Here is a 115,343-nt window from a genome sequence, read left to right on the forward strand (position 1 = left end):
TTGCCCCGTATGGCGTATTTGCTTTATTAGCTACCTTATTTACCACAGTCTCATTAACCACCTTTGGTAATTTAATTGAGTACTTCTTAGTAGTATTTTTTGTTTTGGTTGTTCACGCGTTAGTAACCTACCCAGTTATTTTAAAGCTATTAACCGGTTTAAACCCTGAAATATTTTTAAAGAAAATGCGTGATGCTGCTATTTTCGCTTTTTCAACGGCTAGCTCTAATGCCACTATTCCCGTTACGCTCGAAACCGCAACGAAAAAAATGGGCGTAAAAAACTCTATAGCCTCATTTACCGTGCCACTTGGCGCGACGATTAACATGGACGGTACTGCGATAATGCAAGGTGTTGCCACTGTGTTTATAGCACAAGTATTTAGCCAAGATTTAACACTAGCTGACTACTTAACCGTAGTGCTTACCGCAACCTTAGCGTCTATAGGGACAGCAGGCGTACCGGGTGTTGGCTTAATCATGTTGGCGATGGTGTTAGAGCAAGTTGGTTTACCTGTTGAAGGTATTGCGCTTATTATCGGTGTTGATAGATTACTTGATATGACCCGCACTGCCGTTAATGTTACTGGTGATAGCATGGTAAGTATTGTTGTCGCTAAAAGTGAAGATCAATTTGATCATGATATGTATCTTGACCCACAAGCAGGTAGTAATATTGAAAATATTGATTTTAAGCACCTAGACAATAATAAATAAAGTAATCGTTAATTATTGCGAACAAAAAAGCCTTGTTGAGTTAATACCAAACGGATTAACTCAACAAGGCTTTTTAATAGGCTTAAATTGTCTATGTCACTTGCTATGACTGAGGTCGATGCTTGCCTAGAAAAATTATCGTCCCCACGCCGAGCATGGGAACGATATTCGGAGAAGATTTTAACGCGGCTCTAACCTGGAAAAACATTATTACGTTGTAATAACTTCCCTAAAAAACTCTCCGCTGATAATGACGCTGCTTTCGAGAATTTTTCAGCTAAGCCTTTTTTAATTTCATATTTAATAGCAACCACTTTATGGCTTTTACTCTTACCTTGTAAATAATCATCACTGGTTTGAATGCTATCAACTAGACCAAGCGCTAACGCCGTTGTACCAAACCAATGCTCACCCGTTGCCACTTTAGCAATATCTAAACTTGGTCTGCGCTCACTAACAAAGTTTTTAAATAACACGTGAGTTTCTTCTAACTCTTCAATAAACTTTTCTTTGCCTTTTTCCGTATTTTCACCAAACATAGTCACGGTGCGTTTAAATTCACCGGCGGTAAATTGCTCAAATTCAATATCGTGTTTCTTTAGCAGTTTATTAAAATTAGGCACCTGAGCAATAACACCAATAGAGCCTAAAATAGCAAAAGGTGCGGCAATAATATTATTGGCGACACAAGCCATCATATAACCACCACTGGCCGCTACTTTATCTACCGATACCGTTAATGGAATATTATGCTGGCGAATACGGTCAAGCTGCGAAGACGCTAAACCATAGCCATGTACCATACCGCCGCCACTTTCTAAGCGGACAAACACTTCATCCTCAGGTTTGGCCACTGATAAAATTGCTGATACTTCTTCGCGTAAAGAACTCACTTCTTTAGCATCAATACTGCCGTTAAAATCAACGACAAAGACATGTGCTTTATTAGGCTCTTTCTCTTCACCCGACTTTGCTGCTTTTTTGTCGGCTTTAGCTTGCTCTTTGGCTGCTTTTTTATCGGCTTTTTCTTTTTCTTTAAATTCTTCTTTGCTCAATAACGCATGAATAATATCTTCTTCCGTTTCAATAAACTGCTCTGACAAGTCGGTAATATCAAGTTCACCTTTTTTGTGTTGCTGCTTCATGGCTGCACCAGCAATGGCGACAATAATAGCAATAACCGCTAAGACAAAAGTAATGGCTTTTGCTAAAAACAAGCCGTATTCATATAAAAATTCCAAAAGAACTCCAAAGGATATAATGATCAATATAAGGGTAAAAAATAATGCTGCTAATTCTACACTATTTGTAGTGATTAAAAACCATGTTAGCGTATAGAAAATGAGGCAAAAAAAAGCCCTCAAAGAGGGCTTTACTATAAAAATATTTTTACTAAACTATTGTATCGGTTCGGCTATATTCTTTGTACCGTCTACCAAAAGATATTTACCACCTGATTTAGCAAAGCTAGCAACTTGTGTTTGCATTTCAACCGTCACTGCCAAGTTAGCTGCTGCATCATCCGCAATACCATCAACAACAGCAGGGCTTAATAACGAGCTATGATGACCTTTAAGAAAACGTACCGCAGCGCTTACCGCTGTTGTGCCATCTCCTTGCGGAGTATTAACACCTGCTGATAAACCAAGCCCTGTAATTAATGGCTCTGTACCGACTAACGGTAAACTAGCGACAGAGTTAACAATAACCTGATCGGCTTTATTGGTTCCTGATGGTTCATCACCAACAACCTCGATAACATGTACTGGCGTCTCTATGCCTCTTAACGCAGATACATAGTTAATCGGGTCTGCAGCGTCAATAATCGTTTGAGCAGCAAAGTTAAATTCACTGGCAAATGCGGGATAAATGGCTTCAACATAGCCTTGATATTCAGCATTGCTCATCTCTTCAACTTTTTTATCTGCTGTTTTTTCAACTACATCAATAAAGCTTTGGCTTGAGGTTAAACCAGCTTTAACCACAGGACCAAAAGAAGGTGAGTTAAGTAGCACCCCTGGAATACCACCACCTGGCATAGCATAAGAAGCGCTGTTTACTTTATAAGAGTCAACTGTTGAGTTAGCCAATGCGGTAAATGGAATACCGGTTATAGCACCTAAAGAGTGACCTAAAAAGCTCACTTTCGTTGCATCTAACTGACCCTCATCGTTTAAACTTAAACGTAACGCTAATAAATCAGCCTCACTTTGGCGCACATTATCCCTAGCTGTTAATAGACTTTGTAAATTCATATAACTGGTTACTGTCGCATTTACATAATCAGGATCTGTCCCTTTAAGAGATTCTGTTGCACTTATTTCATAAACGCCATCAGCATTAAAATCAATACCTCGGCTACCATGATAAGGATGATCGATAGCAATTGTGGCGATACCTTGGCTGGCTAATGTACCCGCAATAGCCAATACCGTTTCTTTATAAGCAGTGATGCCATGCGAGTAAATCATTACCGGCCAGCCATCTGCAGGAACATGCATCTTTTCTGCTTCAGTTAAAGCAGAGCCTTTTTTAAGCATGGCAATTGCATTGATACGTGCTACATCGGGCATAGTGATAATTACATCAATTGCGCTAGCACCGTTTTTATAAGATTTAACTTTTGGCAAAGGGTTATATTGAGTTAGGTGCCGTGTTTGATCTACTGCTACAGAGTCAACTGTGAAAGTTAAACCAACTAATTTTGCCGGGTTAGCTAATAGCTCTGCTGGGTCTTTACCTTGTGCAATAGCCTGTTCAGCAAATGATTGCTTGGACAACACACCTGACTCCAATGCACCCAGCACGCTTACAGGACTATCGCCCTTCGCTTGCCAGCGGCTAAACAAATCTGGACAACCCTCAGTTTTATTTTCAGCTAGTAGGTCACAACTACCTGCCGTACCATCAGCATAAGGTGTTTCTAAGTAATATGGGGCAGATAAAGTCGCTTTAGCAACATCAGCATAACTTGCCACAGTGCCTGCACCACCATCATTTTCATCTAAACCTAGCACAGTGGCAGCGTTCTTCCCTATAGAGGTGATTGTAGATAACACTGGTTTAGTACCTGGAATGTCAGACAACATTAATGACTTAACCGCTTCAGAGACGTCTGCAATAGATTGTGTGGTCATCGAAAATGAATAAATAATATTATCTTTATTCAGCCCTGCTGCTACAGCAACATTTTCAAAACTGTTAGTTAAGCCTTGTAATTGTAATTGGCTTGGAGTTGCTAATGGGTGAGTGCTAATGTCTTGTTTCACTAGATTATACGTTACAGAGCCGGCAACAGCATTACCATCACTGTCTAAAATGTTATCGGTTAAAGCAATAACATAAGCCGTTTTAGCCTTTAATGGTTTTAATGGTACAATCGCAATATCATTACCTGATACTTTAGCAATAAAATCTTTACCAAAGGTTAATTCGCCAACCAATTTACATGCTGGGCCTCTATCTATAGCAGCGCATTCAGCATCACTTTGATTACCTGCCATAAGCACTTCATATACATGCACTGCATTAGGGTTAAATACACTCGCTTCATTGATCGCTCTTCCCTCAGGGAGATCAACCTCGATGCTAAACGGGTTTACCGTAGACCAACCATCAAGTGCGCCAATAGCTGCTGATGGATTAAGGTAATCAACAGGAAGTTTTTTGCCATCTTCATCAACTAAGTTTTCAGCTGGTAAATTTAATGTGCCATCGGTTGTACCTGAAAGTAACAAGTCATTCGGAATAGATAAGCGTGGTTCAGCTGCACCGGGATCAAACACAACTCTGGCTAGAGGCGTTATCGCTGTACCATTATCAACCACTTCTTGTTGTACATCTTCGATGGTCTCGGTATCACAAGCACTTAAACCAAGTGCGCTGATAATCGCAAGACTGAGAGCTAGCTTCTTCATATTTAATTCCCCAATGCCGTCATTTTTATAATGTGTTTTTTAAATTATTTTTATTTTAACAGTCAAAAAAACATTGAAACTAATGTTTGAATAACTAATTAGACCAGTTAAAGTTACCGCAAGGTATCGTAAGTTGCCAGTCATTTTTTAACTTTTTGCCGAATATTTTCATGTTATTCAACTTTTCTCTCGTCAATGAAAAACTCAACGCGTAGAATAGAGATGCCATTTTCTAACACACAGCGATAAGATGATAAGATGTTTAATTATTCGATAAAAGACGCTTCTTTAAGCAATAAAACCATTCTAGTGACAGGTGCTGGTGCGGGTATTGGCCGCACAGCTGCATTAACTTATGCCCAACTAGGTGCTACTGTTATTTTACTCGGTAAAACGGTTAGTAAACTTGAGGCTGTGTATGATGAGATTGTTGCCTTAGGCTTGGCAGAGCCTGCTATTATCCCGCTTGATTTAAAAGGCGCGACCAAGCAAAACTATATTGATATGTCGTCAACTATTGCTAGTCAATTTGGTCATTTAGACGGGGTATTACTTAATGCCTCAATATTAGGTGAGTTAACACCGTTCACTCAAATTCATGAACAAATATTTAACGATGTCATGCAAGTCAATGTCACTGCGCAATACTTATTAGCACAGGCATTAATTCCGACTTTATTATTAGCACCTAATGCATCTTTGGTGTTCACCTCTTCAGGTGTAGGTAATAAAGGCCGTGCTTATTGGGGCGCTTATAGCATTTCTAAATTTGCCACTGAGGGTATGATGGAAGTTATTGCTGATGAATATGAAGGCTCAAGTTTACGTACTAACGCGATAAATCCTGGCGCGACTAACACTAATATGCGCTCGAGTGCTTTCCCAGCAGAAGATAAAGACGCATTACCTAGCCCTGAAGATATTATGCCGGTATATGTTTACCTCATGTCTGATGACAGTGTCACGGTAAATGGTGAAACGCTAAAAGCGCAGTAAAGCATATGAATGGGCTATAAATATTAATAGCTCATTCAATCAAAAATAAATTATTCAAACAAAAAGGCAAGCTGTAATAGCTTGCCTTTTTTTACGTGTTTTATTAGCGTAATTTATTAACGTAACTCACGGCGTAATATTTTACCGACATTAGTTTTAGGTAATTCATCACGAAATTCAACCAGTTTAGGCACTTTATAGTTAGTTAAGTTTTCTCGACAGTGCTTAATAACAGCGGCTTCATCTAAGTCTTTAGTTTTACGTACCACAAACACTTTAACCACTTCACCCGATACTTCATGAGGTATACCAATAGCCGCAGCTTCTAATATTCCTTCATGCATGGCTAGCACTTCTTCAATTTCATTGGGGTAAACATTAAAGCCAGAAACAATAATCATATCTTTTTTACGATCAACGATGGTGAAAAAGCCTTGGTCATTCATCATGGCAATATCACCGGTGGCAAACCAACCATCTTTTAATACTTCATCGGTTGCTTCAGGGCAGTTGTAATAACCTAACATCACCTGTGGGCCTTTAACCCACATTTCACCTGACTCACCAATGTCTGCTTCTGTACCATCTTCGCGCATAATTTTAACATCGGTTGAAGAAGCAGGCAGGCCTATACTGCCATCATAAGCGGCTAGATTATAAGGGCTTAATGTAACTAAAGGCGCACACTCTGTTAAACCGTAGCCTTCTAATAGTCGCGTTTTAGTAATTTTTTGCCAGCGCTCTGCTACAGGGCGTTGCACAGCCATACCGCCACCGAGTGACATTTTCAGTGTGCTAAAATTAAGTTCGCTAAAACCTGGGGTATTTAATAAACCATTAAATAAGGTGTTTACCCCAGTAATGGCAGTAAACGGGTATTTTGATAGCTCTTTAATAAAGTTAGGCATATCTCTTGGGTTGGATATTAATAAATTAGTACCGCCCATGGTATAGAACGTTAAGCAGTTCGCCGTTAAAGCAAAAATATGATAAAGCGGTAAGGCTGTTACCACCAGCTCTTTGCCTTCTTCTAGTAATGGGCTAATAGCCGCTTTTGCTTGTTGTAAGTTAGCCACCATATTGCGATGCGTTAACATAGCGCCTTTAGATAACCCTGTGGTACCGCCAGTATATTGTAAAAATGCTATATCAGTACCGCACAAGTCTACTGGGGATAATGTTAGTGCTGAGCCTCGCGATACAGCCGTATTAAAGCGCACCGCATCTGGTAGGTTGAACGCGGGTACCATTTTTTTAACGTATTTAACAACACAGTTCACGACTGTGCCTTTAACTAAGCCTAAACGATCACCAAGTGATGTCATAATGACATGTTCAACTGCTGTTTTATCAACGATTTTTTCTAAGGTTTGCGCAAAGTTTTCGATAATCAACATTGCTTTGGTGTCAGAGTCTTTTAGTTGGTGCTCAAGCTCACGTGCCGTGTATAAAGGGTTTACGTTTACTACGGTCAGTCCTGCTAATAAAGCGCCAAATAATGCAATGGGGTACTGTAAGCAGTTAGGTACCATAATGGCAAATTTATCACCTTTTTGTAAACCGAGGTCTTGTTGTAAATAAGCGGCAAAAGCGGTCGCCTGTTCTTCAAGCTCAGCATAAGTTATTGAGGCACCCATATTAATGAAAGCAGTTTTATCGCTAAACTTAGAGGAATATTTTGTGAACATCGCCACTATGGATGGGTATTTATCTGCATCGATTTCAAACGGCACGTCACTTGGGTAACTTTTTTCTAACCAGATTTTTTCCACAATGGCATTCCTCAATAGGTAATTATTGTTGCTTTTACATTCATAATTATTTTTTATTAGCAGCAACTCTTATTTTAATAGCACAGTTTTAACAAATTTTTTACCAATACGCCACCAATTTAAACGCTTGTTTTAATTTTATCGAAAAAATGGTTAAGTAAAGAGGTTAACGCTTCTGTTTGTTCCATATGTACATGATGACCGCCCGCTAACTTGGTCGTCACTAAGGTGGCATTGTCAGAAGAAAATTGCTCTAAACCCGTGAGTACCATTTTCATCCCCTTGTCACCATATATTAATTGCAAAGGACAGCTAATATCACTAAACAGTTGCTGTGCTTGCGCTAAACTCAATCGGTAAGGTGAAATAGTACGTAGTCTTGGGTCTGATCGCCAACGGTATAAATCAGCTGTTTCTGTGGTTGTTTCTGGAGCTTTTTCGGCTTTTATTAATGACCTTTTTACAATTAACTTAACGTGTTGTTCAGCTAAGTCAGAGACATGCATACGCGCTTTAATAGCGGTTTCTTCGGTAAAGCTTCTATTGCTTTTAACGGGCTTTATTCGACTTAACAAGCCTTTACGTAACTGACTCGTGGTTTGCTCTACTGGTAAACAAATAAAGCCAAAAGAGTCTATTAAGGTTAACGACTTTACTTTTTCAGGAAAAGCGGCAGCAAAGGCACTAGCGATCATAGCGCCCATAGAGTGAGCAACAATATCAATGGCTTGCCAGTTGTTGTGGGCAAACAGCGCCACTAAGTCACTGACATAATCAAGAAAGTGATAATGAGCGCCACTGCTACGGTGAGTAGAGTGACCATGCCCTGGCCAATCTAGTGCGATAATACGTCGATTGGTGAGTAAACTACTCTCTTGACTATCGTACGGACTTACTTGAGGACTGACTTGCTGACTTATATGCTGCATGAGAGGTAAAAAGCTTGCCGCATTATCTAAGTAGCCATGTAAACAGAGTACGGGCTCGTGAGATTTATCACCACAGGCTATTGCTGCAAGCGTTAAATTGTCTAATTGAAAGCTAATTTCATCAAGGCTTAGCTCATTAATACTGGGCTCATCGTATTGATGTGGGTTAAATGCTTTACTCGTCGTCATACCATTAAGTCCTTTATGTAGCAGTAAAGCTTAAAAGAGAGCTTTAAAGAGGCGTTTAATTTAGCATAACTTAGGACGTAACTTTAGGTTTAGTTTATAGACGCATAGTTTAGGTGCGACAGTTTGAGGAGATAGTGGCAGCAATCACTTATCTATAAGATCTTTTATTACTTTTCATTAACGAATAAAGTGCGGCAATGGCAATGACGCACCATAACAATACCCAAGCCAATTCAGGTAACATGGTCATAGAAGCTAAAGCAGCACCATCACCTACATCACGACCATCAAATAGGTACGTTGGACTAAACAAACTATTGAGTAAAATACTCACACCAAAAAATTTTAACAGCAGTTGTAAGTAATACAAGCGACGTACTTTGATGGTTAACACAAACATAAACGCTAAGCAGGCGATAATGATGATAGTCAGTAAGTCTCGCGCCCAAAAAACGATTGAAGCAAGTAGTAGCACAATCATTACACCCGAAAAAACCTGTGCGGTACGTTGATGGCTATTCGCTAACGTAAATAGTAGCCAGCCCCATAGGGTTGCCCCAGCATAGCCAAAAAAACTGATCACAAAATTTAAACCGCCACGGGTAGTACAAAGGCCTGCACCGCTAGCAAATAATTGAATACGCATAATCTCACCACCGGTGATGAGTGCGGCAATACCATGACTTATTTCATGAAAGTAACTTTCTAGCCAATTGAGTGGAATAGAAGCAATGGGGATTTGTCTAATAATAATGGACGCTATTAGCAGGAAATATAATTGATACTTTTGCCAGAAGCTGGCAGAGAGGATTTTCGGGTTACTCACTATGGTCAACCTTTTGTCATGGTAGCTAGGAATTTTTCTTTAGGTTGATGCTTGGCTCGACAAAATGTCGAGCTTAAGCAAGTGGGGTAATTACTTACCGGGGAGTTTTTTCCACGAAACAGTATCTCTAACATAAACCGGTTGCGCATTTTCTGCTGACACGCCCTGCCCTTGCGCGAATTTATTTTGACCAATAACCAACATAGCTTCAGCGCTAGGAAATAATATATCGGGACTCGCTTCATTAACTCTCAACGATGATAATATACCGCTTAATTTTTCAGCGTAAGCATCCCAACCCGTGCCAACAGCATAAAATGGTGTACTGACAACACCTTCTAAGTGCTGGGCTAACAAGTCTGGCTGAGTAACCGCTTCAGCTTGTTGTGCCTGCATAATGTTATCTTGATCAAGGACAAAGTAAGCGTTATAAACTTCTGCCATACGCGCATCTATTGCTGCGATCACTTGTGTCTGGCCATTTTTTATATAAGCCATTTGCGCCATTGCCTGCAAGCTCGAAACACCAACAACAGGTAAATTAGCCGAAAATGCTAAGCCTTGAGCGACGCCAACACCAATACGAACTCCAGTAAAACTACCAGGGCCTTGACCAAAAATAAGACCATCAAGATCAACTAGCTTTATTTGTGCTTCATTAAGCACTGCATCTATCATAGGTAATAGCTGTAAACTATGCGATTGTGGACAAAGCTCATAACGAGAAAAGCTTTTACCATTTACCTGTAGCGCCACTGAGCATGCTTCAGTTGAAGCATCAAGAGCCAAATAATTCACTATATTTACTTACCTATTTAAAATTGGACAACATGATTGATATATTAGTTGATATTTCACACTAATTATTAAAATAAACTTTTACAGTATGTCGACTAAATCAATAACAAAAGTCACTGTTTGCCCAGCAAGCGGATGATTAAAGTCAATTGTTACCGAGGTACCATTAATCTCTTTGATCATACCTGGCAATTCACCACCGGGTTGCGTAAAGGTAATAATATTACCTATTTTTGCCGGTACTTCAGCGGTAAATTTATCGATATCCATGTAATGAATATTATCGGGATTACTTTCACCAAAAGCATCTTTTGCTACTAAGGTAAATTCTCTAGTATCACCTTTGCTCATGCCAATCAACTCAGCTTCAAAAGCAGGTGAAATACTGTTATCACCCATAATTATTTTTGCCGGTTTATTATTTACCTTAGTACTATCAGCAGCCGATCCATCACTTAACTTCATCGTTATATGGACAAGAATACTTGAGTCATGTTGAATTTTTGCTTGCGTTGAATCAGTCATTATTCACTTGCTACCTTATTTTGTTAGTTTATTACTTATTTTTTAATCGGCTTATTTATTCGTTTCTTTACTCGACTCTTTATTAGCTTCTTTACTAGTAAATGACTCAAGGATCATTAAAGCCGCACCGATAAAAATAGCAGAATCTGCAATATTAAAAGCGGCAAAGTGATAGCCCGCCCAATGAAAATCAAGAAAATCGATAACATAACCCAATAAAACTCTATCGATTAAGTTACCTACTGCACCACTTAAAATTAATGCAAAAGCAATACTCAGTAACCGCTCGTGCTTAGGCGTTTTTGCCATCCAAACCAGAAAGACAACACTGGCAACCGTGGCAATGGCAGTAAAAAACCAGCGCTGCCAACCACCTTGCCCCGCTAAAAAGCTAAAGGCTGCGCCAGGGTTATGAACATAGGTTAAATTAAAGAAAGGTAAAACAGACAAGGTTTCACGATAGTCGAACGAAGCTGCCACCCAATACTTACTGACTTGATCGATAACTAATATCACCAAGGTTAGCCATAACCAACGCAAGCCAGTGTCACTAAATAATTTATTCAATCTAGGTTAATCTCATAGAGCAGAATGAAACAAACTATTACCCCTTAGGAATCATCACAAGAGGTAATGACTTAGAGGTAATAGTTCAGTGTTTATCGGTTTAAGCGAACTGTCTGGTTTCACCTTCGCCATCAACGTTGGTGATACAACGCCCACATAACTCTGGATGAGCTTCGCTTTCGCCAATATCAGTCGTTACATGCCAACAACGGTCACACTTAACGCCTTCTGCAGGTGCTACGGTTAACCATAACCCTTCAACTTCGGTATCAAGCACATTTTCTGGTGCCTGTGTTACTGTCTCTATGGTCGCTTTTGACGTGATTAACACAAAGCGTAGCTCTTCACCCAATTTAGCTAACTTAGCGGCTAAACTAGACGTGGCATATAAAGTCACTTGTGCTTCTAGCGCTTTACCAACGGTTTTTTCTTTTCTTGCTTGCTCTAACGCACGGTTTACTTCAACGCGTACCGCTAGTAATTCTGTCCAATAATCGTTACCTAACTCATCGACTGAATTGCTGTTTTCAATGTGCTTAGTTAAGCCATCAAACCACACACCAGTAAAGACGAATTCATCACGCTCACCACTTACCGGTAAAGGTAAGGCTTCCCAGATTTCTTGTGCGGTAAATGACAATATAGGTGCCATCCACGCGGTCATTGCTTCTGCAATTAGGTACATTGCTGTTTGACATGAGCGACGTGCATTTGAATCACTTTTGGCGGTGTATTGTCTATCTTTGATAATATCAAGATAAAAACCACCTAACTCTGTCGTACAAAAGTTCATTATTTTGTGTACTACCACGTGAAATTCATACTCATCGTAAGCGGCAATAATCTCTGCTTGTAAACGTGCGGCTTTTTCAACAACCCAACGATCAAGTGCGACCATATCGTCAAAGGCAACGCTGTGATTAGCAGGCTCAAACCCCGTTAAGTTCGAGAGTAAAAAGCGAGAGGTATTACGAATACGACGATAAGCATCCGCTTGGCGTTTAAATATTTCATCAGAGACGGTAATTTCTTGCGTGTAGTTAACTGACGCTGTCCACAAGCGTAAAATATCAGCGCCTAAGTTACTGGTAATACTTGCTGGTGTTACCACATTACCTAATGATTTAGACATTTTATGGCCATTAACATCAACGGTAAAGCCATGAGTAAGCACTTGTTTGTATGGCGCTTTGCCATTCATTGCTACTGATGAAATCATTGATGACATAAACCAACCACGATGTTGATCAGAGCCTTCAAGGTATAAATCAGCTACGCCGTCAAATTCTTCACGGGCATTAACCACTGAATAATGGGTTGTGCCTGAGTCAAACCATACATCTAGGGTGTCAGGTACTTTAATATATTCTTTGGCGTCGTCACCAATAAGTTCACTAGCCTCTAAATCAAACCAGGCTTGAATACCTTCTTTTTCAACACGTTGAGCAATTTCTTCAATCAGTTCGATACTACGTGGGTGTAAGGCACCACTGTCTTGGTGAATAAATAATGCCATTGGCACGCCCCAAGTACGTTGACGTGAAATACACCAATCAGGACGACTTTCAACCATAGATTCAATACGACGTTGACCCCAATCAGGGATCCACTGCGTTTTTTCAATTTCTTTTAAAGAATCTTGACGTAAACCTTGTTTGTCCATGCTAATAAACCACTGCGGCGTAGCACGGAAAATTAAAGGTGTTTTATGACGCCAGCAATGCGGGTAAGAATGCTCTAGCGCATGATGATGTACCAAAGTACCTTTTTCTTTTAATAATTCAACTACGCTGGTGTTAGCTTTAAATACATGTTGGCCAGCAAATAATGGTGTGTCTTCAAGGTATACACCGTTTGCACCCACAGGGTTAGCGACTTCCAAGTTGTATAATTTACCGACAACAAAATCTTCTACACCGTGACCTGGCGCTGTATGTACACAACCAGTACCTGAATCAGTGGTAACATGCTCACCTAAAATTACGGGTACGGTAAAATCATAAAATGGATGCTGACATTGCACTAACTCTAACGCTTGACCTTTACAAAAACCTAACGCGTGATATTTAGTGAACCCAAAGCGATCCATACATGAGTTGACAAGATCAGAAGCAATAATCAGGCGCTGTGCTTTTCCTTCAACACCGTCTTCAACTTCGCATTGTACAAGCGTGTATTCAACATCAGCATGAACAGCTACTGCGCGGTTAGCGGGAAGTGTCCAAGGTGTTGTTGTCCAAATAACCATGCCAATTTCACCCGTGCCTTTATGGCCTTCTGGGTGAGAAAATTTATCGGCAACAGCTTCATCGCTAACAACAAATTTCACATCAATCGCAGGTGATTGCTTGTCTTTGTATTCCACTTCAGCTTCAGCCAAAGATGAACCACAATCTGTACACCAATGCACGGGTTTAAAACCTTGATGTAAGTGACCATTTTCAGCAATTTTTCCTAACGAACGAATAATATTGGCTTCAGTATCAAAGTCCATCGTTAAGTAAGGCTTTTCCCAATCAGCGAAAATACCTAAACGTTTGAAATCTTCACGTTGTCCGTTAACTTGCTTAGCCGCATATTCACGACATTTTTGTCTAAAGTCACTAGCGCTGATCTTATGACCTGGCTTGCCTACTTTTTTCTCAACCATTAATTCAATCGGTAAACCGTGACAATCCCAACCTGGTACAAAAGGAGAGTTGAAATCTGATAAGGTTTTTGATTTAACAATAATATCTTTTAATATTTTATTAACAGCGTGACCTAAATGGATATTACCATTAGCGTAAGGAGGGCCATCATGAAGAATAAATGATTTTTTGCCTTTTTTGGCTGCACGAATCTTGCCGTAAAGATCTTTACTCGCCCAATCTTTGAGCATATTAGGTTCACGATTAGCCATATTGCCTTTCATAGCGAAAGAAGTGGCTGGTAAATTCAGGGTATGTTTGTAATCACTCATTTAAATCATTATCCGTTTATGTTGGCTGATAAACTTAACGAAGCGCTATAAATATCAACCAGGTTTATAACTGTTAATTTATGTTAAATAGATTATGTTCTTTTTGGTTTACCTAAGTAATAACTTAGCAAGTAGTGATTTAGGTAATAATTACCATGACACACTAAGCCAATACTTGTTTTGCTTGTTTACTGTCTTGAGCAATTTGCGCGGTAAGCGCCTCAAGGTTGTCAAACTTAGTTATTTGACGTAACTTTTTCTTCACTATGACTTCAATACATTGTCCGTATAAATTTTGATTAAAATCAAAAATATTAACTTCTAGCTGCTGTCTAGTACCAGCAATAGTAGGTCTTGCACCAATATTAGCAACACCTTTAAATTCACCATAGTGAGTTTTTACCAGTACAGCAAAAACGCCACTTAATGGTGAAACTCGCCTTTTAAGCAGAACATTAGCGGTAGGAAAACCTAATTTACGCCCGCGCTTATCACCATGAAAAACGCGACCAATTATCGAATACTCACGACCTAACATTTGTTTAGCTGCGGCTAAATCATCTTGCTCTAATGCTTGGCGAATAGCGGTTGAACTAATACGGCACTCTGCCATCTTGTAACTAGCAGTATCAGAAACATCAAAGCCGTATTTTTTTCCTGCTTGGCATAACATCGAGAAATTACCAGTACGATTCTTACCAAAATGAAAGTCATCACCGATAATAAGGTGCTTTATCCCTAATTTATTCACTAACAGGTTTTCGATAAAATGTTGTGCACTTTGACTAGCAAATTTAACGGTAAAGTTAACACATATAAGACGCTGCACACCTAATTTTGCTAGTAAACTATATTTATCACGTAAACGGCATAATCTTGCTGGTGCTGTTTCTGGTGAAAAAAGCTCTTGAGGTTGAGGTTCAAAAACCAATACTGCCGCAACACAATCTAATGCTTTGGCTTTACTGACTAAAGCTTTGATGACTTGTTGGTGCCCTAAATGCACACCATCAAAATTACCAATAGTTAACACACAGCCATGATCCTGTAACCGAATATTATGTATACCGCGAACTAACTGCATCAGCTATTATTCTACCCTTTACTGTTGTGCCAAATACCCTGGACTAATACCCTAGACTAAATACGATGGGCTAAAGCCCAGCCTGCAAAAACCACTAACGAAGCGCAAATTTGTCGCTAAAACTTAGCTAAAACTTGATAGTCGCCTAAAATAAATCGAAGAATTATATAACAGCGAGCGCGAATAATCAGTAGTGCAAACACTTTATTTTACGCTTATTTTAGAGCGTGTTGATCTTTCGCGGTTAAATTTTTTCGAGATAGAAGCGCTTTAATCACGGCGAGTAGTGTTTAGCCTAGCCATGCTAAGCAAACATTACTCAACAAAGAATAATGTCCCCACCTTAATCTTTATTAACAGTGAAGTCATTTAATCGTACACCCAACACGGTGATCATTAACAGATAACTAGCCACACCTAGCGCAATACATAAGCTAAGCTGCTGTACTTGCTCAACAAAACTCATTTGTAACCACACCTCAAAATCACTTGATAACTGGTAAACGACTCCTGCCATCACCGCTGCACTGATCATTAACTTAGCAATAAAAAGCATTGTCTTGGTTGATAATTGATAAACTCCTTGCGCCTTTAAACCACGATATAGCAACCAGGCATTTAACGTAGCTGAAAGTGTCGTTGCTAGTGCTAAGCCTACGTACCCTAAGAAAGGCGCTAACATTAAATTAAAAACCATATTAGCAACCATCGCGGTAATACCTATTTTTACCGGAGTTTTCGTGTCCTGGCGCGCGTAATAACCAGGGGCTAGTATTTTGATAAACATAAAACTTAACAAGCCAGATAAATAAGCAAATAATGCCATAGACACTTGCATAACATCATGCTGACTAAATTCTCCGCGCATAAATAACACCATAATAATAGGCTGTGCTAGTACCATTAGCCCTGCCAGTGCTGGCCAACCAAATAAGCTAATAACCCTAATACCCCAATCGAGGGTGCTGCTAAACTCCGCCGGATTATTTTTACTGTGTAGCTTAGATAGACTAGGTAATACCACAGTAGCAATACCAATACCAAATAAGCCCAGCGGAAATTCCAATAACCTGTCGGCATAATAAAGCCAACTAATTGAGCCGGTAATTAAGAAACTGGCAATTAGAGTATCTAGCAATAAATTAATTTGAGTCACTGAAACACCAAATAAAGCAGGTACAATCAATTTACGTATTTTAGTTACGCCTTCACTGTGCCAAGCCCATTTTGGCTTAACCAGCATACCTGCCTTATATAAAAAAGGAATTTGAAAAAGAAACTGAATTAAACCACCTAAAAACACCCCCCAAGCTAAAGCGTGTGCCGGACTTGGTGTATAAGGTGCGCCATAAATAGCCATAATAATAATAGCGATATTAAGGAGTACTGGCGTAAACGCGGCAACGGCAAAACGTCCTAGGGTATTAAGAATTGCGCCTGACAAAGCTGCAAAGGTAATAAACCATAAATAAGGAAAAGTGATACTCAGTAGATTACTTGCCAAGGTAAACTTTTCACCACCTGGCGCATCATTAAACCAGTCGACAAACCAACCAAAACCAAACAAGATCACAAATAAAGGAGAAGCTAACATGCCAAACAATGTTACACCGGTGATGATAACACCTAGCGTGCCTGATACTTGGGCGATTAATAAACGCGTTTGCTGTTGATTATGTTGTACTGAGCCTTGTTGATCGCCTTGGTGTTCGTCTTTAACCTGATATTCGCTAAGCACGGGCACAAATGCTTGGGCAAATGCCCCTTCGGCAAATAATCTGCGGAAAAAGTTAGGGATTTTATTAGCAAATAAAAACACATCCGCCATTATTCCCGTTCCCATTACGCTAGCAATAACCACATCACGTATTAACCCTAAGACCCGAGAAACTAAGGTCATGATACTAACAATGAGTCCTGATTTAATTAACTTCTTACTCAAGAAAAGTGCTCCACACTACATTTATTTTGGCTTGTATAAATAGCGTTACACGCTCATATAAGTGACAAGAAAATAAGGAAAAAAAAATAATGTGTATTATGTGATGATTTTAACCATTTAAACAATGTATACTTACCACCGTTCACAACATGTTTAGTTCTATCTGCTAAGTTTTTAGCCGTTAATAACAACCATATTCTTTTTAATTGCTTTCTTAGCCTACTAAGTTAACAATTAAACAATTAAAACATTTGACAATCAGCTAAAAAAAAGGCATATTTCGTCGCCTTAAATTTAAGCTTATAATCAATCTTTTAGGAGATCACCTTGGCTAACTCAAAGCAAGCTAAGAAGCGCGCAGGACAATCTGAAAAGCGCCGTCAAAACAACGCAAGTCGTCGCTCAATGATGCGTACTTTACTTAAAAAAGTACTATCAGCAATTGAAGCTGGTGATAAAGAATTAGCAACAAAAGAATTTGCTGCTGCAACACCAGTTTTAGACCGTTACGCAACTAAAGGTCTAATTCATAAAAATAAAGCAGCTCGTAGTAAGAGCCGTTTGAATGCAGCTATCAAAGCAATTTAATTTTTGTTTTTACTGTAATTTTTATGAAATGGTCTTTATGTAGTATGACTACATAAATCATTTAAAAACCGACCTAGGTCGGTTTTTTTATGCCCGTAATTTATGCTTTACTTCACCTTGACAGTTTATAGCTAATTATACTCCCTCTGTGTTGCACTGACTGATATTATTTTTTAGTCTTTAGGTAACTTAGCTATTAGGCGACAATAATTAGCGGCAACTCAGAAGAGATCTGTTATGAAAACATTAAAATTAACCAAAGTAGCCGCCGTAGTATTATTTTCCTGCGTAGCATTAACCGCTTGTGATAATAGTTATGAAAAGCACGCTAATGAAAAAGACATCACGCAAAAAGTAACGAAAAGTGATAGTAAAAAACAACACAACGAAAATCAATTAGCTCAACCGACCTTACTGAAGGGCTTTGAAAGTCGTCTAAATATTTATCAAGAAGTCACTCTAAATACTGACTTAAGTCACTTATCTGCCAATCAAAAGCAAATGCTAATGCTCCTTATTGATGCTTCGAAAATAATGGATGATTTATTTTGGCAGCAAGCCTATTCTCAAGACAAAAAAAGTTTTTTAGCCAGTATTAGTGATGAAAAGGTAAGACGCTTTGCAGAAATAAACTATGGCCCTTGGGATCGCCTTGATGGTGATAAAGCCTTTTTAAGTCAAGCGACTAAAAAAGCTCATGGCGCTGAATTTTATCCTCAAGATATGACTAAGACCGAGTTTGAGCAAAGTGACTTTAGCGATAAAAAAGGTCTTTATTCTGTGGTGAAGCGTGATGATGAAGGCAAGTTAACCAGTGTTGCTTATTCTGAAATTTATCATGAAAAAATAGCGCGCGCCGCTGCCATACTTGATAAAGCAGCCAAGTTTGCCGACGATAAAGAGTTTGCTAATTATCTAACCATGCGCGCTCAAGCATTACTCAATGATGACTACCAAGCTTCAGATTTCGCTTGGATGGCGATGAAAAACAATGCTATTGATGTCGTTATTGGTCCAATTGAAAGCTATGAAGATCAGCTTTATGGTTATCGCGCTGCTTTTGAAGCTTATGTGTTAATTAAAGATTTAGCCTGGAGTGAAAAACTGGCGAAATACGCACAGTTTTTACCTGAATTACAAAAAGGCTTACCTGTAGCGAAAGAGTATAAAGCGGAAGTGCCTGGTTCTGATGCGGATTTAAATGCTTACGATGTTGTGTATTATGCTGGTCATAGTAATGCTGGTGGTAAGACTATTGCCATTAACTTACCTAATGACGAAGAAGTACAACTTCAAACAGGTACCAGACGCTTACAATTAAAAAATGCTATGCGAGCAAAATTTGATGCCATTATGCTACCTATTGCGAATACGCTAATCGTGCCTGAGCAGCGCAGCAATGTAACCTTTACTGGTTTCTTCGCTAATACTATGTTTCATGAAGTTGCGCATGGCTTAGGCATTAAAAATACCCTTAATGGTCAAGGCTCAGTGCGCCAAGCCTTAAAAGAGCATGCTTCAGCATTAGAAGAAGGTAAAGCAGATATACTTGGCTTATATATGATCCGTCAATTATTAGAAAAAGGCGCGATTACTGAAGGTACTTTAACCGATTACTACACCACCTTTATGGCAGGTATTTTCCGTTCAATTCGCTTTGGTGCTAGCTCAGCACACGGTAAAGCCAATATGGTACGGTTTAATTACTTTCAAGAAAAAGGCGCTTTTAGTCGTAATGAACAAGGCTTATATAGTATTGATGCTGATAAAATGACCACGGCTATCAATTCTTTATCTGAACTGATCTTAACCTTACAAGGTAATGGCGATTATCAAGGTGTCGATAACTTAGTGAAGGAAAGTGGCGTTATTGGGGCAACACTTGCTGGCGATTTAGCCCGTTTAGAAACAGCTAACATTCCGGTAGATATTGTCTTTAAACAAGGCAAAGACGTATTAGGTCTTTAATGGCTCAACTTACCCTTAATCGCTAAGCACAACGAGTTTAGCTTAGGGAAGGCTAGGTACAAAAAAACGCTTATCGAATAATTCGATAAGCGTTTTTTATTTCAATGATAGTTAATTGGTAGGCTAAAGCCCTACGCTAAACTTACTTTGTTAAGTTGCTTTAAAACTTAAAAAGAAAAGTCTTCTGCATCAAGTTCCATCATAGATTGTGCACCATTAGCAAGACAAGCGGCATGGCCTTGAGCACGTGGTAATATACGTTGGAAGTAAAAACGTGCAGTTTTTATTTTGGCTTGGTAAAAAGCTTCTTCATCAGTGCCTGCTGCCAGTTTATCTTGTGCAACTTTTGCCATTTTAGCCCAGAAATAAGCTAGGGTTAAATAACCTGAATACATTAAGTAATCAACCGAAGCTGCGCCAATTTCATCAGGGTTTTTCATGGCTCGTGCGCCGACTTGCTCGGTAATTTTTTGCCAATCACCACCAAAGCTCATAATAGGCTTAATAAACTCTTGCATGGCTTCGTCACTAGCATTTTCTATACAAAATTGCGTCATTTCGCTGCCAAAGGCTTCAAGAAGTTTTCCTTTAGAACCTAAAACTTTTCTCGCTAATAAATCTAACGCTTGAATACCAGTAGTCCCTTCATAGATACAACTAATTTTAGTATCACGCATGAGCTGCTCCATGCCCCACTCTTTAATAAAGCCGTGACCACCAAATACTTGCACACCATGACTAGTACACTCTAAACCAAGCTCGGTAAGGAAAGCTTTGGCAATAGGTGTTAATAACGCCAGCTTACTTTCTGCTGCTGCTTTTTCTTCATCACTGTTACTTGCATGACCGATATCAACTAACTGAGCTAAATAGGCAATTAGTGCGCGACCGCCTTCTGCAATAGATTTTTGTGTTAACAACATACGGCGAACATCAGGATGCACTATGATGGCATCTGCAGGACCGTTAGGGTTTTTAACACCCGATAAAGAACGCATTTGTAATCTATCTTTAGCATACGCTAATGCGCCTTGAAAAGAGGCTTCAGCTGCGGCAACACCTTCAGTAGCTACCCCTAAACGAGCAGCATTCATAAAGGTAAACATACAATTTAAGCCACGATTTACTTCGCCGATTAAATAGCCTTTCGCCCCATCAAAGTTAATCACACAGGTTGCATTAGCATTAATGCCCATCTTGTGTTCAATTGAACCACAAGAAACCGCATTACGGTCACTAATAGTGCCTTCGTCAGTAACATTGAACTTAGGTACTATAAAGAGTGAAATACCTTTACTACCTTCTGGTGAACCAGGAATTCTAGCAATAACAATATGGACAATATTATCAGATAAGTCATGCTCACCGGCAGAGATAAAGATTTTAGTCCCCGTTAACGAGTAACTGCCATCATCATTTAACTCTGCTTTAGTGCGCAACATACCTAAGTCAGTACCACAATGAGGTTCGGTTAAACACATAGTGCCTGTCCAAGTACCCTCAACTAACTTAGGCATAAATTGATTTTTTTGCTGCTCACTACCATGGGCTTCAATGGTCGCTAATGCGCCATGGCTTAAACCTGGGTACATAGCAAAACTATGATTGGCGCTAGAGAAAAGCTCATTAATTGCGGTGTTTAATGAGTGTGGTAAACCTTGCCCACCAAAATTTACATTTTGCGCTAATGTTGGCCAACCACCTTCAACATATTGCTGATAAGCCTCTTTAAAGCCATCGGGTGTCGTAACGTCACCATTTGTCCAAGTACAACCTTGTGCATCACCACTTTGGTTAATAGGGGCAATAACTTGCTCAGTAAACTTTGCCGCTTCACTAATAATGGCATCAACCATATCTACACTAGCGTCTTCATAACCTAGCTTTTGATAATGATTATCGCAATTAAGTAACTCTTGCATAACAAATTTAATATCTCTGATCGGTGCTTTATACTCTGGCATGACTTTCTCCAAGGATTAACTTTTATTGACGCTGGTTTAGCTTTTTATTATTTATTATTTATTATTTATTATTTATTATTTATTATTTATTCGGTATGTTTTAACTGGTCTGAGGTCAGACCTATTCAAACAGTTGTTTGATTAAATCATGTTCTCAACAATTTTTAAATAGAAAAGTGAAAAAAGATTCTATCTCACTGCTTTTTAGCTGCTTGACTCAGTTTAAAAACACCGAAAATAGTGAAGCTTGATGGGCGATTACCGATGAATTATGACCTTGCGGGTATAAAAAAAGCTTAGTGATTTTTCATCACTAAGCTTTTTGTTATTAGGTCATTATAACTAGCTGGTTAATCTGTTAATTGTCTTGATTATTATTTTCTGGTGTTGCTCTGTAGCTATTATTTTGACTTTCAAAATAAGCAAATACTGTAGCGAACGCTTGCTCTTGAAATTGCTTTAAACCGGTATCACGAAAATCAATATCAATTTGGCTTTTTGCTAATTCTTTCTTAATAGCCGTACCTGCTACTACTTCAACATCTAATGCATCAATTAATTGAATAGCCGCTTCAATTTTAAAACCAACAGGTCCGCCAGCAAATTTACCTTTTAAAGCACGACCTTTAATTTGTACGTGAGTGACTTGGTAGTCTTCCATTAGTTTGGCAAAAGCAAATTGGAATTTTTTAACTTCTTCGGCATCGCCAGCATTACCAAGGCTAATTTTTTGTACACGAGTATGAGGAATATCATACAAGTTATTTTCTTTTGACATGATACAAATAATTGCATCATTACTTTTAATTTCTACGCCACAAGCTCTCATGGAAAAACCTCATTAATCTAATTGCCAATATTATACACGCAAATCATATATACCCAAACTACTTCAAGGGCTGAGTTTAACGATACAAAACCAATTCATTACAACAACACAAGTCATAGTAACGTTATGGCACTTCAGTAAAGTTACAGGTATTATTTATTAATATTAGAAAACAATAATAAATTGGATAAATTACATGAAAAAAGTGTGTGTGATCACTGGTGGTAGCTCGGGAATTGGCTTAAGCATAGTAAAGCTATTTGTTGAGCATAATTATCAGGTTTTTAATTTAGATTTATCGCCTTGTGCAATAGGTGAATTTCGTCAATGTGATGTCACTAACGTTGAACAAGTGAGCGAAATAATTGCCAATATTGCTCAGCAACATACTATTGATGTTTTAATATCAAATGCCGGCATTCATTTTTCAGCGACCATTGAAAACACCAGTGAAGCAGAGTTAGATAACGTATTTAACATTAATGTTAAAGGTGCTTATGCTGCTATTAAGGCGGTATTACCGTCAATGAAAGCAAATAAAAATGGCGCAATAATTTTAATGTCGTCTGATCAAGCGTTAGTAGCTAAGCATAACTCGTTTGCATATAACTTAAGTAAAAGCGCCCTCGCCTCTATCGCTAAAACTACCGCGCTTGATTACGCTGCTTTTAATATTCGCGCCAATGCCGTTTGCCCTGGCACTATTGAAACGCCCTTATACCATCAGGCCATTGATAATTATTGTCAAAAATCTGGTGCTGATAAAAATGCAGTGCATGAGGAAGAAGCTAAACTTCAACCACTACAACGCTTAGGACAACCCGAAGAAGTGGCTGAGTTAGTACTGTTTTTGGCATCAGACAACGCCAAATTTATTACCGGTAGTTTACAAGTGATTGATGGCGGTTATACCGCGCAATAGGTTTTACATAGTGCTTTGAAATAAAATAGCGCTTTAGATAAAATAAAGAGTAGCCCATGACCAGTAGCAATAATTTTACGGTTAATATTATTGATCCACACTTACATTTATTTAACCGCTCACTGGGCGATTATCATTGGCTTAACAGACAAAACCCGCCTTTTTGGCCTGATAAACATTTACTGCAACAAGATTTCACTATTGAGGATCTCAACAGCGTATTAGCCAATAGCGAGATAAAACTGGCTGGCTTTGTTCATATCGAAGCAGGATTTGATAACGCTAGAGCGTGGCGCGAAGTAGAATATATTGAAAGCTTATATTGTCAGCCAAATAAAACGATTGCCGGTATTGATTTACTCGCGCCAGTTGCTGATTTTCAAGCAAGATTGCAAAAACTACAACAATACCGCAGTTTAATTGGGGCTCGTCATATTTTAGATGAACAGGCTTTAAATGTGTTAAATAACGTAAACGCACAGCAAAACTTTGCTTATTTAAATACTATCGCTGATTTTATTTTTGAACTGCAGTTACCCCTTGCTGATGAAAGCGCTATTAAGGTTATGCCGCTACTAACGCAAACTATTGCCACTAATAAGCAACTGCGCTTTATCATTAATCATGCGGGTTTTGCACCAGCATTGACGACAGCGACAGCGACAGCGACAGCGACAGCGACAGCGACAAAAAAAGCTATGTTATCCGCAAGTCAAGCACCAGCAAATCAAGCCTCTTGGCAATTATGGCAAAAGCATATTTATGAACTCGCTAATTACCCTAACGTGTTGATTAAATGCTCGGGCTGGGAAATGACAGACCGGCACTATCAACTTTCCTGGTTTGGTGAGGTAACGCGTTTTTGTATCGATAGTTTCTCAATTGACCGCGTTATGCTCGCGAGCAATTTTCCGCTATGTTTACTCAGTAAAGCGAGTTACGCCAGCTATTGGCAGGATATTCTGGCATCACCGTTAATAAAAGCCTGTAACGAGCATGAAAAAAGCGCATTGCTTTACCACAATGCGCTTAATATTTATAAGCTGTAACAGCCTAGGATATCGAGCCTCGGTGAGCTAAGCCTCGGTGGTTCAATATTTTTAGTTGTTATCTAATCGTAACATGTGGCGATCTTTTTACCACTTCATCGTTAAGTTCAATACCAATACCTGGCACTTCTGTCACTTGAAAAAAACCATCTACTGGCTGCGGGTCTTGTAAACATAACTCGCGGTTCCAGTCTTTAATGGCATAGGTATGATGCTCATGAATTAAGAAGTTTGGAATAGCCGTTTCTAAGTGTAATGAAGCCGCCGTTGCCACAGGGCCACCACAAACGTGTGCTTGAATACGAATATCATAAACATCGGCGTAATCACATACTTTTTTAGCTTCGGTAAAGCCACCACATAAGCCCACATCAGGCTGTAACACATCAATACTTTGATCCTCAAAGTAAGGTCTTACATCCCAACGATGATACAAACGCTCGCCACCGGCAATAGGTACGTTAACGTTGTCAGATACTTTTTTGTGTACTGCCGAGTTTAAGTAGTTAACTGGCTCTTCGTACATCATACAACCTACTTCTTCAACAACTCTGCCCATTTGTATTGCAGAAGCTGCGCCCATTAAAGAATGTGATTCAAAAATAATATCTACATCTTCACCTACCGCATCACGAATAGCACGTAAACGATTACCAAATAAACGCATTTGTGGTTTAGTAAATAACTTGGTGCGATCAAAAGAAGAGCTGCCATCAGCGTTATACACTATCGGGTCAACTTTAACGGCATCATAACCTTGTGCTACCGCTTTTAGGGCTGCTTCAGCATATTCTTCAGGGGCAATTAATTTGTTTATTGTACTATCCCAGTCAAACTGAAGTTGACTCGCATAAGTACGTAACTTGTCATTTACCTTACCACCAAGTAGTTGATACACAGGCACACCTAAGGCTTTACCTTTAATATCCCAAAGCGCGGTATCAATAGCACTCATGGCTGAATAGATAACAGGGCCGCCACCTAAGCCCCAAAAGCTTTCACGTAACATACGCGACCATAACAACTCTGTATTAAACGGGTTAAAACCAATAAGTACCGCTTCACTGATTTCTTTAATCATCGCGGCGGCGGCGCTATGCCCCCAGTCATATGCTAAACCGGCTTCACCAACACCACTAATGCCTTCATCGGTATGTATACGGACAAAAATAGGGTTCCAACCAATGCGCTTAGGGCAATGGATATCAAAAACTTCAACGTGAGTTATCTTCATAGTTTCCTCGACTAAGTTAATTTTTTATTTAGTTAACCTTATATTTAGTTAACTCTTTTTTAATTTTTTATTTAATCTGCTTATTTAATCTCATCACTGTGTTCAGCAGCAGTCATTATCTTTCTTGACGTTGTACCATTAAATTTAAAAGAAAATACACAGAGTTGACGTTAGTCATTATTCCGTACATCCTCTACTACACCTTTCAAGGCAAGCTAGGGTTGTTCAACTTATTTCCCGAATCATTTGTGAGTAGCTTTGACGAATAAATTAAGCGATACAGCAAAAAGAAGGTAACTACTGGGCAAATGTTGGGTCATGACGATAGACTCTTCGCAACATCGCTGGCCAGGCTTTTTGACCGCCTGTCTCACCATAATGAACAATATTGGCTTGGGCTTTAATACCATCAATAATACTTTGTGGTGCATAAATAGGTTTCATACCTGTCGCCATAATCTGCAATTGAATTTGACAAGCACGGGTTAAATCATACATATGCATAAAAGCATCACCAATGGTTTTGCCCATCGTTAAGGCACCATGATTACGCAATAACATAAAATTTTTGTCGCCTAAATCATCTTGCAAGCGACGCTTTTCGCCATCATTAACCGCTAACCCTTCATAATCATGATAACTCATCGATGCTAATGCAAACATAGAGTACTGACTTAACGGTAGCAACCCCTCTTCAACACTAGCCACCGCAATGGTTTCATCGGTATGAATATGTAATGCACAAATTTCATCGTGACGAGCGGCATGAACAGCGCTGTGAATAGTAAAACCTGCTGGGTTAATAACAAATGGGCTATCTTTATCAATAACATTACCGTCAATATCAATTTTTACTAAATTAGAGGCGGTGATTTCTTCAAATGCTAAGCCGAACGCATTAATTAACAGGTGTTCTGTACCGGGAATACGCGCAGATACATGAGTATGGATAAGATCGTCCCAACCATGCATATGTATTAACCGATAACAAGCGGCTAAATCAACGCGTATTTGCCATTCTTGCGCTGATACTTTATTTTTTAACGATAACGTTGGCAGTTGCTGCATTACTGAAAACCTCGGTGAATAGATAACTTATCTTCATAGCGATAATGTTACCTGATGAAAGCTAAGCGATAAAGGCGTTTAAAGCCTTTTAAAGGAAAGCGGGCTAAAACAAAGTTGTTCACACAGCATCATTAAAGAAAAAGTAAAAAAACGGTTAAATAAACGCTTTGATAAGTGCGGCTACTAATAAAGCAAACACTAATAGTCTAATAATTTTACCGTACTTACTTTGCTGTTCATTAGTCATCGGCGTACCAAAACGCTCTCCTAAAATAACCATCAGAAATACCGCTAAAAAAACACAAGCCAAAATAATTATTAATGTCATTTTTTTCTCTCTTTTATCATCTTTTTAGATAAGTTTTTATACCTAGTATTCTCAAAATCGATTACCATAGCGCGCAGTGCCATTTATTATTATACCGCCATGCAACAATCTCATGACTTCTATCAAAAACGACGTTTTATCATAAGGTTAGGAAAAGCTTTACATAAATTAGGATCGACAGCTTCGCGTTTAGAAGATAACCTTTTATCTATTGCTCATTTTCTCGATATTCGCGCCTCCTTTATGATAACACCTACCGCGTTAACCTTTATCTTATCTGATGATGAAGATGAACAGCAATATAATCATATTGTGCGTGTTAACCCTGGCGATATTGATCTTGGCTCTTTAGCGCGTATTGATGAATTGGTTGATGAACTTATTAGTGGTGAACGCACACTCGATGAGGCGCTTGAACGCTTAACGGAGGTAAGAAACAAACCTGCCCCTTACGGTACCTTTCTATCTTTTATTGCCTTTGGCGCATCAAGCGGCGCTTTTTCAATGCTAATGATGACCAGTTGGCACGATGTTTTCTGGTCTACTATTTTAGGTTGGGTTACCTTTTTATGTGTGTTTTGGGCCGAACGCTCACGACGAGTATCAGACTTGCTCGAACCTTTTGCCGCCATTATTGCATCGTTATTAGCCTCGGGAATATCAATGATTGATCCTAGCATTAATATTCCCATGGTCATTTTATCAAGCATCATAGTGTTCATCCCCGGGTTATCGCTAACCGTTGGTTTATCAGAACTTGCTGCCCGCCACTTAATGTCAGGCACAGCCCGTATTATGGACAGTATTATGATGCTATTTAAGCTTTACTTCGGTGCTGTACTAGGGATGGCACTAGGTAACTTGATATGGGGCATAGCGGTATACGTTCCTCCCGAAACCATGCCCGTATGGACATCATGGTTAGCCGTTACAACACTTTCTGCCAGTTTGGTTATTTTGTTTAAAGTTAGATTAAAAGATGCCCCTTGGGGAATGATTTCTGGTTATATTGCTTTTGGTGTAAGTATTTGGGCAAGTCATTATTTGGGCGTGGCATTAGGCGCATTTGTTGGTGCATTTGCTTTAGGCTTATATAGTAATTTATTTTCTCGAGTGATGAATCTACCCTCTAGTATTGTTAGAATTCTTGGGTTAGTTGTTCTGGTACCTGGCTCAAAAGTCTATATTGGTTTAAATAGTGCTGTCTCGGGGCAGCATATGCTAAATGTACCTGATTTAGGCTCACAAACTTTCTTAATATTTATGTCACTAGTCGCCGGTCTTATTTTCTCTAATGCGCTATTACCTCATGTTAAAACATTATAATGAGCACTTAGCCATTAATTGGCTGTCAAAGTTAGGATAGTTAAACTATTACAAATTCCTTACCAAGTACGTGTTAATTTTTTGTTACTTTTTCGATAAAACTAGCTAACAAAAAATTAACCATATAAAAACAACAACTTGCTTAAAAAGCTATGTTCAATGATAGTTTATGGCGCTATTTTAGCTGAAAATAACTGGCTAAATAGATGTTTTGTGTGCTAGAAATCCTTATAAATACCCCGTAGAATCGACAAATCGTATGTATCTATCTATGCAAAACCAGCATTAAATAGTCGTTATTACGCACACTCATTCTATGCTCCACCAGATAAGGAATTTTCATGAAAGCAATTATCACCAGTGCCATATGTTCGTCATTATTGTTAATGAACGGCTGTACTACGCAAGTTGATAACAACAATACCTCGGCCTTTCCTACACAAAAAATGGCACAAAAAACAGCCTTAGCGTCAGGTATTGAAAAAGCAAACTTAGACACTAGTGTTCGTCCACAAGATAATTTCTATCGTTACGTTAATGGTAATTGGCTAAAAAGCCATGATATTCCAGGTGATAAAACAGCGATAGGTTCATTTTATGATCTACGTGATCAAGCTGATGATGATGTTAAAGCCATTATTGAAGAGCTTGACGCCACCAAAAACTTAATAGCAGGTAGCGACGAACAAAAAGTGGCTGATCTTTTCCGCTCATACATGGACATTGAAAAAAGAAATAGTTTAGGCACCCAGCCAATACAACCCATTTTTGATGCTATTAATAAGCTAACTAACAAATCAGAATTAGCCAGTTTTTTGGGGCAATACCAATCAGTCGGTGTCGGTAGTCCGTTAGCACTTTATATTAGCGTTGATGCAAAAGATTCAACTCACTATGCAACGCATATTTGGCAAAGTGGTTTAGGTTTACCCGATAAAGATTACTACGTTAATGAGTCAGAGCGTTATGTTGCTTTACGTGCTGGCTATACCACACATATTGAAAACATGTTTAGGTTAGCCGGTTTTAAAAACAGCAAACAAGCAGCACAAACGATCATGGCGTTAGAAACAAAAATAGCGCAATACCATTGGACGCGCGTACAAAGTCGCGATAGTGAAAAACGTTATAATAAATATGCCATTAGCCAACTTAATGAATTAACAGATGCTTTTGATTGGTCCGCCTACTTAGCTGCACAAGGCGTTGCTGAACAAAAAGACATTATTATTAACCAGCCCGATTTTATTATCGGCTTCGGTAAAATATTTGCTGACACCTCACTTGCTGATTGGAAAACCTATCTTACTTTTCATAGTTTAAGTAGCTTTGCCAGTTACTTAACCACTGATATTGATAATGAAAATTTTGACTTTTATTCAAAACAACTCAGCGGTCGTGAAGAGCAACGTCCCCAATGGAAACGCGGCGTTAGTGTTGTTAACAGTAATTTAGGTGAAGTTATTGGTAAGGTTTATGTTAATCGTCACTTTACTCCACAGGCTAAAGCGCGCATGAGTGAATTAGTTGAAAATTTACGCGTATCATATGGCAATAGTATTGACGAACTTGAGTGGATGTCTGCCGATACCAAAAAAGCAGCGCAAGTTAAATTAGCCGCTTTTACCCCGAAAATTGGTTACCCTGACCGATGGGAAGATTACTCAGAACTTAACATCGATGCTAACGATTTAATCGGTAATATCCTTCGCTCTTCACGTCTGTCTCATACTAAAGAGGTCGCTAAACTGGGTGGACCTATTCAAAAATGGGAATGGGGCATGACACCACAAACGGTAAATGCTTATTATAATCCAACGGTTAACGAAATTGTCTTCCCTGCTGCTATCTTACAAGCACCATTTTTTAATATGAAAGCCGATGATGCAGTAAATTACGGCGGTATCGGCGCGGTAATTGGTCATGAAATGGGTCATGGGTTTGACGATCAAGGTAGTAAATACGATGCAGAAGGTAACCTACGTAACTGGTGGACAGCACAAGATTTAGCCGAATTTTCAAACCGTACTAAAGCCTTAGTTGAGCAGTATGATGACTACCATGTATTTGATGATTTAACTGTTAATGGTAAATTAACCTTAGGTGAAAACATTGGCGATTTATCAGGCGTAACCATTGCTTATAGAGCATATAAAGCCTCATTAAACGGTAAAGAAGCTCCCGTTATTGATGGTTTAACGGGCGATCAACGATTCTTCATGGGCTACGCTCAAATTTGGCGTGCTAAAATTGTTGAAAAATCAATGCGTAACCGCGTAGCAACCGACCCACACTCGCCAGCAGAGTTTCGTGCTTTGGGTTCACTATCAAACATGAATGAATTTTATAAAGCGTTTGATGTTAACGAAGGTGACGCTATGTATATTGCCCCAGAAAAACGCGTTAAAATTTGGTAATAGCAAACACTTAACGTCAGTAACTCATAACAAAGGAGCTTCGGCTCCTTTTTCACTCAGTAAGTGTACACTAATAATACTTATTGAATGAAATAGTAACAATAAATGACAATACACAGCAATAAACTTATTGATAACTGTTATCATTGCGATTAATATAAGCATTATAAAATACTGAGTTAACTACTAAGTTAAACACTAAATCGTTTTCAATAAGAGTTATTATATGTACATTTGTCTTTGTCATGGTGTTACTGATACACAAATCGAATCTGCTATCGATAATGGTGCAGAAACGTTGAAGGCGCTCTCTACTGAGCTTAAAGTAGGGTCACAATGCGGTAAGTGCTGTCAATGTACTAAGCGCGTGCTCAACAAAAAGTTATTACAAATTGCTGAAGCACAGCCACAAGTCGCTTAGTTAGTTTAGCTTGGCTCGAATGAATTGATTAGTTCATCATTGATTGTAAGTAGTTTTCAATACCTGCGTTATCAACTAAATACTGTTGTGCTTCAATCCAGTCAATTTGTTCTTCGACATTATCGAGTAACTTTTCGGCAAGATCTCTACTGATAAAGTCTTGTAACTTTTCACTTTCAACGATTAATGTTTGTAAAGCCTCTCGAGAAACATACTCTAAATCCATATTCGCTTGTAACATTTCTTGGGGATGCTCGCCAATATGCAAACGCCCTAGGTCTTGTAAATTAGGTAAACCTTCTAAAAATAATATCCGCTCAATCAAATCATCTGCTTGCTTCATTTTTTGAATAGATACTTTATAGTCAGCTTTATTAAGCTTTTCTAAGCCCCAGTTTTTATACATGCGCGCATGCAAAAAATATTGGTTAATCGCGACGAGTTCAATCGCTAAGGCACCATTTAACAGTGTTAATATTTTTTTATGACCTTTCATGATACCCCCTAGCCTGGCAAATGCTGACCCATATGTGATTGAATATAATTTTGTAGACCTATTCTACCAATTAATCCTAATTGCTTTTCAAGCCAATAAACATGATCTTCTTCTGTATCTACCAAGAGTTTTTCTAACATTTCTCTACTTTGAAAATCACCATGTGCTTCACATAAGGCAATACTTTCTTTTAATGCCGCAACCACTTCCATTTCTAACGTTAAATCATTTTGCAGCATACTAGGTACATCACTACCAATGAGTAAGTCGCGACGGTCAGCTAAGTTAGGTACACCTTCAAGAAATAAAATACGTTTAATGATGGCATCAGCATGGGTTATTTCTTCTTGCATCTCGTGATCTAGTTGCTCAAAAAGTTTATCTAAGCCCCAATCTTGATACATTCTAGAATGAATAAAATACTGATCAATCGCTGCCAATTCGTTATGTAATAAACCATTAAGACTGGCTATAATTTTTGGATTACCTTTCATTTTATGCCCCTGTAATAATTATAGGTGTAAGTTATAGGTATAAATTATCAGTGCTATCAAAGCCCTTTAGTAAAAGAGTAAGAGTTAGTTGCTCTACATAACAGTATAACAATCACAATATCATAGTATAACAATGATAACTTATCGAATTACTCAATTTTACTTATCTAACTCATTAACTTTTAAGTAAAAACTATTTTCATTTATTTTTACATTCTATTGTAAAGCCATTAATTAATATGCTTACTAACCATACTGGTAAGCGATAAATATGTCTAGCTAAGTACTAATCGCTATAAATTATGGCTGGCATTTTAAGGACCAAATAACCGCAATAAGTAGCCATCTAAACATCTATAATTTGCTAATAATATTAAATAAAGCTAGAATCCGCATCTAAACGTTTTATTGTGTTAACGAAGATGGTGAAAATCCATCACTGTACCCGCAACTGTAAATAAAATGATATTTATGTTTTTACTAACTATTATTTTAAAGTCAGATAGCTAGCCCAAAAAACTATATTTAACTCTGCTTATTAGCGTGCGGGAAAACACGAGCCTAACTATGTCTACACTGCTTACTATCTCTGATCTTAGTTGGATCATTCAAAAAAAATCCATATTACATAACATTAACTTTACTGTCAGTAAGGGTGAAGTCATTGGTATTATTGGCCCTAATGGCGCGGGTAAAACTAGCCTACTACGCTGTATAACCAATCAAGCAAATATGCTGGTTAGTAAGAATATAAGTGGCAGCATTAAACTAAAAAACCGGTCTATTAGACAATTTAGCGCTAAAGAAATAGCCCAACATTTTGCTGTTGTTATGCAAAAAAATGACTCTATTTTTGCCTTATCGGTACAAGATGTGATGAAAATGGGTCTATTACCACACAAAAGTCTTTTTTCAATCGACAGTGATCATGACAAAGCACAAATAGCCTTAGCGCTGACTAAAGTGGGCTTAAGCCATGCGCTACATAGCCATTTTAATCTGTTATCTGGCGGCGAACAACAACGCGTATTAATTGCGCGAGCATTGGTTCAAGCAAGTCAGATATTAATCCTCGATGAACCCACTAATCACCTTGATGTGTATTACCAACATCAAGTATTACAACTAGTCAATAATCTTAATATCACTGTCATTATGACCGTGCATGACCTTAATTTAGCTAGCTTATATTGTCAGCGTTTATTACTACTAAACCAAGGTCACTTAATTGCTGATGGTACGCCTGAAGAAGTCTTAACGCCACAGCAGTTAAGCCAAGTATTTGGCTTACCTTGTCAACAAAGTATTGATGCAATAACCGGCGCGACACAGGTTTCTTTTTATCTAAAAGAACATTGTGTTCAAAATAATACGCAAAACGTTATGCAAAATAACAGGGTGTCTACACCTTAAATGAATAAAATATCTATCAGTTTATTTGTCTTGTCTGCATTGGTTATTGTCTCTGCACTCGCCGCTATTACTTTTGGTCCTGCAGACATTAGCTCAACTGAGTTAATGTCGTGTTTAATTGGCAGTTGTCAAAATCAAGTCGCGAATATCGTTATTTGGCAGGTGCGTATCCCAAGAGTACTTGTTGCTTTAGTTGCAGGTATGGGCTTAGCTATTGCCGGCGCTATTTTACAAAACACTACCCGTAACCCGCTTGCAGACCCCTACCTTTTTGGTATTGTTTCTGGTGCTGGCTTAGGTGCCACTATCGCCAATATATCGTTGGCTGATAACCTCACTATAGCCCTGCCATTAGCCGCCTTTCTGGGTGCACTATTTTCAGTCATTATCGTGATATTTATCGCTAAAGTATTACAACGTATGGAGCAGCTACTACTCGCCGGCGTCGCGGTGTCTTTTATGCTTGGCTCAATCACCCAGTTCATTTTATATTTTGGTGAACCGTTTGCTACTAACCGTGTTATTTTTTGGTTAATGGGTAGCCTAGCCCGCGTTGAGATGAGTAATTTTTATGTAATTGCTAGTGTGTTAGTTATTGCCATGATCACTGTGATTGCACTACACAGACAAATAGACGCGTTATTATTAGGTGATGAAAGCGCTGCTAGCTTAGGCGTTGACGTAGATAAATTACGGTTATTAATGTTAGCCATATGTGCGGCTTTAACGGCAACTATTGTTGCTTATTGCGGTGGCATAGGCTTTGTTGGCTTAATGATACCTCACATTGTTAGACAACTTATCGGCGTAACCACACTTAAATTAATTATGGGTAGCGCACTTATTGGCGCGATATTCCTTATTTGGGTTGATGTTATTGCCCGCTCATCCTTACCTCACGCAGAAATACCTATTGGTATTATCACCTCTGCACTAGGTAGTATATTTTTCTTATTTATTATGTATCGTTCTCGATCGATCACTTAATAACTTAACACAGCAGAGATAATCCTATGACTGACAAAAAAATAGCTAACGAAAACACAACCGACAGCAACGTGGCTGATAAACACAAACAAAGAATGCAAAAAATTAAAGAAAAAGTGGATTCTCGTATTGATAACGCCACCGACGAACGCGGCTTACTTATTGTTATCACGGGTAATGGTAAAGGTAAAAGCACCTCGGGTTTTGGTACGGTTGCCCGCGCTGTTGGTCACGGACTTAATGCTGCTGTAGCGCAGTTTATTAAAGGTACTTGGGCTTGTGGTGAGCGAAACTTACTTGAAAACGCAGGGGTAAAATTTAGTGTGATGGGCACCGGCTTTACCTGGAATACTCAAGACAAAGAAAAAGATATCGCCGCCGCCAATGCAGTATGGATTAAATGTAAAGAGTTACTCAGCGACACCACTATTGATGTAGTTTTACTCGATGAAATGACCTATATGTTGTCGTATAAATACCTCGACTTAGATGAAGTGATTGCCGCATTAAACAATCGCCCCAAACATCAGCACGTTATAATTACGGGGCGCGCTTGTCATCGCGCCATTATTGAATTAGCCGATACAGTCAGCGAAGTACAATCAATAAAGCATGCCTTTGATAACGGCATTAAAGCGCAAAAAGGTATTGATTGGTAAAGTTTTTCCATGAAATTAATACCATAAAAAAATACCGTAAATACACAACAACCGACAGCGACATAGAAGTAACACGATGAAATTAGCCTACATACTACTTACTTTACTATTAGTAGCTAACTCAACTTACGCTGAATTAGCTAAAGATACTCAGACAAAAGTAAATAAAAAACAAAGCAAACCAACGATTATAGCGCTAGCGCCACACATTGTTGAAATGCTTTATGATATTGGCGCTGGTGAGCAAATTATTGGTACCACCTCATTTGCTGACTATCCTGAGGCCGCAAAAAAAATACCGCAAATTGGTAGTTATGTACGCTTACAAATTGAACGCGTTATTGAACTACAACCCGACTTAATTATTGCTTGGAAAAGTGGTAATCCCAGTGATGATTTGGCGCGATTAGAGCAACTTGGTTTTAACATTGTTTACTCTCAACCCAATAACTTTGAAGATATAGCCACTGAAGTACGCCACTTTGCACGTATTACTGGCCACACCGCGCAAGGCGAAAAAGTAGCACAAGCATTTGAGCAAACCTTAGCTAACATAAAAGCAACCTATCAAAATAAAACAGCGATAGTCGGCTTTTACGAATTGTGGTCTAGACCCTTAACAACTGTAGCAAAAGGCAGTTGGCCACAACAATTTTTGACTCTATGTAAAGTAAAAAATCCTTTTGAGCAGGTAGTAACCCCCTACCCACAAATTAGTATAGAAAAAGTATTACCCGCTTCAATACAGCTGATTATTCAACCATTGTCAGTAAATCAAACCGAACGTGAAGGTTTTAACTGGCAAGATTGGCCAATCATTCCTGCGGTTGCTAATAAGCAAATAATACAACCCGATGCCGATGCCATGCATCGTATGACCATACGCAGCTTAACGGCATTAAAAGATTTGTGTGCGAAAATAGATCAAACCAGAGCGTTTTTGCAACAAAAGCATAGCTAGCAGAAGCTAGTCACTACGAAATATTTTAGGTGCCCAAACGTTTTATTGCTGTGTTTCAAAGCCCTCAATAATACCAAAGGTGAAACGGGAAATTGGTTAAACCAATACTGCCCCCGCAACGGTGTGAGCTGCTATTTTGGCAACTCAAGTCCGGAGACCGGCCTAAAATTTACTTTATCATTGTAAGTACGGTGGGTGCTTATAACTGAGGAAAATATGAAGAAAACATTAATAGCACTAAGTATTAGCAGTCTACTTTACTCATCACTTTCTGTTGCTGAGCAAACTCATGTTGTCAGTATTAACAAAACAGCCAAAGCTGATGAAAAAATGCTTATTACGGGTAATCCATACAATCAATCAACCGATGAAGTTATGTCAACGGTATCTATCATTACTCGTCTAGATATAGACCGTATCCAACCTAAGTCTGTTGCTGAACTATTACAAACCACTGCGGGTATTGATATTGCCGCTAATGGCGGGCCAGGACAAGCGACATCTGTTTTCGTTCGTGGTACTAACTCAACGCATACCTTATTTTTAGTCGATGGTGTGCGCATTGATACCGTAACGGGCTCTGGTGGTGCCTCTGTTAATGACATACCCACTTACCAAATTGAACGTATTGAGGTGGTAAAAGGTCCTCGTGCTGCCATGTACGGTTCAGATGCTGTTGGTGCTGTGATACAAATTTTCACTCGTGATTTAGCCAGTGGTGAATATCAAGCTGCTGTTGAATACGGTTCAAATAACTATGTTTTAGCGGGTGTCAGTGCTGGTATTAATCATGGTGATGGGGCAACAACATTCAGTGTCAGTAAAGAAACCAGTGATGGTTATGACGTAACCAATAATGAGTTTGCGGTAGATGATGATGATGATAGCTATGAAAGAGTTAACATTTCACTTAAAGGCCATCAAAAGTTGAGCGATACTCTTACCTTAAACTGGGTTGGTCGCTATGACGATGGTGATTATGACTATGATGGTAATTCTCAGTGGACAGCAACAGCGCCAAGCCAAGAATATAAAAAATATTTATTATCTACCGGCTTAAACTATGCGGAGAATTATTGGTCTCACGATATTAATATCGCCCAATTTCAAGAAGAAAACTCACGTTTTGGGGATTACCCTGCGGTAGATAAAACTACCCGTAACCAACTTGATTATGCCGGTGTTTACCATACAAGTGACGCGTTAAGTGTTAACTTTGGTACGCAATTTTACCAAGATGACTATAAAGGCTCTAATGCTGCTTTTAGTGGTGAATCACGTGATACGTTAAGCGCATTTGCAGGAGCATTGTATAATAGAGACGCCTTTGTTACCGAGTTATCACTACGTTATAACGATGTCGAAGATACCGGCACCGAAACCACTTATAACGTTAGTTTAGGCTACAACCTTAATGACGCTATTTTCGCGAGCATTAACTATGGTACAGGCTTTAAAGCCCCCACGTTATATCAACTTTATGATAGTTGGTCTGGTAATGCTCAACTTAAACTAGAAACATCACAAAGCTGGGAGTTTTTACTGCGCGGCGATGTTTATGGCGTAAAAGCAGATGTATCATACTTTAACATTGGCTTTGATAACCTGCTTGACTACGACTACGCTAGTGCTAAATACGACAACATTGCTGATGCCAACATTAGCGGTGTAGAAGTTAACCTATCTAAAAGTATCAATAATCTTAATTTAGCAACTAATTATACTTATACCGATACTGAAGATAAAACCACTGGCACTCAATTAAGTCGTCGTGCTCGTCATAAAGCCAATATTAGCGCCTCTTATGATTGGCAAAAAGTCAATTTCATGGGCGTTTATAAATACCAAGGTACTCGTTTTGATGCTAACTCAAATGGCTCATTAGCGGCTTACAATACCGTTGATCTTGGCGTAAGTTATCAATTAAATGATGCATGGAAATTACAAGTTAAAGCCAATAACATATTTGATGCTGATTATGAAACAGCGCCCGGCTACGTTACTCCTGGAGCAGAATACTTCTTACAAGTTAGCTTTAATAACCTATAAGAGTTATCAACATTATCACGGTAAAACTAACACAGACTAACTACTTAGTTGGTCTGTTACAAACCTAAGTATCTAACTATATCAAAGCCAGTGCCGACTTATCGCATTGGCTTTTTTTATCACTTTAGCAACATTCAAAAGCGCTACAGTAGTACCAATAGACTACCGGTTAAAATATAATACCTTAAATCACTTATCATCAAGGTATAAATCGCTTTTTATGCAGTTACTCAAATCAACCATCCACCCCGACATTAGCAATATTAACGACAGTTCAGCCAAACGCTTCACCCGAAAAGCGACCAGAGCTATTGTACTTAATGGCGATAATATTTTATTGCTTTATACCAAACGCTATCACGATTACAGTTTACCTGGTGGTGGCGTAGATAAAGGTGAGAGTATTACCGAAGGGTTAATTCGTGAATTAAAAGAAGAAACAGGCGCGCATAATGTTAAAGACATTGCCGCTTTTGGTCTTTATGAGGAATTTAGACCCTGGTATAAAAATGATTTTGATATTATTCATATGCAGTCTTATTGTTATACCTGCACCATTGATAATGAATTGCGTGAGCCTGAGCTTGAAGCCCATGAAGTGAATAACGGTATGCACCCTATTTGGATGAACATACACCAAGCTATTGCTCATAACGAAGAAACGATAGCGAACAGTGCTAAAAAAGGTTTATCGATAGAGCGTGAAACCTTTCTATTAAAACACATTGTTAGTAAGTTAATCAGCGTTTAGTTGCTTAAGTAGCTCAACTAGCTTGGCTTTGTCAAGGCAAGCATCGATCTACAAATCCGTTAAGTTATTAGAAAACATTAATTTCTGCCAAAAATAATATCTTGGCGCTCATCTATCCACAACGGATGTTTCGCCATTACTTTAGTAAAGGTGGCGCTTTGCAAATAGCTGTTTAGCCATTGGCGTACTTTTGAGTATGGTGATTGTAAGTACCATTGGCGTTCAACACGGGCAAACTGTCGAATAAAAGGTACTAAGGCAATATCGGCTAAGCTTTCTTTGTTTGACATTAAAAAAGTATGCTCAGTTAAGCGTTGCTCTAATTGCTGTACGTATTGCTCACAAGCCACTCGGCACTCTCCAATATTATCTTCTTGGTAACGTTTAGCGCATTTGTAAGCATCTAGACTGGTTTTAAAGTTATCATCAAAGTCTTTAATCAGTAATAACATCGCTGATAACGCATCTTGTTGTTGTGCGTGTAGTAGATCATCAGGGTCTGCTCTGTGTAATGCCCATAACATAATATCTACGCTTTCTTCTATCACGGTATTATTTGCTAATACCACAACGGGCACAGTACCCTTAGGCGATGCCGCTAGCATTTCTTTAGGTTTATTACTTAATACCAAATCACGTAGTAATACCGGTTCTTTGGCCTTAAAAATGGCGAGCCTTGCGCGCATGGCATAAGGACAGTTTCGTAATGAATAAAGAATAGCTAAACGACTGGTATCATTAACATTTACATTCATTGGTAGAGGTCTTCCGGTACAATAATTATTAACAATCACAAAAATCACACTAAATAAGCGACGTAAACGGTATTCATTGCGTCACTTTACCAGTAAAATCCCCCTTTTGAAATTTAACCGCCGTTTAATTGGCTAAAGTTGTAAAATGAGTCCTAACATAGAATTATTAGCCCCTGGTGGTGATATCGATGCAATAAAAGCAGCCATTATTGCAGGCGCAGATGCAGTGTACTGCGGTTTAGATACCTTTAATGCGAGAAATCGTGCTGCTAATATTTCTTTTGATGAGCTCGTCGGTATTATCAGACTCGCGCACGACTATGATTGCCAAATATTTTTAACGTTAAATATTATTATGCTAGAGCGTGAGTTTAAAACCCTAGCTAAACTGTTAAGCAAATTAGCAAATACCACCCTTGATGGTGTTATTGTGCAAGATTTAGGTATGCTGTATATCCTTAAAAAGCACTTCCCTACCCTTGATATTCACGCCTCAACGCAATTAACAACGCATAACATTGGTCAAATTCCCTTTTTGAAAAAGTTGGGGGCATCACGTGTGAACTTATCGCGTGAATTAAACTTAAAAGAAATCAGCGCTATTACCGCGGTATCACGGCAAGAAAATGTACTCACCGAAGTGTTTGTCCACGGTTCGTTATGTGTGGCTTTTTCTGGTTTATGTTATTCCACCTCAGCCAGTGTTGGTAATTCAGGTAACCGAGGTCGTTGTAGTCAAGCCTGTCGTGAGGAATATAAACCGACCGAATCTGGTAATAAATTTCCGTTAAATATTAAAGACAATTCAGCCTTTTTTGATTTACCTGCCTTGATTGACGCCGGCGTGCACTCATTCAAAGTAGAAGGCCGCATTAAAGGCGCAAGTTATGTACATACCGTTATTGATAGCTTTCGTAAACAAATTGATGGTTTTGTTGAAACCGGAGAGTTATTGGAAGATGGCGAACGTCTTTATAAGGTATTTAACCGTGATTTTTCTAACGCCTTTTTACGCGGTGATTTAAATCAATCAATGTTTATTGAAAACCCACGTGATAACTCTAAATACCACGCCATTGATAAAAGTAATGCGATTTCTGTGGTGCAAATTCACGACGTTGAACAAAAGCTCAGTGATGAGAAAGACGCTATGCATGCTGATGTTTTTGATAAAATAAAGCATTTGAGTATTGAAAAGCGTCAACTTTCTTTAGTATTTTCAGGACAAGCTGGTCAGCCGTTAACCGTCACTATTAACATTAAAGAAATGGTTAAACAAAACCTCACCAAAGAGGTGCTAAACGAGCAGACTCATGTAATGCACTCACAGCGAGCGCTGACGCCAAGTGAAAAAAACTGCATTGACCATGAAGCAATAGAGAAGCGTTTTAAAAGCTTTAATAACGCTGCCTTTAATTTAGTTGAATTAAATACTAACGATATTTCTGCAAGCCTTACCATACCCTTTAAAGAATTAACCACGCTGAAAAACAACATTGCAACATTACTTAATGACGGTATAGCGCTATTACCTGAAGTGGAGTTACCTAAGCTAGTACGTCACGCTAAAAAAGACGATGAGACTAAATTATCATTGTTAATATGTGATGAAAGCGATATCAATCTGGGTAATATAACCGATGCCGATATTTACTTTAAACTGCCTGATGCTTATAAGCGTGGCTGTACTAAGTATGTGGATTTTTTCAAAGAAAACCCGCGCCTTATACCTTGGTTTCCAGCAGTATTAATTGGCAAAGACTATGATGTTGCGGTTAATATTTTAGAGCAAGTTAACCCTAAACTCATCGTCACTAATAACACTGGTATTGCCAACCGTGCCTTTGAATTAGGTATTGAATGGATTGCTGGCCCGTTTTTAAATACCACTAACTCTTATGCGTTATTAGCCATGAAAGAAGGGTTTAATTGTAGTGGTGCTTTTATTTCCAATGAAATAAACCGCCAACAAATGCAAACTATCGCACGTCCTGAAAACTTTAAAATGCTTTACAGCGTTTACCACCCTATTTTGTTAATGACCAGCAGACAGTGCTTTTTCCAACAAAGTGTTGGCTGTGAAAAGCCGCGTATTGATAATGGTTGTATGTTGTCATGCGATAAATCAACCACCATTACTAATCTTAAAGATGTGTCGTTTGCTATTGATAAGCAAAAAGCTGGTTACCCAAGTATTTATAATAAAGATCAGTTTTTAAATACTGAAATCATTGAAGACTTAACGCAGTTATTTGATGGTTTTATGATTGACTTAACCAATATTGGCGCGGGTGATAAAGAGTCTCCTGATAAAGCAGAACTCATTAAGCACTTTGAACAATTACTTAAGCACCATAAAAGTGACTCGCTAGACTACGTTAAGGCTTCATCGGCTTCACCACACTCACAAGCGCAGTTAAAAGCTCAAAATGCGCTTAAAGCTCTTGTGCCAGAGTCAACCAATGTGCAGTACCATAATGGGCTGTAACTAACGCACTACTTTTTTTACCGGTTAATTATTGCCTTATTTTCTGATGATAATAAGGCAATAATGTATGACTTGTAAAAGCGATTAGTTATTAGATTGAAAAATACGCACTAATTCTGCTCGTATCCATTGCATAATAGGTCCTCCCCCCCTATCACGTCGCTTAACCGACCCCATTTCAATCAACAGCGGGTGTGCTATATTTGTTGTTGATAAAATTTTAATTTGTCCCTGATACCACTCAGAATGAGCAACATGCTCTGGCACAATAGCCCAACCAACAGTTCGAATCACTAGTTCGGTAATTTGATAATAACTATCAATATGCCAGTGCGTTGGCGACAACGGTTTCTCGCGAATCTCACCCATGCGATCACAAATGGCTAACTGACGATGCGCAGCTAAGTCTGTGATTGTTGGCGCTTCAATACTTGATAAGGGATGATTAACCGACACAATAAGTGCATGAGTAAATTGACTAAGCAATTGATATTCTAATGTTTGCGGAAGGTCATTAAGATAATAGAACAAAATGCCAAAATCGGCTTTTCCCTCATCAACCCATTGCGCTATATCATCTTGCGAGCCATTGATAATCGTTAACTTAAACAAAGGGAACGTTGTAGAGACAGACTCAAAAAGCGCACCTAAAGCATTAATTGGTACGGCTTCATCAATAGCCAGTACTAGCGCTAACTCTTGCCCTGCAGAAACGGTTTGTGCTCTAGAGTCTAAGCGCTGACATTGCTCTAGTACTGCTAACGCTTCGACAAACATTTCTTGACCTTTCTCGGTTAAGGTCGGAGTACGGGTGCTGCGATCAAATAAAGTAAAACCTAAATCGATCTCTAAGTTATTAATGGCTGTACTCACGCGAGATTGCGCTTTGCCTAATTGCCTAGCCGCTGCTGAGAATGAGCCATACTTAACCGCTGACACAAAAGCATTGAGCTGATCAAAGGTCCAATTCATTCATTCACCCCATCTAAAATTAGTAAATTTTTAGCGAATACCAAGCTATAACCATCCGAATAGCGGATGGATATTAACTTCATTCTATCTTGTTAACAACTATAATCACTGTCAACTTAACGAAACGAAACTACCATCATGAGTGAGACCAACTTACAGTCGACAGACACAGTTAAAAGTACTTTCTGGCACTACGCTATGCCATCCGTTATCGCGATGATGGTTACAGGGCTGTACCAAGTTATTGACGGCATTTTCGTTGGCCATTATGTCGGTGTTAAAGGCTTAGCAGCAATTAATATTGCTTTCCCTGTTCTAGGTAGTTTAATGGGCTTGGGGTTAATGATTGGTATGGGTTCAGGTAGCTTACTGTCTATATTTCGCGGCGAAAAAAAAGAAGCTAATGCTCAAAAAGTCATTGCCAATAGTTTATGGCTGATACTGATATTTGCGCTGATATCTGCCACAACATTACTCTTTATTAGTGATTCACTACTGAGCTTACAAGGCGCTAAAGACATAGTTTATGACTATGCGATGAGTTATATCACTATTTTTATTTATGGCGCAATACTAACTATAGGAGCTACTGCTCTACCCATGTTAGTGCGTAATAATAATAGCCCTTACATAGCCACTGCGTTAATGATTATTGGTGCCCTACTTAATATTATTTTAGATTATGTATTGTTAGACCTGTACTCATTGGGCTTACCTGGCGCAGCTATCGCCACCATTATTTCTCAAAGTATTGTTATGTTATTAGCACTAGCTTATTTTTTTACTAGTAACGCACATATACAACTTAACTGGTGTGCGTTAATGCCCGACGTTAATATTGCCAAACATTGTGTAACGCTTGGTTTGTCAGGTTTCTTTATCTATTTATATTTCGGCTTTATCATGGCCGTACATAATAAGTTATTTATGGAATACGGCGGTGCTGTACACGTTGCTGCCTTTGCTATTGTTGGCTATTTAGCCACGCTTTATTATCTTTTTGCTGAGGGTGTTGCTAACGGTTTACAGCCGCCGGTGAGTTACTATTTTGGTAGTAATGATCATAAAAAAATTCAACAAACCGTTAACTATGCTGTAAAAATTGTTGTTTATACTGGTATCGCTATGTATCTGTTATTAGTACTCAATGACAGTTTCGTTATTGGACTCTTTACTCGTGATGATAACGCGCTTATCGAAGCGACAGCGATGGGCATACGTTTACACTTATTTGCTGACGCATTAGATGGTTTTATCTTTATCGCCTCGGTATATTTTATGTCGGTTAACCAAAGTGGTAAAGCCATCGCTATTGCTGTTGCTAATATACTAGTGCAACTACCGTTTTTATTCTTTTTACCACAGTGGTTAGGTGTTAACGGTATATGGTTATTAGTACCGATATCGAATATATGTTTAACACTGCTCATCGCCCCACTGTTATATCGAGAAGTTAACCGATTAACTAAAACACCAACACTCATAACTACCCGAAGCATTGCCAGTTATTGCTAAGCTCTATTAGCGCTAGGGTACTGCTTTACTTTAAGTTTAACTTTTAATTAACGAATTTAGCCGTAGAGAAATAACTTAAAACAGCACTAAGCATTTGAAAAAAATATCGTCTTTGTAAATAATATTTGCGTTGAACCTAGTGGTTTATTTAGTTACCCTGCGCAACCTAATAGCAATAAAAAGCCACTATTTGATATAAAGAATATGAAAACAACCTTATATTTAGCTCGCCATGGACAAACGCAATGGAACAAAGTAGGCCGTTTTCAAGGGCAACTTGATAGTAAGTTAACCCAAATAGGTCAACAACAATCTGAACAGCTTGCCTTAAAGCTCGCTAATCAAAAAATCGACTTAATCGTTTCATCCACATTAGGACGAGCCGTTGATAGTGCGCTCATTTGCCAACAAGTATTGAATCGTCCTATTGAACAATGGTCAAAACTTATGGAGCGTGATTTAGGGCTCTGGCAAGGACAGTACATTACTGGTATTAAAGTTGATCAACACTATGATGAAATACTGCATCAATTTACTGCGCTAACACCGCCTACTGGCGAGAGTGCCGTAAGCTGTGGAGCACGTATTTATCAAGCATTAACAACGCTGGCAAAAAATCATCTGAATAAAAGCTTGTTAGTTATTTTTCATGGTGAGGCTTTACGCTGCTTGTTAGCTACGCTAGGGAATAACTCAACGGGTAACGCTTACGAGTTATTCGACAACGGTTGCCTATTACAATTAAGTTATTTACATAGTGACGAAAGTTTTCAGCAAATAACCTAGAGTAGTAAATTTTATGCCCGAGCTTACGGTAAATATAGACATGGTAAATAGCTACCAGCAAATTCTCATACTATTACCCAATTTCGCTCTTTTTATTACCTTATTATTGGCACTGTTACTTGATAAATATTTAGGTGAAGCAAAGCGTTTTCATTATTTAGTCGGCTTTGGTTGGTTAGCAAAAAAACTAGAAATGCGATTAAACCCTGTTAATAAACAGAGTAACAAAAGTACGTTAGCGGCTAAATTACGGGGAACCTTAGCTTGGAGCTTATTGGTATTACCTTTACCTCTTATCTATTTTTATCACCTTAATTACTTAAGCTGGTATTGGCAAATACTACTTGATGCTATTGTGCTTTATCTCGCTATCGGCTTAACGAGTTTAAAGCAACATGCCATGCAAGTTTACCACCCGCTCCTCAAAGGTGACTTAACAACAGCTCGTTATTTTACTGGCTATTTGGTTAGCAGAGATACCGATAAACTATCAGCGCAAGAAATGTCCAGAGCAACCATTGAGTCTATGCTGGAAAATGGTCATGATTCGGTTATCGCTTCTTTATTTTACTATATTATAGGCGGCGCACCACTGGTGATAATACATAGGTTAGCCAATACCTTAGATGCCATGTGGGGTTATAAAAGCTCACATTTTATCCATTTTGGTTACGCCAGTGCCCGGCTTGATGACTTATTGGGGTTTGTCTCGGGTAAGTGCTGTACTTTGCTTTATGCTATACAAGGCGTAAGACAAGGTCATTGCCTTAACGCTATTCGCAATGCTTACTGGCAAGGTAATCAATATAAAAGTCATAATGGCGGCTGGGTAATGGCTGCTGGCGCTACGGTGATGAATAGGGCACTAGGTGGCCGGGCGTTTTATCACGGAAAAATGCTCAATTCACTCACCTTAGGCTGTGGTAGTGCTGTAACGAGTAAAGATATCCCAAAAAGTTTAACTGTGGTCAAACGTGCCTGCATCATATTAGTGACTATCGTCTTTGTTTTTCAGCTCACGCTTTATTTAACTTATTAACTTTAATGACATATGACATATGACATATGTGCACAGGAATCATATGACTTTACTTCATGGCGGCCAGTTAGAGCAAATTGCCCAGCAATATAATATCCCACTTGATCACTGGCTCGATGTATCAACGGGTATTGCGCCCATTAGCTACCCTATTCCGGCTTTACCGGTTAATATATGGCAACGATTACCGCAAAAAAGCCCTGAACTTATCGCAGCGGCTAAACAATATTACCAGTGCTCGCAGCTGATAATAACCAATGGTAGTCAGGCCATTATTAAAGCTTTACCGACATTATATCGTCAAAAAAATGTTTTAGGTAATGATGTCTACTTGCCTGAGCGCGGCTATAAAGAGCATGCTCATGCATGGCAGCTGGCGGGTTACACTGTACACTTTTATCAAACGCTGCTGCCTGAAATGAATGATTTATTGCCCAATAGCGTTTTGGTGATCATTAATCCTAATAATCCAACGGGACAGTTTTTTAATAAGCGGGTTATTGATAAATACCAACAGCAATTAAAGCGTTTGAATGGTTTACTGGTACTCGATGAAGCTTTTATTGATGTTATGCCAGATAATGAATCGTATTGTAGCAATATTGCTAGGGGCATTGATGATAAAAATACGACACAAAATTTCACTCAAATAGGCAATAGCCATTGTTTGGTATTACGCTCCTTTGGCAAGTTTTTTGGCTTAGCCGGCATTCGTATTGGCTTTTTAGTCGCTGATAGTTTTTGGTGTCAAGCGTTTGAAAGTGTCTTAGGACCATGGCAAGTAAATGGTCCTGCACAAGTTATTGCCGAGCATGCCCTAAAAGACACCCAATGGCAGCAAACGCAAAAAGAAACATTACATCAACTTAAAGTGGCGCAAGCACTCATGTTTGCGCAAGTATTTCCAAACACGGTATTACAAAGCTCTCATGGCTGTGACTTATTTATTACCTTACATTTTCATCATCAAGAGACAGCCAAAAAGCTTTATCATTTACTGTGCCAACAAGGCGTTTATTGTCGGTTATCTGACGAGCAAGACACCTTAAGGTTTGGTATCACTACGCAAGCGTTATTACCGCGCCTAGCAGCGGCCTGTGAGCAAGCGTGTAAACTATTACTTACCCCAATAAAATCAGTAACAACTTTATGAATAAACATTTTACCCAAGCTGATGTTGCATTGCTTGAAGAGGTATTAAGGCTTAGGCGCGACGTTAGAGGAAATCGCTTTATTGACACGCCAGTGTCCCCGGCAACGGTTAATAAACTCATTGATGCCGCATTATACGCGCCTTCGGTTGGTTATTCTCAACCGTGGCAATTTGTTATTATACGTGATGAAAACATCAAACAAGACGTTTACAACTCTTTCTTAACTGTTAATCACTATTCAAGTAAATTGTTCTCTCAACAAAAACAAGTGGATTATAAGGCATTAAAATTAGAAGGTATTAGAGAAGCGCCCGTTAACATTGCTGTTTTATATAAGCCAAGTGATACACCTGTGTTAGGGCAAAGCTCAATGAAGGATATGGGCCGTTTTAGCGTAGTTTGTGCCATTCAAAATTTATGGTTGATGGCACGTTCGCTAAATATTGGTGTCGGTTGGGTCAGTATTATTGAACCTGAAGTCGTGAAAAAAATAGTGAATGCACCCAGTAATACCGAGTTAATTGGTTATTTATGCATTGGTTATGTGGATGAGTTTTTAGACGAGCCAGAATTAAAAAGTAAAGGTTGGCAAACACAGAAAAAACGAGAAGAAGTTGTCTTTTATGAGCAGCTACCTTCTTGCCCAACTAACACCAAAGTTAACGTTAACGATGAATGAGAGAAGGCGGATCGCATTTGCCAGCATAACGATTCGCTACCATTAACTCCTGTCTATAAGCTTTTACCTTTCCCTTAAGATTATACTGATTACTGTGATGTTTGACCTTTGACGTTTTTTCACCCATTGTACCGTCATAAAAAGTGTACTGTCAGCAAACTTAATAACTAAAAAGGCCATTAACACTTTCATGTTAATGGCCTTGTAAACTTTGTTAATTTAACGAAATAAATTAATGGTTTTCAGAAACCATATTGACAGTGTATTTAGGAATATCAACCACTAAGTCTTCATCACCGACGATTGATTGACAACTCAGGCGCGATTCAGGCTCTAAACCCCAGGCTTTATCAAGCATATCTTCTTCAAGTTCATCACCCTCTTCAATAGAGTCAAAACCTTCACGAATGATCACATGACATGTTGTACAAGCACATACTTTTTCACAAGCATGCTCAATACCTATGTCATTTCTTAAGGCAACATTTAATACGCTTTCACCTTTTTCGGCGTCAACGACTGCGCCATCTGGGCATAATTCTTCATTGGGTAAAAATATAATTTTTGGCATGTTATTTATTCTCTGCTTGCAAGGCTTTCGCCTAACCTAAATACTGTTTATGTATTATCTCATGTTACCTTTAAAGGTCATGAAAAGATGTTTAAATTTTATCAACTGCTTGACCAGCAAGCGCTTGGCTAATTGAACTATCCATACGGCGCTCAGCAAATATATCGGTACTATCACTTATTGCTTTAAGAGCCTGTTCAATCGCTTTAATATCATCTCCTTGGCTTACGTCGCTAAGTGACTTAATAGTGCTTTCAATCGCTAGTATCTCTTCACTATTGAGTAATCGGCTATCAGCAACTAATGCTGCTTTTACAGACTCTATCACGCGAACAGCTTCAACTTGTTGCTCTTTTAACATACGTGCTTGCATATCATCTGCTGCATTACTCATAGAATCTTTGATCATCTGGCTAATTTGACTGTCATCAAGACCAAATGAAGGCTTAACTTCAATACTTGACTCTACTCCTGACGATTTTTCCATCGCTGAGACAGAAAGTAAACCGTCTGCATCAACTTTAAAGGTTACTCGAATATGAGCCGCACCTGCTGTCATCGCGGGAATGCCACGCAATTCAAAACGCGCAAGTGAACGACAATCATCGACTAATTCACGCTCACCTTGCAAGACGTGTACGGCCATTGCCGTTTGCCCATCTTTAAAGGTAGTAAACTCTTGTGCTTTAGCGACGGGGATTGTGGTATTACGTGCAATAACTTTTTCGACTAACCCCCCCATGGTTTCTAAACCAAGCGATAAGGGTAAAACATCAAGTAATAACATGTCACTATCAGGTTTATTACCCGCTAAAATATCTGCTTGAATAGCAGCGCCAATAGCGACCACTTTATCAGGATCAATAGAGGTTAATGGTTTTTTATTAAAGTGTTTTTCTACTTCACTACGCACTAAAGGTACGCGGGTAGAGCCACCCACCATAACGACTTCAATAACCTCATCAACGCTAATACTAGCGTCTTTTAAACTACGACGACAAGCACGTAAGGTTTTATTAACTAAACCTGTAATAAGTTCATTAAATTGCGCTTTGCTGATGCGTTGTTGCCATGGCTGATCATTATCAAGCGTGATAGTAATATCAGCATACTCATGATCAGTTAACTGCTCTTTGGCAAAACACGCTTTTTGCATTAATTGTCTTTCTAATGAGGGTGATAAAGGTCTTACTAAACCTGCTTGTGCGATAATATAATCGACTAAAACAACATCAAAATCATCACCACCCAGGGCAGAATCTCCGCCTGTGGAGAGTACTTCAAAAACACCTTTATTTAAACGTAAAATAGAAATATCAAAAGTACCACCACCTAAATCATAAACAGCAATAACACCTTCTTGACCTGAATCTAACCCGTAAGCTACCGCAGCGGCTGTTGGCTCATTTAATAAGCGTAAGACGTTAATACCTGCTATTTTTGCGGCATCTTTAGTACTTTGTCTTTGAGCATCGTCAAAGTGCGCTGGTACAGTAATAACAACACCGGTGAGCTCGCCACCTAAGGTCGCTTCTGCGCGATGGTTTAAGCTTTTTAATATTTCAGCTGCTACTTGTACTGGGTTAACAGCGCCTTGGCGTGTCATAATTTCGGGGTGATTTTCATCACCACAAAACTGGTATGGCAATGACGGGTATTTACTTTTAATATCGGCCAGTGAACGACCTATTAATCGTTTGGCAGAAGTAATGGTATTGGACGCATCGTCAATGCTAAACGCTTGAGCAGCGTAGCCTACTACCTTGTTATCAGCCTGATAACTAACCACAGAGGGTAATATATCACGCCCTTGTTCGTCAGCGAGAGTACGCGGATCACCGCTTTGTACGCTTGCGATCAATGAATTGGTAGTGCCAAGATCAATACCGGCAGCTAATCTGTGTTCATGAGGAACGGTACTCTGACCGGGTTCTGCAATTTGTAATAAAGCCATGATTGTTAATTCAGTAATTTAAGTTAATGTTTAGGTAAAGTACTTAAGTGCTTGCTTAGTAATTATTGACTAGTTTTGCTAGTCATCAAACAAGCTATCTTCAAGACGATCCACTTCAATATTTAGCTTTTGATAAAATTTTAATTTACGTAAATTATCACACGCAGCACTATTTGATGCTGCAGTATTTTCAATTATTTGTGCTCTCATCATTTGAGAAAGCTGTAAATATTCACTCGATAATACATTTTGTACTTCAAGCAAGGCAGCATCAACATCACCAGAAGATTTAACATCTTCAAGCATTTCTCGTAGTTCCATTTGATGCATTAAAAAGCTGGTATCACCAAAAGTATGTTGCTCGTTTGGCATATCAATACCACGCTCAATAAGTATATATTCAGCCCGTAGTAATGGATTTTTTAAGGTTTGATAAGCATCATTAATATGTGCAGATTTTTGCACGGCAATGCGTTGGTCTTGTTCTGAGGCGTGAACAAACTTGTCGGGATGTACAGACTTTTGCAATGTTTGGTAACTAGAAGAAAGTTGCTGTATGTCGACATCGAAGGAAGCTTCGATACCAAATAGTTGGAAGTAATTCAAAATGAATCTTCTCTAATTTAATAGGAACAAATACATTTGTTGTTTATCTCAACGTTGTTTTATTCAGCTGCTAGGAAGAAGCGCGGAGTTGACGCTAGTCAATAAGCACTTCTAACAACTGAGCTGTTTAAAACAACAATGAGATAAATAGACAAATTAAACGTTAAACGACTCACCACACCCACACTCACCTTTGGCGTTAGGGTTGGTAAATTTAAAGCCTTCATTCAAGCCTTCTTTAGTAAAGTCGAGTTCAATGCCGTCAAGGTAAACCAAGCTTTTCGCATCGATGATGATATTCACATTGTCAATAGAGAACAATTCATCATCCTCATTTAACTCATCAACAAATTCAAGTACATAAGCTAAACCTGAACAACCGGTGGTTTTAATGCCTAAGCGAAGCCCAAGCCCTTTGCCACGGTTTTTCATAAAAGATTGTACACGTTCAGCTGCTGCAGGTGTCATGGTTACAGACATTGCTTTCTCCGTTATTTACCTTGTTTCGTTTTATAATCTTCAATCGCTGCTTTAATGGCATCTTCAGCCAATATAGAACAATGAATTTTTACCGGTGGTAATGCTAACTCTTCTGCGATGGCAGTGTTTTTAATTTCACCAGCCTCTGCAATTGTCTTACCTTTTACCCATTCAGTGACTAATGAGCTAGAAGCAATTGCTGAACCACAACCGTATGTTTTGAATTTAGCATCTTCAATAATACCGTCAGCAGAGATTTTAAGTTGCAACTTCATCACATCACCACATGCTGGTGCGCCAACCATACCTGTTGCTACTGATGGATCGTTTTTGTCTAGAGAACCTACGTTACGTGGGTTTTCATAATGGTCTAGTACTTTTTCGCTGTAAGCCATGTGACTCTCCTAGCTTGTGCCAAATAATGTTCAGGTAGTTACCTGACAGGACTTATATGACACTAAATGTTAGTTAAAATATACGTTGTTTACTAAACGGTTTACTATCAATGTTGTGATAGCTATTGCTTAGTGCGCAGCCCACTCAATAGAATCTAAATCAATGCCATCTTTGAACATTTCCCAAAGTGGTGACATATCACGTAAGTGGCCAATTGCCCCTTTAATCAGGTCAATGGCGTAATCAATTTCTTCTGTGGTAGTAAAGCGACCAAAGCTAAAACGAATTGAGCTATGTGCCATTTCGTCATTTAGACCTAATGCACGAAGTACATAAGACGGCTCTAAACTTGCTGAAGTACAAGCACTACCCGATGATACTGCTAAATCTTTTAATGCCATGATGAGCGACTCACCTTCAACAAAGTTGAAACTAACATTTAAGTTACCTGGGTAACGTTTATCAGGATCGCCATTAATAAAGACTTGTTCCATGCTATTTAAGCCGGCCCATAAACGGTCACGCATTTGAGTAACATGTGCTTGGTCTTGTGCCATCTCTTCTTTTGCTATACGACACGCTTCACCCATACCAACAATTTGATGAGTCGGTAATGTACCAGATCGCATACCACGCTCATGTCCGCCACCATGTGTTTGTGCTTCTAAACGAACACGTGGTTTACGGCTTACATATAATGCACCAATACCTTTAGGGCCATACATTTTATGTGCTGATATAGACAATAAATCTACTTTTAATGCTTGCATGTCAATATTGATTTTACCGGCGCTTTGCGCAGCATCAACATGAAATATAATTTTGCGTGCACGACACATTTCGCCAATTTCACTGATATCTTGAATAACACCAATTTCATTGTTTATCTGCATAATGCTCACTAAAATAGTGTCATCGCGCATGGCTTCGCTTAATTTATTTAAATCAATTAAACCATTTTCTTCCGGATCAAGATACGTTACTTCAAAACCTTGACGTTCTAGTTCACGACAGGTATCTAGTACGGCTTTATGCTCAGTTTTACAGGTAATAATGTGCTTACCTTTCTTACTGTAGAAATTAGCAGCACCTTTAATAGCAAGGTTGTTAGATTCAGTAGCACCTGATGTGAAAACAATTTCACGTGGGTCAGCATTAATTAATTCAGCAATTTGATTACGAGCAATATCAACCGCTTCTTCAGCTTGCCAACCAAATTTATGTGAACGAGATGCTGGATTACCAAAATGACCGTCGTTGGTCATGTATTGCATCATTTTTTCTGCTACGCGCTTATCTACTGGTGTAGTAGCTGAATAATCAAAATATATAGGAAGCTTCATGCGCTAACTCTCTCCGGTGGTAAATATTTAAAACGACGCGACTAGTTATGACCAGTCGTTCATGACATTCTTAGTGGTTATTACTGTTTCTAAGGCGATGCTTTTATGAGCATTGAGATGTAATTTATCTTGACGCTTAGACACTTGCTTGACATCACCCTTTTCGACTAATTCCGATAAAGTGATATTTTTCAAAAAGCCTTCTATACGTTGGCTTAGCCCTTCCCAAAGTGAATGAGTTAAACACTGCTCTCCATCTTGGCAATTGCCTTTACCTGAACATTTAGTGGCATCAACACTTTCATTTACCGCATAAATAACATCGGCAACGGCAATCTCTGCTGAGCATTTGCCCAAACGGTAACCGCCACCAGGACCACGAACACTGGTCACTAATCCTTGTTTACGTAAACGAGAAAAAAGCTGCTCTAAATAAGACAACGATATGCCTTGTCGCTCGGAAATATCAGCCAATGATACTGGCCCAGACACTGCATGAATAGTAACATCTAACATAGCAGTAACTGCGTAACGACCTTTAGAAGTAAGTTTCATAATCTGCTCTCAAACACTATGTTGTGTACTCAAGTTGGTGTACTCAAAAACTTAATTTAATAACATGACTAAATTAAAACCATTTGGCAGTAAAACAGAGTATAAAAAATACTATAAATGCCTTAAATCGCAAATGCTGGGCAATTTTACATAACCATATGGATTAGTCAAGTAAATACCCTAGTGATTTACTCAAGTATTATACACCAAGAAATAGTCTGATAAAAGCAATACCTGAGTGTTTTAGTCAACTATTGCTTTTCTAATAAAATTTATCTGAAGATCGCAGCCATTGCAGGGCTAAATTTCAGGATCGAAGCTGGCAACTTTATTTTCACGACGCTCTGCAGCCGCTTTTTCATCATCAATGAATTCACCTACTCTTAATTCAGGTAAGTTCTTAGGACAAATATCACCACCTAAAGTATTCACTTCTTTACAAAGTAAACTCACCCTGTCATCCATTAAATGCATATGATCAAGTAAGCGACCAATGGCTTTAGCAACAGGATCAGGATTATCAGTTGACACAGCGTAAGCATCAAAGCCATATTTTTTAGCCACTTCTTCTCGTTGTTGACTTTCATCGGTGTGCTTTTTATCAGGGATAATACGACCTGGAATACCTACCGCAGTAGCATTAGCGGGTAAATCTTTAACCACAACGGAGTTAGAGCCAACCTTACCGCCTTTACCTATCGTTATTGGACCTAGTACTTGAGCGCCAGCACCTATAACCACATTATCTTCTAAGGTTGGATGGCGTTTACCCGCTTTCCAGCTTGTACCACCTAAGGTAACCCCTTGATATAAAGTAACATCATTACCAATTTCAGCCGTACCACCAATAACGACGCCCATACCGTGATCAATAAAAAATCGACGGCCTATGGTTGCCCCAGGATGAATTTCAATACCAGTTAACCAGCGTGAGAAAGTAGAACAGACACGCGCTAATAATTTCCAATCTGCACGCCACAATCGATGACTCACTCGATGAAACCAAACAGCATGTAAACCTGGATAATTAAGTAACACTTCTAAACTGGTGCGTGCGGCGGGATCTCTATCAAAGACACTATTGATATCTTCTTTGATACGACTAAACATAAATATTCCTTCTTACTTTCTCAAATGACCAACGATTGTTGGTGGTAATTAGTGGGTATTACTTCTCTTTACTCGTTCTTTCCATAGAGGCAAAAATTCCACGCATCATTTTAATTTCTTTCACGTCAGGCCTAGCACGATTAAATAAACGTCTAAGTTTAGTCATCACTAGACCTGGATGATTTTCGACAATAAAACCGGTACTTTTAAGCGCTTTTTCAAAGTGTTGATAGAAACGTTCTGTTTCTTCAATCACAGGGTATTGCTCATCATTTTCATTTTTTGCTTTCGCCACTAGATTACCATTACCGGTACTGCGCTCTTGATAACTTTGATCATGGGCTAATAAATAGCTAGTACGCACTTCATAACTTAATGTTTGTACTGCCATGGCTAAGTTTAACGAGCTATAATCAGGGTTTGCCGGAATTTGTACATGAAAATGACACAGTTGTAATTCTTCATTAGTCAGACCACTGTTTTCGCGACCAAAAACTAACGCCACAGGATATTCTTCGGCTTCGGCAATCATTTTTTCACCGCAACCTCTAGGCTCCAACATCGGCCAAGGTAACGTCCGTGAACGAGCACTAGTACCGACAACTAAGCCACAATCTTCAATAGCTTCAGCAAGCGTACTGACCACTTTTGCATTAGCTAAGACGTCAGTAGCACCTGCCGCTAAGGCTTGCGCTTGACCATTAGGCATTTCAATAGGGTCAACTAAAATCAACTGACTTAACCCCATCGTTTTCATGGCGCGTGCTGCACTGCCAATATTACGACAGTCTGAGGTATTAACTAATACTATTTTAACGCGGTCTAATAATGACCCCGTAGCACCTTTTTGTTGGCTGCCTTGTGGAGAACGTTGTTGAGAATCTTGCTGAGAATCTGACATTTTTACTCTTCTTTTTTGCTTATTCGGGTTTAATAGCGATGGAGCTGACTTTTGCGCACATTTTATTAGCAATTAACAGCCCATCTAGATGGCCAATATTCTAGCATAAAACCCTACTACTGTAGTTAACAAAAAGTACACCTATTGCCAATATTTAGTTAGGATTATTTATTCTTTACTAGTTATTTTCATTCTAAAGTAAAGTAATTAAACGAATAGTGTGATTATTAAACATTATTTTAATAAGTCTATCGCTAACTGTTATTATATTTGCTATAATTTTGCGCTCAATTTTCTAAGACAATGTTTGCTTAGAAAATGTTCGTTCTTTTAAAAATTATTTACAAATAGGTACTCTATTATATGCATCCCATGCTAAATATTGCCGTGCGCGCTGCGCGTACAGCAGGTAAAGTTATCGTTCGCTCTATTGAGCAACTTGATAAAGTTGAAATTGAATCAAAAGGCACTAACGATTTCGTTACCAGTGTTGATATTAACGCTGAAGAAGCGATTATTGAGACTATTCGTAAATCATACCCAGATCACACTATTATTGGTGAAGAGTCGGGTGTTTTAAAAGGCAGTGATGACAGTTACCAATGGATTATTGATCCGTTAGATGGCACTACTAATTTCATTAAAGGTATTCCACATTTTTCCGTATCTATTGCGCTAAAAGTAAAAGGCAAAATAGAACAAGCGGTAGTATTTGATCCGGTTCGTGGTGAGTTGTTTTCAGCCAGTCGTGGTAAAGGCGCTCAACTTAATGGCTTTAGAATACGCGTCAATAAAAACAAAGATATTTCAGCCGCTATCTTAGCGACAGGTTTCCCAGTAAAACACAAACAACATAGCATTGCTTATATGGCTATGTTCTCAACTTTATTCCAAAAATCTTCAGACTTGCGACGCACAGGCTCAACTGCACTTGATCTTGCTTATGTTGCCGCTGGACGTGTAGATGGCTTCTTCGAGATTGGTACTAGACCATGGAGTACTGCTGCAGGCGAGTTACTAATCGTTGAAGCGGGCGGATTAGTTACCGACTTTACTGGTGGCCATAATCATAGCAATTCAGGTAACATTGTTGCTGGGAATACTCGTATCTTAAAAGATATCTTACAAGAAATTCGCCCGCACTTAGGTGATGCGCTTAATAAGTAGTGTTATTTAAACGATCGCTATAGTCAAAGGCGCCACCGTTATCTTTTATAATAAGGATAACTGTGGCGCCTTTTTTACTTTAGTCTCATAAGCATAACGTGATCGGATTAATAAAAATAGATGAAGAGTGCGCATGGAAAACATTAATACTTATATCAACACAAAAAAACAAGCTTTTATTGCTGGTGAAGTGGCGCTGGTAGGCGCTGGACCTGGCGATCCAGATTTACTTACTTTACAAGCTTACCGATTTATCAAACAAGCAGAAGTTGTTATTTATGATCGCTTAGTGAGTGCACCAATCATGGCGTTACTCCCCCTTGATTGCCAACAGATCTATGTCGGTAAAAAACAAGCGGATCATAGAGTGCCGCAAGAAGGGATTAATCAATTATTACTTGATAATGCTTTACTCGGCAAAAGAGTTGTTCGCTTAAAAGGTGGTGATCCTTTTGTCTTTGGGCGAGGCTCTGAAGAAGCACAATTTTTATTAAGTCATGGCGTAGCTTGTCATATAGTACCCGGCATGACCGCCGCATCAGCCTGTACAAGTTATGCTGGTATCCCGTTAACACATCGAAAAGTTGCCCGCAGCTGTACATTTATAACGGGTAACATCCAGGATAACGGTACCTTAGATCTACCATGGCAAGCATTGAATGATAAAGAACAAACGATTGTTTTTTATATGGGTATAAAAAGCTTACCTATTATTTCGGCGCAGTTACGTAAAGCAGGACGTGATATAAACACCCCTGCAGCATTGATTCGAAAAGGTACTCAACCCGAACAACAGGTATTTAAGGGGACTTTAGCTAACTTAACTGAGCTAGTAAAACTACATAATATAACGCCACCTAGCTTAATTGTTATTGGTGATGTTGTGGCTCTGTTTCCTAGTGAACAGCTCGCTAATTTAGGTTACTTAACACCTAATTAATAAAATGTGTATTACGGCTAGCCGCCCAAGAAGCGGCAATAACACGGCGAATTTTTTCCGGGAAAGAACGTAATCAACTTGTTATAAGTACTGGTGTAAATGCAAAAAACCCGATGAAGAATATAATGGTTCTTCATCGGGCTTTTTAGTTACGACTTAATTTTTTAGTTAGTGAAGTCAATATCACCGACAATCATACGGTTTACTTTGCTGGGCTTATAGCTCTACGTGGTTTAGCACCATTGCTATCAGACCCTGGGCGTTTTCTACGGTTAGATTGATTATTACCGTTAGCATTAGCACCTGAGCGCTGACCATCTTTATGTTCAACCTTACCTTTGCCACCGTTATTAAACGGTTTTGGCTTTTTAGGTTTGCTGGCTTTTACCGGTCTAATGGCACGTGAAGCACCTAGTTCATTAACCGGGGCAAAATTATCAATAACTTTACGTTCAATATGTTGTTGAATAACATGTTCAATATCCCACAACATTTCTAATTCATCAGCACACACTAATGACAAGGCTTGTCCGGTATTACCAGCGCGAGCTGTACGGCCAATACGATGTACATAATCCTCAGGAACATTGGGTAAATCAAAGTTAACTACCTGTGGTAATAAGTCTATATCAATACCGCGTGCTGCAATATCCGTGGCGACTAATACCTTAACTGAACCATCTTTAAAGGCAGCAAGCGCTTTAGTACGCGCACCTTGACTTTTATTACCATGAATTGCTGCCGCGGTTAAGCCTTCGGCTTCAAGGTGTTTAGTCAGTTTATTGGCACCGTGTTTAGTTTTAGTAAAAACCAGTACCTGTTGCCAATTATTTTCTTTGATTAAATACGTTAATACCGCTGGTTTGCGCTTTTTATCAACCGCTGTTAACCATTGAGTCACTTTTTCTGCTGTACTATTTTCTGCATTAACAGATATTTCTAAAGGGTTGTTCACCAAGCCTTTAGCAAGTGCACGAATATCGGGCGAGAAAGTCGCTGAGAAAAGTAAGTTTTGACGATTGTTTGGTAATACCGCAATCAGCTTTTTAATATCGCGAATAAAGCCCATATCTAACATACGATCAGCTTCATCAAGAATAAACACTTCTAATTGACTAAACTTTACTGCATTTTGATTGTACAAATCTAATAAGCGCCCTGGCGTTGCTACGAGTACATCAACACCTTGGCGCAGACGCATCATTTGTGGGTTAATTTTAACACCACCAAAGACAACCGTTGAGTGCAAGTTTAAATACTTACCATAAACGTCTATGCTTTCACTTATTTGTGCCGCCAGTTCACGCGTTGGCGTAAGGATTAATGCTCTAATGTGGTTTGAGGCTACCTTATTATTTGTATTACTAGAAAGGCGTTGTAATAAAGGTAAAGTAAAGCCCGCCGTTTTACCGGTACCGGTCTGCGCTGCTGCCATAACATCGCGTCCAGAAATAACCGCTGGTATTGCTTGTGCTTGAATAGGTGATGGTGTGTCGTAACCTTTATCACGCACGGCTTTTAATAATGGCTCAGATAAGCCTAAATCAGAAAAGCCTAAATCAGAAGAATTTAGCTTAGAAGAATCTAGCTCAGAAAAATTGCTTGGGGTATCACTCATAAGTATCTCTTTAAAAAATCGCAATACTGACAGCCCGATTGAAAATGTTGGCAGCATGGAGGGGCGTGCAGCATACAGCATGGCTCATGCCAAGTCTATTAAAGTGCTCATTCTTGCTAAAGCGAAACATAAAAAAACCGAGCAACTTTCGTTACTCGGTTTATTATAAAACTAGCTTGGTATCATTATACTATGGTACTTAAGGCATCATAGTTTCTTGATCTGCACCTTCTTTTTCAATCACTTCAGGGATCAGGTCTTCTTTTGATATACCTAAAAATAAAGCGATTAAACTCGCCACGTAAATTGATGAGTAAGTACCAATAAAAACACCTAATAATAATGCGGTAGCAAAACCGTGAATTAGCGCACCACCTTGAAAGAACAACGCCGCTAAAACTAATAAGGTAGTAATTGAGGTAATAATGGTTCGACTCAAGGTTTGCGTTAACGATATATTAATGATTTCTTCGGCGTCACCATTACGTACTTTTCTAAAGTTTTCACGTATTCGGTCTGACACCACAATAGTATCGTTAAGAGAATAACCAATTACTGCTAAGATAGCCGCTAATACCGTTAGGTCGAACTCTAGCTGTAAGAAAGAAAACAAGCCAAGCGTTAACAATACATCATGAAATAACGCGATCACTGAACCAACAGCAAAGCGCCATTCAAAACGAAATGCAACGTAGATCAAAATACAGATCAACGCTGTGAGCATAGCTAAACCGCCCTGCTCTGCTAGTTCATCACCGACGCTAGCGCCAACAAACTCTATGCGGCGCATATCAACGGTTTGACCAGTCGCCTCTTGTAATATTTCAAGTATTTGGTTACCGAGCATTTCTGCTTTCACGTCATTACGTAAACCTAAACGAATAACAACATCACGGCTACTGCCGTAAAATTGCACTTTAGCATCTTCATAACCGTTACTGCTCATTACTTGGCGAAGCTTGCCTAAATCAGCCGCTTCTTGAAAGCCTACTTCAATTAACGTACCGCCAGTAAAATCTAAACCAAAATTTAGTTTATTGGTTGCTAACGATATTATTGAAGCAAGCATTAATAGTGCACTAAATATCAAGGCTATCTTGCGATAGCTCATAAAGTTGACAGTTTCTTTTAATTGTAAAATTTGCATTATTTTTAAGTTCCTGCCTTATTATATCGAAAGTTTATCAAGGCGTTTACCACCCCAAATAACGTTAACTACAGCACGAGTACCAACAACGGATGTAAACATTGAGGTAATAATACCGATAGATAACGTCACAGCGAAGCCTTTTACTGGACCAGTACCAATCGCAAACAAGATTAATGCAGCAATTAAAGTGGTAATATTGGCATCAATAATGGTAGAAAACGCGGCTTCATAACCTTGATGTATTGCTTGTTGAATAGTTTTACCTTCACGTATTTCTTCACGGATACGCTCAAAAATAAGTACATTAGCATCAACTGCCATCCCCACCGTTAAGACAATACCCGCCATACCAGGTAAGGTTAAGGTAGCGCCAGGTATCATTGACATAATACCGACAATAAGCACTAAGTTAGCGCCTAATGCTAGGTTAGCTACCACACCGAAAGCGCGGTAATAAACCATCATAAAAATAAACACTAAGCCAAAGCCCATCATAATGGCTTCAAAACCAAGTTTTACATTTTCAGCACCTAATGTTGGTCCTACGGTACGCTCTTCTACTATAGTGATTGGCGCAATCAAAGCACCAGCGCGTAATAACAACGCTAGGTTATGTGCTTCTGCAGCACTACCTGAACCAGTAATACGGAAAGTTTTACCTAAACGTGATTGGATAGTAGCAACTGAAATAATTTCTTGATGCTTTTCAAAGATAATATTACCTTCGGCATCTTTTCTGTCGGTAGCTTTATATTCAATAAATACCGTAGCCATTGGCTTACCGATATTACTTTTTGTGCCGCTAGACATTTTAGATCCACCAGCACTATCAAGAGAAATATTTACTTGTGGACGCGAGTACTCGTCAAAGCCTGATTTAGCATCAGTGATATGATCGCCCGTTAGCATCACGCGCTTTTTCAATAAGCTAGGCTTGCCATCTTTGTCTGTTAACAAAATAGAGTTGGCTGGTACACGTCCCTCTAGCGCATTAGATAAATCGCCTTCGGTGTCAACTAATCTAAATTCAATGGTAGCCGTCGCATTAAGGATTTCTTTGGCTTTTGCGGTATCTTGTACACCCGGTAATTCAATAACAATATGCTTTTGACCTTGGCGTTGTACAAGGGGCTCTGCCACACCTAATTCATTAACCCTGTTTCTAATAATGGTAATGTTTTGCTGTAAAGCATATTCACGAATTTCTTTGATTTTTTGCTCAGTCATTTTTGCCGTGAGCGTCAACGTATCATCATCAGTACTGAGTAATATGTCACGATAGCGTTTTTTTAATAATGATTGCGCAGCCTCTAAATCCTCAACCTTACGAAAAATAACAACAATATCATCGTTAACTTCTTTTACCGTACGATAACGGATGTTTTCATTACGTAAATCTCCACGAAAGTCACTGACCATACCAACTTTGGCTTTATTAAGTGCTTCTTGCATGTTCACTTCCATTAAGAAGCTAACACCACCACTTAAATCTAAACCTAACTTCATTGGCGTACCACCAATACTAGCTAACCAGTCTGGTGTATTAGGCGTTAAATTTAAAGCAACTGAAAATTGCTTACCTAAATTATCATCAAGCACATCGCGGGCTTTAAGCTGATCTTCAGTATTTTTAAAACGGGTTAACACCTGACCATCTTCTAACGCAATACTGTCATAACTTAACTGATTTGCTTCTAACTGTGTTTTAATGCTATCAAGAGTAGCTGCATCAGCTTGTACGCCACGTAAACCTGATACTTGCACAGCGGGCGCTTCACCATATAAGTTTGGTGTGGCATAGAGCGCACCTAAAGCGACAATAAATGCCACCATCAGTGTTTTCCATAAAGGGGATTTGTTTAACACAATGTGTCCTTTTCTGTTTGTTTTTTAGGTAGGTTGAAGGTTGCTTATCTACTTAACGTAAACCTTGATAGTTTTAGCGAACAAAATAATAGCGTTGGTGCTTAAGCTCGTTATTAGTGAATATGCTAGCAAAAATAGAATACCCATTAACATAGGTCAATGGGTATTCCCGATATTATTGATATTAACTAGTGTACTAAATGACAAGGAGGCAAATACTATAAAGACTTCATTGTGCCTTTAGGAAGTACAGTATTAACAGCACCTTTTTGTACTGTTACTTCAGTGCCTTCGCTAATGCTAACAACAATAAAATCTTTTTCATCAGATACTTTAACGATCTTGCCAACAATCCCACCTTGCGTTAACACTTCATCGCCTTTACCTAATGAAGACATTAGATTTTTATGGGCTTTTACACGTTTAGCTTGAGGACGATAGATCATGAAAAAAAACACTAAACCAAAAACGGCTAGCATGATAAGCATTTCCATTCCGCCGCCTGCTGTTACGCCTGGTTCTGCTGCGGCATGTGCTGTACTGATAAATAAACTCATAAATTCCTCTATTTTTATAATTAGTTAGTTGTTATTCACTTGGTAACTATTTAGCTCAATGACCTAGTAAAAGCCTCTAATTTACTGAAGTAAATTTAGTTTTTCTACTAATTGAGCACTATAGCAGCAAATGTCATCACAACGGGTTTTATCAAATGTTGATAATTAGTTTCTACTTTATATCGGCGTTACATGAAAGTTAACAAACAGGTAACGCTAAACTTGTTTACTACCTTCTGCTAAAGGCGGCACAGGTAAGCCACGTAAAGCATAAAATTCTTCTACGAAGGCATCTAATTTACCTTGCTCAATCGCATCACGCAAACCTTGCATCACTTTTTGATAAAAATGCAGGTTATGTAAGGTATTTAATTGTGACCCTAAAATTTCTTTACACTTATCTAAGTGATGCAAATAAGCGCGAGAGTAATTTTTACAGGTGTAACAATCACACGTATCATCAAGTGGTGAAGTATCTGTTTTATGAAAGGCGTTTCTGATCTTAATAACACCTGTATTAACAAATAAATGACCGTTTCTGGCATTACGTGTTGGCATAACACAATCAAACATGTCAATACCACGGCGAACCCCTTCAACCAAATCTTCAGGTTTACCTACACCCATCAGATATCGGGGCTTATTCTTAGGGATCAAGGGGGTAGTATGATCTAATATGCGGATCATATCAGCTTTCGGCTCGCCTACTGATAAGCCGCCAATGGCATAACCATCAAACTCGATAGCCTGTAGACCGTTTACAGAAACTTCTCGTAAATCTTCATACATTCCGCCTTGTACTATGCCAAATAAGGCATTAGGGCTATCACTGTGAGCATCTTTTGAGCGTTGTGCCCAACGAATTGAACGCTCCATCGAGTCTTTTGCTTCTTGATGCGTTGCAGGGTATGGCGTACATTCATCAAAGATCATCACAATGTCAGAATTTAAGCTCCGTTGTACTGCCATTGAACGCTCTGGTGTCAGCATAATTTTTTCACCGTTAATAGGCGAGCTAAAACGCACGCCTTCTTCGGTAATTTTACACATTTTACCTAAACTGAATACTTGAAAGCCGCCTGAGTCAGTTAGAATAGGCTTATGCCAGTTCATAAAGCCATGTAAACCACCATGCTGCTCAATAATATCTGTGCCTGGACGCAACATTAAATGGAAAGTATTACCTAATACAATATGAGCGCCCGTTGCTTCAACTTCTTCAGCTTTCATGCCTTTAACCGTGCCATAGGTACCTACGGGCATAAAGGCTGGGGTTTCTACTTCGCCACGATCAAAGGTTAATCGGCCACGACGTGCTTTACCGTCAGTGGTGATTAACTCATATTTCATTCTATTCTTTACTGTTTGTGTCATAACGTTTCTCTTTCACCTACTAGCTAAACAGGCTGGCGGTGTTTGGTTTAATAAATGTTTTCAGGCTTTCTTTGACTTAGTTATTACTTAGGTTTATCCAAGTTATTATTTAGCTTTGCTTAGTTAAAAACATGGCATCGCCATAACTAAAAAATCGATACTCTTGACTTATCGCATGCTGATAAGCGCTCTTAATATGGTCATAGCCAGAAAAAGCACTGACGAGCATCAACAAGGTTGACTCAGATAAGTGAAAGTTAGTGACTAACGCATCAATAATCTGAAATTCATATCCTGGCGTGATAAATATATCGGTATCACCATAAAAGGCGCTAAGTGGCTCATTTTTATCTTTAGCGGCTTTAGCTGCGCTTTCAAGTGAGCGTACTGAGGTTGTGCCTACGGCAATAACTCTACCACCCGCAGCTTTAGTTTTCTTAATGCTAGCCACTACCTCTTCTGACACTTCAACATATTCAGCGTGCATAATATGATCGCTAATTTCTTCTACTTTAACGGGCTGAAATGTGCCTGCACCAACATGTAAGGTAATAAAGGCTAACTCAACACCTTTAGCTTTAATTTGCGCTAATAATGCCTCATCAAAATGTAAGCCAGCAGTCGGCGCAGCAACCGCTCCGGGCTTTTCATTATAAACCGTTTGATAGCGTTCTTTATCACTCTCTTCATCCGGTCGATCAATGTAAGGCGGTAATGGCATGTGCCCTATTTTTTCTAAGGTCTCTAAAACAGAGTGTTCACCGGTAAACTTTAATTCAAAGAGCGCACCGTGGCGTGCCACCATAGTCGCTTTAAAGGTAAACTCGTTGTCTTCATTACCATTATCACGATCATGAGCGAGTTCATTACCAAGGAAAAGTTCATTGCCAACTTTAGGGGCTTTACTAGCGCGAATATGAGCAAGGGCGGTATGTTGATCAACAATACGCTCAACCAACACTTCAATTTTACCACCACTGGCTTTTTGACCAAACATTCTGGCAGGGATAACGCGAGTGTTATTAAAAACTAGCAAATCACCGGCGTTTAATTGCGCAACAATATCAGTAAAAACACCATCAGTTATCGCACCAGAGTTGCCATTTAAGGTCATTAAACGACTAGAGGTGCGCTCGGTTTTTGGATAACGAGCAATAAGCTCTTCGGGTAAATCGAAAGAAAAGTCTGAAACACGCATAATATTCGCTATTTTCTGCCTTAAAAAAAGGCGTAATTTTAGAGCTGCATGCTATTGATAGCAAGTTAATTCGCCACTTTTACTGACGAATATCAGCAAGAAGTAGCCAAACTTGTGCTGAAACAATATTATTCTCAGTTATAACCACTATCGCGATAAATAATTTAGACCCTAAGGCTTTTAGTGTATGTTGGTAATAAACTACACCTACTAAAGAGTTGATGCCCTATGACAGAGAAACTTGCTTCCATTATAGCTAATACAATGATTAATGGTTTTAACCGCCATATGGCACTTTTTACTGATATTACCCAATCAGCCCGAGAGCGATTTCAACAGTGCCAATGGAGTGAGATCCACCGCTCTGCTAGAGCAAGAACTAACTTTTATGATGAGCGTGTTCAAGAAACCTTTCATAGTATTAAAGAAGATCTCAATATTAACCAACTCGATGATACTTTGTGGCAACAAGTTAAAGCTATTTACTCTGATTTATTAAGTACCCATAAACAACCAGAGCTAGCTGAAACCTTCTATAACTCGGTATTTTGTCATTTATTTGAACGCAAGTATTATCACAATGATTATATTTTTGTTGAAACAACGGCACAGCGACTCGATGATAAAAAAACGCCTGAAATTTATACGTCTTATAAACCAGAAGTGCTGGGACTAAAAGAAACTATTTGTAATATTATGAATAGTCACAGAACGGTTATCCCCTTTGAAAACCTTGATCGAGACGTAGATATATTAATTAAAACCTTTCGCCGTGAAGCACAAAAAACCCGAGTAAAACTAGAGAACCTACAGTTTGATATCCTTAACTTTACTTTTTATCGTAATAAAGGCGCTTACTTAATTGGTCGGGTCTTATCACCCGCAGGAGAAACTCCCTTTATTGTCGCCGTACTAAATAATGAAAAAGGTGGCTTGTATATAGATGCATTACTTATAACGAGTGAGAATATGGCGGTGGTCTTTGGGTTTGCCCGCGCATACTTTTTTGTTGATTGCTTACATCCTTATGCACTGGTTAACTTTTTACAAGCGCTTATGCCACATAAAACCAAGGCAGATTTATATTCCGCTATTGGTTTTCATAAACAGGGAAAAACAGAGTTTTACCGAGACTTTTTAAATCACCTTGACAGTAGTGAGGATCAGTTTGAGCTAGCAGCAGGGATTAAAGGGATGGTCATGTCGGTATTTACCCTACCCTCATATCCTTACGTGTTTAAAATTATTAAAGACAAGTTTTCCCCTAGCAAAAATATGACCAAAAAAGATGTAAAAGGTAAGTACCGCTTAGTTAAGCTGCATGACAGAGTAGGACGCATGGCTGATACCATGGAGTATTCTGAAGTAGCTTTTCCTAAAAATCGCTTTAATGAAGAATTACTAACCGAATTGCAAAAAGTAGCCCCCTCAATTATTCGCTATGAGGGCGAAGGTGATGAAGAACTATTAATTATTGAACATGTTTATATTGAACGTCGCATGATTCCACTTAATTTATACTTAATGGATGCGCTTAAAAACAAAGCGCAAGAAAAAATAAATAATGCCATGTTCGGTTATGGTCAAGCGATTAAGCAGTTAATCTCAGCAGACATTTTTCCTGGTGATATGTTACTAAAAAACTTTGGCGTAACGCGCCATGGCCGAATAATTTTTTATGATTACGATGAAATAACGTATATGAACGAAGTGAACTTTCGAGTAAAACCTAAAGCGGTGACTGAAGAGCAACTTTATGCTGCTGAGCCTTGGTATAGTGTTTTACCTGGTGATATGTTCCCTGAAGAAATTGCGACCTTTGCCTTGGCAAACCCTAATTATTTAAAAGCTTTTAAGAAGCACCACGAAGATTTATTGACGGCTGAGTATTGGCAACAATGTCAACGTGATGTTGCTAGCGGCATGTATAAGGATGTTTTCCCTTATCCTGAAAAATACCGTTTTTGTAATTTAACGACTAATAAGATCAGCAAATCGCCACGTAATACCATAAGTTAATGACGCAATTTAATATACCACGGTTAAATAAGGCTACTTTACTAGCACTTTGCTGGTAAAACAGCCAAACAAGTAATAAATAGACAAAAAAGTGATATTTTTACTTTACCTTTACCTCTGCATCAGTATAATTCGAATCTGTTGCAGGGGTGTAGTTCCAATTGGTAGAACGGCGGTCTCCAAAACCGACGGTTGGGAGTTCGAGTCTCTCCACCCCTGCCAATTTTTATTCTGCTATTATTTTATCCTCAGTAAATATTCTTGTAAATCTACAAACCTTACTATCAAGTTAACTTAACAAATCTAAAAAATTAGCCAAATTTTAATTAAAAAAATTAATAGCCGCTTTTAGTCAATCACTAATTCTGTCATGATATTGACCATTAAGTATTTACCTTAAAAGTATTTACGCGAAGAACTAATAAGTTATTACTGATGAGTATAAACCAACGTCAATTTGAGCAACTCACTGAAATGGGCATTAGTCTGTGGCAACATCGCACTGAGAATAGTGACAGTGAAAAAGTAGCTACGCACAAACCTTATATTGATATCGACTTAAACGCCTTAGCCAAGCAACAACTCTTTAATGATATTTTATTATCACTCGGGTTAAGTATTGGTGAAATTAGTCAGCAAGGCGATCATATAAATTTAGGCTTATTTAGTTGGTCTTTCACCGTTTTATCATCTTCTAATAACATACAACTACTTGACCAGCAGTTAACCACCCCAACTATAGACGCCATTGCAAAATCGCCCGCACTAAAAAAGCAATTATGGCAATTATTAAGCAAAAAAATACTATGAGTACACTATGAGTAACAAAGCAATTTTTAGCGGCCAGCACTTTACTGACATAGTAACCGCGGATGTAGAGAAATTAATGCCTATTGAGCTTGCTTGCCATTCACACCCTTGGAGTGAAAAAACCTTTTTAAGCTGCATTGGTGGTCGTTACTTTGGTCAGTACCTCACAGGGTCAGTAAACGAAATGACTACTCCCCCCTTAACGGCAAAAGAAGCCATCGGTTTTTATGTTGGTGAATATATTCTAGGTGAAGCAACCCTGATGGATATTTGTGTTATGCCAACGCTGCAAGGTAAAGGTTATGGCAAAATATTACTTAACCAGTTTTTAGCGCAAGCGAAACAGCTTGGCGCAAAAAAAATATTTTTAGAGGTTCGCGCTAAAAATATCGCCGCCCAAATGCTGTATATGAACGCTGGTTTTATTGAAATTGATCGCCGTACTGGTTATTACCCTAGTAGCTCGGGTTTTGGCTATGAAGATGCGATTGTTATGTCATTAACATGTAAATAATAAACGCGTTCCTCAATAACCAATTAATCAACACACTGTGAACACCTTTTATAAGCACTATCACCTTCTTCTTTTTAAGTAGATAAAAAGTTAGTTTTTATAACCATGCTTTTTTGCAAATACTTTCTAATTTAATGTTATAATGCGCGCAATTTTTTAATAATACCAAAAAGCGCATTACTAAGTCCCAGCTAAACTCAGCGCTAAACTCAGCGCTAAGCCTAGTACTTCAAACACCAACTACCGTGTTTTAATGACTGAACTCAATGTTAAGGCGCTTTTCTACTATTTACTTAACAGGTAATTTGCATGTCTGTACAGCAAAAACAAGTCGATATACGCCGCACCTTTGCCATCATATCTCACCCTGATGCCGGTAAAACAACCATCACCGAAAAAGTACTTTTATTTGGTCAAGCCTTACAAAGAGCGGGCACGGTAAAGGGTAAAAAATCAGGCCAGCACGCAAAATCTGATTGGATGGAAATGGAAAAAGATCGTGGTATTTCAATTACTACCTCGGTTATGCAGTTCCCATACAATAACTGTTTAGTTAACTTACTAGACACCCCTGGCCATGAAGACTTTTCTGAAGATACTTACCGAACTCTTACCGCAGTTGACTCGTGTTTAATGGTTATTGACGTCGCTAAAGGGGTTGAGGCACGTACCGTTAAGTTAATGGAAGTTACCCGTCTGCGTGATACGCCCATTTTAACCTTCATGAATAAAATGGATCGCGATGTCCGTGATCCAATGGAAGTCATGGATGAAGTTGAAGAAGTATTAAAAATAAAGTGTGCTGCGATTACTTGGCCAATTGGTATGGGTAAATCATTTAAGGGCATTTACAATATTTTAGAAGATGAAGTTGTTTTGTATCAATCAGGCTTAGGTCATATGATTCAAGAAAAACGCATCATTAAAGGTCTTAATAACCCTGAACTTGATAAAGTGATTGGTAGTTATGCTGATGATTTACGTGAAGAATTAGAGCTTGTTTCCGGCGCTTCTCATGACTTTAATTTAGAAGAGTTCTTACGTGGTGAATTAACACCGGTATTTTTTGGTACGGCGTTGGGTAACTTTGGTGTAGACCATATGCTTGACGGCTTGACTAAATGGGCACCAAAACCACTACCACGTAAAACTGATTTACGTGAAGTGGTCGCTGAAGAAGAGAAGTTCTCCGGTTTTGTCTTCAAAATTCAAGCTAATATGGATCCAAAACATCGTGACCGTATTGCCTTTATGCGTATTTGTTCTGGCAAGTATGAAAAAGGCATGAAAATGCGACAAGTACGCCTAGGTAAGGATATAAAAATTGCCGATGCGGTAACCTTTATGGCTGGCGATCGCGCTAACGTTGAAGAAGCCTACGCGGGTGATATTATTGGCTTACACAACCACGGTAGCATTCAAATAGGTGATACCTTTACCGCAGGCGAAATGATGAAGTTTAGCGGTATTCCTAACTTTGCGCCTGAAATGTTCCGCCGTATTCGTTTACGCGACCCATTAAAAGCTAAGCAATTACAAAAAGGCTTAATTCAGTTATCTGAAGAAGGTGCTGTACAAGTATTTAGACCATTCATTAACAACGATATGATTGTTGGTGCCGTTGGTGTATTACAATTTGAAGTGGTAGTACAACGCTTAAGAACTGAATATAAAGTGGATGCCATATACGAAGCTATTAGTGTGGCAACAGCCCGCTGGTGTACCTGTGATGACCCACGTACTTTAGAGCAGTTTAAAAAGAAAGCGGGAGATAACTTAGCGCTTGATGGTGGTGATAACTTAACGTATATCGCGCCGACCATGGTTAATTTATCATTAGCGCAAGAGCGAAATCCGGATATTGTTTTCCACGCAACCCGTGAACACTAGTTTTTGCTTCCTAAATAGAATTTTTGCGGCATTGTCGGCGTTATTTTATCAAGTCACTTAGTGTACTAAGCTCCCTGATAAAATAACTTGACGGCTTTGCTAAAACCCAATTTAGTTTGCAAAAAAGTATAAGTATATTTTTGATAGTTATTTAAAAATCAAAAATAACAAACAATAAATTTCACTAACTGCGTAAGAGCGTCTTTATCGCAGTTAGTTGGTTCAAGGTTAAAGAAATGACACTGAGTATGCACTGCATGTGATTATCATTGATACCAATGATTGAGCCAAATAACAATGATAAAGAGTCTACTACAATGAATATAAAACAAATACTTAGTGAAAAAATTGCTGCTGCTATGGTTGCAGCCGGCTTGCCTGAAGGGACTAACCCGGCAATTAGTTTATCTAACCGTGCTGAATTTGGTGATTATCAAGCCAATGGCGTCATGGGCGCAGCAAAAAAACTAAAAACTAATCCACGTGAATTAGCCACTAAAGTGGTTGCTGAACTTAGCAGCAGTAAAAGCCTAGACGGTATCGCTAGCAACATTGAACTGGCTGGCCCAGGCTTTATTAATATCCATTTAGAGCAACAATGGTTAGCAACACAATTAAACCAAGTTGCACAAGATAAATTTATTGGCGTAACGCAGCGCGGCGTTAATCAAGGTGATGACGTACAAACGGTTGTTGTTGATTATTCTGCGCCTAACCTCGCTAAAGAAATGCATGTTGGTCACTTACGCTCAACCATTATTGGTGACGCGGTAGTACGCGCGTTAGAGTTTCGTGGTGATAAGGTTATTCGTCAAAATCACATGGGGGATTGGGGTACGCAATTTGGTATGTTAATCGCGCATTTAAGCGATAAACTTGCCGGTGATGAAGTCGCTGAAACGGCGCTTGCTGATTTAGAGAATTTTTACCGTGAAGCAAAAGTACGTTTTGATAATGAAGAAGGCTTTGCTGATAGAGCACGTGCTGACGTGGTTAAGCTACAAAGTGGTGATGAGGCTTGTGCTAAGTTATGGCAGCAGTTTATTGATATTTCAATTGCCCACAGTGAAGAGATTTACGCAAAATTAAACGTGTCATTACAGCGCTCAGATATTATGGGTGAAAGCGCCTATAACGATGATTTATCAACCGTAATTGATGAATTAATGGCAAAAGAAATCGCCGTAGAAAGCCAAGGTGCTAAAGTGGTTTTCATCGATGAAATGGCCAATAAAGATGGTGAGCCTTCCGTATTTATCGTACAAAAATCCGGTGGTGGTTTCTTATATGCAACAACCGATTTATCAGCGTGTCGCTACCGTAGTGGCAAGTTAGCCGCTAATCGCATTGTTATTTTCACCGATGCGCGTCAAGGTTTACATTTCAAACAAGTAGAAATTGTTGCTCGTAAAGCTGGCTTCTTACCAGAGCATGTTGGTTACCAACATTGTCCGTTTGGTATGATGATGGGGGATGATGGCACGCCATTTAAAACCCGAACTGGTGGCACTATCAAGTTAGCAGAATTACTTGATGAAGCTATTGTGCGCGCTGCGACGTTAATTAAAGAAAAAAATCCAGATATTAGCGCTGCTGAGTTAACTCATATTTCCAAGAAAGTGGGTATTGGTGCAGTTAAGTTTGCCGATTTATCAAAAAACCGTACCAGTGATTACATTTTTAACTGGAAAACCATGTTGAGCTTTGAAGGCGCTACGGCTCCTTACTTACAATACGCTTATTCACGGATTCAAAGTATCTTCTCTAAAGCAGAGAGTGCTAAAGCAGGCGCTGTAGATAATAATGCCGTTATTAACATCGTTGAGCCACAAGAAAAAGCCTTAGCCTTAAAGTTATTACAACTTGAAGATACTATTGATGCTGTGATCAGTGAATGTACTCCTAACTTGCTTTGTAACTACCTTTACGAACTAGCCAGTCTTTATATGAGTTTTTACGAAGCCTGCCCTATCCTTAAAGAAGGCATTAGTGATGAGGTTAAAGCCTCACGTTTAGCGTTATGCCAAGTAATTGCTAACACCCTAAAACAAGGGCTTGATATACTGGGCATTGAAGTGATGGACCGCATGTAAATTTAACCTAGATCACACAATTGATGCGTCACAAAAGTACTCTTTGACACTTATGTTCGAAATGTCAGCTCTGTGCTTTGTTTCCTTCACTCGTGTGTTCTAGATTTACATGACGGATATTATTCAATCATTAAAATATAGGTAATTACATCATTACCGACATGTCTAGTCGGGAATCTAGTTTACCTGTCAAACATAAATCACCATCAACGGAGGCAATGATGCAATTTAGTGATAGCCATTGCCATCTTGATGATAGTGCTTTTACTGAGCAACTGCCTTTATTGTTAGCGCAATGCCAACAACTTGCTATTAACCGCATTATTGTTCCGACAATTGCTCCTAATAAGTTCACTGAGGTACTTAACTTAGCTAAAGAGTACCACAGTAACCCCATTAAGATTTACCCTTGTTTAGGTATTCACCCGTGGTTTTTACAAGCGTTAGATAACGATCATCTAGCACAATTATCAGCACTAGTAGATAAGTCAAGACATGAGATTGTTGCTATTGGGGAAATTGGTCTAGATGGCGCAATAGCAAAAAATGCACCAACCCATGGGCAAACTACTGAAGAAAATTGGGCACATCAACAACATTTTTTTGATTATCAGCTCAACCTCGCTAAACAACAAAATTTACCTGTGATAGTACATCACCGACAGTCGCACGATAAAATAATGCCATTTTTAAGAAGGTATAAGTTAGCTAAAGCGGGGGTTATTCACGGTTTTTCTGGTAGTTACCAGCAAGCAATGTCTTATATAGATTTAGGTTTTAAACTCGGTATTGGTAGTACGATTACTTATTCTCGCGCTAAAAAAACTATCAATACGGTTAAGCGCTTGCCTTTAGAAAGTTTAGTCATAGAGACAGACGCACCATCGATGCCGCTGAGTAAGGAAGTACTAAGTAACGCGATTTCGCCCTACTCTGAGTCAACGACTCAAGGGGTAAAGCAAGGAGCAGAAAACGTGACCTTACCTGTTAACTCACCAGTGAACCTTATTAAAATATTTGAGGTATTAGTAACAATACGCGCTGAAAGTGCAGAGCAAATAGCACAACAACTTGAGCGTAATATAGCGCAGCTTTTCTTCACATAATTGTTATTTATATCAGCAGCCATGACTTAGTTTAAATAACAATGTTAAAACTCGTTAAACAACATTTTCTTCTTTAGGCGCTAAACGATAACCTCGCCTGCTAAAACGATTTAAACCACGGGTGAGTAAAAAGCCGACTAAACCAGCTAAAAGTAGCATTAGGCGCTGTAAATCCTGCTGTTCTTGATCAGCTTTAGCTAAAATATCGGTTAAATAAGATTGCTCTATCGTGAAGCGAAGGTAGCCATGTAGTTGATGGTTACTTGAGTCCGTATAACGTATTTCATCTACAAAAGGCGTTAAGGTATCAGTTACGTTACGTTGGTAGGGAGAAATACCATAAAGATCATTAATGCTCTTAGCGTTAGCACTTGCAAGGGCATAACCTTGCTTGTTTTTCTCAACCGATGTGCTCGATACTAGCAATAACCCAGTTGCATCATATAAATGAGCCTGCTTAACAAAATTAACTTGAGTTAAACCGTCCAAATAGCGTTGTAAAAATGCTTCTTGTATCGCTTTATTTTGATGTGATTGCTCAAGAATTACAGCAACGCCAACTATAGCCTGCTGTAGTTGTTGCTTAGCAATGTAATTAAAATGCGCAGTTAAATTATCGGCATTTTTATTTCTAGTAGCCTGCAATATCCCCATCAATACGATAATAATTAAAATTGCACTCGCTAATTGCAGTATTTTATTATAAATCGATGATAATTTAGGGTATAAAGACTGTTCGGTTTGCTTCATAAAAACACTGGTAAATATTTTAGCCTATCAATAGTATCACTATAGTTAGATTATCAACTGATGTGAAGTTTATTATTTTTATAACATAGCCAAGAGAGTTAACGTGTCTTCTATCGCCAATATATTACCCTTATCCCTTGAAAAGTACCTAGCCCAACACGCAGCACAATACATCAATAATAAGCAATTACCTGTTAGCTTTAACCTGTCTGAACAGGCACTTACCTTAGCTGATAGTCAACAACCTATGACTACTAAAGCGCCAATAACGTTAGTTGTTTTTGATCAACTCACTATCACTCAACTACTTGCACTACAAACAGATGTTGCGCTTAATATATTGGCATTAATAGCCATTAACCATCGAAATAAACAAACCAGTTATCGCTTTGAAGTTAGCTGTAGTGATTTTATTAAGGCACGTAAAGCACTGGCTGATTTTTGTTTAACACATAACATTGAAGCGGCCTTAGTAAAGCAAGTCCCCTGCTTAAATCAACCTGGTTTATTAGTGATGGATATGGACTCAACCACAATAGAAATAGAGTGTATTGATGAAATAGCTAAACTAGCAGGTGTCGGTGATGAGGTTGCGCAAGTAACCGAACGTGCAATGTTAGGTGAGCTCGATTTTGCGCAAAGTTTACATCAACGCGTGGCAACTTTAGCTAATTCCCCAGAAAGTATATTAGCTGAAGTAGCAAAAAACATTCCATTGATGATTGGCTTAAAGCCACTGATTATTGAACTAAAAAAACATAATTGGCGTATTGCTATTGCTTCAGGTGGTTTTACTTATTTTGCCGATCACTTAAAAGAAACGTTACAGTTAGATGCTGCCTTTGCCAATACTCTTGAAATTATTGATGGCAAACTTACTGGTAAAGTATTAGGTGATGTAGTCGATGCGCAAGTAAAAGCTGACTCTCTAGCTATTTTAAGTGAAAAGTATCAAATACCTGCTAACCAAACCGTGGCTATGGGTGACGGTGCTAACGATTTAATCATGATGGCAGCAGCAAGTTTTGGCGTGGCTTTTCATGCTAAACCTATTGTATTAGCACAAGCTGATAGTAGTATTAACGTGCAAGGCTTAGACTGCTTATTACACTGGTTAGCTTAGCGTAGCCTTTATTTAGCGCTACCATCAAGTTACGGTGATCTAGCCACACCTAATGCCAAGTAATATGACTACTGGCATTAGGTGTGGCATTAGGTTACTGGTATAACTTCCCCCCTCCTAGTAATCTTCCTAGTAAAGGTGAACCTAGCGAGTCAACCTATAGCGTAGTAAGGTTTCTTGCGTCACATCAATTAACTGTACACAGCCAGCAACACTGTATATCTCTTGCTCAAGTTGCTTGCCTCTGTGTATCGCATAAGCACTTATATAATCTAATTCAGGGCTCAAGTGCTCGATACTTGCTTCATTTCTTCGTGATAATTTTAACGCTATGCTATAAAAATCACCTTGCGCTAAAGCCTCTTTAATAAAGTGCTGCTTTTGCTCAGTACTAACGAGTGTACTGGCTTGCTTTATCGTGACTGACTTATCGATGTCGGCGCTGCTCGAATCAATCGCAATGTATACCAACTCATTAACGGCAGTATCATTGGGTAACAACTTTTTCATCTGTTGAGCAACTAAGTCACTCAGTGGTAAATTACCTAACAACGGATATAAATTATAATAGCCTTGGCGATCACTTAAACGCAACATCACTGATAATAAGTTTTTATGACTTTGCTCACTGTGCTCACCAACCACTAACTTTTCTACTTTATAGCGACTGCCACTTGACTGCACTATTGCCGTAGGTATTGCCATATTAACCCCATACAAGGTCCGTAATGCGCCCGATAAACCTGGTGTTAGCATGGCATATTCATCTGGTGTTAATTTATTCCTATTTTTATCGATTAACAGTTTAAAAAAAGAACGACCAATATGTTGATGCGACTTAACCGACACTCGTAAGTGAACTAGGGTTTTATCTTTACTGAGCTTTATTACTTTATAGGGTAAGTGTTTTAAATCAAAAGTAGAGGTGATTTTCTGTAACTTAGGGAAACTTAAATAAACAATATCTCCGTTTACTAAAGTGCTAGGACTTTCTAAATCAACTTTCAAGCCCGAAACAGAAAAATCTTCCGATAAACCTGTCCAGCTAAAAGATTCGCACTCAATAATAGTTGGCGTCTTGTATTTAAAGCGAACTTCCTGGCGTTGATGACCATAGCTTAACGCTATTTCATCAACGCTATTTTCATGATGAGTATATTTGTGGCCAAAGCTTTTCAGGCGTTTAAGATCAATCCCTTGATAGCTAAGCCTTTTATAATCGTTAATATCACTGGTCGTGGTAACATCAATGACGCTAACAGCATAAGGTAACGTTGCTAAAATAGCCGTTACTTCATCGGTCAATGGTGGGTTTAAATAATCTTGTTTTTTAGTAATAGCGCTAGATACCGTAAAAGGAGAGTAAGCACTGTCTGGATCGAGTGAGCAAGATGTTAACGCGGTAATAGCAAAACTAGCTTTACTGGCTGCAAAGGCTAAAAATTGCTTGAAAAAAACGATATCGTGTTGGACCTGCTCTTCATCTATGGTGTAAAAAAATTTATGCCCTTTATGTTGATGAATAAAACTGAAAACTAATAAGTTCCTGTGCTGCTTTTGCAGTGCGCGTAAGCGTTCAAGGCGCTCGGCATTAAGTAAATAAGGTAATGTAGAACGGCTTTTATCATCTTGCCAATACTGGTAGAGCTTTTGATTATTTTTAGTTGTCAGTGCATAACGAGGTGAAGTTTTTTTACTATCGCCTGGTGTGCTTTGCATAAAAACGATCAATTCATTTAATTTAACTAAGGCATATTGCTCATAACTTCTTGTTTCCAATGCCACTAAACTATTATCTAAATTGATTTTATAACGGCGCTTATTACCTTGTATATAGTTCTTTAAAAACCGTTCAAAGCTATCGTTATCAGCAATATCGATACGCTGACAACCTACAAGCTGGGTACCTAAATCACGTAATACATTTTTAACTTCAAAGGTAAAAACACTGTCTTTATTAAACTGAAACTCTTGCTCTAAACCGGTAAAGGTAATCGTTAACCGATCGCCTTTAAATAAGTAAATTTCATTGATCAACTTAAATTTCAGACCATTAACGCTCAGGTCAATGCTGGTTGCTAGCATTTTTTTCTGAGTGGCTGCGTTAACCACAATAGGAATAGCAAAGTTCATGCGCTCTTCAATGCGATCAGGATAATTTGCTACATAATATAATTTAGCAGGATACTGAAGCTTTTCTAACGCAGGCTTACTATTGTTAACGGCCACCCCGTTCGGAGTGAGCTGTTCATTTTGATAAATATTGCGAAAGCTATTTTTGGCATTTTTTACCGCTTCGTACACCCCAAAAGTATAACCGCCATAAATCGCGACGTTTTCTGTAAAGGTATTAATAGCAAGATCATCTAAAAAATGTGATTGACCTTGAAAGTCAAATAACCGACATTCACCATTAACCAAACCACGTAAATCAATGGTACGGTTACAAGCTCCGGCTAAGCGCTTTAGCTCCATCTTCAATAAAAAACGCTCATTTCTGGTGAGGTGCTCAGTGGCTTTATTAAAGTTAGCTTCAAACGTTTTTTTATTAACTTCACCACGAAAATTATTAATTATTTCATAGTGTTTGCTCAAATCTATATCCATAGTATTGTTATTAACTTCTCTTATGGCAAATATTTGCATAATAACTTTTTAACTTAAAAAAATGGCTTAAACGAATAGCTTAGACAAAAAATTAAAAATCATTATAATTTAACTGACATTACTATTAAAAACCAAGCAATTATTATGCCCCTCTATGAAGTACCTCTATAAAGTCTGTTATCTCACACTATTTAGCTTGGTATTAACACGTCATAAACAACGTTAGCAAAATAATAGTTGTGGTGTTAATCATTTATTGATTCGTATCGTTAATACTCTAGTCAAAGTTAAACTTAACCCGTTAGCTACACTCAATTATCGTTTTAAAGGCAGGTAAACCTACATGGCAAAAACAGCAAAAGTCGAGTTTGTATGCTCCGATTGCGGAATGAATTTCACTCAATGGCAAGGTCAATGCCGTTGCGGTGCTTGGAATACCTTAGTCGAAATGAAAATCCCTAAAGCGGGCAGTAAAAGCAGCAGTTCACGTACAGCAAACACTGGTGGTTATGCTGGCTTAACCGGCGGTGGTTCTAAAAAAATTAATGATATTGCCACCACTGACGCAGAAAAAAAATTAACGGGTATTGGTGAGCTTGACCGGGTTTTATCTGGCGGCGTAACAACTGGCTCGGTCAATATCATTTCAGGCGATCCGGGCGCAGGTAAAACAACACTTTTATCAGACTTAGTCGCAAGAATGTCGCAAGCTACCGCTTCACTTTATTGTACGGCAGAAGAATCTCTTTCTCAGTTTAAAAATCGTGTTCACCGACTAAAGCTAGAATATAACGAAGATAATCTTTTTTTATTGGCGGAAACCAGTGTTGAGGCCATTATTGACGAGTTAGATAAGCATAAGATTAAATTTGCTGTTATCGATTCTATTCAAGCGGTAGTCACTGAAAACGCCAATGGTAGTCCTGGCTCTCCTTCACAAGTCAAAAGTAGCGCACAAGCACTTACTCAATATTGCAAACAAAACGATGTCACTATGTTTATTATTGCCCACGTTAATAAAAATAATGAGATTGCCGGTCCACAGACCTTAGTACATATTGTTGATGCGCTACTACACATAGACACTAATGATGGCCAAATTCGTACGCTTAGAGCAAACAAAAACCGCTTTGGTGATATAGACACTGTCGGTATTTTTAAAATGTGTGAGCGCGGTATGCTTAGCGTTGATAACCCAAGTGAAATATTTTTATCTGGCTCTAGTACCGAATCCCCTGGTTCAACCATTACTTGTATTCGCAAAGGTAACCGCAATCTTTTATTAGAAATTCAATGTTTAACCACGGAAACCGAAGCAGAGTTTCCACAACGTGTTTGTGTCGGTTTAAACATGAATAGAATAAAAATGTTAACGGGCATATTACGCAAGCATACCAAAACCAAAATATTTCACGATACGTTCTTTAATATTGTTGGCGGTCTTAAAATTGATGAGTCTGAAACCTGTATCGACTTGGCCTTGGTATCCGCACTGTTAAGCAGTTTAAACGACTTTGTTATACCACGTGATACTTGTATTATGGGCGAGTTAAGTTTAAACGGCGATGTTAGACCCATAGACAGTGGTGTACCGCGCGTTAAAGAAGCGGCTCAGCATGGTTTTACCAACATATATATTCCTTATCGTAATTACCATAAATCCATGGAAGGTTTAGGTGCTAATATTAAAGCGGTAAAAACGATTCATGAACTCATTGAGTTAATCACATAGCTAGACTTAAACTCACCGAACCATAATACCGACGACGGTGTCTACTTTAACTAACGTAAAAGACGCACGGGTAAAAAACCATTGTTAGTAACACTTGCACTACAGCTAAGTTTTACTGACAATGGTCACTTTAATGTTTAGCATTGATAACGGTTAACCATGCCGTAAAGCCACCTACTTTATATTGACCGTATCTACCCTAATAACGATAACTTTCCTATGAAACTTACTATTAAAAAAGCCCTTATTGTTCTTGCTTACTCAGTCGTTTTACCGCTACAAGTCAACGCAAGTAATGACAAAATTACCACACATTCTATTGAAACAACGGGAGCTGTTGAGGTGACTGAATCTACTAATACGATTAAAAAAAATAGCAAGCAACTCACCATAGCGCGTATTTATAGCTCGCCTTCGCTTAACGGCAAAACACCTAAATCATTAAAGTTCTCGCCAGATGGTACGCGAGTAACCTATTTACAAGGTAAAACTGAAGACTTAAATCGTTACGATTTATGGGAATATAATTTAGCCAGTAAAGAAAATAAACTATTGGTTGATTCACAAGCACTGTTTAGTGGCATTGAGGATTTATCTGATGAAGAAAAAGCCCGTCGTGAACGTCAACGTATTTTTGGTGTTGGCATCTTAGAGTACCAATTTTCACAAGATGGTAGCGCCTTATTATTCCCGCTTAATGGTGATATTTACTATTATCATTTAACCACTAAAAAGGCTAAACGGTTAACCGATACCGCTGACTTTGAAACCGATGTGAAGTTCTCACCTAAAGGTAACTTTGTTTCTTACATTCGAGCGCAAAATATCTACGTACTCAACATTGCCTCAGGTGAAGAACGTCAATTAACGACCGATGGCGCTGGCGTTATTAAAAACGGCATGAGCGAATTTGTTGCTCAAGAAGAAATGGCGCGAATGACGGGTTATTGGTGGGCTCCCAATGAACAGCATATTGCTTTTTTACGTGTTGATGAAAGCCCTGTACAAACCGTTATTCGTAACGAAATATACGCCGAAAAAATTGAGCTAATAAAGCAGCGTTACCCAGCAACCGGCACTAATAACGTCGATATTCAGTTGGCCGTTACTGACATAAAAGGTAAAAAAATTCGCTTTGTCGATTTAGGTGACAACAAAGATATTTATATTCCCCGGGTCAAGTGGTTACCCGATAGCGAAAATCTTTCTTATCAGTTACAAAGTCGCGATCAAAAAACCTTAACGTTAAAAACATATAACCTAAACAAACGTCGCCAGCAGACTTTATTAACAGAACAGTCAAGTCATTGGCTTAATTTACATAAAGACTTAACTTTTTTACGTGATAACAAAACTTTTATTTGGGCCTCTGAACGTGACGGCTACAAGCACCTTTATCATTACGACTTAAATGGGACGTTAATTTCACAACTAACTAAAGGTAAATGGGTGGTAGACTCACTGGCTCATGTTGATGAAAAAAATGGCTGGCTTTATTTTACCGGCCGCGCTGATACGCCGCTTGAGCGTCACTTATATAAAGTACCGCTTAATGGTAAATCTCCTGAAAATGTCCAACGTATTAGCCAACGCAATGGCTTTCATAGCATTAGCTTTAGTGCTACCAGCGACAGTTACCTTGATAGTTTTTCAAACACACAAACGCCAACACAAATAAGTTTACATGCTGCTAATGGCGATCATATTACCTGGTTGGCTGAAAACAAAGTAACACCAGAACACCCTATAGCGCCTTATTATGATGAGTTAGTGATGCCTGAATTTGGTTCATTAAAGTCTGATGACGGACAAGCTGATTTATATTACAAACTCTATAAACCGAAAAATATGCAACCTGGTAAAAAATATCCCGTGATTGTTATGGTTTATGGTGGTCCACACGCACAGCTGGTAAAAAACGTCTGGCAAGGCGCGGATATGACACAATATATGCTGCAACAAGATTATATTGTCTATCAGCTTGATAATCGCGGCTCTAATTATCGTGGTACAGCCTTTGAGTATCCTATTTATCAACAGCTTGGCCAAGTGGAAGTTACCGATCAAGTCACTGGGGTGAAATATTTACATACCCTACCCTATGTTGACAAAGAGCGTATTGGCGTTTTTGGTCACTCTTATGGCGGTTACATGGCATTAATGAGCATGTTTACTGCTGATCATTATTTCAAAGCCGGCGTAAGTGGCGCGCCAGTAACGGATTGGCTGCTTTATGATACCCACTACACAGAGCGTTATTTAAATCACCCTGAAGCAAATGCTGCCGGTTACCAACAAAGCAGTGTTTTTCCTTATGTATCTGGCTTACAAGGTCCAATGATGATTTATCATGGTATGGCTGATGACAACGTCTTGTTTACTAACACCACGAAGTTAATTAAAGCACTGCAAGATGAAGGTAAGCTATTTGAATTAATGACTTACCCAGGTAGCAAACACAGCATGCGTGGCAAAAAAGTGAAAGTACATTTAAATACCACGATTATGAACTTTTTTGATAGACACTTTAAATAACACTTCTTAGTGCACAAGATGAACTCTTAACCTTAAATAGTAGAGAGTAAACGCCAGATAGCATAAATAATAAAAGGTAAGTGATATCACTTACCTTTTCTTTATTGTTTATCATTTTAATTTAATCAACCACTTAAAAATTAACGCTTTACATATTGTTTTACTAGCATTTTTCATGCCTAAAACGTTCAATAAATTGCTTGAAAAATAGTTACATTTAATTTCATTTATCTACCACTTTTCTATTGCATTTTTATGACCTATGGTCGATTATGAGATTGAAGACAAGGACACAAGTAAAGATACAGATAACAACAAGAGGTAAACTATGAAGATTAATATTTCTGGACACCACGTTGAAATAACCGAAGGTATCAAGCAATCTATCGAGAATAAGTTTGCAAAAATCTCTAAACATTACCCCTCTATCATGACGATAGACTCTACTATCACCGTTGAACCACATCTGCAAAAACTTGAAGTAACAACATTGTATGAAGGAGAGACAATCACTGTGAATGCTTCCGACAAACAATTATATGCCGCAATAGCTAAAGTCGTTAAAAAACTAGATGTTGCTCTTGCTCGTCGTAAAGGCATACTTACAGCCAAGTTCCACGATAAGTTTGTTGTACCACAAACAGACATGTATCAAGCAACTTAATTTATCATACTGTGCTTAGCGTATACTCAATGATATTAACTGAACAAGAGAAGCAAAGCTTAGTATTCACTAAAATAGCCAATTAAAAAATTTACATCGCTATTAAATATATTACTTAAATAAAAAAGGCTGCATCATGAAAATGATACAGCCTTTTTATTTAAGCTCAACTCAGTTAAGTAAAGCCAGTTATGAAAAGCTTAGATTATTCTGGTTCATAATCTAAGTTTGCCGACAACCAACGTTCTGCTTGTTCTAAGGTCATGCCCTTACGTGCGGCATAATCAATCACTTGATCTTTAGCGACCTTGGCTACGGCAAAGTATTTAGACTCAGGGTGTGAGAAATACATGCCACTTACCGCGGCACCTGGCCACATGGCGTAGCTTGAGGTTAAGTCCATATCAATGTTTTCTTTCACCTTAAGTAACTCCCAAATCAAACCTTTTTCAGTATGTTCAGGACAAGCAGGGTAACCCGGCGCAGGACGAATACCTTGGTAACTTTCGCGAATTAACGCGTCGTTATTTAAATCTTCATCGGGTGCAAAACCCCAGTATTCTTTACGTACTTTTTCATGTAAATATTCAGCGCTCGCTTCAGCTAACCTATCGGCAACAGCTTTTAGTAATATCGAGTTATAAGCATCGTGATCCGCGTCATACACTTTAACTAACTCTTCAACGCCAAAACCAGCTGACACCGCAAATGCGCCAATATAATCATCAATGCCTGAATCAACAGGGGCAATATAATCAGATAAACAGCGGTTAAACTGCCCTGCTGGTTTTTTACTTTGTTGACGTAATTGATGTAAGCGCGTTAATTGTTCTGTTCGACTTTCATCGGTATAAAGCACAATATCATCTTGCTTAGCGTTTGCTGGAAACAAGCCAAAGACCGCTCTTGCACAGATTTTTTTATTATTGATAACATCATCGAGCATGGCATTAGCATCATTAAATAAATTCGTTGCTTCAACGCCAATCACTTCATGCTTTAAAATCAGTGGATACTTGCCAGATAGTTGCCATGTCATAAAGAATGGCGTCCAATCAATATATTTTCTTACTTCAGATAAATCAATATTATCCAGTACGGTTACGCCCAACTTATTCGGTTTTTTCGGTGTGTACTCTTCAAAACTAATTTTAGTGGCATTAGCCCGAGCATCTTCAAGGCTAACTAAACTTGAACGAGGACCTTTTTTATAATGACGCTCTCGTACCCGTATGTATTCTTCTTTGGTACTTTCATGAAATCTTGCTTTATGCTCTTTGGACAATAAGTTACTGACCACTGATACCGCGCGTGAAGCGTTTGATACATAAACCACTGGCTCGTCATATTGCGGTTCAATTTTAACGGCGGTATGTGCTTTTGAGGTAGTAGCACCACCAATAAGTAAGGGTAATTTAAATCCGGTACGTTTCATTTCTTTTGCAACATGTACCATTTCATCAAGCGATGGTGTGATCAAACCAGACAAACCAATAATATCGACATTTTCTTCTTTGGCGACACGTAAAATATCATCACAAGAAACCATGACGCCAAGGTCAATAATTTCATAGTTATTACATTGCAGAACGACACCAACAATATTTTTACCAATATCGTGTACGTCACCTTTTACCGTGGCAAGTAACACTTTACCGTTAGTGCTGGCTTCAGTTTTACCCGCCTCAATGAAAGGGTTTAAATGGGCCACGGCTTGCTTCATTACCCGAGCTGACTTGACTACTTGAGGTAAAAACATCTCGCCAGCGCCAAATAAATCACCAACGACGTTCATCCCATCCATTAATGGTCCTTCAATTACATCTAAAGGTTTTGTCGCTGCAAGTCGCGCTTCTTCAGTATCTTCGATAATAAATTCATTAATGCCTTTCACTAACGCATGCGCTAAGCGTTCGTTAATGGGTAGTTCACGCCATGACAAATCTGCTTTAGCAGCTTGTCCGCCTGCTTGACCGTGATATTCTTGAGCAATATCAAGTAAACGTTCAGTGGCGCCGTCATCGCTGTTTTGAATAACGTCTTCTACCGCATTTTTTAGCTTCTCAGGTAAATCTGAATAAATCGCTAATTGACCGGCGTTAACAATACCCATATCCATACCATTTTTAATGGCATAGTATAAAAATACTGCGTGAATGGCTTCGCGAACAGGGTTGTTTCCTCTAAATGAAAAAGATACGTTAGATACACCGCCTGAAATCATCGCATGGGGTAGGTTTTTCTTAATATCATCAACGGCTTCAATAAAGTCGACCGCGTAATTGTTATGCTCTTCAATGCCTGTGGCTACTGCGAAAATATTAGGATCAAAAATAATATCTTCTGCTGGGTAGCCAATTTCATCAACCAATATATGATAAGCACGATGACAAATTTCATACTTGCGTTCACGCGTATCGGCTTGACCTTCTTCATCAAACGCCATCACAATAACGGCAGCGCCATAACGACGAAGTAACTCAGCTTGTTGGCGGAAGTTTTCTTCGCCTTCTTTTAAGCTGATTGAGTTAACAATTCCTTTACCTTGAATACATTTTAATCCCGCTTCAATGATGTCCCATTTCGAAGAGTCAATCATAATTGGCACTTTAGCGATATCAGGCTCACCAGCAATCATGTTTAAAAAACGTACCATGGCGGTTTTTGAGTCCAACATGCCTTCATCCATGTTGATATCAATAATTTGTGCGCCGTTTTCTACTTGCTGTAGAGCAACAGCAATCGCTTCATCGTACTTTTCTTCAACAATTAAGCGTTTAAACATCGCCGAGCCTGTTACGTTAGTACGCTCACCGACGTTAACAAACAAGCTATCTTCTTGAATAGTTAGCGCTTCTAAACCTGATAGGCGACAAGCAATAGGACGCTCTTCTACTTTACGTGGTTTAATATTGGCGACACTTTGCGCCATACCGCGAATATGTTCAGGTGTGGTACCACAACAGCCGCCAATAATATTTAAAAAGCCAGATTCTGCCCACTCTTGTACATGAGTGTTCATTTCATCAGCCATTAAATCATACTCACCAAAAGCATTAGGTAAACCTGCATTAGGATGCGCCGATACCGCGGTATCACAAATTCGGCTTAACTCAGCAACATATTGACGTAATTCAAGCGGGCCTAAGGCACAGTTCAAACCAAAAGAAACGGGCTTAGCATGACGCAATGAATTATAGAAAGCTTCAGTAGTTTGCCCTGATAACGTACGACCCGAGGCATCAGTAATAGTACCGGAAATCATTACAGGTAACCGTTCACCTAGCTGTTCAAAGACAGTCTCAACCGCAAAAATAGCCGCTTTAGCATTGAGCGTATCGAAAATAGTTTCGATTAAAATAATATCACTGCCACCTTCAATAAGCGCCAGCGTAGACTCTATATAAGCATCTTTTAGCTCATCAAAAGTAACGTTACGAAAAGCAGGATCGTTAACATCAGGAGAAATAGAGCAAGTACGGTTAGTTGGCCCTAACACACCGGCAACAAAACGTGGGCGTTCAGGGTTCTTCTTAGTATACTCATCCGCGGCTTCACGCGCTATTTTCGCCGCAGCACGGTTAATCTCACTGCTATATTCTTGCATGTCGTAATCAGCCATGGCAATAGTAGTAGCGTTAAAGGTGTTGGTTTCAAGAATATCAGCGCCTGCTTCTAAGTATTCAAGGTGAATGGCTTTAATAATGTCAGGCTGAGTAAGCACTAACATATCGTTATTGCCTTTAACATCGGTATGCCAATCAGCAAAGCGCTCTGCTCTGAAGTCTTGCTCTTCAAATTTATAGGCTTGAATCATAGTACCCATGGCACCATCAAGAATAAGAATATTTTTAGCCAATTGCTGTTCGAATAAAGCAAAAGAAGGATGTTTTTTCATTGTGGTATCCAAGTCAATTTTTCGTTTGTTCGACATGTTTATTAAATAAGTGCGCATTCGGGTTAACTTATAACGCTATTGAGATATAGCGTTATTTAGGTATAAAGTATTGATGACGTTAACCTACTGTAATGCGACCACCTATTCATTTAACGCGTTATTTGATAATGTTTAGTCTAACTTTGTCTAGCTTTGTTTAGCTTTGTTTAGCTTTTTTAGTGTCGCAGGCATATGCTTTGCATCTAACTGATATGGCGTCATTTGATAAACATAATAATTAAGCCAGTTGGTGTAAAGCAAGCTACCATGACTACGCCATGATCCCACCGGATTATTATTCATATCATTATCTTGATAATAATTCTCGGGTATTGAGGTGCTACTGTCTTTTTTACAATCACGTAAAAACTCTTCATGTAAGGTAGACGCATCATACTCAGGGTGACCAATTAAATAGACTTGACGTTTATTTTTACTGGCCGCCAAGTACACACCGGCATCAGGTGATTGCGCTAATATCGATATTTCTTCAATACTTTCATAGTCGCTTTGTTCAATATAGCCATAGCGAGAGTGTGGCACATTAAAGTGTTCATCAAAGCCGCGCGTTAGCTCTTCTTTACTGTCTAACGGCACATGTGAATAAACACCAAAGAGTTTTTTCTTACGTAAATGGCGATTTAAACCATAATAGTGATATAAAGCCGCATGTGCAGCCCAGCATGAAAACATGGTTGACGTGACATTTTTATCTGCCCAATCAAATACTTCACAAATTTTATCCCAATAACTCACCTCGGTGTAATCAAGTAGTGCCAAAGGCGCTCCGGTAATGATCAAGCCATCATATTGTTTGTGTTTTATATCATCAAACAGATAATAAAAATTCTCTAAATGCTCTTTAGGGGTGTTTTTGGAAACATTTTTATGAATACGAATGAATTCAATATTAATTTGCAGCGGAGTATTAGACAGCATGCGTAATATTTGTACTTCTGTTTCGATTTTATTAGGCATTAAATTCAAGATAGCTACTTGCATAGGACGAATTTCTTGATTAGCGGCGCGGTGCTCCGACATCACAAAAATATTTTCGTTATCTAATATAGAAAGAGCGGGTAGTTGATCGGGAATTTTAATGGGCATAACGCTACCTAACAAAAAAAGTACATAATAAGAGTAGTGATAATGTTACTTAGATCACTCTATTTGTCAACATCTAAACGTATAGACGTCTATACTGTTTTTATATTCTGAAAGAATAACAATAATATCAGTGGCGAGGTATTTTAAGAAAACTTGGCTTCAAATAATACGTGGGTTTTAAGATAAGTGGTGTTAACAAAGTGCTTTATAACCTAAGGTTTTCGCTGTGAATAGTTAAGCTAAAACTACTCTGCCAAATAAACCTTGTTTCGACCTGAATCCTTAGCAATATATAAAGCAGCGTCAGCTCTAGCTATCCACTGTGACGGTGTTTCTTTATCGTTAAATTGTGCTACCCCCAGTGACAATGTCATAGATATATCGTCTGTAAACACATGTTCTTCGACTACTGCTCGCATATCTTCAGCAATGATAGCTGCCGTTTTTAAATCAACATATAGCGGTGCGATAATAAACTCTTCGCCTCCATAACGATAAAGAGTATCAAGCATACGAATGTTATTAACAAGCAGCTTAGTTAGCGTCACTAAAATGTCGTCACCAATAAGGTGACCATAAGTATCATTAATTTTTTTAAAATTATCTAAGTCTAATAAAATTAGGCACATAGTTTTTTTTTGTCGTTCTTGGCTAAGTATTGCTTTGTTTAGCTCACTATCTAAAGCCCTACGATTGCCCGTTGAAGTCAACGGGTCTGTTGTCGCCAGTAACTTTAACTTTGCCTGTACGCCTTTGTATGAACGAAAAATAACAAAAGAAAATATACTAGTTAACAGCATAGAAACAAAGATAACCGATACTTCAGCAAAATTTGTTGTTGGATAGAGTAATAAAGTAATGGTCACCGTAGAAACAACACATAATATTATCGCTGTGCGTTGGTGGTTCAAGTAGAAAATGGCTAACACGAGAGGATAATACCAATAAATAATTGATAGTCCATGCACAGTAATAAAAGCAATAATAATAGCTATTAACAACAAAGACATAAGTAAACTAGCAAGCGCTACTTTATGCGTTTTATAAACGTATAAAAAGAATATCGACATTAAAATAACGATGATGGCATCAGCGATCGCCATCACTATATCACCCGATAAAAAGCGAATTAACACAAAAGGAGAAATAACCGCAGCCGTTAAGGCGCTCATATAAAGTAAGACTATTTCTCGTTCTGTTCTTTTACTCATATCATTTTCTCTCAAGAGGCATAAGTAGCCCTAACGATAAAACAAGCGGGCTCATTTATTTATTGGCTATAAGGTTACAATCAATATAACCAATAAAAAAACCATAACAAATGTTATGGTTTTTTAGTAGTAAAAGAAGAGTATATACTCGTTCCACTTGAAGAGACTCGTTTCAGGAAGTTTGAGCGATTCATCGTCAAGGCACTTTTTTATTAAGAGTTATCCCTTAAAAAAGCTAACCTAGGCTAGGGTTTGCTCAAGCCCAAAGGCGGATATAGGAAGCAACTAATCTTTAAAGTTCGTAAATTGGAAAGATTGCTCTAGCTCTGCAGTGCGTACTAATTGCATTACCGCTTGTAGATCATCACGCTTTTTACCCGTGACACGTACTTGCTCACCTTGAATAGCGGCTTGGACTTTCATTTTCTCATCTTTAATCAGCTTTACTACTTTTTTAGCCACATCTTGTTCAATACCTTCTTTAAAGGTGACTTGCAAACTCCAGTTTTTACCGGTTGCACTGGCATTACCAATAGTCATTGCCTTAGCATCAACATTACGTTTAGTTAATTGACTTCTTAGCATGTCGCACATTTGCTTTAATTGAAAGTCCCCTTGAGCTTTAAGGGTAACATTAGGCTTTTTCCACTCAAAACTGGCTTCAACACCACGAAAATCAAAACGTGTGGTCAGTTCACGGTTAGCGTTGTCGACAGCATTTCTAACTTCTTCTAAATTAGTTTCTGATACGATATCCATTGATGGCATAATTTACTCTCTATAGTAGGTTGAATTCACGCAATACGGTTATTATACCAAGTCTATTGAACTATTTACCACTGAGTGATAATTAAAAATATTGATTGTAAATCATGTTAGTATCAAATTACTTACATTGTTAATTGCAGATTTTTTTTGTGAACGCTCGCCAACATTATTACTTTTTTATTAGCGTATTTATCGTCTCCAGCTTACTACTTGTTGCTCATTCGTTTGTGCCTGATTCGTGGCGAAAAATCATCTTTCAATTTCCAGCAATAGATACTATTGGGCACTTAACTAGCTTTTTTATTCTAACCTGGGTCAGTCACTCGGTTATTAAGTTGTCACTGCCACTTTGTTTAATGCTACTCACTTTTTATGCCGCTTTAACAGAAGTAAGTCAATCACTGTTAGGTTATCGTCAGGGGGAATTGGGTGACTTTCTTGCTGATGTACTTGGTATATGTTTATTTGTCTTAGTAAAATGGCTTTACTTTAGCTTTTTCAAAAAAGACTTAACTAAAAATACAACTAAATAGCCAGATTTTAAAGCACAGTTAAACGTCTTAACACACAGCGGTAGAAAATAATGACAACGAATAAAAGTAAGCTTAATAAACAAAACAATATCGTCGTCGTCGGGCAAGGGGCAATGGGCTTACTTTGGTACCATCATTTGTCTAAAGCAAGTAACTGCAGTAATACTAATATCACGCTGCTTGCCTCTAACCAATATGAGATAAAGAACGCTAACTATCACTTTACTGCTTATTTGCAAGCACGTGCAGCAAGTTATCCGTTAAGTTATAGCCAAGCAGCAGATATCGCCGCGGCAGATGTTATTTTACTTTGCCTAAAGTCATACCATATTGCTGATGCTATTAAACAGTTAGTCAGTCAAATCAAGCCTGAGTGCAGCCTTATTTTAGCGCATAATGGTATGGGGACTTTTGATACTGTCGCTAGCTTACTACCCAGCGAACAAAACATATTAGCCATGTTAACAACCCATGGTTGTTTACGCAGTGCTCCATTAACAATAACGCACACAGGTTTAGGGCAAAGCGATATAGGTATGCTTGCAGGTAAGTTAAGCGCAGCTAAACAGCTGCAATTACGTAATTTGTTGAACGACGCGCTACCTGAGGTAAGTTTCCATGAAAGTATTATCAACAAGCAATGGCTAAAGTTAGCAATAAACTGTGTGATAAATCCGATAACCGCTGTCAATAATATTGATAACGGTAAGGTAAATGATCCGCAGTTTACTGTGCAAATTAACGCCTTACTAACAGAAATTGTTGCTGTAGCTCAGGCTGAAAATATCGAATTATCTTTTAACGACTTACTTGAAATGGTCGCTAAAGTAGCACAAGCAACAGCTCAAAACTGTTCTTCCATGCGTAGCGATGTGTTAGCTGCTAGGCCAACAGAAGTGGATTACATAAACGGTTATATACACCGTTTAGGGCAGAAAAATAATATTGCCACACCAGAAAATACCCAAGTGTGGCAACAGGTAAAAGCCTTAACTTATCATGCTAAGATTTAATATTGGCTACTTACCGTTAAAACGACTTATGGACGATATACTTTGACGTTTTTAAAACCGTTATCAAGTAAGTACAATGCCTGTAACTTACTCATAACACCGTGATCACAATATAATAAATAGTCTTTCGTCATATCTAAATCACCAAATTTTGTCGCTAATTTATAAAACGGAATATGTTTGACTTCAACATCGCCTAACACTAATGGCTTTTCTTCTTCTTCATCAGGGCTTCGAATATCAACAACCACCGCATTCGCTGGAATATTTTCAACGAGATCGACCGCATGAATTTCTTCTTCAGTTTCTTTACCAATATCACGAATATCATAAACTTGCGTTTCACTGATCACCTTATCTAGAATATCAAAATCAAAGTTACCTTCTTCTTCTTCAACTTTAGCAAGTACCGCTCTTACTGTTGGTTTTTTAGAAATAACACCACAATATTCAGGAATGGTTTTAGCAAAATCTTCTGTACCAATATTACGGGCAATATCAATAATGTCTTGTTTATCGTAAGCCATTAACGGACGTAAAATTAAGTTATCGGTTACCCGGTTAATGACATTTAAATTAGTAAGCGTTTGGCTTGAAACTTGCCCTAAACTTTCACCCGTAACTAATGCTTGAATTTTAGCTCGATTAGCTATTTTACTTGCCGCTCTGACCATCATTCGCTTTAATACCACGCCCATATGGCTATTTTCAACATTTTCTAAAATTTCAGCGACAACCGGCTCAAAATTAACAGCAAAGAATTTAACTTTATGAGAAGCACCAAACTTATTCCACAAGTAATAACTCACTTGCTTAACCCCCACTTCGTGGGCTGAGCCACCTAAGTTAAAGAAACAATAGTGAGTACGAGAGCCTTTTTTGATCATTTGATAGCTTGAAACACCCGAGTCAAAACCACCTGACATAAGCGATAAAACATCTTCTTGCGTGGCTATCGGAAAGCCACCTAGGCCCTTATGACGTTGGGTAACAATAAATAGATCTTTATTTTTAATTTCAAGGTGCACGGTAACATCAGGATTTTTTAGCTTAACGGTAGAGCTTGCTACGGCTTGATTTAAACCACCACCAACATATTGCTCTACTTTAAGCGAGTTAAAATCGTGAGTACCGGTACGCTTAGCGCGTACACAAAATGTTTTATTTTCAATAGCCTTAGCATGAACTGCTAAGGTTTTTTCATAAATGTCATGTACATCAACAAAGTCAGTTTGTTGGACTTCTAAAAACATAGGTATACCCGGAATACACTTAAGCGCATCAATTAAACGCTGGCGATTTTCAGGGGAGTTGTCTTTAGTGTTAACTTCAATGTTATCCCAGTTCATACGCGAGGTGATTTGTTCATCAACACGACGTAAAACATTTTTAATGTTTGTCTCTAAGATTTTAGTAAAACGTTTACGAACGGGGCGAGATTTAATAGTAATCTCAGATTGAAGCTTAACGATAAATTTCATCGGGTATAACCTAAAAAGGCACCTAAAAAGGCAAAAAAATAATGGCGCACATTGTACACTATTTTTCAGCCTTTTTTAAGTTTTTACTGCCAGTGGTTAAAATTAACGCTAAGGCGCTATTTTCTATCGTTTTGTATTATCTTTTAAGTACATTTATTAATTAATAACACCTATACGCTCGGTTTCTTTAGCCTTACCTTGGTTAATAGCTATTTCAACACGACGGTTACGACGGCGATTTAGTGCATTAGTATTCGGTACTAATGGTCTTGTGTCTGCATGACCCGCAACCACTAAGCGCGTAGGGTCAAAACCGGGGACTTTAATTAACTCATGTGCTATCGCTACCGCCCGTTTACTGGATAAATCCCAGTTAGAGCTGAATAGTTCAGAGTTAACACCGCGGTTATCAGTATTGCCTGATACCATAATTTCACCTGGCATGGTGTTAAGTAATTGACCAATTTCTCGGATGATAGGTCGAAACTGAGGTTGTAAAAAGGCAGATCCTGAAGGGAATGAGCCATTTTCTCTAATTCTTATAATAACTTGCTGACCGAGTGACTCTAACTCTACTGCACCGTCTTGAATTTGCTTTTCAAGTTGCTCAGCAATTTTTTTCACTAATTCATTCACTTGCTCTTGTGCTGCTTCTTCCATATCTTGTTTAGCTTGATCAATAGCTTGTTGGGATAAGGCATCGTCAGTATTTTGAGATTGACCGCCGCGCTCAGTACCACGCTGCTCTTGTCGTCCACCAGCAGAGCTTTCATCACCCGCTTGAAATTCAAGCATCTGCTCGGTCATTTCCATGGTTTGTTGTTGAATAACTTCAATAGGCGTCGGCTCGGGTTTTCCTGGACGAAATTCTTGCGCAATAATACTAGTGCCTTTAGGAATATCCTTTACTTCTATTTTATTTTGCACACCAAAAGCAAACTTCATCGAACCGGCTATTTGTTTAAATTTTAAAACATCCATTTCAGAAAAAGATAACAACAGCACAAAAAAGCACATCAAAAGCGACATAAGGTCAGCAAAGGTCCCCATCCAAGCAGGTAGCCCAGGAGGTGGACACTTACATTTTTGTTCAGACATACTTACCTCTTAACATAAGTACTCCTGATGTTAAACCATTCAACATAAGCGCGTTTGAGATTAATCCTAGTAACATAACTCGATTCCCACTACTCTTCTGTTGTATCAATTTTTCTTTTACTCTCGGCCAAATAATTCTTTAATAAGCCTTCAATAACGCGCGGGTTTTGTCCATCTTGAATACCTAGAACAGCATCAAGTACCAGCTCTTGGTTCATTTTTTCTTCCGCCATACGTAATTTTAATTTTGAGGCAATAGGAATAGCAATAACATTAGCGAGAAAGGCACCATATAAGGTTGTAAGTAAGGCTACCGCCATTGCAGGGCCTATCGATTTTGGATCATCCATATTCGATAACATCGCGACTAAGCCAATTAAGGTACCGATCATCCCCATAGCAGGAGCAACATCGGCAAGTGCCATCATCATATTAGAGCCTGTTTCATGGCGCTCTGTAGTTAAATTAATATCTTTTTGTAAGGTTGCTCTAACAACATCGGCATCATGGCCATCGACTAACATATCAACACCCTTTTGCATAAAAGGGTTAGTTATTTCTGCTTCTTCTAAAGCTAAAAAACCGCCTTTACGTGCGGCGTCTGCCATATCAACTGCTTTATCAATTAACTCTTCAGGCTTTTCAAGCTTAAACATAAACGCTTTGCCAATGACTTTTCCTATGCCGAAAAATTGCCCTAAATTGTAGTTAGCTAATACAATAAAAATAGAACCACCAAACACAATAATAAGTGACTGGGTATCGGCGAACATCATAATGTCGCCTGATAGCACCATCGCCATAATTAATAAACCGATGGCACCTAAAATACCAATTAATGTCGCTAAATCCACAAAACTCTCCTAAACAGCTTACTCATCAGGCATTAAGACCCTATTTCAATAAAATAATAGTACCTTATGTATAGATTATTCGCTATTGCATAACGAATAATCTAACGGATAATTGAACAATAACCTATTAATAATTAAGTAGGCATCTAAGTTTATTATCGTCTCTAGTGTCAATAACTTAACACTAATGATAAAATGCTGATTATAAATGCAGTAGGTTAATTGATCCTAGTAAACAGCTAAGATAGATTTTCCACATTATATCATCACATCCTAAAAGCTCAGAGCAGAAGAACATGGCTAAAAAGAAACTAGAAAACCTCTCTTTTGAAGAATCATTGCATGAACTTGACACCATAGTACAAAGCTTAGAGCAAGGTGACTTAAGTTTAGAAGAATCGATGGCACTTTTTGAACGAGGTTTAAACCTCAGTCAATTAAGCCAAGTAAAGTTACAAACTGCTGAGCAAAAAGTACAACTATTGCTAGATAAAAATGGCTCTCCACAGCTTACCGACTTTGATACCAGCGCAGGAGAGAATTAATGGCCACGCTGATATGCTATGAACATTATCAACAACGTATCAATGATTTTTTAATCACTAAAATTGATCAACTTACTATTAACGATACTAAATTGCTTGATGCCATGCGTTATGGGTTGTTAATAGGTGGTAAACGCATGCGCCCTTACCTCGCTTATATAACAGGCGAAGCGGTCTCTGCAAATATAGATGATATTGACGCAGTAGCAGGTGCAATAGAGTGTATTCATGCTTATTCCTTGTTACACGATGACTTGCCTGCTATGGATGACGATGATTTAAGACGTGGCCAACCCACTTGTCATAAAGCATTTGATGAGGCCACCGCCATATTAGCCGGCGATGCCTTGCAAACATTAGCATTTGATATTCTCGCTAACCACACATTTACCAGCACACACAAACCTAACGAACTACCCATTCAAGTAAGGCTTATTCAACAATTAGTTAGCGCTTCGGGTTATCAAGGCATGTGTGGTGGGCAAGGTTTAGATTTAGCCGCAACCAATAAAAGTATTTCACTTGAAGCGTTAGAAGCGTTACATTCTTTAAAAACAGGGGCTTTATTAAAAGCATCGGTATTAATGCCGGCACTATGTGGTGAGCTAGTTACTGAAGATCAAAAGCATATATTAAGTGAATATGCACAACACATTGGCTTAGCTTATCAAGTACAAGACGATATTCTTGACTTGATCTCAACTGAAGAAGAGCTAGGTAAACCGGTAGGCTCTGATGTAGCAGCCAATAAAAGTACTTATCCTGCATTGCTCGGTTTACAGGGTGCACAAAACAAAGCGGAAAACTTATTGCAACAAGCGCTTCAAGCTTTAGCAAGATTACCTTACAATACGCAATCTTTGGCAGATTTTGCTACCTTTATTGTTAAGCGCAGTCATTAAATATCGACGCCGTGATATTTAGATTATATGCGGTAAAACTTACATAAATAATTATTATCAATAGACGAACTATGACTATAAACCTTGCTGATTACCCACTACTTTCTCAGATTAATATCCCAGAAGATCTGCGTAAAATGCCACAGGATCAACTAAAAAACATTAGCAAAGAGCTGCGTAGCTTCTTACTTAATTCCGTCAGTAAAAGTAGTGGGCACTTTGCATCGGGTCTTGGTACTATTGAACTGACTGTCGCCTTACATTATGTCTACAACACCCCTTTTGACCACTTAATTTGGGATGTAGGTCATCAAGCTTACCCACATAAAATCTTAACTGGGAGACGTGATCAGCTACATACCATAAGACAAAAAAATGGTTTACACCCTTTCCCATGGCGTGAAGAAAGCGAATATGATGTTTTAAGTGTTGGCCACTCAAGCACCTCTATTTCAGCGGGTTTGGGTTTAGCGGTTGCTGCAGAAAAAGAAGGCAAAAATCGTAAAACGGTTGCCGTTATTGGTGATGGTGCTATGACCGCTGGCATGGCTTTTGAGGCGTTAAATCACGCCGGTGATATTAAAAAAGATATGTTGGTTATCTTAAATGATAATGATATGTCCATTTCAAAAAATGTTGGCGCATTAAATAATCATTTGGCCAAGTTACTCTCTGGTAGTATTTTTACTGGTTTTAGAGAAGGCAGCAAAAAGATTTTAGGTAATATTCCTCCTATTAAAGAACTTGCCAGCCGCGCTGAAGAACACTTAAAAGGTATGGTTGTACCGAGTATTTTCTTTGAAGAGCTAGGTTTTAATTATATTGGTCCTATTGATGGTCACGATGTCGAAGGCTTAGTGACTACGATTAAAAATATGCGTAACCTTAAAGGGCCGCAATTTTTACATGTAGTTACGACTAAGGGTAAAGGCTATTATGCTGCCGAGCAAGACCCAATAAAGTATCACGCCGTCCCTAAATTTAATCCTAAAGACACGCAATTACCTAAAGCAAAACCTAGCTTACCTACCTATTCAAAAATTTTTGGCGATTGGTTATGCCGTACTGCTGAAGTAGACAAAAAGTTAGTGGCCGTTACGCCAGCGATGGCTGAAGGCTCTGGTATGGTTGAGTTTAGTAAACGTTTTCCTGAGCAATACTTTGATGTAGCTATTGCTGAGCAACACTGTGTAACCTATGGTGCGGGTCTTGCTATGGGCGGTTTAAAACCGGTAGTCGCAATTTACTCTAGCTTTTTACAACGTGGTTATGATCAATTTATTCATGATGTTGCCATACAAAACTTACCGGTTATGTTTGCTGTTGATCGTGCTGGTATAGTAGGCGCTGATGGTGCTACGCATCAAGGTGTCTTCGATTTAAGCTTTTTACGTTGTATCCCCAATACCGTTATTATGGCACCGTCTAATGAACGTGAGTGTCAGTTAATGTTAAATACCGGCTTTAGGTTAAATGGCCCTAGTGTGGTTCGCTATCCTCGCGGTAACGGTACTGGTGAATCATTACCCGCTATTGATGAAACCATTGAAATAGGCAAAGGCCTCATTATTATTAATGCTAAAGAAACAGCCACTAAGACTAAAGAAACGCTAGATATTTCAAACAAGCGCGTTGCCATATTAAGTTTTGGCTCTATATTAGCAGAAGCAAAAATAGCCGCACTAGCGCTTAACGCTACCTTAGTAGATATGCGCTTTGTTAAACCCCTTGATCAAACATTAATTGATGAGCTTAATAGTCAACATGACTACTTAGTAACGGTTGAAGATAATGCTATTGCTGGTGGCGCTGGTTCAGGCGTAAATGAATACCTACTTGCTCAAGGCAAACCGGTTTGTATTCTCAATATTGGCGTAACAGATGAGTTTGTTAAGCATGGCACCCAAGAAGAAGTACACCATGAGTTAGGTCTAGACTCTCAGGGTATCATCGCCAAAGTATTGAGCTTTATCAGCTAACTGACGTAGGTAATACCTTAACGTAAAGCCTAAATTACCGGTAATAAAAAAGGATAATGAATTAAGTTCATTATCCTTTTTTTTATGAAGCAAAGCTTTTAGCTTTGCTGTTACCTTGACAAAAAGTACGACAAAAGAGATAGCCTCGACATAATCAGCATTATAAGTTGGTTATATCAATTCTATTTTTTAAATTGTCTTCAAGTGCTGTTTTTCTTTCACGCTCTTGACGCTTTTCACAAGGGTTATCACAGTTACATTCTTTCTCAATGCCAACACTGGCTAAACCACCACAGCTACCCGCTAACGTTCGGTTTTGAAAAATATAACCTACTGCCATAGCAGCACCTACCATAAGGAAAAAACCAAAGGTAATAAAGAAAATCATCATAATGCTTTGCTCTCATTTAAGGTTATTTATATAGCGCTACTAAGTTTAAGGCTAGATAAATGTAGTTGTTTTGTCGTTTAGGTTAAGCTTATTCGCCTTTGCTTATAGCTTACTTTAAATACTGTTTGAATTTTACCGTAAATCGCTCATCAAAGCCATTTTCAGTCTTAGAAATAAATAATGCTGCTAAATTATTTTCACTGGCAAACGCCATGCCTTTTTCCATGCCCATTACCATTAAGGTAGTAGATAAACCATCAGCAGTCATAGATGAGGGATGAATAACGGTCACCGACACTAAGTTATGATGAATAGGTTTGCCCGTACCGGGGTCAATAATATGGGAAAAACGTATACCGTCAGCTTCAAAGTAATTACGGTAATCACCTGAGGTTGCCACCGCATTATCTTTAGGAATAACAACTTGATACACAGCACGCTCTTCACCACTGGCATCAAAAATAGGTTTTTCTATCGCAATGGCCCATAACTCGCCAGTATGCTTAAAGCCCCTTAAACGCATTTCCCCGCCAATTTCTACTAAGTAATTAACAAAACCATTACTTTCAATAAGATCAGCGACCACATCGACGCCATAGCCTTTTGCAATAGTTGATAAATCGATATAAACGTCAGGAATTTTTTTAGTAAGCAAGTTACCTGTTAAAACTAAATTTTCAAAACCAACTCGTTTTTTCGTGCGTGTTAATAGCTCATCGCTAGGGATAGTTTCAGGACGTAAATCTGGTCCAAAACCCCACAAGTTAACTAAAGGGCCGACAGTAACATCAAGCTTGCCCTCACTTAACTGACCAAGACGAAGTGACTCTTTAAGTACGCGTGCAAAACCTGCTGAAATAGCAACAGGCTCGGTCGTACTAGATTGATTAAATTGTGATAGTTCAGAGTCACTAATATACGTCGACATTTCTTGGTTGACTTGCACCAATGCCGCATCAATTTTTTGTTGTAAGTTAAGCGCTAGTATCTGCTCTTGAGTGGCGACTATTTTAATATTATAACTAGTGCCCATAGTACGCCCCTGCAGTAATATTTCAGTCTTTTCTGAGGTATTACTAGGGAAACAAGCTGATAGTGATATCACTAAAACGGCTAATAAGACGAGCTTTATTTTATTCATAAGATTTCCAAATAATTATTTAGGTCAACCTATTTAAAAATAGGCTCAGCTAAATAACCTTTCGTTAAAAATAATAAAGACGACCGAAGCCGTCTTTATTTTAGCGATTCATTCGATAGATTATTGTTTAACTTTTAACATAGAATAATGCCTTTAGCTCAAGAAGGCTGCGCGGAGTTGACGTTAGTCAATGAGCACAGCCTACGCCGAAATTAAGGCATTAGGCAAGTTAAAATAAACAATTAGCCGCCGAAGTCATCTAGCATAATATTTTCATCTTCTACACCAAGATCTTTAAGCATACCGATAACCGCTGCGTTCATCATTGGTGGACCACACATGTAGTATTCACAATCTTCTGGTGCTTCATGGTCTTTCAAGTATTCTTCAAAAAGAACATTGTGGATAAAACCAGTTAAGCCATCCCAGTTATCTTCAGGTTGTGGATCAGACAAGGCAACATGCCATTGGAAGTTATCATTATCAGCCGCTAAGCCGTTATAATCATCTTCATAGAACATTTCACGCTTAGAACGTGCACCATACCAGAAACTCATTTTACGCTTAGATTTAAGACGCTTAAGTTGATCAAAGATATGTGAACGCATTGGCGCCATACCCGCACCACCACCGATAAATACCATTTCATTATCAGTTTCTTTAGCGAAGAACTCACCAAATGGACCTGAAATAGTCACTTTATCACCGGCTTTAAGGCTGAAAATATATGATGACATTTTACCAGCAGGCAAATGTAAACGTCCAGGAGGCGGCGTAGCAATACGCACGTTAAGCATAATAATGCCTTCCTCTTCTGGGTAGTTAGCCATTGAATAGGCACGTAAAGTATCTGTGTCTACCTTTGACTCTACATCGAAGAAACCAAAATGGTTCCAATCGCCACGATACTGCTCATCAATATCAAAATCACTGTATTTAACATGATGCGCTGGTGCTTCAATTTGAATATAACCACCGGCTTTAAACGGTACTGATTCGCCATTTGGAATTTGTAGTTTAAGCTCTTTAATGAAGGTTGCTTTGTTATCGTTAGAGATAACTTCACATTCCCATTGTTGAACACCGAAGATTTCATCTTCTACTTCAATTTCCATGTCTTGTTTAACCGCAACTTGACACGCTAAACGACAACCTGATCTGGCTTCGCGCTTATTAATGTGACCTTCTTCCGTTGGCAGAATATCGCCACCGCCTGAATGCACTTCAACACGACATTGGCCACAAGTACCACCGCCGCCACACGCTGAAGGGATAAAAATCCCTTGGTCAGCTAATGCACCTAACAATTTGCCACCCGCAGCAGTTTTAACTGCTTTTTCAGGGTCGCCATTTATATTGATCGTTACTTCACCACTTGATACTAATTTAGATTTAGCGAATAAAATCACCAACACTAAAAGAATAACTATTGCAGTAAACATCGATACGCCGAGAATGATTTCCATCGACTATTCCTTAAATATTTCTAAGGGTGTAACACACAAAGCGTGTCTTACACCGAGCAAACTTATAGGGAAATACCACCGAAAGATAAGAAGCCAAAAGCCATCAAACCTGCAGTAATAAATGTGATTCCTAAACCTTTCAAACCATTGGGTACGTCAGAGTATTTCATCTTTTCGCGCAAGCCCGCTAATAATACAATAGCAAGTGCCCAACCGATACCAGAGCCAATTCCGTAAACAACACTTTCACCAAATGCTAGGTTCTTCGCTACCATGAAAGACACAGCACCAAAAATCGCACAGTTTACAGTAATTAACGGTAAGAAAATCCCTAATGCTTGATAAAGCGCAGGGAAATACTTGTCTAGTACCATTTCCAAGATTTGAACTAATGCTGCAATAACACCAATGAAGGTAATAAAAGATAAAAAGCTTAAATCAACCGATTCATTAGGATCTGTAATGCCTAATACAGCATCAAGAGCACCTGGGGCTAATATTGCTTGGTAAATAACTTGGTTCATTGGCACAGCCAAACCAAGTACCACAACAACCGCAACACCTAAACCAATAGCAGTATCAACTTTTTTAGATACGGCAAGGAAAGTACACATACCTAAGAAAAACATTAACGCGATGTTTTCAATAAAAATAGATTTAACTAATAATGCAATATAATGTTCCATGGTATTAATCCTTCTCTACTTGTTCTGGTTTCCATTGGCGAAGTGCCCAAATGATTAAACCAATAACAAAGAATGAACTAAATGGTAATACTAATAAACCATTCGCTTGATACCAGCCACCATTTTGAATTAATGGTAATATTTCAAGACCAAATAAGGTACCAAAACCAAATAATTCACGGAAAAAGGCAACTAACATTAAGATGGCGCCGTAACCTAAACCGTTACCGATACCATCTAAAAAGCTCAAGCCTGGCTTTTCTTTCATAGCAAAAGCTTCGGCACGTCCCATAACAATACAGTTAGTAATAATTAGACCAACAAAAACGGCTAATTCTTTAGATAACTGATAAGAGAAAGCTTTCAATACTTGGTCAACCACAATTACCAAGGAAGCAATAATCGCCATTTGTACGATAATACGCACACTAGAAGGGATATGATTGCGAATAATTGAAATAAACAAGTTAGAGAATGCTGTTACAAAAATAACCGCTAAACTCATTACTAACGCATTAGCCATTGAGCTTGTTACAGCAAGTGCAGAACAAATACCTAATACTTGTAATGCAATCGGGTTATTATCAACAATAGGACCCGTTAATACTTTTTTAGCATCTGAAGACATTAGTTAACCCCTTCTGCAAGATATTTAGTAATGAAAGTTTTATAGCCTTCTTCACCAAACCAAAATTGTAATGTGTTAGTAACACCGTTACTTGTTAACGTTGCACCTGATAACGCATCAACACCGTGAACGTTACCTGGTTTAGCGCCACCTTTGACTAGCTTAATTTTTACTACGTCAGCATCGTTATATATTTTTTTACCTGGCCATAACGCTTTCCATTTAGGGTTAAGTACTTCAGCACCTAATCCTGGAGTTTCCTTATGATCAGAATAAATAACACTTTTTACTGTGTTTAAATCAGCTTCTAAGCCAACATAACCATACATTAAGTCCCATAAACCAGAACCAATGATTGGGAATACAACCGTGCTAATAGCACCTGTTTCATTTTTAACTAAGTAAACAACAGCCGTATTTGAACGGCGGTTAATACCGGCTAAATCGTCTTCAGGTTTGCTAGATAAAGCTGTATCACGAGCATTACGACGTTCATCGAAGTTTAAAATCTGAGTATAACAGCCATCTTCTGCATTATTTTCTTTAACAGAACATTCTATATTACCCGAATCTAACTCAACGATTAAACCAAATACTTTCTCGTTATAAAGCGCTTTAATAGACTTAGAAGAACCATCAGTTTCAGCAAGTAAACCTGACGCTTCTAAAATTTTAGTTTGTTGATCAAGTGCTTTATTTGCTTTTTGTAAGGGTTTTAACTGCACTGCAGAAAAAGATACTAACAATGCACAAACAACACAAACAGCGAGTACAAAACCAACCGTTTTACCGAATGTTTCTTTATTACTAGACATTGCGTGCAAGCCTCCGTTTTATATTGCCTTTAACAACAAAGTAGTCAAACAATGGCGCAAACAAGTTAGCAAATAAAATAGCTAACATCATACCTTCTGGGAATGCTGGGTTAACGACACGAACTAATACAACCATAACCCCAACTAAAGCACCAAACCAATACTTACCCGTATTAGTGAATGACATAGTGACAGGATCTGTTGCCATAAACATCATACCAAAGGCAAAACCACCAATAACAAAGTGCCAATGCCAAGGCATAGCAAACATAGCGTTAGTATCACTGCCAATAGCATTAAATAGTAATGATGTAGCAACCATACCACCAAAGACACTTAAGACGATACGCCATGAAGCAATGCCTTTATAAAGGATATATGCGCCACCAAGCAAGATAGCAAACGTTGATACTTCACCTACAGAACCTGGAATGAATCCCCAAAATGCGTTCCACCAATCTGCATTAATTGAATAATCAACTAAGCCTTGGTTAGCCGCACTTAACAGAGTAGCACCAGAGAAACCGTCAGCAGCAACCCAAACAGCATCACCAGAAATTTGTGCTGGATAAGCAAAGAATAAAAACGCACGACCGGCTAAGGCAGGGTTTAAGAAGTTTTTACCTGTACCACCAAAGATTTCTTTAGCAATAACAATACCGAAAGTAATACCAATAGCAACTTGCCATAATGGAATACTCGCTGGCAAGATAAGTGCAAATAAAATAGAAGAAACGAAGAAACCTTCATTAACTTCATGGTTACGCACTGCAGCAAAAAGCACTTCCCAGAAACCACCTACAACAAATGTAACCGCATAGATAGGTAAGAAGAAACAAGCACCGTATAGCATCATGTTAAAGGTACTAGAATCAGCGGTTAATACGCCACCAAATAAGGTGAACAAATCAACTTGCCAAGATTGTGGTAAAGCATAACCTGCAGCTAAGGCATCAACGGCTTGGTAGCCGATGTTGTACATACCAAAGAACATGGCGGGGAAAACCGCTAACCATACCGTGATCATGATACGTTTTAAGTCGATGCTATCACGAAGATGAGTTTTACCTTTATTCACATAACCTGGTGTAAATAAACCGGTAGCAACTGCTTCATAAAGTGCAAACCACTTCTCATGTTTACCGCCTTTTTCAAAATGCGGTTCAATATCTTCAATAAACTTTTTCAAGCCCATGACTAACCTTCCTTTTCGATTGTGGTTAGGCAATCACGCAGAAGTACACCGTAATCTGTTTTGCCTGGACAAACAAACGTACATAGTGCTAAATCTTCTTCGTCTAACTCTAAGGCACCTAATTGCTGAGCGCCGTCGGTATCACCAGAACAAATATCGCGTAAAAACAACGTGGGTAAAATATCTAATGGCATAACACGTTCAAAGTTACCAATAGGTACCATGGCACGTTCACTACCGTTAGTCGTTGTCGTCATATTAAATAACTTACTTGGGAAAAAGTGCGACATAAAAGCGCGCGTTACGGAGAACTTATTGGGCCCTGGGTACATGTAGCCAATAAATTCTTTTTCTCGACCTTCAAGAATTAAAGAGACTTGTACGCTATAGCGACCTAAGTAACCATGTACCGCAGTAGCTGTTGAGCCCATTAATAAAGAGCCTGAGACAACACGTAATTCGCCTTCAATTGCCTCGCCCGCGGTTAATTCAGCAGTGCTTGCACCTAATACCGTACGTATTAAACGCGGCTTAGTTGCCGCAGGGCCTGCTAGTGATATAACACGGGTATTATCGATTTCGCCCGTTGTGAAAAGGTTAGCGAAAGCGATAACATCTTGATAACCAACATGCCAAACAAATCGCTCAGCATTAGCTGATTTCAAGAAGTGAATATGCGTACCGACAAGACCTGCAGGATGCTTACCAGCAAACTCAGTAACGGTTGCATTACTATCTACCGGAATATTAGCGCCAGGTGCTTTGCTAACAAAAACTTCGCCTTCAGTTAAACGAGATAAAATGGTTAAACCATGTTTAAACGCTTCACTTTGCTCGTTAATAATAACTTCTGGGTTTGCAGCCAGTGGATTAGTATCCATTGCACTAACAAAAATAGCAGCAGGAGTACTATCAATAGCAGGTGTTTTGCTAAATGGGCGGGTTCTAAATGCGGTCCATAAACCTGAGTCGACTAGGTTTTTGACAACATCTTCACGCGCTAACGAGGCAAATTTGCTTGCTGGATAAGTGGTAAAGGTTTCTTTATCGTCGCCATCGACATCGATAACAACAGATTGTAAAACACGTTTTTCACCACGGTTAATCTCTTTAACAACACCGGCAGCTTGAGCTGTGAATTTAACGCCAGGATTTTTTTTATCTTCAAAAATCGCTTGACCTTTTTTTACACGATCTCCCACTTTTACAAACATGGTTGGACGCATACCCACAAACTCTTCACCGAGCGTTGCTACGGTTTTGATGGCTGGACCATCATGGATTACCTGTTGGGGAGCACCCATAACAGGAATATCCAAGCCTTTTTTTATTGTAATCATAAACACTTGCACTACTTTTGATGGAGTATAAAAATCAGTTCATTAATTTATCTAATTAACCTTATTATTATCAAATAATAAATATTAAATAACACTTAAAAATCAAAAGGATAAAATAAAAAACACCAATTTCAGTGTATTTCAGTGAAACATTAATTTTTAGCGTTACCACTAAAAAAAAGCTGCACTGGCTCTAAGTTAAAATTTTCTGGCGCGATATTACCATAAAATGAGCGTTTCATTCTACGTTCATTCGACATTTTTCATTACAATTTTCGTTATTAATAATATTTTTATTTATCCATGATTAAATAACGCCTTTAATAACTATATTGAATGGCTAATTTCCTATAAAACACCTGCCGATCAGGGCTGTTTTTCAAACACAAAAAAGCAGCAATATAGTATTGCTGCTTTTGGGACTGTTGATTTTTCGAGATTAAATGTTGTTAAAACCATTAACCATTGTCAATACTCGTCACTTAATGTTTAAGTTTAGTTCATATTGAAAATAGCCTCTATTGATAGATTTTGCTGAGATAACATGTCACGCAAACGCTTTAATGCCTCTACTTGAATTTGGCGAACACGCTCACGTGTTAAGCCGATTTCACTCCCAACATTTTCTAATGTCGCGGCTTCATAGCCTAGTAAACCAAAGCGTCTTGCTAAGACTTCTCTTTGTTTACTGTTAAGCTCATTTAACCAATAAACAATATTATTACTGATATCTTCAGATTGTAAATCACTTTCAGGACCGGCACTTCTTTCATCAGCGATAATATCTAATAACGCTTTGTCTGAATCTCCCGAGAAAGGGGTATCAACAGAAGCCATGCGCTCATTTAATTTTAGCATTTTATTAACATCAGCAACCGGTTTATCTAAGTACAGCGCAATATCTTCAGCGGTAGGCTCGTGATCGAGTAGTTGGGTAAGTTCACGCGATGCGCGTAAATAAATATTGAGCTCTTTAACAACATGAATAGGTAAACGAATAGTACGAGTTTGGTTCATTATCGCCCGCTCAATCGTTTGGCGTATCCACCAAGTGGCATAAGTTGAGAAGCGAAAGCCACGTTCAGGATCAAATTTTTCAACCGCTCTAATTAAGCCTAAGTTACCTTCTTCAATTAAATCAAGCAGTGGCAAGCCTCGATTATTATAACGTCTGGCAATTTTAACAACCAATCGTAGATTACTTTCAATCATACGTTTTCTTGATGGTTCATTTCCTTTAAGGGCTAAGCGTGAGAAATACACCTCTTCTTCGGCTGTTAATAGCGGCGAGAAACCTATTTCACTTAAATAAATTTGTGTCGCATCTAAGCTTGCCGAGACCTCTTCCTTTGCTCCGATAGTCGTTTTTTCTTCTTTTAATTTAACCATGTTATTCTCCCAAACTTGCAAAGACTGCTGTTTATATCTTTAACTATTCACGATAACTCCGGCTTCTTTCTTATCGGTATAACTGTGGGCTTTACTCTCTCTTTTTTGTTGTCTGTTAATTACTAGGTATTCATTGCGATATAATGATTATTACTTAGTTGTTATTACTTATATTAACCATTACGTCATTGATTTTTTGGTAAATAATTTAATGGGTTAACAGATTTACCTCGAAATCTTATTTCAAAGTGCAGCATAACCTTATTGGCATCCGTATCTCCCATGGTAGAAATAACATCCCCCCTGTTAATCTGCTGCTTTTCCTTAACAAGGATACGATCATTGTGAGCATAAGCACTAAGATAGTCGTCATTATGCTTTATAATAATTAACTTACCGTACCCCCTAAGTGCATCACCTGCATAGACCACTTTACCTTGGGCCGATGATCTAATTTTAGTACCTCGGCGGCCAACAATATCGATGCCTTTATTACCTTGAGTACTATTAGAAAAGTATTCAACTACTTTGCCTTTTACCGGCCATTGCCAACGACTAATTTTTTGTGAAAAGTTAGACGTTGATTTATCTGCCGTTAACACACTATTTTGTCTTGATTTTTTACTGTTTACATTTTCACCATACGCCTGCTTTTTAGTAGATGCAAGGCTATTTTTTGTTCTATTTTTACGACTAACAGTAGAGCTTTTAGTCTGTTTTTTATGCTGCGCCTTATTCTTACTTGCTTTCGCTGTTCTTTTGACTTTATGTTCGGTTAAAAATAATTTTTGCCCTGGATAAATATTATAAGGTGCGGAAATATTATTTAACTGAGCGATCTTTCTAACATCTGAATTTGAACGCCAAGCGATTGAATAGAGCGTCTCTCCTTTTTTAACAAAATATTGTGAAGATTGAATAGAGTTTCTATTGTGCTCTGTTAATACGCTAGTACTATGAATATTGGTAACTGGGGCTGGCGTATCTCGGCTACTGCAAGAAGAAAGGCTTATGTTTACGATGAAAATAAAAAATAAGGCGTTCGCACGACGAAAAAAACTCATTAAAGTCTCCTTACAAAGAATTTAATGAGTTTATCAAGGCGTAAATTACTGCTATTTATATACATAAACAGGATAATAATTTATTTTAACGTAAGGCAAAATAAGCCACGACAATAATAGCAAGCACGCTCCAACCGATAACATCTACCCATTGACGTAGTTTAGCTTCCATCCTTTTTCCGCCCCACTTAATAAGACCTGCGACTAAGAAAAAACGTAAACCTCGCCCTACCGCAGAGGCAATAAAAAAAGGGATAAAAGCCATATGTAGAAAACCGGCACCGACAGTAAATAATTTATAAGGGATAGGTGAAAAACCAGCGATAAAAACCACCCAAACCCCCCAGTGAGTGAACCACTCGATGGCAATATTAAAGCGCTCTTGATAGCCCAGTTGAGAAATTAAAGGTTGAATCCAAGGTTCAAACATTAAATAACCAAGCCAATAACCTATCGCCCCCCCTAAGATAGAGGCAAGCGTAGTGAGTCCGGCAAAGTACCATGCTTTTTCTGGCTTTGCTAACACCATAGGGGCGAGTAGCACATCAGGGGGAATAGGAAAGAAAATAGACTCTGCACAGGTAAGCGCAGCTAAGTAACGTGGTGCAAAGCGGTGTTCTGCCCAACGTAAAGTCCAAAGATAAAGACGAGAAAACATGCTCACTACAATAACTCTCCAGATATTAAAGGTACAAAACGTACCGCTTCAATTTGTTGTTCATTAAAGACATCACCATCACGGGTGATAATTTTTAAAATTTGGGTTTGCTCGCCAACCGGAATAATTAAACGCCCACCATCGGCAAGTTGTGCAAGTAAGGCTGGTGGTACACTAGCCGGGGCAGCAGTCACGATAATAGCTTCAAAGGGCCCTTTACTTTGCCAGCCTTGCCAACCATCACCATGCTTCATCGCGATATTATGTAAATCCATCGCACGTAAACAGCGCTTAGCTTGCCACTGTAACGCTTTGATCCGCTCAACGGAAAAAACCTTATCCGTTAACTGCGCTAAGATTGACGTTTGATAACCTGAACCAGTGCCAATCTCTAAAATGTTTTTAGGTCGCCCATTAGCTAATAATAACTCTGACATTCTAGCAACAATGTAGGGTTGTGAAATAGTTTGCCCTTGTCCAATAGGCAAGGCAGTGTTGTCATAAGCTTTATGTGCTAAGATTTCTGGGACAAATATATGTCGTGGTGAATGAGTAATCGCTTGTAAAACCGCAGGATTAGTTATCCCTTCGTGTAACAGTTTTTGCGCGAGTATTTCGCCACTACGTTTTGACTTTCTGTCTATCCGACTAGATATCATAAAAACACGTCCAATTTACTTTGCTAAATTTAGCTCAGAAAGCCAACTTTCGATATTTGCTATACTTTGATGAGCCGTCATATCAACGGTCAAAGGAGTTACTGAGGCATAGCCATTGGCTACAGCATGAAAATCGGTACCTTCACCGCCATCTAACTCTTGACCTAGCAAGCCATACCAGTAAATATCACGCTGCCATGGATCTTGCATTTTTTGCATACTTTCCGCTTGATGGCGATGACCCAGCCGCGTTACTTTTATGCCTTTTAACGCCGTCAAAGGAATATCGGGAACATTAATATTTAAAATTTGATCTGCTGGGAGTGGGTGAGTACGTAAGCGTTGAATTATTTTTGCCGTAACAACCGCTGCAGTTTGATAATGTCGTTCATTTTTGCCGATTAACGATACCGCAATAGCAGGCATCCCCATATGGCGACCTTCTGTTGCTGCTGCCACCGTACCTGAATACAAGGTGTCATCGCCTAAGTTAGCACCTTTATTGATGCCTGCTACGACTAACTCACACTCAGTAAATAATTGACTAATACCTAAATGTACTGCATCTGTTGGCGTACCATTAACAGACACAAAACTATTATCTAAGTACTCAGCGCGTAAAGGATTAAGCAAGGTCAAAGAGTTACTAGCACCACTGCAGTTTCTGTCTGGCGCAACCACATTGACTGAAAAATACTTAATCAGTTCATCATAAAGTACTTTAATACCTAACGCGTGCACACCATCATCATTACTCAATAATATTTTTATGCGGTTTGTGAGTTTTTTCTCAGCCATGGTTAGCTCAATACCTGCTGATGAGGTGTTACTGCTCTTTTATCAATACGTGCGGTCATGTCTTGATAGCTTAATAACTCACGTAAAACAGTTGTGGCATAACAACCCGCAGGTAAAAAGAAGCTTATTTTAACCGCATTACTTACTTTAGCTAAGTTCTCAGAAGGCAACTCTTTAAAAGGTAACAACTCAATAGCAGTATCACTTACCGTTAAGCGAATACGGCGTCGTTCTTGCTTTAAACCAAACCGAGGTAACCCTTGGCAAAACGCTACGTTTTGCTCTGCTACTTTTTGTTCCAAAGCTAATGGCTCACCACTGGTCATCAGCTCACCTGCGCCCCACATAGGCGCAGTAATATCAACATCTTTATCAATAAAACGTTGAGTAATAGTACTATCAACCTCATCAAGATGAAATACCGACTGCGTGCCCGCTAGCATTAATACATCACCAGCAACAACGTTATTAAAGCAGCCTTGTTCAATACGTTCGTTCAGCACACTATTAAAAATATGTGAACGAGCCGCAGATAAATAAATACCCCGCTTTTTCTTATCTTTTACTTTTTGGCCTGAAAATAATCCTAAAGCACGCTCAATATTACCACCGTCAATACCAAAACGTTGTTCTCCAAAGTAATTAGGAACGCCTTGCTCAACAATTTTTTGCCAGCGTTGCGTTAAGGCTTTTATTTCGGTGACTTCACGTAAAATAAGTTCGAAGCGGTTACCTAATAAGGCACCAGTACGTAATTTTTTATTGTGTCGTTTATAGGATAATATTTCTACACCCTCGATAACCAAGTCAGTTAAGTCATACTCTTGCTTACCTGGCACATGCACACCAAACCACTGCTCAGTAACGGCAAAACGGTCTTTTAAACCCGCATAAGACACTAACTGCTCTTTTACTTGAAAATACTTAGCTAGCTCTCGCGCCACAAATAAGGTATTGGCCCCCGTTTTTCTAATATAAATAAATAAGTGCTCTCCCTCGCCGCAAGGTAAAAAAGGCAGTACTTCAACAACTTTAAAATCAGTTATTTGACTACGTAATAAACCGCTCGACGCTGGTTTTCCGTGTAGGTAGGCTTGTTCTGTTGGCATGTTATTAATCTTCTTAAATTCTGTGTAAGCTGCGCTAAAAGTAGTATTACAGTGATAACGTCAACTAAATATGTTGAACTTCTTCAATAGGTGAAAAGGCTTGCTCTGTTGCTATTAATAACACCACTGCATGTACCGATATTCCTTCTTTTCGCCCGGTATATCCCAATTTTTCAGTGGTAGTAGCTTTGACATTAACCTGATCAATACGGGTATTTAAATCTTCACTTAAACAGGTGCGCATCGCTAATAAATGCGGCGCTATTTTCGGTGCTTGTGCGACAATGGTAATATCCGCATTACCTAATTCAAAACCCTTTTCTGTCATTAACGACACCACATGTCGCAATAAAATTCTGCTGGAAATATTTTTATATTGACCGTCGGTATCAGGAAAATGATTACCAATATCTGCTAAACACAGAGCACCTAAAATAGCATCACAAAGGGCATGAATAGCAACGTCGCCATCAGAGTGAGCAATAAAGCCTTGCTCAAAGGGAATTTCTACACCACCAAGTACTAAAGGACCTTTACCGCCAAACTTATGTACATCAAAACCATGACCTATACGCATTTTCTGTCCTTTTACTTTACTTCGGGGCTGTTGACTTGTTAAGTTGCTCAGCTTGTTTAGCTAAATAGAACTCAGCTAAGGCTAAGTCATTAGGGTGTGTTATTTTTATATTTTCACTACTCGCAGAAACCAATAAACTCGGTAAGTTGGCTTGCTCAATAGCCGACGCTTCATCAGTTATAGCAACGCCATTTGCTAAGGCTTGTTCAATAGCAAACCTTAGTTCATTAGTTTTATATAATTGTGGTGTTAATGCATGCCATAACTGCTCGCGTTCAACCGTATTATCGATAAGGTTGATACTTTTTGAAACATTGCTTTTAGCATCTTTAACGAACACGCCACGTTTCATGGTATCTCGAACCGGTGTTGCTAAAATACCGCCGTGATTATTTGCTAAGCACTGAGCAATTAAGTTATCGATATCTTGGTGACTAACACAAGGTCGCGCCGCATCATGCACTAATACCCAAGGGTATTGTTCAGCATTAACCGCCTTTAAACCATTGAGTACCGAATTAACTCTCTCAGTGCCGCCAGTGACACGTATAATATCCGGATGATGCGCTAAAGGTGATTGGGCAAAGTATTCATCATTAGCGCCCAACACAATAACCACTTGGCTAATTAAGGGGTGAGTTAATAGCTTTGTTACGGTATGAGTTAAAATAGTTTGGTTATTAATGCAAAGGTATTGCTTAGGACAATTTGCTTGCATGCGTTTACCTACGCCTGCTGCGGGTATAATAGCAATAAATTTGGATATAGACGCCATTAAAAAGCTACCTTGCTTATTTGTTTAGTTGTTTATTTAGTTATTTAGTTATTTAGTTATTTAGTTATTAGAATTACGATTATTATTCTCTTTAGGGATAAGACGAAAGAAAGTTTCGTTTTCTTTAATCATGCCTAACTCGTTCCTTGCTCTTTCTTCAACCGCCTCAAGTCCTAGTTTTAAATCGTCGGTATCAGCAAACAATAACTTATTTCGCTGCCGTAACTTTTCATTAGTACCTTGTTGTCGAATAATGTTTTCTTTGAGAACGAGGTAGTCAGGCACACTATTTTTACCAAACCAGAGTCGGTATTGTAATAACACTAGTAATATCACCAATATTGTTGTGAATACGCGCATGACAACCTAAATAAAGAAAAAGAGAAAAGACGATAGTATCACCATTATTATACCTATCTAACGGCAGAGTTAAATAACTAACGGTTTTTTGAAATTTTTCCAATTAATAGAGCAAGATAGTAATAATTCCCTCAGGGTAGGAATAATAGGAAGTTGCTTGCTATTGCCTTGCCAGCAATGACCAGCACACGCTGAGATCATTATTTTTTTATTTGGCTTGAGCAGGCGCTTACAGCCCATTTGACCGTCGTTAAGGTATGCATCCCTGGTTAACGAAAACCAACCCGCAACATTGGTGCGTATTCTGTTTTGTTGAACATCGACCCGATCAATACAATCAATAATAATGTGGTCCGCTAACAGTACCGGTACTACAAGACCTGGGGCAATATCTGCTTGTAAATACCAACGAACTGTCTTGGCGTATTCAGCATCATTTCCTTGTTCATTATCGCCACTAACGTGTCGTTCAGCAAACTGATCAGTCCATGGACTTTTTTTACTTTGCTTAGCAGACCAACTTGCATTTTGTGTATCGAGTAACAATGGTGAATAACCTTGAGCAACAACCTCCATCATAGCGTGCGCTGTACGGTTTATATAATAAGGTAAACTCGCTATACGTAATTGTACCGCCTGTGCACTAACAAAATTTCCCTTGGCAATAGCGGCAGTTTCTCGCTGATAAAGACCATTGCAA

The 115,343-nt window shown here is 38.7% G+C and carries 100 protein-coding genes, 1 tRNA gene and 2 riboswitches (2 of these 103 cut by a window edge); of the genes, 39 read left to right on the top strand and 62 right to left on the bottom strand.

From position 1 onward, the window contains the following. Positions 1-716: the 3' portion of a dicarboxylate/amino acid:cation symporter gene (locus FCS21_RS06355; RefSeq protein ID WP_138621584.1), read on the top strand. The gene continues 649 nt to the left of window position 1, outside the view; the window shows 716 of its 1,365 coding nt (coding positions 650-1,365); its start codon lies off the left edge, out of view; the stop codon is at positions 714-716. Positions 717-907: 191 nt separating this feature from the next. On the opposite strand, the gene sohB is transcribed toward FCS21_RS06355, so the two are convergent. Continuing rightward, entirely contained in the window at positions 908-1,957 is a 1,050-nt protein-coding gene (gene sohB / locus FCS21_RS06360; RefSeq protein WP_138621586.1) for a protease SohB, read from the bottom strand. A 156-nt stretch (positions 1,958-2,113) separates the two neighbouring features. Next, on the bottom strand, positions 2,114-4,633 hold the full coding sequence (locus FCS21_RS06365) for a VolA/Pla-1 family phospholipase (RefSeq protein ID WP_138621588.1): 2,520 nt from the start codon (positions 4,631-4,633) through the stop codon (positions 2,114-2,116). Between the two features lie 258 nt (positions 4,634-4,891). On the opposite strand from FCS21_RS06365, the gene FCS21_RS06370 reads away from it, so the two are divergent. Then, complete coding sequence (locus tag FCS21_RS06370; protein ID WP_138621591.1) at positions 4,892-5,629, top strand: YciK family oxidoreductase; 738 nt, start codon at positions 4,892-4,894, stop codon at positions 5,627-5,629. A 116-nt stretch (positions 5,630-5,745) separates the two neighbouring features. Here FCS21_RS06370 and fadD read toward each other — a convergent pair whose 3' ends face one another. From fadD to murJ, 9 genes are all read right to left on the bottom strand, one after another. Then, complete coding sequence (gene fadD, locus FCS21_RS06375) at positions 5,746-7,401, bottom strand: long-chain-fatty-acid--CoA ligase FadD (protein ID WP_138621593.1); 1,656 nt, start codon at positions 7,399-7,401, stop codon at positions 5,746-5,748. A gap of 119 nt (positions 7,402-7,520) precedes the next feature. Continuing rightward, entirely contained in the window at positions 7,521-8,519 is a 999-nt protein-coding gene (locus FCS21_RS06380; protein WP_138621597.1) for an alpha/beta fold hydrolase, read from the bottom strand. Positions 8,520-8,667: 148 nt separating this feature from the next. Next, positions 8,668-9,345, bottom strand: coding sequence for a M50 family metallopeptidase (locus FCS21_RS06385; RefSeq protein WP_246047069.1), 678 nt, complete (start codon positions 9,343-9,345; stop codon positions 8,668-8,670). 90 nt (positions 9,346-9,435) lie between these two features. Continuing rightward, positions 9,436-10,143: a tRNA (adenosine(37)-N6)-threonylcarbamoyltransferase complex dimerization subunit type 1 TsaB gene (tsaB, locus tag FCS21_RS06390; RefSeq protein WP_138621599.1), complete on the bottom strand. Its 708-nt coding sequence runs from the start codon at positions 10,141-10,143 to the stop codon at positions 9,436-9,438. A gap of 81 nt (positions 10,144-10,224) precedes the next feature. Next, on the bottom strand, positions 10,225-10,668 hold the full coding sequence (fkpB, locus tag FCS21_RS06395) for an FKBP-type peptidyl-prolyl cis-trans isomerase (RefSeq protein ID WP_118056088.1): 444 nt from the start codon (positions 10,666-10,668) through the stop codon (positions 10,225-10,227). A 51-nt stretch (positions 10,669-10,719) separates the two neighbouring features. Beyond that, positions 10,720-11,235 carry a signal peptidase II gene (gene lspA, locus FCS21_RS06400; RefSeq protein WP_138621601.1) on the bottom strand — a complete coding sequence of 172 codons (516 nt, stop codon included), beginning with the start codon at positions 11,233-11,235 and terminating at the stop codon, positions 10,720-10,722. A gap of 100 nt (positions 11,236-11,335) precedes the next feature. Continuing rightward, the gene (gene ileS, locus FCS21_RS06405) at positions 11,336-14,197 is read right to left on the bottom strand and encodes an isoleucine--tRNA ligase (protein WP_138621603.1); all 2,862 of its coding nucleotides are present in this window, start codon (positions 14,195-14,197) and stop codon (positions 11,336-11,338) included. A gap of 163 nt (positions 14,198-14,360) precedes the next feature. Then, complete coding sequence (ribF, locus tag FCS21_RS06410) at positions 14,361-15,281, bottom strand: bifunctional riboflavin kinase/FAD synthetase (protein ID WP_138621605.1); 921 nt, start codon at positions 15,279-15,281, stop codon at positions 14,361-14,363. A 343-nt stretch (positions 15,282-15,624) separates the two neighbouring features. Continuing rightward, positions 15,625-17,223 carry a murein biosynthesis integral membrane protein MurJ gene (gene murJ / locus FCS21_RS06415; protein WP_138621607.1) on the bottom strand — a complete coding sequence of 533 codons (1,599 nt, stop codon included), beginning with the start codon at positions 17,221-17,223 and terminating at the stop codon, positions 15,625-15,627. A 327-nt stretch (positions 17,224-17,550) separates the two neighbouring features. Here murJ and rpsT point away from each other — a divergent pair, with 327 nt between their 5' ends. Both rpsT and FCS21_RS06425 read left to right on the top strand, forming a co-directional pair. Beyond that, positions 17,551-17,811 carry a 30S ribosomal protein S20 gene (gene rpsT, locus FCS21_RS06420; protein WP_138621609.1) on the top strand — a complete coding sequence of 87 codons (261 nt, stop codon included), beginning with the start codon at positions 17,551-17,553 and terminating at the stop codon, positions 17,809-17,811. Between the two features lie 237 nt (positions 17,812-18,048). Next, a complete protein-coding gene (locus FCS21_RS06425) occupies positions 18,049-19,779 on the top strand; it encodes a DUF8614 domain-containing protein (RefSeq protein ID WP_138621611.1) in 1,731 nt (576 codons plus the stop codon). Positions 19,780-19,946: 167 nt separating this feature from the next. On the opposite strand, the gene FCS21_RS06430 is transcribed toward FCS21_RS06425, so the two are convergent. Together FCS21_RS06430 and FCS21_RS06435 are read right to left on the bottom strand one after the other, a co-directional pair. After that, positions 19,947-21,743, bottom strand: a complete 1,797-nt coding sequence (locus FCS21_RS06430) for an acyl-CoA dehydrogenase C-terminal domain-containing protein (protein ID WP_138621613.1) — start codon at positions 21,741-21,743, stop codon at positions 19,947-19,949. Between the two features lie 358 nt (positions 21,744-22,101). Continuing rightward, positions 22,102-22,572: a DUF3010 family protein gene (locus FCS21_RS06435; RefSeq protein ID WP_138621615.1), complete on the bottom strand. Its 471-nt coding sequence runs from the start codon at positions 22,570-22,572 to the stop codon at positions 22,102-22,104. Positions 22,573-22,768: 196 nt separating this feature from the next. On the opposite strand from FCS21_RS06435, the gene FCS21_RS06440 reads away from it, so the two are divergent. After that, positions 22,769-23,494, top strand: coding sequence for an SDR family NAD(P)-dependent oxidoreductase (locus tag FCS21_RS06440; protein WP_138621617.1), 726 nt, complete (start codon positions 22,769-22,771; stop codon positions 23,492-23,494). Positions 23,495-23,550: 56 nt separating this feature from the next. After that, complete coding sequence (locus FCS21_RS06445; RefSeq protein WP_138621619.1) at positions 23,551-24,543, top strand: amidohydrolase family protein; 993 nt, start codon at positions 23,551-23,553, stop codon at positions 24,541-24,543. A 58-nt stretch (positions 24,544-24,601) separates the two neighbouring features. Here the strand turns inward: FCS21_RS06445 and FCS21_RS06450 are convergent, their stop codons facing one another. The 3 genes from FCS21_RS06450 to FCS21_RS16765 form a co-directional block, all read right to left on the bottom strand. Continuing rightward, the gene (locus tag FCS21_RS06450; RefSeq protein WP_138621621.1) at positions 24,602-25,777 is read right to left on the bottom strand and encodes a mandelate racemase/muconate lactonizing enzyme family protein; all 1,176 of its coding nucleotides are present in this window, start codon (positions 25,775-25,777) and stop codon (positions 24,602-24,604) included. Positions 25,778-26,074: 297 nt separating this feature from the next. Then, complete coding sequence (locus FCS21_RS06455) at positions 26,075-26,845, bottom strand: class II aldolase/adducin family protein (RefSeq protein WP_138621623.1); 771 nt, start codon at positions 26,843-26,845, stop codon at positions 26,075-26,077. 154 nt (positions 26,846-26,999) lie between these two features. Further along, positions 27,000-27,173: a hypothetical protein gene (locus FCS21_RS16765; RefSeq protein WP_171035646.1), complete on the bottom strand. Its 174-nt coding sequence runs from the start codon at positions 27,171-27,173 to the stop codon at positions 27,000-27,002. A gap of 99 nt (positions 27,174-27,272) precedes the next feature. On the opposite strand from FCS21_RS16765, the gene FCS21_RS06460 reads away from it, so the two are divergent. The 3 genes from FCS21_RS06460 (at position 27,273) to FCS21_RS06470 (ending at position 31,337) form a co-directional block, all read left to right on the top strand. After that, a complete protein-coding gene (locus FCS21_RS06460) occupies positions 27,273-28,499 on the top strand; it encodes a threonine/serine exporter family protein (protein WP_138621625.1) in 1,227 nt (408 codons plus the stop codon). 341 nt (positions 28,500-28,840) lie between these two features. Continuing rightward, entirely contained in the window at positions 28,841-30,916 is a 2,076-nt protein-coding gene (locus FCS21_RS06465) for a M13 family metallopeptidase (RefSeq protein WP_138621626.1), read from the top strand. 226 nt (positions 30,917-31,142) lie between these two features. Next, a complete protein-coding gene (locus tag FCS21_RS06470; RefSeq protein WP_138621628.1) occupies positions 31,143-31,337 on the top strand; it encodes a (2Fe-2S)-binding protein in 195 nt (64 codons plus the stop codon). Between the two features lie 28 nt (positions 31,338-31,365). On the opposite strand, the gene bfr (FCS21_RS06475) is transcribed toward FCS21_RS06470, so the two are convergent. Together bfr (FCS21_RS06475) and bfr (FCS21_RS06480) are read right to left on the bottom strand one after the other, a co-directional pair. Then, on the bottom strand, positions 31,366-31,833 hold the full coding sequence (gene bfr, locus FCS21_RS06475) for a bacterioferritin (protein WP_138621630.1): 468 nt from the start codon (positions 31,831-31,833) through the stop codon (positions 31,366-31,368). 8 nt (positions 31,834-31,841) lie between these two features. Further along, a complete protein-coding gene (bfr, locus tag FCS21_RS06480) occupies positions 31,842-32,327 on the bottom strand; it encodes a bacterioferritin (RefSeq protein WP_138621632.1) in 486 nt (161 codons plus the stop codon). A gap of 418 nt (positions 32,328-32,745) precedes the next feature. Beyond that, positions 32,746-32,832: riboswitch (cobalamin riboswitch) on the top strand. Positions 32,833-32,894: 62 nt separating this feature from the next. Here bfr (FCS21_RS06480) and FCS21_RS06485 point away from each other — a divergent pair. From FCS21_RS06485 to FCS21_RS06510, 6 genes are all read left to right on the top strand, one after another. Continuing rightward, a complete protein-coding gene (locus tag FCS21_RS06485) occupies positions 32,895-33,740 on the top strand; it encodes an ABC transporter ATP-binding protein (RefSeq protein WP_138621634.1) in 846 nt (281 codons plus the stop codon). Beyond that, complete coding sequence (locus FCS21_RS06490) at positions 33,741-34,727, top strand: FecCD family ABC transporter permease (RefSeq protein WP_138621636.1); 987 nt, start codon at positions 33,741-33,743, stop codon at positions 34,725-34,727. A gap of 26 nt (positions 34,728-34,753) precedes the next feature. Then, positions 34,754-35,386, top strand: a complete 633-nt coding sequence (gene cobO, locus FCS21_RS06495; protein ID WP_138621638.1) for a cob(I)yrinic acid a,c-diamide adenosyltransferase — start codon at positions 34,754-34,756, stop codon at positions 35,384-35,386. A 76-nt stretch (positions 35,387-35,462) separates the two neighbouring features. Beyond that, positions 35,463-36,347 (top strand): cobalamin-binding protein, encoded by an 885-nt coding sequence (locus tag FCS21_RS06500; RefSeq protein WP_138621640.1) that lies wholly within the window; start codon positions 35,463-35,465, stop codon positions 36,345-36,347. A gap of 41 nt (positions 36,348-36,388) precedes the next feature. Next, positions 36,389-36,527, top strand: a riboswitch (cobalamin riboswitch). A 36-nt stretch (positions 36,528-36,563) separates the two neighbouring features. Continuing rightward, on the top strand, positions 36,564-38,396 hold the full coding sequence (locus tag FCS21_RS06505) for a TonB-dependent receptor domain-containing protein (RefSeq protein WP_138621642.1): 1,833 nt from the start codon (positions 36,564-36,566) through the stop codon (positions 38,394-38,396). Between the two features lie 220 nt (positions 38,397-38,616). Beyond that, the gene (locus FCS21_RS06510; protein ID WP_138621644.1) at positions 38,617-39,147 is read left to right on the top strand and encodes an NUDIX hydrolase; all 531 of its coding nucleotides are present in this window, start codon (positions 38,617-38,619) and stop codon (positions 39,145-39,147) included. Positions 39,148-39,224: 77 nt separating this feature from the next. Here FCS21_RS06510 and FCS21_RS06515 read toward each other — a convergent pair whose 3' ends face one another. Continuing rightward, positions 39,225-39,902, bottom strand: a complete 678-nt coding sequence (locus tag FCS21_RS06515) for a glutathione S-transferase (protein ID WP_138621646.1) — start codon at positions 39,900-39,902, stop codon at positions 39,225-39,227. A 145-nt stretch (positions 39,903-40,047) separates the two neighbouring features. Here FCS21_RS06515 and FCS21_RS06520 point away from each other — a divergent pair, with 145 nt between their 5' ends. Beyond that, positions 40,048-42,390, top strand: coding sequence for a peptidase U32 family protein (locus tag FCS21_RS06520; RefSeq protein ID WP_138621648.1), 2,343 nt, complete (start codon positions 40,048-40,050; stop codon positions 42,388-42,390). Positions 42,391-42,474: 84 nt separating this feature from the next. Here FCS21_RS06520 and FCS21_RS06525 read toward each other — a convergent pair whose 3' ends face one another. Beyond that, positions 42,475-43,362: a LysR family transcriptional regulator gene (locus tag FCS21_RS06525; protein ID WP_138621650.1), complete on the bottom strand. Its 888-nt coding sequence runs from the start codon at positions 43,360-43,362 to the stop codon at positions 42,475-42,477. Between the two features lie 138 nt (positions 43,363-43,500). Between FCS21_RS06525 and FCS21_RS06530 the strand changes: the two genes are divergently transcribed. The 5 genes from FCS21_RS06530 (at position 43,501) to bluB (ending at position 48,535) form a co-directional block, all read left to right on the top strand. Further along, entirely contained in the window at positions 43,501-44,877 is a 1,377-nt protein-coding gene (locus FCS21_RS06530; RefSeq protein WP_138621652.1) for an MATE family efflux transporter, read from the top strand. A gap of 204 nt (positions 44,878-45,081) precedes the next feature. Beyond that, on the top strand, positions 45,082-45,663 hold the full coding sequence (locus FCS21_RS06535) for a histidine phosphatase family protein (RefSeq protein ID WP_138621654.1): 582 nt from the start codon (positions 45,082-45,084) through the stop codon (positions 45,661-45,663). Between the two features lie 13 nt (positions 45,664-45,676). Beyond that, entirely contained in the window at positions 45,677-46,702 is a 1,026-nt protein-coding gene (locus FCS21_RS06540) for a cobalamin biosynthesis protein CobD/CbiB (protein ID WP_246047072.1), read from the top strand. 43 nt (positions 46,703-46,745) lie between these two features. Beyond that, positions 46,746-47,855 carry a threonine-phosphate decarboxylase CobD gene (gene cobD / locus FCS21_RS06545; RefSeq protein WP_171035647.1) on the top strand — a complete coding sequence of 370 codons (1,110 nt, stop codon included), beginning with the start codon at positions 46,746-46,748 and terminating at the stop codon, positions 47,853-47,855. Continuing rightward, positions 47,852-48,535, top strand: a complete 684-nt coding sequence (gene bluB / locus FCS21_RS06550; protein ID WP_138621658.1) for a 5,6-dimethylbenzimidazole synthase — start codon at positions 47,852-47,854, stop codon at positions 48,533-48,535. The genes cobD and bluB overlap by 4 nt, the downstream gene beginning before the upstream one ends. Before the next feature lie 232 nt (positions 48,536-48,767). Here bluB and fdx read toward each other — a convergent pair whose 3' ends face one another. From fdx to trmJ, 9 genes are all read right to left on the bottom strand, one after another. Next, positions 48,768-49,106 carry an ISC system 2Fe-2S type ferredoxin gene (fdx, locus tag FCS21_RS06555; RefSeq protein WP_138621660.1) on the bottom strand — a complete coding sequence of 113 codons (339 nt, stop codon included), beginning with the start codon at positions 49,104-49,106 and terminating at the stop codon, positions 48,768-48,770. Between the two features lie 91 nt (positions 49,107-49,197). Beyond that, on the bottom strand, positions 49,198-51,060 hold the full coding sequence (hscA, locus tag FCS21_RS06560; protein ID WP_138621662.1) for a Fe-S protein assembly chaperone HscA: 1,863 nt from the start codon (positions 51,058-51,060) through the stop codon (positions 49,198-49,200). A 78-nt stretch (positions 51,061-51,138) separates the two neighbouring features. Then, positions 51,139-51,666: a co-chaperone HscB gene (gene hscB, locus FCS21_RS06565; protein WP_138621664.1), complete on the bottom strand. Its 528-nt coding sequence runs from the start codon at positions 51,664-51,666 to the stop codon at positions 51,139-51,141. 156 nt (positions 51,667-51,822) lie between these two features. Next, positions 51,823-52,146 carry an iron-sulfur cluster assembly protein IscA gene (gene iscA, locus FCS21_RS06570; RefSeq protein WP_138621666.1) on the bottom strand — a complete coding sequence of 108 codons (324 nt, stop codon included), beginning with the start codon at positions 52,144-52,146 and terminating at the stop codon, positions 51,823-51,825. Positions 52,147-52,157: 11 nt separating this feature from the next. After that, positions 52,158-52,541, bottom strand: a complete 384-nt coding sequence (gene iscU, locus FCS21_RS06575) for a Fe-S cluster assembly scaffold IscU (RefSeq protein ID WP_138621668.1) — start codon at positions 52,539-52,541, stop codon at positions 52,158-52,160. A gap of 129 nt (positions 52,542-52,670) precedes the next feature. Continuing rightward, positions 52,671-53,885 (bottom strand): IscS subfamily cysteine desulfurase, encoded by a 1,215-nt coding sequence (locus tag FCS21_RS06580; RefSeq protein WP_138621670.1) that lies wholly within the window; start codon positions 53,883-53,885, stop codon positions 52,671-52,673. Between the two features lie 45 nt (positions 53,886-53,930). Further along, a complete protein-coding gene (iscR, locus tag FCS21_RS06585) occupies positions 53,931-54,440 on the bottom strand; it encodes a Fe-S cluster assembly transcriptional regulator IscR (RefSeq protein ID WP_138621672.1) in 510 nt (169 codons plus the stop codon). Positions 54,441-54,740: 300 nt separating this feature from the next. Next, entirely contained in the window at positions 54,741-55,550 is an 810-nt protein-coding gene (cysE, locus tag FCS21_RS06590) for a serine O-acetyltransferase (protein WP_138621674.1), read from the bottom strand. Positions 55,551-55,608: 58 nt separating this feature from the next. Beyond that, positions 55,609-56,451, bottom strand: a complete 843-nt coding sequence (trmJ, locus tag FCS21_RS06595; RefSeq protein WP_246047074.1) for a tRNA (cytosine(32)/uridine(32)-2'-O)-methyltransferase TrmJ — start codon at positions 56,449-56,451, stop codon at positions 55,609-55,611. 363 nt (positions 56,452-56,814) lie between these two features. Between trmJ and suhB the strand changes: the two genes are divergently transcribed. Beyond that, on the top strand, positions 56,815-57,618 hold the full coding sequence (gene suhB, locus FCS21_RS06600) for an inositol-1-monophosphatase (RefSeq protein ID WP_138621676.1): 804 nt from the start codon (positions 56,815-56,817) through the stop codon (positions 57,616-57,618). Positions 57,619-57,751: 133 nt separating this feature from the next. Next, positions 57,752-58,558 (top strand): uroporphyrinogen-III C-methyltransferase, encoded by an 807-nt coding sequence (gene cobA / locus FCS21_RS06605; RefSeq protein ID WP_138621678.1) that lies wholly within the window; start codon positions 57,752-57,754, stop codon positions 58,556-58,558. A 202-nt stretch (positions 58,559-58,760) separates the two neighbouring features. Here cobA and FCS21_RS06610 read toward each other — a convergent pair whose 3' ends face one another. The 6 genes from FCS21_RS06610 to queA all read right to left on the bottom strand — a co-directional run bounded on the left by FCS21_RS06610 (position 58,761) and on the right by queA (position 66,321). Beyond that, positions 58,761-60,176: a DEAD/DEAH box helicase gene (locus FCS21_RS06610; protein WP_138621680.1), complete on the bottom strand. Its 1,416-nt coding sequence runs from the start codon at positions 60,174-60,176 to the stop codon at positions 58,761-58,763. A 199-nt stretch (positions 60,177-60,375) separates the two neighbouring features. Then, entirely contained in the window at positions 60,376-61,323 is a 948-nt protein-coding gene (gene secF, locus FCS21_RS06615; RefSeq protein WP_138621682.1) for a protein translocase subunit SecF, read from the bottom strand. A gap of 21 nt (positions 61,324-61,344) precedes the next feature. Then, entirely contained in the window at positions 61,345-63,192 is a 1,848-nt protein-coding gene (gene secD, locus FCS21_RS06620; protein ID WP_138621684.1) for a protein translocase subunit SecD, read from the bottom strand. A gap of 218 nt (positions 63,193-63,410) precedes the next feature. Further along, complete coding sequence (yajC, locus tag FCS21_RS06625; protein WP_138621686.1) at positions 63,411-63,749, bottom strand: preprotein translocase subunit YajC; 339 nt, start codon at positions 63,747-63,749, stop codon at positions 63,411-63,413. Positions 63,750-63,965: 216 nt separating this feature from the next. Beyond that, entirely contained in the window at positions 63,966-65,099 is a 1,134-nt protein-coding gene (tgt, locus tag FCS21_RS06630) for a tRNA guanosine(34) transglycosylase Tgt (protein WP_171035653.1), read from the bottom strand. Positions 65,100-65,232: 133 nt separating this feature from the next. Further along, positions 65,233-66,321, bottom strand: a complete 1,089-nt coding sequence (queA, locus tag FCS21_RS06635) for a tRNA preQ1(34) S-adenosylmethionine ribosyltransferase-isomerase QueA (protein ID WP_138621690.1) — start codon at positions 66,319-66,321, stop codon at positions 65,233-65,235. Between the two features lie 228 nt (positions 66,322-66,549). Between queA and aceK the strand changes: the two genes are divergently transcribed. The 7 genes from aceK (at position 66,550) to FCS21_RS06670 (ending at position 74,753) form a co-directional block, all read left to right on the top strand. Further along, complete coding sequence (gene aceK, locus FCS21_RS06640) at positions 66,550-68,340, top strand: bifunctional isocitrate dehydrogenase kinase/phosphatase (protein ID WP_138621692.1); 1,791 nt, start codon at positions 66,550-66,552, stop codon at positions 68,338-68,340. A gap of 145 nt (positions 68,341-68,485) precedes the next feature. Then, positions 68,486-68,562, top strand: a tRNA-Trp gene (locus tag FCS21_RS06645). A 213-nt stretch (positions 68,563-68,775) separates the two neighbouring features. Then, on the top strand, positions 68,776-69,150 hold the full coding sequence (locus tag FCS21_RS06650) for a DNA polymerase III subunit psi (RefSeq protein ID WP_138621694.1): 375 nt from the start codon (positions 68,776-68,778) through the stop codon (positions 69,148-69,150). A 7-nt stretch (positions 69,151-69,157) separates the two neighbouring features. After that, the gene (rimI, locus tag FCS21_RS06655) at positions 69,158-69,664 is read left to right on the top strand and encodes a ribosomal protein S18-alanine N-acetyltransferase (RefSeq protein ID WP_138621696.1); all 507 of its coding nucleotides are present in this window, start codon (positions 69,158-69,160) and stop codon (positions 69,662-69,664) included. Positions 69,665-69,973: 309 nt separating this feature from the next. Then, positions 69,974-71,554 carry a peptide chain release factor 3 gene (gene prfC / locus FCS21_RS06660; RefSeq protein WP_138621698.1) on the top strand — a complete coding sequence of 527 codons (1,581 nt, stop codon included), beginning with the start codon at positions 69,974-69,976 and terminating at the stop codon, positions 71,552-71,554. Between the two features lie 317 nt (positions 71,555-71,871). Further along, positions 71,872-73,647, top strand: a complete 1,776-nt coding sequence (gene argS / locus FCS21_RS06665; protein ID WP_138621700.1) for an arginine--tRNA ligase — start codon at positions 71,872-71,874, stop codon at positions 73,645-73,647. 218 nt (positions 73,648-73,865) lie between these two features. Continuing rightward, entirely contained in the window at positions 73,866-74,753 is an 888-nt protein-coding gene (locus tag FCS21_RS06670) for a TatD family hydrolase (RefSeq protein ID WP_246047075.1), read from the top strand. A 54-nt stretch (positions 74,754-74,807) separates the two neighbouring features. Here FCS21_RS06670 and FCS21_RS06675 read toward each other — a convergent pair whose 3' ends face one another. After that, positions 74,808-75,503, bottom strand: a complete 696-nt coding sequence (locus FCS21_RS06675) for a hypothetical protein (RefSeq protein WP_138621702.1) — start codon at positions 75,501-75,503, stop codon at positions 74,808-74,810. A 103-nt stretch (positions 75,504-75,606) separates the two neighbouring features. On the opposite strand from FCS21_RS06675, the gene serB reads away from it, so the two are divergent. Further along, on the top strand, positions 75,607-76,626 hold the full coding sequence (gene serB / locus FCS21_RS06680) for a phosphoserine phosphatase SerB (RefSeq protein ID WP_246047077.1): 1,020 nt from the start codon (positions 75,607-75,609) through the stop codon (positions 76,624-76,626). Positions 76,627-76,770: 144 nt separating this feature from the next. On the opposite strand, the gene FCS21_RS06685 is transcribed toward serB, so the two are convergent. Then, positions 76,771-79,272, bottom strand: a complete 2,502-nt coding sequence (locus tag FCS21_RS06685) for a PilZ domain-containing protein (RefSeq protein WP_246047079.1) — start codon at positions 79,270-79,272, stop codon at positions 76,771-76,773. Between the two features lie 304 nt (positions 79,273-79,576). Between FCS21_RS06685 and radA the strand changes: the two genes are divergently transcribed. From radA to hpf, 3 genes are all read left to right on the top strand, one after another. After that, positions 79,577-80,965, top strand: a complete 1,389-nt coding sequence (gene radA / locus FCS21_RS06690) for a DNA repair protein RadA (protein WP_138621704.1) — start codon at positions 79,577-79,579, stop codon at positions 80,963-80,965. Positions 80,966-81,184: 219 nt separating this feature from the next. Then, positions 81,185-83,500: a S9 family peptidase gene (locus FCS21_RS06695; RefSeq protein WP_138621706.1), complete on the top strand. Its 2,316-nt coding sequence runs from the start codon at positions 81,185-81,187 to the stop codon at positions 83,498-83,500. 328 nt (positions 83,501-83,828) lie between these two features. Then, on the top strand, positions 83,829-84,164 hold the full coding sequence (gene hpf, locus FCS21_RS06700; RefSeq protein WP_138621708.1) for a ribosome hibernation-promoting factor, HPF/YfiA family: 336 nt from the start codon (positions 83,829-83,831) through the stop codon (positions 84,162-84,164). 205 nt (positions 84,165-84,369) lie between these two features. On the opposite strand, the gene metH is transcribed toward hpf, so the two are convergent. The 4 genes from metH to FCS21_RS06720 form a co-directional block, all read right to left on the bottom strand. Continuing rightward, complete coding sequence (gene metH / locus FCS21_RS06705) at positions 84,370-88,062, bottom strand: methionine synthase (protein WP_138621710.1); 3,693 nt, start codon at positions 88,060-88,062, stop codon at positions 84,370-84,372. Positions 88,063-88,248: 186 nt separating this feature from the next. Beyond that, a complete protein-coding gene (locus tag FCS21_RS06710) occupies positions 88,249-89,208 on the bottom strand; it encodes a homoserine O-succinyltransferase (RefSeq protein WP_138621712.1) in 960 nt (319 codons plus the stop codon). Between the two features lie 245 nt (positions 89,209-89,453). After that, positions 89,454-90,419, bottom strand: a complete 966-nt coding sequence (locus FCS21_RS06715; RefSeq protein ID WP_138621714.1) for a GGDEF domain-containing protein — start codon at positions 90,417-90,419, stop codon at positions 89,454-89,456. A 285-nt stretch (positions 90,420-90,704) separates the two neighbouring features. Continuing rightward, positions 90,705-91,187, bottom strand: a complete 483-nt coding sequence (locus FCS21_RS06720; protein ID WP_138621716.1) for a YajQ family cyclic di-GMP-binding protein — start codon at positions 91,185-91,187, stop codon at positions 90,705-90,707. A gap of 149 nt (positions 91,188-91,336) precedes the next feature. Here FCS21_RS06720 and FCS21_RS06725 point away from each other — a divergent pair, with 149 nt between their 5' ends. Together FCS21_RS06725 and FCS21_RS06730 are read left to right on the top strand one after the other, a co-directional pair. Next, positions 91,337-91,720 (top strand): VanZ family protein, encoded by a 384-nt coding sequence (locus FCS21_RS06725; RefSeq protein WP_138621718.1) that lies wholly within the window; start codon positions 91,337-91,339, stop codon positions 91,718-91,720. Positions 91,721-91,770: 50 nt separating this feature from the next. Continuing rightward, positions 91,771-92,733, top strand: a complete 963-nt coding sequence (locus FCS21_RS06730; protein ID WP_138621720.1) for a ketopantoate reductase family protein — start codon at positions 91,771-91,773, stop codon at positions 92,731-92,733. Between the two features lie 26 nt (positions 92,734-92,759). Here the strand turns inward: FCS21_RS06730 and thiI are convergent, their stop codons facing one another. The 3 genes from thiI to pomA form a co-directional block, all read right to left on the bottom strand. After that, complete coding sequence (gene thiI / locus FCS21_RS06735; RefSeq protein WP_138621722.1) at positions 92,760-94,214, bottom strand: tRNA uracil 4-sulfurtransferase ThiI; 1,455 nt, start codon at positions 94,212-94,214, stop codon at positions 92,760-92,762. Between the two features lie 156 nt (positions 94,215-94,370). Beyond that, a complete protein-coding gene (locus tag FCS21_RS06740) occupies positions 94,371-95,312 on the bottom strand; it encodes a flagellar motor protein MotB (RefSeq protein ID WP_138621724.1) in 942 nt (313 codons plus the stop codon). Positions 95,313-95,401: 89 nt separating this feature from the next. After that, positions 95,402-96,166 (bottom strand): flagellar motor protein PomA, encoded by a 765-nt coding sequence (pomA, locus tag FCS21_RS06745; protein WP_138621726.1) that lies wholly within the window; start codon positions 96,164-96,166, stop codon positions 95,402-95,404. 296 nt (positions 96,167-96,462) lie between these two features. On the opposite strand from pomA, the gene FCS21_RS06750 reads away from it, so the two are divergent. The 3 genes from FCS21_RS06750 (at position 96,463) to dxs (ending at position 99,592) form a co-directional block, all read left to right on the top strand. Continuing rightward, on the top strand, positions 96,463-96,711 hold the full coding sequence (locus FCS21_RS06750) for an exodeoxyribonuclease VII small subunit (protein WP_138621728.1): 249 nt from the start codon (positions 96,463-96,465) through the stop codon (positions 96,709-96,711). Further along, on the top strand, positions 96,711-97,613 hold the full coding sequence (gene ispA, locus FCS21_RS06755; protein ID WP_138621730.1) for a (2E,6E)-farnesyl diphosphate synthase: 903 nt from the start codon (positions 96,711-96,713) through the stop codon (positions 97,611-97,613). Before FCS21_RS06750 ends, ispA begins: the two co-directional genes overlap by 1 nt. 71 nt (positions 97,614-97,684) lie before the next feature. Further along, the gene (dxs, locus tag FCS21_RS06760) at positions 97,685-99,592 is read left to right on the top strand and encodes a 1-deoxy-D-xylulose-5-phosphate synthase (protein ID WP_138621732.1); all 1,908 of its coding nucleotides are present in this window, start codon (positions 97,685-97,687) and stop codon (positions 99,590-99,592) included. A 160-nt stretch (positions 99,593-99,752) separates the two neighbouring features. On the opposite strand, the gene nqrM is transcribed toward dxs, so the two are convergent. From nqrM to FCS21_RS06850, 18 genes are all read right to left on the bottom strand, one after another. Beyond that, positions 99,753-99,983, bottom strand: a complete 231-nt coding sequence (nqrM, locus tag FCS21_RS06765) for a (Na+)-NQR maturation NqrM (RefSeq protein WP_138621734.1) — start codon at positions 99,981-99,983, stop codon at positions 99,753-99,755. 109 nt (positions 99,984-100,092) lie between these two features. Next, complete coding sequence (locus tag FCS21_RS06770; protein WP_138621737.1) at positions 100,093-101,124, bottom strand: FAD:protein FMN transferase; 1,032 nt, start codon at positions 101,122-101,124, stop codon at positions 100,093-100,095. A 242-nt stretch (positions 101,125-101,366) separates the two neighbouring features. Further along, entirely contained in the window at positions 101,367-102,590 is a 1,224-nt protein-coding gene (nqrF, locus tag FCS21_RS06775) for an NADH:ubiquinone reductase (Na(+)-transporting) subunit F (RefSeq protein ID WP_138621739.1), read from the bottom strand. 62 nt (positions 102,591-102,652) lie between these two features. Beyond that, a complete protein-coding gene (gene nqrE, locus FCS21_RS06780; RefSeq protein WP_138621741.1) occupies positions 102,653-103,276 on the bottom strand; it encodes an NADH:ubiquinone reductase (Na(+)-transporting) subunit E in 624 nt (207 codons plus the stop codon). 4 nt (positions 103,277-103,280) lie between these two features. Then, entirely contained in the window at positions 103,281-103,904 is a 624-nt protein-coding gene (locus FCS21_RS06785) for an NADH:ubiquinone reductase (Na(+)-transporting) subunit D (RefSeq protein WP_138621743.1), read from the bottom strand. Continuing rightward, on the bottom strand, positions 103,904-104,719 hold the full coding sequence (locus FCS21_RS06790) for a Na(+)-translocating NADH-quinone reductase subunit C (RefSeq protein WP_138621745.1): 816 nt from the start codon (positions 104,717-104,719) through the stop codon (positions 103,904-103,906). The genes FCS21_RS06785 and FCS21_RS06790 overlap by 1 nt, the downstream gene beginning before the upstream one ends. After that, complete coding sequence (locus tag FCS21_RS06795) at positions 104,712-105,914, bottom strand: NADH:ubiquinone reductase (Na(+)-transporting) subunit B (protein ID WP_138621747.1); 1,203 nt, start codon at positions 105,912-105,914, stop codon at positions 104,712-104,714. Before FCS21_RS06795 ends, FCS21_RS06790 begins: the two co-directional genes overlap by 8 nt. A 2-nt stretch (positions 105,915-105,916) precedes the next feature. Continuing rightward, the gene (locus FCS21_RS06800) at positions 105,917-107,254 is read right to left on the bottom strand and encodes a Na(+)-translocating NADH-quinone reductase subunit A (RefSeq protein WP_138621749.1); all 1,338 of its coding nucleotides are present in this window, start codon (positions 107,252-107,254) and stop codon (positions 105,917-105,919) included. A 495-nt stretch (positions 107,255-107,749) separates the two neighbouring features. Further along, entirely contained in the window at positions 107,750-108,643 is an 894-nt protein-coding gene (gene rpoS / locus FCS21_RS06805; protein WP_138621751.1) for an RNA polymerase sigma factor RpoS, read from the bottom strand. Between the two features lie 185 nt (positions 108,644-108,828). Next, entirely contained in the window at positions 108,829-109,707 is an 879-nt protein-coding gene (locus FCS21_RS06810) for a peptidoglycan DD-metalloendopeptidase family protein (RefSeq protein WP_138621753.1), read from the bottom strand. Between the two features lie 85 nt (positions 109,708-109,792). After that, positions 109,793-110,371 carry a YqaA family protein gene (locus FCS21_RS06815; RefSeq protein WP_138621755.1) on the bottom strand — a complete coding sequence of 193 codons (579 nt, stop codon included), beginning with the start codon at positions 110,369-110,371 and terminating at the stop codon, positions 109,793-109,795. Continuing rightward, complete coding sequence (locus FCS21_RS06820; RefSeq protein ID WP_138621757.1) at positions 110,371-111,024, bottom strand: protein-L-isoaspartate(D-aspartate) O-methyltransferase; 654 nt, start codon at positions 111,022-111,024, stop codon at positions 110,371-110,373. The genes FCS21_RS06815 and FCS21_RS06820 overlap by 1 nt, the downstream gene beginning before the upstream one ends. Before the next feature lie 15 nt (positions 111,025-111,039). Continuing rightward, positions 111,040-111,795, bottom strand: a complete 756-nt coding sequence (gene surE / locus FCS21_RS06825) for a 5'/3'-nucleotidase SurE (RefSeq protein ID WP_138621889.1) — start codon at positions 111,793-111,795, stop codon at positions 111,040-111,042. A gap of 29 nt (positions 111,796-111,824) precedes the next feature. Continuing rightward, complete coding sequence (gene truD / locus FCS21_RS06830; RefSeq protein ID WP_138621759.1) at positions 111,825-112,931, bottom strand: tRNA pseudouridine(13) synthase TruD; 1,107 nt, start codon at positions 112,929-112,931, stop codon at positions 111,825-111,827. A gap of 64 nt (positions 112,932-112,995) precedes the next feature. Next, a complete protein-coding gene (ispF, locus tag FCS21_RS06835; RefSeq protein ID WP_138621761.1) occupies positions 112,996-113,508 on the bottom strand; it encodes a 2-C-methyl-D-erythritol 2,4-cyclodiphosphate synthase in 513 nt (170 codons plus the stop codon). A 16-nt stretch (positions 113,509-113,524) separates the two neighbouring features. Then, on the bottom strand, positions 113,525-114,283 hold the full coding sequence (gene ispD, locus FCS21_RS06840) for a 2-C-methyl-D-erythritol 4-phosphate cytidylyltransferase (protein ID WP_138621763.1): 759 nt from the start codon (positions 114,281-114,283) through the stop codon (positions 113,525-113,527). Positions 114,284-114,343: 60 nt separating this feature from the next. After that, a complete protein-coding gene (gene ftsB / locus FCS21_RS06845; protein WP_138621765.1) occupies positions 114,344-114,643 on the bottom strand; it encodes a cell division protein FtsB in 300 nt (99 codons plus the stop codon). A gap of 69 nt (positions 114,644-114,712) precedes the next feature. After that, positions 114,713-115,343 carry the 3' portion of a hypothetical protein gene (locus FCS21_RS06850; RefSeq protein ID WP_138621767.1) on the bottom strand. Its footprint extends 56 nt past the window's final position, so 631 of the gene's 687 nt are visible here — the last part of the coding sequence; the start codon falls outside the window, past its right edge; it ends in the stop codon at positions 114,713-114,715.

It is taken from the genome of Colwellia ponticola, from assembly GCF_005885605.1.
Lineage (GTDB): Bacteria > Pseudomonadota > Gammaproteobacteria > Enterobacterales > Alteromonadaceae > Colwellia > Colwellia ponticola.

Bases quoted from the DNA above. Each gene is read 5' to 3' on its own strand.
- nqrE (WP_138621741.1), bottom strand. From the start codon at position 103,276: ATGGAACATTATATTGCATTATTAGTTAAATCTATTTTTATTGAAAAC.
- radA (WP_138621704.1), top strand. From the start codon at position 79,577: ATGGCAAAAACAGCAAAAGTCGAGTTTGTATGCTCCGATTGCGGAATG.
- cobO (WP_138621638.1), top strand. From the start codon at position 34,754: ATGACTGACAAAAAAATAGCTAACGAAAACACAACCGACAGCAACGTG.
- tgt (WP_171035653.1), bottom strand. From the start codon at position 65,099: ATGAAATATGAGTTAATCACCACTGACGGTAAAGCACGTCGTGGCCGA.
- FCS21_RS06435 (WP_138621615.1), bottom strand. From the start codon at position 22,572: ATGAGAGCTTGTGGCGTAGAAATTAAAAGTAATGATGCAATTATTTGT.
- nqrF (WP_138621739.1), bottom strand. From the start codon at position 102,590: ATGGAAATCATTCTCGGCGTATCGATGTTTACTGCAATAGTTATTCTT.
- queA (WP_138621690.1), bottom strand. From the start codon at position 66,321: ATGCGTGTTTCAGACTTTTCTTTCGATTTACCCGAAGAGCTTATTGCT.
- FCS21_RS06440 (WP_138621617.1), top strand. From the start codon at position 22,769: ATGAAAAAAGTGTGTGTGATCACTGGTGGTAGCTCGGGAATTGGCTTA.
- FCS21_RS06485 (WP_138621634.1), top strand. From the start codon at position 32,895: ATGTCTACACTGCTTACTATCTCTGATCTTAGTTGGATCATTCAAAAA.
- yajC (WP_138621686.1), bottom strand. From the start codon at position 63,749: ATGAGTTTATTTATCAGTACAGCACATGCCGCAGCAGAACCAGGCGTA.
- cysE (WP_138621674.1), bottom strand. From the start codon at position 55,550: ATGTTTAGTCGTATCAAAGAAGATATCAATAGTGTCTTTGATAGAGAT.
- FCS21_RS06685 (WP_246047079.1), bottom strand. From the start codon at position 79,272: ATGCAAATATTTGCCATAAGAGAAGTTAATAACAATACTATGGATATA.
- argS (WP_138621700.1), top strand. From the start codon at position 71,872: ATGAATATAAAACAAATACTTAGTGAAAAAATTGCTGCTGCTATGGTT.
- FCS21_RS06460 (WP_138621625.1), top strand. From the start codon at position 27,273: ATGCAACAATCTCATGACTTCTATCAAAAACGACGTTTTATCATAAGG.
- FCS21_RS06425 (WP_138621611.1), top strand. From the start codon at position 18,049: ATGAAAACATTAAAATTAACCAAAGTAGCCGCCGTAGTATTATTTTCC.
- FCS21_RS06530 (WP_138621652.1), top strand. From the start codon at position 43,501: ATGAGTGAGACCAACTTACAGTCGACAGACACAGTTAAAAGTACTTTC.
- hscA (WP_138621662.1), bottom strand. From the start codon at position 51,060: ATGGCTTTATTACAAATTGCAGAACCCGGTCAGAGTACCGTTCCTCAT.
- ribF (WP_138621605.1), bottom strand. From the start codon at position 15,281: ATGCAGTTAGTTCGCGGTATACATAATATTCGGTTACAGGATCATGGC.
- FCS21_RS06650 (WP_138621694.1), top strand. From the start codon at position 68,776: ATGAGTATAAACCAACGTCAATTTGAGCAACTCACTGAAATGGGCATT.
- FCS21_RS06750 (WP_138621728.1), top strand. From the start codon at position 96,463: ATGGCTAAAAAGAAACTAGAAAACCTCTCTTTTGAAGAATCATTGCAT.
- rpoS (WP_138621751.1), bottom strand. From the start codon at position 108,643: ATGGTTAAATTAAAAGAAGAAAAAACGACTATCGGAGCAAAGGAAGAG.
- hpf (WP_138621708.1), top strand. From the start codon at position 83,829: ATGAAGATTAATATTTCTGGACACCACGTTGAAATAACCGAAGGTATC.
- FCS21_RS06500 (WP_138621640.1), top strand. From the start codon at position 35,463: ATGAAATTAGCCTACATACTACTTACTTTACTATTAGTAGCTAACTCA.
- FCS21_RS06430 (WP_138621613.1), bottom strand. From the start codon at position 21,743: ATGCCAGAGTATAAAGCACCGATCAGAGATATTAAATTTGTTATGCAA.
- fkpB (WP_118056088.1), bottom strand. From the start codon at position 10,668: ATGACTGATTCAACGCAAGCAAAAATTCAACATGACTCAAGTATTCTT.
- bfr (WP_138621632.1), bottom strand. From the start codon at position 32,327: ATGAAAGGTAATCCAAAAATTATAGCCAGTCTTAATGGTTTATTACAT.
- FCS21_RS06710 (WP_138621712.1), bottom strand. From the start codon at position 89,208: ATGCCCATTAAAATTCCCGATCAACTACCCGCTCTTTCTATATTAGAT.
- FCS21_RS06465 (WP_138621626.1), top strand. From the start codon at position 28,841: ATGAAAGCAATTATCACCAGTGCCATATGTTCGTCATTATTGTTAATG.
- FCS21_RS06535 (WP_138621654.1), top strand. From the start codon at position 45,082: ATGAAAACAACCTTATATTTAGCTCGCCATGGACAAACGCAATGGAAC.
- rimI (WP_138621696.1), top strand. From the start codon at position 69,158: ATGAGTAACAAAGCAATTTTTAGCGGCCAGCACTTTACTGACATAGTA.
- FCS21_RS06790 (WP_138621745.1), bottom strand. From the start codon at position 104,719: ATGTCTAGTAATAAAGAAACATTCGGTAAAACGGTTGGTTTTGTACTC.
- FCS21_RS06770 (WP_138621737.1), bottom strand. From the start codon at position 101,124: ATGAATAAAATAAAGCTCGTCTTATTAGCCGTTTTAGTGATATCACTA.
- FCS21_RS06695 (WP_138621706.1), top strand. From the start codon at position 81,185: ATGAAACTTACTATTAAAAAAGCCCTTATTGTTCTTGCTTACTCAGTC.
- FCS21_RS06520 (WP_138621648.1), top strand. From the start codon at position 40,048: ATGAGTCCTAACATAGAATTATTAGCCCCTGGTGGTGATATCGATGCA.
- FCS21_RS06490 (WP_138621636.1), top strand. From the start codon at position 33,741: ATGAATAAAATATCTATCAGTTTATTTGTCTTGTCTGCATTGGTTATT.
- ispD (WP_138621763.1), bottom strand. From the start codon at position 114,283: ATGGCGTCTATATCCAAATTTATTGCTATTATACCCGCAGCAGGCGTA.
- FCS21_RS06610 (WP_138621680.1), bottom strand. From the start codon at position 60,176: ATGAGTGATACCCCAAGCAATTTTTCTGAGCTAGATTCTTCTAAGCTA.
- cobA (WP_138621678.1), top strand. From the start codon at position 57,752: ATGGAAAACATTAATACTTATATCAACACAAAAAAACAAGCTTTTATT.
- trmJ (WP_246047074.1), bottom strand. From the start codon at position 56,451: ATGTCAGATTCTCAGCAAGATTCTCAACAACGTTCTCCACAAGGCAGC.
- cobD (WP_171035647.1), top strand. From the start codon at position 46,746: ATGACTTTACTTCATGGCGGCCAGTTAGAGCAAATTGCCCAGCAATAT.
- FCS21_RS06720 (WP_138621716.1), bottom strand. From the start codon at position 91,187: ATGCCATCAATGGATATCGTATCAGAAACTAATTTAGAAGAAGTTAGA.
- FCS21_RS06670 (WP_246047075.1), top strand. From the start codon at position 73,866: ATGATGCAATTTAGTGATAGCCATTGCCATCTTGATGATAGTGCTTTT.
- FCS21_RS06740 (WP_138621724.1), bottom strand. From the start codon at position 95,312: ATGTCTGAACAAAAATGTAAGTGTCCACCTCCTGGGCTACCTGCTTGG.
- secF (WP_138621682.1), bottom strand. From the start codon at position 61,323: ATGCAAATTTTACAATTAAAAGAAACTGTCAACTTTATGAGCTATCGC.
- iscR (WP_138621672.1), bottom strand. From the start codon at position 54,440: ATGAAACTTACTTCTAAAGGTCGTTACGCAGTTACTGCTATGTTAGAT.
- iscA (WP_138621666.1), bottom strand. From the start codon at position 52,146: ATGTCTGTAACCATGACACCTGCAGCAGCTGAACGTGTACAATCTTTT.
- thiI (WP_138621722.1), bottom strand. From the start codon at position 94,214: ATGAAATTTATCGTTAAGCTTCAATCTGAGATTACTATTAAATCTCGC.
- metH (WP_138621710.1), bottom strand. From the start codon at position 88,062: ATGAAAAAACATCCTTCTTTTGCTTTATTCGAACAGCAATTGGCTAAA.
- prfC (WP_138621698.1), top strand. From the start codon at position 69,974: ATGTCTGTACAGCAAAAACAAGTCGATATACGCCGCACCTTTGCCATC.
- FCS21_RS06450 (WP_138621621.1), bottom strand. From the start codon at position 25,777: ATGAAGATAACTCACGTTGAAGTTTTTGATATCCATTGCCCTAAGCGC.
- FCS21_RS06370 (WP_138621591.1), top strand. From the start codon at position 4,892: ATGTTTAATTATTCGATAAAAGACGCTTCTTTAAGCAATAAAACCATT.
- FCS21_RS06675 (WP_138621702.1), bottom strand. From the start codon at position 75,503: ATGAAGCAAACCGAACAGTCTTTATACCCTAAATTATCATCGATTTAT.
- iscU (WP_138621668.1), bottom strand. From the start codon at position 52,541: ATGGCTTACAGCGAAAAAGTACTAGACCATTATGAAAACCCACGTAAC.
- aceK (WP_138621692.1), top strand. From the start codon at position 66,550: ATGACAGAGAAACTTGCTTCCATTATAGCTAATACAATGATTAATGGT.
- ileS (WP_138621603.1), bottom strand. From the start codon at position 14,197: ATGAGTGATTACAAACATACCCTGAATTTACCAGCCACTTCTTTCGCT.
- FCS21_RS06730 (WP_138621720.1), top strand. From the start codon at position 91,771: ATGACAACGAATAAAAGTAAGCTTAATAAACAAAACAATATCGTCGTC.
- FCS21_RS06445 (WP_138621619.1), top strand. From the start codon at position 23,551: ATGACCAGTAGCAATAATTTTACGGTTAATATTATTGATCCACACTTA.
- FCS21_RS06800 (WP_138621749.1), bottom strand. From the start codon at position 107,254: ATGATTACAATAAAAAAAGGCTTGGATATTCCTGTTATGGGTGCTCCC.
- ftsB (WP_138621765.1), bottom strand. From the start codon at position 114,643: ATGCGCGTATTCACAACAATATTGGTGATATTACTAGTGTTATTACAA.
- FCS21_RS06380 (WP_138621597.1), bottom strand. From the start codon at position 8,519: ATGACGACGAGTAAAGCATTTAACCCACATCAATACGATGAGCCCAGT.
- FCS21_RS06785 (WP_138621743.1), bottom strand. From the start codon at position 103,904: ATGTCTTCAGATGCTAAAAAAGTATTAACGGGTCCTATTGTTGATAAT.
- dxs (WP_138621732.1), top strand. From the start codon at position 97,685: ATGACTATAAACCTTGCTGATTACCCACTACTTTCTCAGATTAATATC.
- FCS21_RS06795 (WP_138621747.1), bottom strand. From the start codon at position 105,914: ATGGGCTTGAAAAAGTTTATTGAAGATATTGAACCGCATTTTGAAAAA.
- suhB (WP_138621676.1), top strand. From the start codon at position 56,815: ATGCATCCCATGCTAAATATTGCCGTGCGCGCTGCGCGTACAGCAGGT.
- nqrM (WP_138621734.1), bottom strand. From the start codon at position 99,983: ATGATGATTTTCTTTATTACCTTTGGTTTTTTCCTTATGGTAGGTGCT.
- FCS21_RS06525 (WP_138621650.1), bottom strand. From the start codon at position 43,362: ATGAATTGGACCTTTGATCAGCTCAATGCTTTTGTGTCAGCGGTTAAG.
- FCS21_RS06580 (WP_138621670.1), bottom strand. From the start codon at position 53,885: ATGAAGCTTCCTATATATTTTGATTATTCAGCTACTACACCAGTAGAT.
- FCS21_RS06470 (WP_138621628.1), top strand. From the start codon at position 31,143: ATGTACATTTGTCTTTGTCATGGTGTTACTGATACACAAATCGAATCT.
- truD (WP_138621759.1), bottom strand. From the start codon at position 112,931: ATGCCAACAGAACAAGCCTACCTACACGGAAAACCAGCGTCGAGCGGT.
- FCS21_RS06365 (WP_138621588.1), bottom strand. From the start codon at position 4,633: ATGAAGAAGCTAGCTCTCAGTCTTGCGATTATCAGCGCACTTGGTTTA.
- FCS21_RS06810 (WP_138621753.1), bottom strand. From the start codon at position 109,707: ATGAGTTTTTTTCGTCGTGCGAACGCCTTATTTTTTATTTTCATCGTA.
- bfr (WP_138621630.1), bottom strand. From the start codon at position 31,833: ATGAAAGGTCATAAAAAAATATTAACACTGTTAAATGGTGCCTTAGCG.
- FCS21_RS06820 (WP_138621757.1), bottom strand. From the start codon at position 111,024: ATGATATCTAGTCGGATAGACAGAAAGTCAAAACGTAGTGGCGAAATA.
- ispF (WP_138621761.1), bottom strand. From the start codon at position 113,508: ATGCGTATAGGTCATGGTTTTGATGTACATAAGTTTGGCGGTAAAGGT.
- bluB (WP_138621658.1), top strand. From the start codon at position 47,852: ATGAATAAACATTTTACCCAAGCTGATGTTGCATTGCTTGAAGAGGTA.
- FCS21_RS06715 (WP_138621714.1), bottom strand. From the start codon at position 90,419: ATGAGTAAAAGAACAGAACGAGAAATAGTCTTACTTTATATGAGCGCC.
- FCS21_RS16765 (WP_171035646.1), bottom strand. From the start codon at position 27,173: ATGACATTAATAATTATTTTGGCTTGTGTTTTTTTAGCGGTATTTCTG.
- FCS21_RS06455 (WP_138621623.1), bottom strand. From the start codon at position 26,845: ATGCAGCAACTGCCAACGTTATCGTTAAAAAATAAAGTATCAGCGCAA.
- FCS21_RS06515 (WP_138621646.1), bottom strand. From the start codon at position 39,902: ATGAATGTAAATGTTAATGATACCAGTCGTTTAGCTATTCTTTATTCA.
- FCS21_RS06510 (WP_138621644.1), top strand. From the start codon at position 38,617: ATGCAGTTACTCAAATCAACCATCCACCCCGACATTAGCAATATTAAC.
- FCS21_RS06505 (WP_138621642.1), top strand. From the start codon at position 36,564: ATGAAGAAAACATTAATAGCACTAAGTATTAGCAGTCTACTTTACTCA.
- ispA (WP_138621730.1), top strand. From the start codon at position 96,711: ATGGCCACGCTGATATGCTATGAACATTATCAACAACGTATCAATGAT.
- fdx (WP_138621660.1), bottom strand. From the start codon at position 49,106: ATGCCAAAAATTATATTTTTACCCAATGAAGAATTATGCCCAGATGGC.
- FCS21_RS06540 (WP_246047072.1), top strand. From the start codon at position 45,677: ATGCCCGAGCTTACGGTAAATATAGACATGGTAAATAGCTACCAGCAA.